Here is a 115,343-nt window from a genome sequence, read left to right on the forward strand (position 1 = left end):
GGGAGAGTAGAGCCTGTCCCGATTATCTGGATCGCCGCCACATTATTCAAAGCCAGTCACGATAGCATTCGAGACTGGCTTTTTTGCGTTTACACCCCAGAGAGAATTATCCAGACAAGAATGCAGAATTGCAAAGATTTTCTGGAGAGCAGATGGCTCACGCAGAGCTGCAGGAGCGCATAAGGTTTTTTAATGTTGGAAAGTTATGTGATGGGATTGATTTTTTGAATTGACCGGAGTGATGAAGGATGTTTAGACTTAAAAGTTTAGCGGAAAGACTTGGAAGAAAACCTTCGAGGTTTTTGAAACCTCAAAGGTTTCTGTTTTTATAATTATCCTAAGAAATTAAGAGAACCACTGTTCTAAAACCTTCGAGATTTTTGAAACCTCAAAGGTTTCTTGTCCCCAACCTTTGAGGTTTTTTTTCAAACCTCGAAGGTTTTTGTTTTTTAAAATAGCCCTAAGAAATTAAGAGAACCACTGTTGTTCTAAAACCTTTGAGGTTTTTTGAAACCTCAAAGGTTTCCTGTCCTAACCTATGGGAATTAAAAATAGCTTATTTGGAAATATTATTGGTGTTTATATTCAGTCATTAAAAGCACTTGATCCTCGTTCATTTCGTGCAATAGGTGTATTATAACAAAAAAAAATAAAGGATCCGTATATCAATTTCACACTCTATTGGTTTTATATTAAATACTTCAAAAATTTTATACATTTTCTAAATTGAAAATTTTTATCTTTATGTTGTATTTAATCATTTTGAAAAGTTTTCTTAAGATATCGCTCCTTGTTTTTTATGTGTTTTTCAACGCAGGATTGAGCTATTCTTTGCATTATTGTGGAGATGAATTACAAAGAATCAATGTTTTTTCTGAATATAAAACCTGCTGTGAGTCGAATATACCAATGTCAGGTTGTTGTGATGATGTTTCCAATTTGGAATTACCTAACACGGATCAGCAGCAGTCAGATGTGTTAGATTTTCATCCTATTGTCTTTGATGTTGTTTTATCTACTTTTTTAAGTGTATTAAATCCAGTTTATTTAAATGTATTTGAGAAAACAGCTTTTGCAGATTCCTCTCCCCCCAAATTTCAAGACACTCCGATTTATATTTTTTGTCAGGAATTCCTGATTTAGTTTCTCCCAAAATTGCTTAAACCTGCTTTTCAGCAGATAGGGGAGCAAAGACCGCAAAGAATTATTTAATTTATTTTGGTTAGGCTGAAGACCTGTCAAGTTTTCAAAACCTGACAGGTCTAGCGTATCAACTCTATTTCCCTTGGTAAACTTTAAGTCAAAGTTTGCTATCAACCGCAATATTAAAAAGAATCAAGTTTCCATAAATATCCACTGCCAATTGTGGCTTAAAGGGATAATTCTATGCTAAATAATATTATAAAATTCTTCCTTCAAAATAAGTTGTTCACTGTGATTCTTTTGGTCCTTGTCGTGGCTTGGGGGATAGTGATTGCTCCATTTAATTGGAACACTGGATTTCTACCCAATGATCCAGTTCCGGTAGATGCCATTCCTGATATTGGAGAAAATCAGCAAATAGTGTTTACCGATTGGATGGGACGTTCTCCTCAGGATATGGAAGATCAGATTACTTATCCTTTGACTACTTCTTTACTTGGTATGCCAGGGGTGAAATCCATCCGAAGTACTTCCATGTTTGGGTTTTCTTCTATTTATATCATTTTTGACGAGAAAATTGAGTTTTACTGGAGTCGGTCCAGAATTCTGGAAAAGCTTAATTCTCTGCCTTCAGGATTGCTTCCCGAAGGAGTACAACCCAAACTTGGTCCTGATGCTACTGGATTAGGACAAGTCTATTTCTATACACTTGAAGGAAGGGATGAAAAGGGTAACCCTGCTGGAGGTTGGGATTTACATGAATTGAGAAGTATTCAGGATTATTATGTCCGTTATGGCTTGGCTGGTACTGAGGGAGTTGCAGAAGTTTCGAGTATTGGTGGGCATGTAAAAGAATACCAAGTTGATCTGAATCCTGTGGCTATGAAAGCTCATAATGTCTCCATGATGCAGGTGATGAATGCTATAAAGCAATCCAATTTGGATATAGGTGCTAATACCATGGAGATAAATCAAGTTGAGTTTATAGTTCGAGGGTTGGGATATGTGAAGTCTTTGGAAGATATTGAAAATGCAGTAGTAAAGATGAGCAACAATGTTCCTTTACATATCAAGGACATCGCCAAGGTTAATATTGGGCCAGCTAGCAGAAGTGAAAGAGCTATTTTGGATAAAGGAGGTGCAGAGGCAGTTGGCGGTGTGGTAGTAGCGCGGTATGGAGACAATCCCTTGTTGGTAATAGACGCAGTCAAAGCAAAAATTGAAGAGATTTCTGTTGGCCTTCCTACCAAAATACTTGAAGACGGGACTGTTTCCAAGGTTACAATTGTTCCTTTTTATGACCGATCAGGTCTTATCAAAGAAACTTTGAATACTTTGAATGAAGCCATCGGTCTCCAGATATTAATTACCATTATTGTTCTCATGGTAATGGTGTACAACCTCAGAGCTTCCATTTTGATTTCTGCACTTTTGCCATTGGCTGTTCTGATGTGCTTTATTTTAATGAAGTATGTAGGTGTGGATGCCAATATTGTTGCCCTTTCTGGAATTGCGATTGCAATTGGAACTATGGTTGATTTAGGGATCATTTTGAATGAAAATATTCTTAGGCATCTCGAAGAATCAGGGAATAATAAGTCCAAACTTCAAATTATTTATGAAGCGACTACTGAAGTGAGTTCAGCTATACTGACAGCTGTTATGACAACGATAGTGAGTTTCTTGCCTGTTTTTACACTTCAGGCAGCTGAAGGTAAACTCTTTGGACCTTTAGCTTATACCAAAACTTTTGCATTGGTAGCTGCTTTGATCTTTACTTTGGTGTTTATGCCAACCTTTGCACATTGGGTGTTTGGAGCTAAAGTGAAGTCCAAGAATAATAAAACAATCCTTAATTTCTTGATGGCTTTTGCAGGTTTGATTTTGATATTTTATTTCCCGTGGGCAGGATGGGTTTTGTTAGCTTTTGCTACAAATCATTTGGTCCATCATTTTTTCCCTAAGCAGACACTAGAAGAAAGGTATAAGAACCACGTTGGGATGGTGATTGCTGTCGTAGCAGTCTCAGTTTTATTGGCTTTTGAATGGAGGCCTCTTGGACTGACACAATCAGTATTTGTAAATTTCCTTTTCATTGGGTTGGTTTTGGGTTTTGTATTGGGACTTTTCTCCTTATTCATCAGATTCTATTCCCAAATGTTGAAATGGTGTTTAGAGAATGCAAGAATTTTCCTATTGATTCCTATACTTATCATTCTTTTTGCTGTCAATATATGGCTAGGATTTCACAATGTCTTTGGTTTTGTAGCTAAGGGTTTTGACCATATTAGTTTTAATGTTAGAACTACTTCATTGTGGTCTGGACTTACACATGCGCTCCCTGGAATGGGAAAGGAATTTATGCCTGCGTTAAATGAAGGTTCATTTTTATTGATGCCGACTTCTATGCCACATTCAGGAGTAGAAGCGAATATGCAGATTGTTAAACAACTAGATATGTTAGTGCAGGCGATTCCCGAAGTAGAAATGGTGGTAGGCAAAGCTGGAAGAGCAGAAAGTCCATTAGATCCGGCACCGATGTCTATGTATGAAAACATTATCAATTACAAAACGGAGTACCTGCAAGATGATGATGCCAGAAAACTCAGGTTCAAGGTCAATAAAGACGGCAATTATCAGGTATTGGTCGATGACAAATACTGGTGGTATGATCGTAGCGATGGTGCCATTTGGGATGATAAAAAGAATTACATGGAAGAAGCTCGAAGAAGGGCAATAACTCGAAATATTTTCAAATATTTGGTTTCAGACGAGAAAAAAGGGCAGTACTTCCGACAATGGAGGGATAAAATCCAAACTCCAGATGATATCTGGAATGAAATTCAATATCGAACTTCAAACATTCCAGGAGTAACTTCCGCCCCTAAGCTACAGCCTATAGAAACCCGACTCGTAATGTTACAAACTGGGATGCGTGCACCAATGGGCATGAAAGTTTATGGTCCAGATTTGGAAACCATCGAAAATTTCAGTCTCAAACTGGAATCACTCCTCAAAGAAGTACCTTCGGTCAAAGCAGAGGCCGTATTTGCTGACAGGTCTTTGGGTAAGCCATATTTGGAAATCGACCTGAACAGAGCTCAGTTAGGTAAGTATGGTTTAAATATTGCCGATGTACAAGAATTTATTGAAGTTGCTATAGGAGGTATGACTTTAAGTACTACTGTGGAAGGTAGAGAGCGGTATGCCATCCGTGCCCGCTATGCCCGTGAATATAGAGATGATCCCGAGGCTTTGAAGCGCATTCTAGTGAGTACACCGACCGGAGCTCAAATTCCTTTGGGGCAATTGGGGGAGATTAATTATCGTCCAGGTCCGATGATGATTCGTGGCGAAAATACTTTTTTGGTAGGTTATGTACTTTTTGACAAAAGAGATGGTTTTGCAGAGGGAACTGTTGTTGATGATGCCCGCACATTTATTCTGGATAAGATCAATTCAAGTGAATTGGAAGTGCCTACGGGTGTATCCTATACATTTTCTGGTAGCTATGAAAATCAAATCCGTGCGGAGAAACGCTTGGCCATAGTGATTCCGCTATCTCTTGCGGTGATTTTCCTAATTCTTTACTTTCAGTTTCGTTCTACTGCAATTGTATTGATGATCTTTTCAGCCATTGCTATGGCATTTTCTGGAGGATTTTTGATGCTTTGGTTATATGGTCAGAGTTGGTTTTTTGATTTTAGTTTCATGGATACCAACATGCGGGAGCTCTTTCAAATGCGTACATTCAATCTTTCTGTGGCAGTTTGGGTAGGTTTCATTGCCCTCTTTGGTATTGCCACAGATGATGGGGTAGTAATGGGAACATACTTGAAACAAAGTTTTGAAAGAATCAAACCTGAAAATGTAAAAGAAGTCCGAAAAGCAGTCTTGGAAGCTGGTCTGAAAAGGGTTAGGCCATGCCTGATGACCTCAGCTACTACTTTATTGGCACTATTGCCAGTTCTTACAAGTTCAGGAAGAGGTTCCGACATCATGATTCCAATGGCGATTCCAGCTTTTGGGGGAATGACGGTAGCACTTATTTCACTGTTTATTGTGCCGGTGCTTTATGGGAAATATCAGGAAATAAAGTTGAAATATACTTTGTGAAATAAGATTGAAATATGCCTTCGGCGAAATATACTTCGTGAAATATGCTGGTGCGAAACTTAAAGAAATATGGAGGATAAAAAGAAATTTATTCCATTAAAAGATCTGGAGATTTATCAATTATCTCGAAAACTTTCCGCTATAGCTTGGAAGATATATAGTCGACTTTCTTACCAAGATAAAAAGGTTTGGGGTGATCAAATGTTGGAATCTGTTGACTCTGTGGGGGCTAACATTACAGAGGGGTACGGGAGGTACCATTATTTGGAGAAGAGGCGTTTCTATTTTATTGCAAGAGCTTCTTTGTCTGAAGGTAAGGAGCATTGGTTAGATCTGGGATTTGAAAGAGGGAAAGTTACTACTGAGGAATGGGATGAAATCTGTCAAATTCATAAACCACTTCAGATTAAATTAAATAATACAATTTCAAAAACCTACGATTCAAAAAGAGGAGGAAATAATGAAAGATAAAAATAGTTCAATCTCAGAGCTTGGTCAAGTTCAATTTAAATTGAGAAAAATGCTAAGGCATATATCCACTATATTTCCTTTATATTTCAATTTATTCCCAAAGAAAATTAATGCGTTCCAAAGCTTTAAATTGTTAAATATAGGTTGGATGCTAAATGTTATTTCTACCATATTTCTATTTATTTCAACCATATTTCTATCCTATTCCCAAACCCTAAATCAATATCTCGAAGAAGCAGCTGAGAACAATCTAGCTTTAAATGCTTCATTTAAAGTATATCAGGCATCATTGGAGAAGACAAATCAAGTCACCCTTGAAAATCCTCAATTGAACATCGGGGTTTTTACAAGGCCAATGGAGTTGTTGATGGGAAATCAGCGGGCAGAGGCTTCTGTGATGCAGATGTTCCCATGGTTTGGGATGCTGAAAACACAAAAGGATGAAGCGACTTTGATGGCGGAAGCCAAATACGAGGAGTTTAGACAGCAGCGAAATGTGCTCCTGTACCAGGTAAAGGAGACTTACTTCCAGTTACAGCAATTGCAGAATACCATTGAAATTACAGAATCCAATTTGGATATATTGAAGTCCTTGGAGGAGTTGGCGATCATCCGTTACCAAGGAGGAAATACATCGGATGCAGTTTTATCTGTTTCATCAGCGGTCAGAAGACCCTCCCAAGGGAGTCAGCAGGGCAATGATGATGGGATGGGCATGGGGGGAGGTAACGCTTCATCATCCTCGGAGTCTTCCTCATCAGGGGGCTCTGCCATGTCAAGTATGGAAGCGGGTTCTGGTTCAGGGAAACTCACAGATGTATTGAGACTGCAAGTGCAAATCAAGGCGATGGAATCAGATTTACAGCAGTTTGAAATAGATAAAAGGCCACTATTTGCCCGCTTCAATCAACTTTTGGGAAGAGACAAAAGCGAGTCAGTGCTATTTGACTCGGAAATCTCTACCCAAAAAGACATGGGTTGGGAAATCACCATGCTTGAACAGATTTTGGAAACCAATCCCATGTTGCTAATGCTGGAAAAAGAAGGGTTAGCATATCAAAAGAAGGGAGAAATGGCCAGATTAGAAGGTAAACCCATGTTTGGTTTGGGGTTTAACTACATGGTTTTTTCTCCAAGATCAGAAATGGGTGTGCCTGGTGGAATGAATGGCATGGACTATATGCCCTCCGGAATGGGTAATAATATGATCATGCCTATGGCAACTGTAAGCTTACCGATATTCCGTAAAAAATATAAAGCCATGGAAACCGAATCCAAGCTTTATTGGGCCGCGAACCAAAGGCAAAAAGAAGATTTATACAGGAGTTTGGAAACTGAGTTTGAAACTATTTTAGCTTCTATCAAAGATTCAGACAGAAAAATCAAACTATTGGAAGAACAAATAGAACTCATCGAGCAGACTATGGAACTATCAGTGATTTCATATGCTACAGTAGGGAGTTCATTCGAGGAAGTCCTCAACATTCAACGCGAACTCCTAGACTTCAGGTTTAATTTGCTGAATTCGAAAATTGAAAGGGAAATTCAATTTGCTATGGTTGAAACGTTAATAGGTGTTTGAAATGATATTGGTGGATATTAAAGATACTATTTGATATCGGTAGATATTGGTTTTGGATAAGTTTAAATTAAAATGGCAGATGCTGACACAATATTAAAAAATATCCAATATCCATCAATATCTACCCTTAAAATATGAACTTCAAATATTTTGAATAAAATACAATGAAAAATAAAAGGAATATTATGATCATAATAATCAGCTGCCTATTCTTTGGCGCTGTGGCGGGTTGGTTGATTCGTGGGGGAGGGGAAGAGCATCCAAATCACGAGCATACCCATATTGACGAAGACGGAGTAGAATATACTTGTTCCATGCACCCTCAAATAAGACAAAATGAACCTGGACAATGTCCCCTTTGTGGGATGGCACTTACCCCTGTTAGCAACAAAAAAGTCGGCGAATCTAGTCCTTTTGTATTGGAAATCACCCCAGAAGCTGTAGCACTTTCTAATGTGCAAACCACCAGGGTGAAATTTGGGAAAGGTTCAGGAGAATTGACCCTTTCTGGAAAAATTCAAATAAATGAACAGCGTTTGAAAAGTTTAGCTGCAAATTATGCTGGTCGAGTGGATCAATTATATATTAATTTTACTGGACAAGAAGTTCAGAAAGGTCAGAAGTTAGCAACACTCTACTCTCCAGAGTTGGTCAATGCTCAAAAAGAGCTTTTGGAAACAGCAAAAATCAAAGATAAGCAACCAGCTTTGTACCAGGCTAGCAAAGAAAAGTTGAGGTTGTGGAAAATCTCTGAAGCTCAAATAGCAGCTATAGAAAGTTCTGGTGAAGTGCAGACACAATTCGATGTTTTTGCGGATGTAGCCGGCGTGGTCATTGCGCGGAATATAGCAGTAGGTGATTTCGTGAGTAGAGGTTCTTCTCTATTTGAAATCGTAGACCTAAGCAATGTTTGGGTCATGTTGGATGCTTATGAATCTGATTTGGGACCAATCCGCAAGGGAGATGCTTTGAGTTTTCAGGTTTCTGCATATCCAGGAAAAGAATTCAAAGCCAAGGTTACTTACATCGATCCTGTCTTGAATCCAGATACCCGAACAGTAGGAATCAGGGCAGAAGCAACTAATAGGGACTTTGAATTGAAACCAGAGATGTTTGTGTCAGCTAACATTTCCACTTCACAGGCAGGTCAGTCTGGGTTGGTGATTCCCAAGACAGCGATCCTTTGGACAGGGCCAAGGTCAGTGGTTTATGTACAAGTGGGAAATAAAGAAGCACCAGCATTTGAAATGCGTGAGATAGAAATCGGAGCTAGACTGGGAGAGGATTATTTGGTTTTATCAGGTATTGAAGAAGGTGAATTTGTGGTAACTAATGGCGTTTTTGCCATAGATGCGGCTGCGCAATTGAGTGGTAATTACAGTATGATGACGAGACCAAAGGTGAAAACTTTGGATACTCCAGAAGCATTCAGAAAGCAACTGACAGCATTTGTCCAAAGTTATTTGGATCTTAAAGATGCCTTGGTGAAGTCAGATATGAAAGCAACATTATCCACCATTGACCCTGCCAAATCAAATTTAGATAAAGTTGATATGGAGCTTTTGGACAGTGAAACTCATGAAATCTGGATGGAATTGTTAAAACCTCTACAAAGAAGTCTCGACAAAATAGCTGAATCTAAAGATCTGGATGGTCAAAGAAAGCATTTTGAGACTGTATCAGATAACCTAATTGAAGCGATTGAATATTTTGGGCTTATAGGAAACACAATTTATAAACAATATTGCCCTATGGCATTCCGGGATAATGGTGCCTACTGGCTTAGCAATGAAATAGAAATCAGGAATCCTTACTTTGGAGAAATGATGTTGAAATGTGGAGAAGTAAAAGAAACTTATTTGCCAGGGAAGAAAGTCGCTTCTACTTCTGATAAAAAGCCAAATGGGCATAGAGAGCATCAAAATTAAAAAAGAGGCTCGTTTATCTATACTAAAGTATAGAGATATTACCCTGTATGAATCAAATACGGATTAATGCGCAAGGATTAATAAGACTTATCTGAATTTAAAGCGCTGGAAGAATGAATACTATCTTGGAGCGCTTTGTCTAACTTGGTTGCTTCTTCTTTGAGTAGGTTCAAAAGCTCTAGTACTTCTTCTGGTTTTTGTTTTGGCTGTATTACCTCTAGTATTCCAATGATGTTCGCTAGTTTTGAGCGCATCAAATGTGATTGGTTGAATGTCAATTCCTTTAGAAATTCATTTTGCTTCTCAATTATTACTTCTGACTTTTTCTTTTCTGAAATGTCAAAGAAGCATCCGACCATGTTGATAGGCTTTCCTTCCTGACTCCATTTGACAACCTTACCATAAGCGATTGACCATATTTCCTTTCCCGTAAGTGTGATTATTCTCAGTTCACTGTGAAACGGTACTGAACCATAGCTAGAAAAATGGTCATTTAATTGCTGATTTGACTTTTCTCTATCTTGAGGATGAATGTGCTTTTTCCATTTCACCTCTTTCTTTTCATTTGTTAAAAACTCGTAACCCAGCATAGATCGCAGAGAGACACTCAAAGTGTCGGTTTCATTTTCCAAATCCCATAGCCAAAACCCAATTAGGTTGTCTTCGAATAGACCTTCCATGATTTCGTTTTTGATTTGATGCTCATAGATGAAATCAGGAAATTCAATTATTTTTTCATTGATTTTCAAAATGTCATGTCCAATTCCCAAGATAGAAATGTCTGAATTCTCTCTTGGGTCTATTGTGAACTCCCATCGGGTCCAATGAAAATCAGAATTGTCTTCGTTGACTTTTCTTAGATCAATTTGGAAATGTTTTGTTTTTTCATGAATTGCATTTTGAAGTGAATTTTGGAAATTCAAAAAATCACTAGGAAACAGTATTTCGCCAAAAGAGCACCCAATCAATGGATTGTCTAATATTCCCGAAGAATTATTTAATTTTAAATTGGTATTATTTACTAATCCTTCGTTGTCTAATTCTACAAGATAATAATACTTTGACCCCTTCATTGAGTAGATATCCTTGCCCACCATATTGAATGCTATTTCCTTTGCCCAAAATTAGTCTTTTAATCAATGTGAATAACTACAAAAAGCAAAAAATATTGTTTAAAATACAGTAAATTAGATTTGAAATATTTAATTTATCATCAATATTCAACTGACTCCAGTCCGCAGAAATCATTGATTCAATAATCTATTGTTTTTAAATCAATTTGAGTATTGGTAACTATTCAGCTATTAACCATTGTGCATAATGATGTAACTAACGATCTTCAGCATGATTTCATGTAAAAATTCTGCGTCTGGTGTATTTGCGGATTCTCATAAAAAATTAAAGTATTTGACTTGGTGCCAAATAAAAAGAGGAGCTTATTGCTCCTCCTTATTTTCATTTGATTTTTCTTCCTCATATTGTAAAAGCTCAGCTTCTTCTTCATCTGAATCAAAATCATCCTCTTGAGGTTTGTTCGATGCTCTTACTTCTTCTCTTCTTTCTTGGTCAGCTTTGACTTCACTAAGTGGTTTTAAGTTTGCCGCAGGAGGAGGTAAAAGTTCCTCATCATCTTTTTCATAAGGAAAAATTTCTACAATCGGGCTTTCTGTCACTTCTGGGACTCTGAAAGTTACTAGCATGTTGTTGAGACTTTCGAAAATTCTTTCGAATGCCTCTTTGACATCATGAGCTGTCACAAGCATGAATTGCGTCACTTTCTTTTCCTTGCCACTATCTGCGTCTGTGACGATATAGGTGATTTTACACTTATGCCAGATATCGATATCGTCATAGAAAAATACATCAACAATATTGCTTTTGCTGATATTAGTGACTTGAAAATCACCCCTAATCACAGAGCCCAGCATATCATATATCCTAGCTTCAGCTTCTGTGAACGAAACGGCATCTACCAAGTATTGCTCGGAGACATTTTTGAGCAAACCCTCTTCATTTTCCTTTGCATACTTTACTTTACACAAGAACCAAACTCTCATATTTTTCTCAATTAATAAGTGCGATTGCGAAGGTAATGCTTATTGCCAAAAGCTACAATCAATTGGTGTCATTTCAGTTTTGATTTATTTTATTTTCTAGATTATTCCATTAATAATAAAATCGTAATTAAGGTATTACTTTTCTCCAAAATAAAATTTACTGTATATTACCTTTTGGTAATATGTCTATGTGGGAGAAAATAAAGTACAGCTTTCCGATCCAGTTGTTTTTCATGCATTTGAAAAAGAATATTCCTTTGTTATTACTTTGGTTTATTCTGATTCTGGTAATCACTCAAAACTTCGGGTCTGTTCTGGGGATCCCTTATCTATTCCTCGATCCCGAATATCTAAACGAAGTGTCATGGAAAGGTTTTTTCTTAGTCGGAATTGCTTTTGGGATTTTTACGATGGCATTTCATATGACTTCTTATATTTTAGATGGTGCCAAATTCAAATTTCTTGCAGTAATTCCTAGGCCTTTTATTCAGTTTACAGTCAATAATGCAACCATTCCATTATTTTTTTATTTGATTTATACCTACAGTTTTATAAGTTTTCAATTGGATAATGAGCATGACAGTTATTGGGAGGTTTTTGAGTTTTTCTTGGGGTTTTCTGGAGGGTCAATTTTGATTTATACAGTGATCTTTGCATATTTTGGGTTTACCAACAAGGATTTTTTTGTGATTTTTGCCGATTCAGTTGAGAAAAGATTGAGGAAAGCAACAATCCCAAGAGCAAATATTCTCAATCAAATCAAAGACAATAAGAAAAGCAAGGAAAAAGTCTATAATTACATTGATATTCGACACGGAATACAGCCTGTGCGAAGTGATTTGGCCAAATTTGAAAGCCATCAATTGTTGCGGGTTTTTGATCAGAACCATTTAAACCTATTTATGATCCAAAGTGGGCTTATTGTTTTGATTTTGTTTTTGGGGTTTTTTAGAGATTATCCAATTCTTCAAATCCCTGCCGCAGTCAGTGCAACTTTATTATTGTCAATTATCATGATGCTTGTGGGGGCATTGGCTTTTTGGTTGAGAAGCTGGTTGATTCCAGTGATGATCGGAGCTCTTTTGGTGTTTAATTTTCTGTCAAAATCCGAATTGCTGAATAGACCCCATACTGCATTTGGGATGGATTACGATGCTGAGCCTGCAGTTTATAACTTAGAGAATTTGCAAAAGCTTTTGCATCCAGATACGTTGGCAAAAGATAGGCAGGCAACAATTGCAATCCTAGAAAATTGGAAAGCCAAATTTCCGGAAGGGCAAAAACCCAGAATGATATTTATTACAACAAGCGGAGGTGGTCAAAGGGCAGCTTTATGGACGCTTAATGTCCTCCAGAATATAGAAGAGGAAAGTGAAGAAAGGGTTTTTAAGCATACTCAATTGATCACTGGGGCTTCTGGTGGAGTAGTCGGTGCAGCCTTTTTCAGAGAGCTTTATTTGAGAAATAAGGAAGGTGAAAGTATTGATGTTTTAAATAAAAAATATCTTGATCAAATCTCATCTGATAATCTCAACCCAATTATTTTTACGCTTTTGGTGAACGACCTTTTTATTAGGAATCAATATTACGAATACAATAATAGAAGGTATTTGCAAGACAGAGGTTTTGCATTTGAAAATCAATTGAATATCAATACTGAAAAAGTTCTTGATAAACCACTATTTGCTTATTCGAAGCCAGAGTTTGAAAGTAAAATCCCAATGCTTCCTATCACTCCATTGATTACTAATGACGGTAGAAAACTTTTCATTTCACCTCATTCGATGTCTTATATGGGGATTTCAGCTTCGCAATCAGAAGGGGTAAATGAAAAAAGCCAAAGTATAGACTTTCTTAGGTTTTTTAGAAATCAAGATGCCGCAAACCTTAGATTCATAAGTGCCTTGAGAATGGGGGCGACTTTCCCTTTTATTACTCCCAATATTCAACTGCCTTCAATTCCGCAAATGGAGACCATGGATGCTGGACTTTCTGACAACTTTGGAATTCTGGATGCATTGAGATTTATTTATGTGTTTCAGGATTGGATCAATGAAAACACTTCGGGCGTTACCTTAATTACAATCAGGGATTCTGAGAAATTCACTGAAATTGAAAAGAAGATTCTTCCTACAGTTCTTCAAAAACTCTCAACTCCGCTGAAAAATATTTTGATTAATTGGGATAACATTCAGACCCTAAACAACGAAGTGCTCTACAATCAGTTTAAGGAATCAATGGACTTTGAAATTGATAGGATTGAATTTGAGTATTCCACAAGTCAATATTTAAGGGATCGTGGATTGGTAGATTCTGTAGGGGTGGTGAATCAAGCAGAACAAGAGATTCAAAGAGCCTCTCTAAATTGGAGACTTACTACGAGGGAGAAAGTTTCGATTATCGACAACATCAAGAGTGTTCAAAATAGAGATGCCCTCAGAAAAGTACGAAGTATCCAGTTTCTTGTTCCCGAGGAATAGAAATTCTTGTTTAGGCCAAATTTGATTGATAAGCTGGGAGAATTTGTGTTCAACTGCCAAATCTTCATTCCGCAATCCAAATTGATATAAACAAATATTTCTAACGTAGTTTAGGGAGTGTGACCATAATGTAATTACTGAATGATGCAATCCAAACTGAGTAGCAATCTTTTTTGCAAGATGACAATTAGTTTTAGTAATTTGTTTTTAGGTGTGTCAGGAAGAATCTTTTCATTACCTGTTCTTATTATCCTAATTTCTATTTGTGATTTGCAAAAAGTATATCAAATCACTTAACTCTGTTGAAATTGTTGATTATGATTCGGTTAAACAGCAATTTTTGGCATATTAAAAAGGAGAAAGTGTGCTTGTTTTACTGAATTATGTAAAGAGATCCCTTATGCCACTTTTGAAAAAAAGAAAAATGAGGATGCGCAATATCATCATTTTCAAGACCCAGATTACCATAGCTTAATCCTATTTGATGAAAGAAAACAACTTAGCAATGATATGAAAATTCCATATGGCAAAATTAAAATTGCGATCCCTAATAATTCCATCTTAATCAAACTGCTCAATCCCGACAAGGAAGAGGATTTTATCAGATATGGAGTGTATAAGGTTGTGAAAAATTAGGAAAATAAAATTTTCAAAATATGAAACACTCCTATTTATTCCTTCTTATTTTATTTGTCAACTTTTCTTGTAACCAAAAAAGCGATGAAGAAAAGTCAGATCAAAATAGTGATTTGAAAAACATCACTCTTGAAAAACTAGACAGCATTCAAATAGGATATTTAGGAAATCCGATTGTTCATGATATTCATCCTAAATCGAAGACGGTTTTGTTTATGGAGTTTGAGGAGTTTTCAAATGACATTATGATAGCTGATTTTGAGGGGAATGTTTTTAACTCTTTTTCGAAGTTTGGCGATGTGCCAGATGGATATGGGAGTCTTTTGGCACCTATACAAATTCTTGAAAAGGATGAAATTTTAGCTTTTGGATTAAAAGGATTTTCGAATTATGATTTTCAAGGTAATTTATACAATCAGGTTGGGCTGGATGAAATATACTTTCCCAATTTTAGAAGAATTGCCATGGGACATACAATGAACAAGTTGGGGAACAAATATTTGTATTTAGAGGGAGGAACCAGAGATATTGATTACGATAAATTAAATCTTCATTCAGACATTTTTTTATTTAATTTACTTGATCCAAGTACCGGTTCTAAAGAACCAATAATTCAATTTCCTAAAACTAGCATTTATAAAAGTGGTAAATATTTTTTCAGGAATGCATGGTCTCCAGTTTTTTCTGTAGTCGAAAATCAAGTGTTTATTGCTTTTGGTGGCGAACCAGTGATTTATAATTACAGTGGAGAGTCACCATTTGAATTGATTTCAAGAATTCCTATTGACATACCTAATTATCGATATTTTGAGGGAAGTAGTAATGAAAACCTCGAGCATGATTTTATTGGATTGTTTTTAAGCTCTGGTAGAATAGAAAATATTAAGAAAGTTGGAGATTATTTTTTGGTAGCATATTTCCAAGGATATGATGATGTCGAAAGAGAATATTTTTTTGCGAACAAAACACCCGATGAATCGAGAGAATTAAGAGAAAGGTTAAAAGAAAAATATCCTTACAGGTTGGCAATATTCGATAGTTTAGGAAAAAGATTGAATGATTTTTCTCCTGAAGATTATGATCCAACTAGTATGCTACTTCGAGACGGACAACTCTGGGTCATGGAAAAACCTGATCCAGAAGTTGAAAAAGATTATTTTAGATTGTATAGGGTGGGGCTAAAATCCGAATGAATTTCATGAAAAAGATGAGTATTGCTTTAAGTCTAATCTGGCTCCTTTCCTGTAGTAAAGTTGAAAACTCGGATTTGCTATGGATAGATATTGACAAAAATGGTTTTTCTGAATTTTTGCTTTCTGATCTTGCGGTAGATATCTCTTTGGTGACTCTTCAAACAAGTGAAGAGTCTTTCATTACTTTTATAAGTGATTTAAAGTCATATAAAAATAATTTGTATGTAATGGATGGTATTAAAAGAGTACTGGTTTTCGGCGATGATGGTGCTTTTCTGAAACAACTTGGGACGCGAGGTGAAGGTCCTGGTGAATATCAGTATGTGAATTCGCTATCAATCGATGCAGATGCCAACTTAATCTACCTAGCTTCTCAAAGAAAGATCTTAGTTTTTTCAGAGGAGCACGAATTTCTTGATGAAAAAAAACTCGATTTTTACTCAGGCAATCTTGAATCAATTAACAATAAGCTTTACACAGTGTCTCCGTCTTACGGGAACCCAGTGAGTTCAGGCTTTGCTAATTATACGAATTTGTATGAATTAAATAAAAGTATTGAAGTAGTAGACACAATTCCTGTGAGAACGGTATTGTTGGATAAAAACCAAGCTTCAAAATATGGATACGAGCATTTTATTTCGGTAGTCAATGAAGAAATGTATCTCTACACTCCAGTGATGACAAACGAGAAGATATTAAGAGATACTTTATATCAACTTGAAGAAAATCGACTGATCCCTTATGCCAAACTCTATTTTGATAAACCACATTTTGATGATCGTGGGAACAAGAATATTTGGATTTTTAATATCATCAATTCAAAGTCATATATAATTTGTGAGTATTCACAAAAAGGACAAAAAATGCTCTACTTGTATAGCAAAAGAGACTCAAAAGGTTACAAGATGAAAGAAGGGATTCTTGATTCTCAAGGGGATGCTGTAGTTTTAAGACCTCTAGATTTGTCAAATGACATGTTTTACTACACAAAAAAAGAAGAGTTTTCAGATAAATCAATTGAAGAACCTAATCCTTTGATAGGGATTGTTAAACTAAAATAATTTTATTTTTGTAATTTTCATTATATCTTGAAGGACATTAGTTTGATTCAAATGAGATTTAAAATTTTTGTTTTTCTATTATTTTTAAGCAACTTAACTTTTGCCCAACAGGGCAAAAATGTAAATATAAAAGGAATTGTCCTTGATTCTAACAATCAGGATCCATTGCCAAACACTTTTATTTATCTAAAAAATCATAGTGAATTCAGCATTTTGTCAAGCAGCAGTGGAGAATTTGATCTCAACTATCCAAATTTATTTAAGACTGATACGCTTGTAATTTCTTTGTTGGGTTATCAAAAAAAGCAAATTCCGCTTTCTAATTTAAATCAAAAAATAAATCAAATATCTCTTAATCAAGTGGATATCAGCCTTCAAGAGGTGGTGGTTCAACCTGATGAATCTTTGTTCGAAGAGTTTTTCACCAAAGTCATCGAAAATATTCCCAATAACTACCCAACAAAAAAACATCAGTTCAATGCTTTCTACAGAAGGGTTTCTACAGATTACAATGAATACACCAAATTGGTGGAAGCAGCGGTTTTGATTGAGGACTATGATTACAAAAGGGATATCTACCATTCGAAAATAAAAATTGAAGCCCTCAGGCAAAGTGACGAGTTGGGAGATGTTGATTCTGTTTTGATCCAATCTTTTCAGAGGCTGAGTGAACATATTGCCAAGCAAGTAGATAGGATGCGAGCAAATTCTATGATTAATATGGGGTTTGAAAGTAACTTAATCCGGTACGCACGCTCTCCAAATTCAATTTTCTCCAAAGAGGATTACAAAGTTGCATTCTTTGGTTCTTCAAGATTCCCTGTTTATCATAGCTTGGTTGGGACAGAGATTCGGGGACAGGATACCATCTTCCATATTGCCTTTGGCAATACTGATCCTCCTAAAGGAGACAGTTTTATGAAGATTAATAGTAGAAATTTTGGAATAGAGGAATTTCAGCTCATCCCCTTTACCTCTCTAGCTTTCAAACACTTTACTCAATTTTACATGAAATACAAGGAAGTAGAGGGAGTATATTATCCAGAGAAAATTGAGTATAAAACCATGCGTTTTATCAATAGAGATATTGGAAGTCATCAGGTGGATATACATACATTTTGGTTTGATGATGTACAGACAGAAAACCTACAAAAGATTCGTCCACGGGAGGTGTTGGATAGAGATTTTGTGATAGAAACTAGGAGTTTTGACTATGATAAAGATTTTTGGGAAAGGTATGAATTAATCAAAAAGCATCCACTTGATCCATCAATTAAAAAAAGTCTTGAGCGATTCAAAAGCTTAGAAAAACAATTCGAAGAAAATTCAAAAAAATAGAAACTTATAAAGATGGTAAGAATCCCAGGCTTTGTTTTACTGATGTTTTTTATGGCTTTTTGGTCTTGTCAATCCAAAGAAATTAAAGAGAACGATCTTTTGGAAATCGAATCTGTATATTTTATGATCGAGGACAGTCTGACACTCGACTATCTTCACTATCAAAATGCAGGGTTGAAATATGTGGAAAATGAGCTATTTGTAGCATCACTCTTTTTTTCAAGTGGAGATTTATCTTTTCATATCCAAACTGCAAACCCAACTTTAGAAATCAATTACAGGGATAATTCGTCCATCGATTTTTCTTATTTGTTCCAAAAAGGAGATTCAGTATTGATTAAGGTAAAAGATAAAATGCCATGGTTTGAAGTACTGAACCGCAAGACAAAAGCACATGAAATTAATTTTGAGTCCTTAAGAAACAAAGCGCTATACCAATCCCGATATTCAGGATATCAGGATTTCTATTTGATCTGGAATATGAGTCAAGGGAACCCAACGGTGGATTTCAGTGCAGATTTGAATGCTACTAAATCGAAGGCACTTGAGAAACTTTCTTTGGAAAAAGCATGGTTGGATTCTTTGCTTCAGCTTGAATCTATTCCGGAAAAAGCAGCAGACTATTTTATGAACAAAACGGAATTTGAACGAAATAAGCTCGCCTTGTTCGATCCAAAAAAAGATTCACTTTATTTGACTGATTTGTCTAATGTAATTTTGGAAATCTCTGATTACAGCAACCTTTATCAAATGGAATTTGCGGATTTGGTTCTCGATAGATTAGATGGTTTTTCAGATGAAAAAGTGGATGTGGAGGATTTGTTTAAGGGTGAATTTGGAAAGCTTTTGCTATTCAAGTATTTAGAAAGGCAGATATTCCGACTTTCTTTTGAAGAAAGTGAGCAATTGATCGCTCGATATAGAAATGAGGTAAAGTCTTCATGGTTTTCGATTTTAGTAGATAATACTCATTCAACAAAATCATTGATGCGTGATATCCAATTGGAAGATGAATTTGGTAATATTTTCGAATTTGAAGATTTACTTGCACTAAAAGAAGGTAAGTATCTTTATATTGATTTTTGGGCTGCTTGGTGTATTCCCTGTATCAGGTCATTTCCAGCGTCACTTGCCCTAAATGAAAAATTCAATGACTTAGAAGTACTTTATTTATCCATAGATGAAAATCAAAATTTATGGAAGGATGCTGTTCAAAAGTATGGTGTAAATATTCCAAACCAGAGTTTTTTGATTACAAATAAAGAAAGCTCGGCATTTCTAAATGGGATAAAGCTTCAATCTATTCCACGTTATCTGATTTTTGATAAAGAAGGTGATTTTATTCATCCGAATGCTCCAAGACCTGATAGCAAAGAAGAACTAAAAAAAATCATTCAAGATTAATTAGACTAGTTGTTTAAGTTTTAGAACCAACCAATATTGAATAATAGGGAATTGAAAATGGATTTCATTTTCGACATTAAAAATAAAAAATATGAATAGTAAGAGTTTGGTTGTAATTTCCCTCATTATCTTCACTTTAGCCTGCGGAAAAAAGAAGGAAAAATCTTCAGAAATTTCCTTTATATACGAAGTCGATACTGTTCTGATAGATTCCAAGAGCAATATTCTATACCTTGAACGGGGTTTGGGTATTTCTGATTACAACCCAAATGAGGAAATCTTATATAATTTCAATCGTTTTGATCACAGTATTGAAAAAATAGATTTGAATTCACTAGAGCTTGTTGAAAAAGTGTTTTTTGAAAAGGAAGGGCCAAATGGTATTCCCTCCTATGTAGGCAATATCAAAATAGTCAATTCAGAATCTGTTTTCTTGTCAGATAATTCGAAGTCTGGATTGTTCGGATTAGATGAAGGGGATTTGATAAATAAGTTCGATTGGAAAGATGCGATTTCTGATAAGGAGACTCATTGGGGACAAACTCATATTCCAACTTTTGATCATCTGTTATTTAGTTTGGTGAAAAAACGGCCTGATGAAACAATTTCATTAAAATTACTTAATACAAAATTTGGATTGACTTCTGATTTTGATGTAGACCCAAACAAAAATTACAAAACATTCACTTTAAAGATTACAGATCCAGCAAATTTTACGATGTTGGATCCTTTGGTTTTTGTTTTCGCTGAAAATGAAAAGGTTTTTGTTACGCATGAATTTTCCAATGAAATCCATGTATATCATCCTGATGCTGATAGTTTACAGTCCATTTTCTATCAATCAGCCATTACTCCCAGTAAAGTTGTGACGCAGGAAAAGGATCAGAATTTATCACACTTTAATGAGCTTCAGCAATCATATCAAGCCTATTTAGAGCAGGCAAAATTTGGTGTTTTGGTGTGGGATGAATTGAATAAGCGGTATTACAGACTTTCAAGCTATATGCAATTCGCCGATACCCGTAAAGAAGGAGCCTTGCTTTCAGACATCTTAAAAAGCAATGTTGTTCTTAGTATCTTTGATGAAGACCTTCAATTGATCCGCGAGATGCTCGTGCCTGAATTGGTTTCTGAACGTGTGAAATATTTTGTCAAGGATGGTAGCTTATGGGTATTTAAGAATATAGATGATGAATTGGGGTTTGTAAGGATTAGTTTGATAGAAAGGGCTGATAAATGAAATCTTCGGTATTGACATTCCTTTTTCTTAATGGAACAAATCTTTATATATTCTGAGTTTTGGCTTTTGGTTTCCGTATTTTCGATGTCAATTCAATCTCCATGCAAAACAAACCCTTCACTTACCTATTTTATATCCAATACCTCGGTCTTCGCTATCATGGATGGCAGAAACAACCTGGATTGAAGACGATACAAGGGAAGCTGGAAAAGGTGGTTAGGTATGTTTTGGGTCATGAAGATTTTACTATTCTAAGTGCAGGTAGGACAGACTCAGGTGTATCCTGTCATCGAGGAGCTTTTGAATTGTTCAATACCGCAGATATCGAACTGGCCTTTTTTATCCAACAAGTGAATGAAAACTTACCCGATGACATCAGGCTTTTGGATGGAAAGCGGGTGTCCTTAGATTTCAATATCATCCAAGATGTGGCAGCTAAAGAATACAGATATTATTTTGTGAAAGGAGAGAAGTTTCACCCTTTTGCAGCAGGGAATTTGACATACTTCACCGGGGGACTGGATATTGATTCGATGAAAGCAACTGCTGATATTTTTGTTGGTGAGCATGATTTCCGAAGATTCTGTGCCAAGCAAAAGCAATCTGACAACTATCGCAGACAGATTTTTGAGTCAGAGATTTTGGAAGATAACTTGTTGCTGGCTGATGGGTCAAGTTTAAAAAGATATTGCTACAGGGTAAAAGGAAAAGGTTTTCTGATGCACCAAGTTAGACTGATGATGGGGAGTTTACTGGAAATGGGAAAAGGAATCATCACCAAAGCAGACATTCAAGAAGCCTTAAAAAGCCATGAGACAAGTCCTTTGAGTGGAAAAGTTCCTGCCAATGGATTGGTGCTTTATGGGGTGGAGTTTTAATTGCAATATATAGTTCTTGATTTTGCTTGAATCTGGAAATTTGGAACATCAAAATCCGCAACCAACCTAACCTCTCAAAGAGCTTGTGTTACTCCAAAGAGTTGTTTTATAGGTGGATATAACAAGGGGAAAATTGCAAGAATCATATTATGTACATATATTTGTACCTAATAAAATACAATATTATGCAAATTACAACTGTCTCAGAGTTTAGAAAAGATATTAAGACATACTTGGATAGAGTTGCAAAAAACTTTGAAACTTTGATTATAAATCGTGGTAAAGATTCTGGAATTGTAGTCATGTCTCTGCAAGAATACAATTCTCTTATGGCCACAAATCACGAACTATCTTCTCGAAAAAATGAACTAAGATTAAACGCTGCAATTGACAAACTAAAGAAAGGAGATGCTTTTAGTAATGACTTAATTGAAATTAAATGAAGTATATTTTTGTAGATGAGTCTTGGGAAGATTATTTGTATTGGCAAAAAACCGATAAGAATAAGCTCAAAAAGATAAATGAACTTTTAAAAGATATTGCGCGAAACCCTTTTGATGGAATTGGAAAGCCAGAGCCTTTGAAACTTAAATATGCAGGATTTTGGTCAAGGCGTATTGACAGCGAACATAGGCTTATTTACCAATATAGAGAAGGAGAAATTTTAATTGCAAAATGCCGATTTCATTATGACTAGAGTAAAGATATTAGATCAAGTATTTAAAGAGATAATGAATTTTTGAGGGTTTAGATAAATTTTCTATAATGAATTTTACAATTATTTCTCCAAATAAAAAAAGCTACCCAAAAGGGGCTTTAGCCCTGCAATCTTCGTAGGAAAACAAATAAAATTTATTCATTGAAGGGGCGTAGCCCTGACATCTTTTTGGTCTATCATAGAACAATTCTTTAGCAAAAAATAGATTAAAGGGCTACGCCCCTTGTTTCGCCTGAATTCAAATTATCTACGAAGATATATGGGCTACGCCCCTAGTTCTAAATAGAAATGATTTATAAAGATTTTACTCCAAAAAATAAAAGCTGCCCTTTCGGACAGCTTTCTGATTTATTTGATACTGAATGGCATGCTAACTTTTACTTGATCCCAACTGAGGGAGATAGCTCCTTCAGTATCTGAAACTTTTTCTACCCCATAAGTCAATCTCTGTATTTCCTGTTCAAGTTCGACTGGCTTTACATTTATTCTAACCACATCTTCTGATTCCTCGTAGGCATCAGCAAGGTGTTGGTCATAATTCTTGTTCAAGATTAAGGTCCATTCTTCTCTGCCTGGTATGGTAAAGAATCCATACATTCCTTCAGCAACTTCTACTTCATTGATGACTACATCTTCTGAAAATGTCACTGCTGTAGCCCAATGGGACCCACTCACCCATACTTGATCATAAGAAACCAGCCCATTCCAGATCACACGGCCTCTTTTTCCAGGAGAACCATAATTGACTGTAACTGTAGCATCACCAAAAGAACCAGATGCTTCCCTTCGTGCACTTCCTTTGAAGGTGTCTTCTGTCAAGCCGGCATTTACACTGTCAGCATAGCTTGCCCGTTCGAGCAAATGTTCTTTTTCCAAATTCGAAAGCTCTTCCGATTCTGCTTCGACTGGAACTTCGGTGTTTTCTTGCTTATTTTCACCACCACATGAGAATAACATGGTGGCAGATAACAATGCTAATAACGTATTTTTCATGTTACTTTAATGATATATGCTTTGCAATATATGTTAGAAATATGCCATCGGCGAAATATTTGGAATAAGTGTGAATTGAAATCCAATTGTAAGGACTTTTCCAAAGTGTAGGGATTTGACTTTTCTGATAGGTTTTCATTTCAGGTACTTATCGCAATCTCGACTAATTTCACGCAGCCTTTTTACTTTCCAACTTTAAAACCTTCCAATTCTAACCCCCACTGACTATCGGGACTAATCTTCTAATATTTCAATCCGCCACGGCAGACAAGTTCCTTTAATCGCGATTTTCGGGACAATCTTGCGCATGCGAACTTTTTAACTTTCCAAACCTTCGAACCTTTTAACGGTTCCACCTCACTCTCCTGACAACCCTTCCATCAATTCCTCAGAAATTCCTGTCGTAGAGTATCCTCCGTCGTGGAATAGGTTCTGCATGGTCACGTATCTGGTAAAGTCTGAGAACATAGTGATAATGTATTCCGCACAAGCCTCTGCTGATGCATTCCCTAGTGGAGACATCTTATCTGCGAAGTTGTAGAAAGTATCAAATCCGCCTATACCTGTTCCAGCAGTTGTTTTTGTAGGTGATTGGGAAATGGTATTGACTCTTACTTTTTTCAATTTACCATATCTATAACCGTATCCTCTGGCGATGCTTTCCAAAAGTGCTTTGGCATCTGCCATATCTGTGTAGAAAGGATACACTCTCTGAGCGGCGATGTAAGAAAGACCCATGATGGATCCCCATTCGTTCATTACATCCATTTTCTCAGATACCTGCATCATCTTGTGGAAAGAAATAGCAGAAACATCATAAGATTTGTTTGCCCAATCATAGTTTAGGTCGCCATAAGACCTGCCTTTTCTGATGTTTGGTGACATACCAATAGAGTGAAGCAAAAAGTCAAAGTTTCCACCTAAATATTCCTTTGCCTCAGTATAAAGTTTTTCGATATCTTCCAAAGAAGTAGCATCTGCAGGAATCACAATCGTCCCACATTCCTGAGCCAATTCATTGATCGCTCCCATTCTCATGGCGATAGGTGCGTTGGTCAATACGAATTTCGCTCCTTGTTCATGGGCTTTGATAGCTGTCTTCCAAGCAATTGAATTTTCATCCAATGCACCGGTGATGATACCGACTTTTCCTTTTAGTAGATTCTCAGGCATAATATTTTTGTTTATTAGTTCAAATTTGAAGGGGTAAAAATACGGAAAAAATCGAGATGATCGATGTGATGTAGCTGAATAGATGCCTAGAGACTGATCAGTAGGCCTTATTATTAATTTTTGAGCAACTCCCGTGCACTTTCGTAAGCGCTTTCGGAAGGGTTGGATCCAGCGATCATTTTGGCAATCTCAGTGATTCTGTCATTGCTTTGCAGCAAACGGATTTTTGAAATCGTTCTGTCTGTGCTGTTGTCTTTATAGACAAAATAATGTTGATCTCCTTTTGCAGCTACTTGTGGCAAATGACTGATACAGATGACTTGGTGGTTTTTTGCAATTTCCTGCATCATTCTGACCATTTGCAAAGCAACTTCACCCGATACTCCGGTATCTATTTCATCAAAAATCAAAGTTGGCAAAGCCATCTTGTCTGCCATGATATACTTGATGGCAAAGATTAATCTTGAAAATTCACCTCCTGAAGCCACTTGTTTCAGGGCTTGTGGTTTTACTCCTTTATTTGCCGAAAAGAGCAAGTCTAATTGATCAATTCCTCTTTTGCTTGGTGAGATTGATTGATGGAAAAACTCAACTTGGGCATTTTCCATTCCGAGTTGTACCAAAAGTGAAATAAGTTCTTTTGAGAAGGCCTGAAAACCAGCTTTCCTCTTTTTGCTTAGGAGCTCACCTTTCTCTATCAAAGCTTTGTAAGCTGTATTCATTTCAATCTTCAAATCCTCCAACTGCTCGTCTAGGTTTTCTATTTGAAATGCTTTTTCAGCCAATTCCTTTTCCAGAGCCATCAAATCTTCTACCGATTCCAAGCCATGTTTTTGTTGGAGTTGATAGATTTTGCTCAAGCGCTCCCTCGTCGTTTCCAATTTTTCGAAATCAACTTCTACTTTGCTATCTTCATCTTCAAGACTTTCAGCAATGTCTTTCAGTTCTATCAAGACACTTTGAAAGCGTTCTTTGAAAGATTCATACTTATGGGCAAACCTTCCCAATTGCTGAATTCCAGTATTTGCCTGTCCAAGGATATTCAATCCTCCAAACTGCTCATCTTGGAGTTGAACGAGGATTTCTTGGATCTTGCTCTTTATTTCCTCGGCATTTTCGAGAATCTCCTGATCACTTTCCAGTTCTTCCTGCTCTCCTTCTTTGAGTGATAGTGAGCTGAGCTCTTGAAGCTGAAATTGATTGAAGTCAGCTTCCTTTTTTAAATCCAATGCTTGTTCACTAAGTTTTTCATAAGATTTCTTAGCTTTCTGATAAGCTTGAAATGCACTGGAATATGCATTGAACTCACTTTGTGTTTTGGTAAAAGCATCGATCAAATCTAGTTGATATTCACCTTCACCCAACTGGAGTGTGTCATGCTGTGAATGGACATCCATCAGGGATTTTCCCAATTCTTTGAGGATTTCTAGCCTGACAGGAGAATCATTGATAAACGCCCGGGACTTTCCATTTGGGCTAATTTCCCTGCGGATGATACAGACCTCTTCGAAATCCAAATCTTCCTCTTCGAAAAATCTTTTGAGTTTGTAATTTTTTATATCAAAAACACCTTCAACAATGCATTTTTTTTCTTCATCAAAAAGTGCTTTCGTATCAGCCCTATTTCCGAGAAGAAGCCCCACTGCTCCAAGCATAATAGATTTACCGGCACCTGTCTCACCTGTGATCATATTCAGGGAAGCGCACGGTTCCATTTCTAGTGATTGAATCAAAGCGTAATTTGCGATGCTAAGGGTTTTGAGCATGAATTTGGTGTGTTTTAAGAATGCAAATCTAACAAAATGATCTTAACCTCTCAGCAGGTCATTGTATTTTCTGGAATTTGTTGGATCTACTTTCAACAATAATTCTACTGCCTCTGTTCGGATTTCCAATGGTGCTTTTTTGAATATTTTGCTTATTTCATCTCCTTTTGCATCGATAAAGGAGATAGTAAAAATGCTGTTAGGCTGTGCTGTATTTGCTTCTTCCAATTTTTTGATGGCTTCTAGCATATTTTTGAATGCTTCTTCAGGGTCTTTGTTTAGAAGATCCATTCCTTTGCGGTGGTATAGATAGTTTGCTTCTCTAATAGGAGCGAAAACTGAAGAGGTATAAATATCATTAATCAACCAATAGCGATTTCTTCTTTCGTTTGTACTCTGGTTCCACCCAGGGCGGTTGGATTGCTGGGCATTGTTGACGATTGCATTTGCGATTTCGAAATATGGATCACCTCCTCGAAGTGTAAAGCTGTCATAATCAGTCCCCAATGCTAGATAAGCATAATAGGCTAGGAGGGAACTGATGTTGTTGAGATAAGAAAACCTATTGAATTCCAACGGTTGGTTTTGAAGAAATTCGAATGTCCAACTTCTATCAATAAAGTTAAAAATCATACTTTCGTAATTGGTGCCATAGATTGGTCTTACTACCTGAACTTGGACGGTTGCATTGTAAAAACCAACCTGAGGCATATCATTGATAGTGATCAACATACTTCCTTTGATTCTTTCTAATGGTCTGAACTCATCATTCGTCCAATTTCTCCCATTAAGAAATTGCTCAAACGATGTCTTCATGTCCTCAAAAACATCCTTTTCCTGCGTACGTGCTCTTTCGGAATTGATGATTACCTGAAAATTCAATTCTTGTGCAATACCAAAAAATGGCAAAAGGTAAAGAAGTGTCAGTGAAATGATTTTTCTCATATCGATCTTTTATTGATCTAAAGTTAACGATAAAAATATAATTAAATTTCTACAGGAAGTTGTTTGATTTGCTGTAAAATTAACTGGGCAATTTGAGCTTTTGGCAGAACTTCTGAGGTTTGTTCATTCCCGTTTTTCGAAAACAAAGTAACTTTGTTTGTATCCAATTGAAATCCAGCTCCAGCTTCTTTCATGGAGTTTAACACAATCATGTCAAAGTTTTTCTTCATCAATTTTTCTTTTGCATGGAAAGCTTCATTTTCTGTTTCCAAAGCAAAACCAACATGAATCTGATGTGGACTTTTTTCTTGGCCTAATGTCCCAGCTATATCTATGTTTTTGACAAGCTCTATGGTCATTCCCTCCCCTGCTTTTTTGATTTTTTCTTTCGCAATATTTTTCGGGCTATAGTCCGCTACAGCCGCAGCAAAAATACAAATATCCATTTTATGATGATACTCTTTGGCAGCTTCATACATTTCCAAAGTACTTTTTACTTGAACGATATGAATATTGCTACCATGTGGTCTGATAGCGCCATGTCCCAGGACAACATGCACGTCTGCACCCTGATTTGCAAACGCTTCCGCTAAAGCAGCTCCCATTTTACCACTAGAATGGTTGCTGATAAAACGGACGGGGTCTATTGCTTCTTGTGTTGGACCAGATGTTATTAATACCTTTTTTCCTTGAAATGATTTTGATATTGAAAAATGAGAAACAACCCTTTCAAGAATGGTTTCTGGCTCCATTAATCTACCTTGGCCAGAGAGTCCACTTGCTAATTCTCCTGCTTCAGCATCAAGGATTCTGTTTCCGTAACTGATTAATGATTTTATATTTGCTCTAACCGAAGGGTGCTGATACATGTCAAGATCCATCGCTGGAGCGATCATGACAGGGCATCTTGCTGAGAGGTAAGTTGCTGTGAGTAAGTTGTCACTGATGCCATTTGCGAATTTGGCAAGTGTATTGGCGGAAATAGGGGCTACTAAAAATAAATCCGCCCAAAGTCCCAACTCCACGTGGTTAGTCCAAACACCATCGTTTTCAGAATGAAACTTATGGTGAACAGGATTCTTGGAAAGGGTAGCTAAAGTCAATGGGGTGATAAAATCAAGAGCAGAGGTACTCATGATGATTTGTACCTCTGCTCCTTCTTTTACCAATAAACGAGTCAAATGGGCACTTTTGTAGGCTGCAATACTGCCTGTAACACCCAAGAGGATTCGTTTACCTTTTAATTTCATTATTCTTCGATATCAAGATCTGGATGACGAGAGTAGATTTTACCCTCTACGAATTCTTCCATGGCCAATGTTGATGGCTTTGGCATTCTTTCATAGAACTTTGATATTTCGATTTGCTCTTTGTTTTCAAATACTTCTTCAAGATTATCTACTGTAGAAGCAAATTCAGAAAGTTTGCTGTTCAACTCTTCTTTCATTGTAGAAGAAATTTGCTTTGCTCTCTGGCCGATAACATGAATAGACTCATACAGATTGCCTGTTGGCGCTGCAATTTTTTCTAAGTCTCTAGTAATGATAGATGGATTAACTGCCATGATTATATATTAATTATTGTTTTCTGTGATTGGAATAGTTATTACTTTTTCTCCTTCTGGAGAAACTGCTTTTTGGTCTTCTTCAAGCTTGGCTTTCGCCAATCTTTCTTCATAATCTTTTTTCAATACCAAATGGTTTTCGTACTCTTTGGTAGTCTTCAGTACTTCAACATTTACTTTATCCAAATATTTACTGTTTGGATATTTTCTTTTGAATTGTTCTGCAAATGCCAATGCCTCTTTGAGTCTATCTTCTTTTTTGAGATATACACTTCTTTCTCCATAAGCAGACGCTACTTCTACCAATCTGAAAGCAAGTTCCTCATTGTATTGGCTGTCTGGGTAGTTTTTAGCAAAGTTTTGGAAATTGATGATGCAAGCTTTGTAGAAGTCACCAGGATAAAGTCCTTCTGTCAGCCTCAAGTACATGGTGGATTCTTGGTAGGCTTTCTCCTCAAATCTTTTCTGCAAATCGTCAATCATCGCCATAGCTCTTTCATAAGAGTCTGACTCGGGGAATTTGTTGATGAAAAGCTGAATAGCATTTACGGCATCTCTACTGCTTTTCTGGTCTAGATTATAATCAGGGGAATCCAAATAAAGGGAATAAGCATTCATAAACATTGCTTCTTCCGCCATTGGGCTTCTATTGTAAGTCTGATAGAATGTGTTGAAATAACCTGCAGCCTCTATATATCTTTTGGTTCTAAAATGGCAATAAGCATAGTTGAAATCTGCTGTTTCGGCTCTTTCACTTCCTCGAATTACAGGTAATACTTTGTCATAAAGGATAATAGCTTTATTGTATTCTTCCTCTTGGTAGTAAGTATTGGCGGCATTGTATAATTCTTCCCAATTAGTACTTTTTTCGAGCTTGTAGAATTGTCCACAAGACGAAATCAAAATCAACAAAAGGAAAGGCAAAATATATTGGAGGGATTTTTTCATAATTTTCAGAGTGCAAATATAATGGAATATTACTTTGTATCAAACTTAGTATGAACTGCTAAGTGATAAGGCTTATTGTTCGACAACGAGTTTCTTGGTCACTATATTTTTATTGTCTACGAATAATGTGTAAAAATAAACTCCTGGACGGAGGTCTGCCACATTCATCACCAATGTCTCTTGTCTTGGATCGAGTCTATATTCAGCTACTGGATTGCCAATAAAACTATTGATGCTTATTTTGGCTGTAGCTCTTGGATTTTTGAAATTGTAATCAATCTGTGCGATTCGATTGCTTGGGTTTGGGTATACACTTCCTATAGAAATATCTTTGTGATCCACTTCATTTTCTACGGCATTGGGATTGGTGACATTATAAATGGCATCTATCACAAATAAATCACGGTTGTTTTCTGGGTTTACAAAATGAAATTCAAAGTTTCCCCTCGTTTCCACGATCCCATAGTCGAATTCTACATACAAGTCTGTAAATATTTCATTCGGTTTTAGTTTCAATTTGACTTTTGCAAGATCTTTTTTTGGATCAAAACAGACATCCCCAATGCAAAGCTTGACTTTTTGTGATGTTCCAATGTTTCCTCTTAAAAATTTCAAATTATATTCTTTTGTTTGGTCACTTTCATTTTGGATGATGAGAGACTTTCTCTGGGAATTGCCTATTTTACCTGAAAACTCAATGTTCTCTGATAATACACGTACTTGTGCGTCCATTTCCATCGGAAGAAACGACAACAAACATGCAAATATCAGTAGAAAAGATTTCATGTAGATTTTTTAAATCAATAAGCGATATGAATTTTTGGTAAGCGATCATTATGTAATACTATAAAATTACCTAAATGGTTTCAGCTTCAAAAGGTTTGGCGGTTAAATTTTGTTAACCTAAATGAAATTTTTTATATAATCAAACGTTTTCAAGGGGTTTTGAAAAATCAAAAAGCCTATTATGATTAATTATTGCTTGATTTGATGCTTTTTTTGATTTCTTTTTGTATTTCTTCATCTGTAGGGGTTGGGATTGTTATTTCTGGAATGTTGAAAAGATTTTCTTCAAATCTTTTTCTACTAGTAGGTTTTCTCCATGCATAGATTATTTCCATGTCGGGTTTTTCCTCTTCTCTCCAAACTAACCCTTCCAATTGTCGGTCTTCTTCCTCCAGCAAATGGGGTGGAGTAAATTTTCCCTCGGGTTTTATCAGATAATTGATCTTGTTGACATTCCCTTCCTTAAAAAACATAATGATATTAGCACAAATATTCTTATTTACCCCTCTTAGCGTACTGTCATTAAGGAGGTCAAAGTAAAGGGATTCTCCATTTCCATTTACATCTAATCTTTTGATGTCACCTTCTTCAAATGTCCCAATCATTTTTCTCCCCTTCAATTGATTGAAATTCCCCAAAGTGTCTTTGGATACATTGAAGGCTTTATGGTTTAGGAAAACCTTATCCAATTCTTCGTTGGCGATCAGGATGCTGATACTGTCAGCTGTAATCTGACTTTTGTTGTTCCAAATCACAGGATCTTGGTAAAGGTGGATCGTGGAGTCAGAGTAAATATAAGTCAGTGAATCAGCTCTTCCTGCAAGTTCGGATTTGATCATTCTGACATTATAAAATGCCTGCAAAAATCGCTCTGTTTCCAGTTCACTATCTTGTGAGATCAGTGTGTCAGAAATCATAAACATAGTATCGGCCTCGAAGTATTTTTGAACTAAGGCGTTTCCATACACTATACTGTATTTTCTATCTTCCCAATATTTTCCTTCTTCACCAAATATCTCAATATCCCTTTCCTTGTTGTACACACTGACATCACCCCGTCCTTCATAATAAAGTTGGTTTTCATCATAAAAAAGATTTTGTGCATAGACCAATGATGTTTCTGTTTCTACTTCTCCATCATAGAATCTAAACAGTTTGTTTTCAGTGTCATAATAACTCCCTTTTTGTGCATTGAGTTTGTTTCCTTCAGCAGACACTATATTTGTAAGGCCAACTGTTTCAGCTGTTTTCGGAATTGTGAGGTAAATCAGAAAATTTGTTTTAAGGGTATAATCTGGGTTTACCAAGATTACGTCTTCCGTAAAAGTTATTTTCTCAATAGTTGTTTCATAGATTCCATTGAGACTTGTGAGTACATTGGTGCTATCCACGACTTTTCCATCATTGAAATAGTTTGCAACACCAGTTTCTCTATTGTAATCCAAGAAATCTGTGTAGAGAGTTGTTGATTCGTTCTTAAAGACCACATTGGTTCTCAATTTTGCAATTCTGGTATTTCCATCATATTCAGCGTACCTGCTAGTGGTGGTGACGGGATCTTTTTGGTCCTCTATTCGGACATTTCCAAATAACTTAGCCATGTTCTCCTCTTCATAGAAATATGCGGAATCACAGTAGATCAGTGAATTTTGATGTCTCATAACAGCATTTCCCAACAATCGTTGGAACCCTGAGCTACCAATGAGTCGGTCGGCCTTTTGGATTTCCAGCATGGTATCTTCCTGAGCTATAGAGAAATGTGAGAATGTGAAAATAAAGAAGAAAAGAAAAGCGCTGTTTTTGATCATTTGATTAGTATTCGGCTACAAAATTAAGCAAAAATGGTATTTTTGGGTTATGGTTGATCGATTTATCCAACATATACGGACAAAAAATCTTTTGGATTTAAAAGCACATTATATATTAGCCATCAGTGGTGGTGTGGATAGTGTCTGTTTGGGGCATTTGCTGCATGCGGCAGGGGTGAAGTTTTCTTTGGCACATTTCAATTATGGACTTAGAAATGAGGAAAGCGATGGTGACGAATTGTTCGTTAGGGAAATGGCGAATTTTTGGGATGTTTCACTTTTTGTCAACAAAGCAAATCCTGAAGATTTTGAAGTTCGGGGAAAATCAATCCAAATGGTAGCAAGAGATCTCCGTTACGAATGGTTTGCCAAATTGGTAAAGGAAAATCAATATACTGGAGTAATCGTTGCACATCATTTTGAAGATCAATTGGAAACTATCTTGCTCAATCTGCTTCGCGGTACAGGAATAGAAGGTGTGTACGGAATGGCAGAAAAGCGGGATTATCTGATTAGACCAATGCTGCCATTCAAGAGAAGTGAGATTGAAAAATACATGGTGGATCATAAGCTTCATTGGAGGATAGATAGCAGCAATCAGAAGAACGTATATAAGAGAAATTTCTTGCGAAATGATGTCATTCCAAATATACTTCAAGGTTTTCCTGATGCATTGACGACCCTTGATGATAGTTTTCAGAGATTGAAAGATACTGGAAAAGCTTTTTTTTATTTGTTTGCTGCCTGGAAATCACAACATATTATAGAAGAAGGGGCGTGTCAATATTTAAATATTTCTTCATTGAATTCCCTTCCGGGGAAAAATTCCATGCTTTATTATTGGCTTCGAGATTTTGGGTATAGCTATTCAGATGTGGTGGATATAATAGAAGCAATTTCAGGTGGGATTTCAGGCAAGATTTTTTATTCCGGGAAATATATGGTCAATGTAGACCGAGAAATGATCATCTTGGGAGAAAACAATTTTGAACAAAGTGAATTTACAATAGAGGCTACTTCAATTTCCATGAAAACCCAATTTTCGAAATATGATATTTTGCAATTGGAAGGTCCTTTTGAAATCGATAAAAATTCTGAAAATGCCATGCTGGATTACGATAAGCTGGATTTTCCGCTGACGATTCGAAATTGGGAATTGGGAGATAGGTTTGTTCCACTTGGCATGAATAATGAAAAGAAAGTGTCTGACCTTTTGATTGACTTGAAAGTACCAGTGATCAAAAAAAAATCAGTATCTGTGTTATGTTCAAAAGGGGAGGTTGTATGGGTGATTGGCTATAGGGTCAGCGAGCATTTCAAATTCGATGTCAACACCAAAAAAGTATTATATTTCAAAAAAAGATAAGTCATGATCAATCCATTCTCCAAAACATTCACAGCTACAGAAATGGCGGTTTTTGAGTTTTTATCAGAAGTCAAATTTTTTGAACGTCTGAAAAATTCAGAGATGGCCAAATTTCTTCCTGCTATCCACAATAGAAAGTACGTGAAAGACGAAGTTGTTTTTTTCAGAAATGATCCGAGCCAAGCACTTTATATATTGAGAAGAGGAAATGTTCGCCTGACTATCGATATTATGGATAGTTTTGAAACTATCTTGGAAGTGGGCAAAGGTGGGGCTTTTGGAGAAAACTCTCTGATGGAAAACACAAAAAGAATCTACACAGCAATTGTGGATTCGGAAGAAGCTGAAATTATGGTTGTCCCACATTTTTCTATTCAGGAGATTTTCGAGACCAATCCCAAAATCAAAGCCAAAATGATGACTTCTTTGGCTGAGTTTTATAACCAAAACAATCAAAAGTTATTCAAATCCTATCAAAGTTCCTTTGGCTTTTTCAATTTGGCGCAAATGTTTGAAGAGTGAAATTGAGCCAAATTCTATATATGCTTGTTTACCAAAAATATTTAGATAAGTTATGGTTTATTTTTTCATTAACAGTCTTTGTTTAATAACTTAGCGGAACTTTTGAATAAATCATTAAAACTTAATAAAAAACATATAAATCATGGCTAAAGTAACCGTAGTTGGAGCTGGTAACGTAGGGGCAACTTGTGCAGACGTATTGGCATACAGAGAGATTGCCGAAGAAATTGTATTGATAGACATCAAAGAAGGTGTTGCCGAAGGCAAGGCTTTGGATATCTGGCAAAAAGCTCCAATCAACCAGTATGACAGCAGAACTGTCGGAAGTACCAATGATTATTCTAAAACAGCTGATTCTGATGTGGTTGTGATCACTTCGGGTCTTCCCAGAAAACCAGGAATGACCAGAGATGATTTGATCGAAACCAATGCAGGAATTGTAAAATCAGTAACTGAGAACGTTATCAAATTCTCACCAAATGCAATCATTATTGTAGTTTCCAATCCATTGGATGTAATGACTTACCAAGCGCATATCACTTCCAAGCTTCCAAGAGCAAAGGTGATCGGTATGGCTGGAATCTTGGATACTGCTAGATACAGAGCATTTATCGCAGAAGAGTTGAATATTTCTCCAAAAGAAATCCAAGCGATCCTTATGGGTGGACATGGTGACACGATGGTTCCTCTTCCAAGATACACAACTGTTGCAGGTATCCCTGTTACAGAATTGATCGCCAAAGACACTTTGGATGCGATCATCGAGAGGACAAAATTCGGTGGTGGTGAATTGGTGAAGTTGATGGGTACTTCAGCTTGGTATGCGCCAGGATCTGCAGCTGCTCAGATGGTAGAAGCGATTTTGAAAAACCAAAGAAGAGTATTCCCAGTTTGTATCAAGTTGGAAGGTGAATATGGTATCGATGATTGTTACTTGGGAGTACCTGTAATCTTAGGAAAAAACGGTGTAGAAAAAGTAATCGAATTGGATCTAAATGCCGATGAAAAAGAGCTTCTTGAAGTTTCTAGAGGACATGTCAAAGAAGTGATGAGTGTCTTAGACAAATTGTCAAGCAAATAATATTTAAAGTACCTTATCCTAAAAATCCCGGTTTGTTGATCGGGATTTTTAGGTTTTATAAAGAATTGAAATTTAATTGCCACCAGTAATTTTATAAGGCAGATCTTTCAATTTTGCAGAAAGTTTTGAGACACCTTCGGTTCTTTTTGAAAAATCTTACGTATTTACTTCTGAATTGATTAGGGCTTCGATATTAGTCAAGTTCAAGTATCGTTTGATAAAGTAAAAATAAAAACACCCCAAACCAGTGCGAATTATAAAGCAAATCTTAGTTTCTTTATTGGTAGTCTCCGTTTTAGTTGGAGGGTACTTTTTCTATCATAGCTCTTATTGGAAAGGTGAAAAAAATGCACTTGAAATAGTTTCGCCGGATGCGATATTTGTATTTGAGACACAAGAGCCTGTTATGGCTTGGAACCAATTGGTTAGCCAGCCGATATGGAACAGGTTGACTGAATTACCCTCTGTCAAAAATGCTGAATCCCAATTAGTTTCTTTGGACAGTCTGGTAGGAAGGTCGGGTAATCTAGACCGTTCCCTCAAGGGGAATCAGTTTGTGGCTTCTCTGCATGCAGTGGGAAGAGATGAATTCGATTTTTTATTCACCTTATCATTCAAAAATGGGTCAGATCAAGAGTTTATTTCCTCTCTCGAAAAAAACCTTCCCGATTTATCACAAATCACTAGACGAAGTTACAGCCAAATACCAGTATATGAGTTGCAAAATGTGAATTTGGAAAGGAATCTCACTTATGCAAAAATAGAGAATATTATTGTGGCTAGTTATACTTCTTTTTTGGTTGAGGAGGCAATTAGGCTCTATCAAAATTCTTCTGAGCCAAATTTCAAATCTGTCAATAAAGAGTTATTTGAAAAATTGCCAATGGCAAAAGGTCTTGGTGTATTTAGATTGGCGAGTTCAGGTTTATCCAAACTAGTCGCGGGGATTAGTAGAAATGAGAATTTGAATTTGGTGACACAATTTGCAAAAAATGGGCTTTCGGGCAATTTTGAATTGAATTTCTCTGAAGGTAAAATTTCTTTGAAAGGAGCTACATTTTTTCAAAAAGGCCTAGAAGTAGACTTTACGAAAGGAAACAGAGGGATAAAAGAAGTTTCTAATTTCATACCCAATCGAACATCGGTTTTGTTCAGGTATAATTTGGAAAGTGCTGCGCAATTGGCAGCATTTACAAATGAAGATTTTCAAGCAAAATCTACTGTTTCGGGGGAAATTGAAAAAAACCTTATTCAAAAGGATTTTTTAAAGAAATTAACTGGAGATTTGACATTTATGATTTTTGAAACTCCTGCAAATCAAGAAGAAGATAAGGTCATGCTTATCCAGACTGATGGACTTGATGCCCAACTTAGCCTTTTGAAAAATTTTAACGATGGCGTAGGAAATGAGGCCCCTTCTTCCGAATTGCTGGATGTTTATCAAGGAAAGGAGATATTTGTTATTGCTACAGAAGATTTTCCAGCACATCTGTTTGATGGGAAATTCAGGGGTTTTTCAGAGACTTATATTACAGGTTTTGACGGGATGCTTGTGTTTGCCAATAATATAAAATCACTCAGGGTTTTTCTGGATGATATAGCTGCTGACAATACCTGGGGTAAAAGTCTCCAGCAGAAGCGTATTGCTGGGACATTGGACAGCACCTCGGGATTTAATTTTGTAATCAATGTACCAAGAATGTGGAGTGGTTTGGAAAATATCAGCTCTCCAAATTGGAAAGTGTTTTTGCAGAAATATGCTCCACAGCTAAAATCGCTTGATATACTATCGATTGGAGTGGTAGAAGGTGGAGATGTTCACAAAACCAACATTGATTTTTCTTATTCTTTAAGACCCATTAAGGCGGTTAGTGGTGTTGTATTGACTGAAAACAAAGTAGTGAGGTTTCGAGATAATTTGATTTATGGACCAAAGGCAATTCAGAATTTCAATGATAGAAGCGCTGAGTTTGTAGTCCAAGATGAAAACAATCAAGTACATTTACTTACAGGTGAAGGAGAGATTGTGTTTTCCCAAGCATTGGATGGGGTTATTATTTCAGATATTTTCCAGGTTGATTTTTATAAAAACGGAAAATTGCAGTTGCTTTTTGCAACCCAGAAAATGATATATATCATCGATCGGCTGGGGGGGATTTTACCAAATTACCCTTTGGAAATAGCGGGAAGAAACATCACACATTTGAATTTGGTGGATTATGACAATAATAGAGATTATAGGTTCTTCGTAGGTACAGACCAAGCAGAATTGTATTTGATCAATAAGAATGGAGATGCACTTGAGGGTTGGGATCCACAGGTGATTTCATCCAATCTGGTTGTTAAACCTGCTCACCATAGAATAGCTGGTGCTGGAGATCAAATGTTGGCATTGAATACGCAAGGCGATCTGTATTTTTTTAACAGAAGAGGGGAGAAAGTGCTAGATTCTCCAATAAAAATAGGAGGCTCTCTAAATTCTGATTATATCATCGTACAAAGAGGAAGTGCTTCTTCGAGTAGGTTAGTGACAGTCACAGAAGACGGAGAAGTTGTGAATATCAATTTCAGGGGGGAAATGGGATATAGAAATCAGTTGATGAGACCTGATAAAGAAAGTCAGTTTTATTTGGTCAAAGATCAAAAAGAAGACAGGTTCGTTCTCGTAGTTCATGAATTCAATAAAATAACTATTATGAATACAGAATATGAAGAGTTGTTCTCTTACAACATCTTCTCTGAAGAATTGGAATTTCAGTTTTTCTCCTTTGGGTCTGACAAAAATATTTTTGTAGTAATAGACCCAATCCAGCAATTCACCTACCTGTTTAGTCTGAATGGTGAACTTTTGAATTCACTTCCTATAAGTACCAAAAATCAGATCGAAGTGAAGTATTCAAGTAGCCAAAATGAATACAGGATTTATGTTATTTCAGAAAATGAATTTGTAGAATACAGGTTGCCAATTTAGGTTTTGTACCTTTGTGGCTGAAAAAAATCGAAATGTTTACAATAATGCGCTTTACTTTAATCTTATTACTTTCTTTTACATTCTTTTCTACACTTTCTGCCCAAGTAATATTGGATGAAAACCATATCCCGGTCGACCTAGCAGAACTTCACAGTCTCAACTCTCCTTATTCCGCTACGCTTACATTTTTTTATAACCTTCGGGAAGACAACTATGATCCGGAAACTGCTGCCGAAGTATTGAGGACATCAGGTCAGTCATTGGAAGAATCAAAAAGACTTGCTATACAGCTAAAGCAGATTTTTGATGGAAATGGCGTATATGTGAGAATCAATGAAATCCCAAATGACCCAAATTACATAGACTCATTACACAATAATCAGTCGAGATATTTTTTCGATACCAGGATTTTGCCAGGTGTATATCTTGAAAAGCAAAACGGTGAATGGAAGTTTAGTGCATTTACAGTAGATCAAATCCAAAGTCTGCACAAGGAAACTTACCCATACGGGACTGATAAGCTACTGAATACGCTTCCGAAACTTGGCAACGAAGTCTACTTGGGACTTCATTTTTGGCAATTGGCAGGACTATTCATCTTGATTTTGCTTTTGTTCCTTTCGCATAAAGTCATCACATTAGTTTTGGATAAGGGGTTGCTCTATGCCCTTGAGAAGTTTGGGTACGGCTACATTGGCGAGACCTACCTTTTGCCAGTAGCAAAGGTGATAAGCATCTATCTGATCATCATCCTTACTACGATATTTATCAGGATTCTTCAGCTTCCTATCGAAATCGTGTCATGGATCCTCTTATTGCTCAATGCAGCAAAGCCTTTTGTAGTCACAATTGTCTTTTACAAAATTGTCGATATTGTTTCTATGTATTTTGCCATGCTCGCAGAAAGGACAGAATCTACTCTCGATGACCAGTTAGTGCCATTATTGAGGAAAACACTCAAGGCATTTGTGGTGATAGTAGGTACGCTGTATGTGTTGAAAGAAGGTCTGCAAGTTGATATTGTTCCGTTTTTGACAGGACTTTCTATTGGTGGTTTGGCATTTGCTTTGGCCGCTCAAGATACGATAAAGAATTTCTTTGGGTCAATTATGATTTTTATCGATAAGCCTTTTCAGGTTGGAGATTGGATCACGAGTGGAGATGTGGATGGGACTGTCGAAGAGGTAGGTTTTAGATCTACTAGAATCAGGACTTTCAGGAATTCAGTTATGTATATTCCTAATGGGAAAATCGCTGATGCAACAATAGACAACCACGGACTAAGGCAGTATAGAAGATTTTACACTACCCTGACCATTACTTATGATACACCACCACATCTTGTAGAAGCTTTTGTACAGGGTCTGAGAAAAATCGTGGAAGCACATCCTGATACCAGAAAAGATTATTATAACATCTATTTCAACAACCTTTCTGCTTATAGTCAGGATATCATGTTCTATGTTTTTTTTGAAGTGCCAAATTGGACAGAGGAATTGAGATCGAGACATGAGTTGCTAATTTCTATCGTCTCTTTGGCAAATCAACTAGGTGTACGTTTTGCATTTCCTACGCAGACTTTGCACATGGAGAGCTTTCCCGAGAAGAAAACGCTAGTTCCTGAGTATAGCTCTGATGCGAATTCTTATCAAGCCAAATTGCAAGAATTTGTTTCAAAAGAATTGAATAAAAAGGATTGACAAGAAGCAATTATTTGACAATTTCTACCTCAATCTAAGCACTTCCAAAGATCAAGCTATAAATCATCACCGATACAAAAGCGAGGATGGGACCAATAACAATCATCAATAAGCCCCCGCTCCGAAAGTTCTTTTGCTCAACCATCCCTGTAGAGTAGGCAATGGCATTGGAAGGTGTAGATACAGGAAGCAAAAGCGCACAAGAACAGCTCATCGCTACAATCAGCGGCGTAGCAAATCCCCAAATCCCCGGAAGAGCCAATCCTAAAGGAACCAAGATTGCTGCAGCTGCTGTATTGCTCATGATGTTGGAAATCAAGACAGCAATAATCGCAAATACAATTCCTACTCCAAACATTGGAATGGGCAATTTTTCGATTTTCTCCATGATAATGTCAGTCAGTCCCACATCGACCATGGCAATACCTAGTGCCAATCCACCTGCTACAAGCATCAATGTATCCCAAGGCAGCCTTCTCACATCTTCTGCTACAATGATTTGAAATAATGTGAGAAGTACGATCGGAATTGCAGAAGTGGCCGCTATAGGAATATGATGAATGGGCTCAGTTAGCCAAGCAATAATAGTGACAATCAAGGTGAAAATAACAGCGTTCTTTTTGAACCCTTTGACTTTAGCATCAGTCTGTGAAAGTTTTTCCAAGTCTAAATTAACATCCTTGATTTTGAGTGATTTTGAAAGGAACTGCCAGAAAATATATGTTGCCAATAAAGCTGTCGGAAGACCAAAAATCATCCATTCTATAAAGGTGATATTTACACCTTTTTCCTGCAAAGCACCAACTGCTATGGCATTTGGGGTACTTCCGATGATCGTACCCATTCCGCCCAAAGTGGCAGCGGCGGGTATTCCCACTAACAGTGCTTTTGTGTAGGTGGAGTTTTTCCCCATCAGATTGGCCAAGGGAAGGACGGAAGAGATCATCATGGCAGTAGTAGCCGTATTTGACATGACCATACTTCCGACAGCAGTAGTAAACATCAATCCCATCAGCAATCGATCGGGTTTGCTTCCGAATTTTTTTAAAGTAAAGCGAAAAAGCGACTTGTCAATACCTACTTGGGACATCGCTTCAGCAAGGAAAAAACCACCCAAAAGCAACCAAATAACATTGCTAGTCCATGTGCCAAGGTACATCTCTACTGGTGTCCTATGATCTTCTAGGATAAAGTCAGTTCCAAAGCCCAGAAGCAACCCAGCAATGATGAATATGCCAACTGCAAATGGTGGGATGGCTTCGGTAATCCAAAGGCCAATGGCAAGGATTGAAAGGGAAAACACATAATTGGCATCGTCGGCATAGCCGAGCTTGTCGAAAAAGTAGCCAATGACTAAAGCTAGAATGAAATTTCCTGTGAAAGTAGAGGTGTTGAAAATCCAACCTAGATTCAGTTTGCGATAAAGTCTTATGGCCGCTTGACGAGAATCATTATAATCCATATTGGTTTTATCAATTTTTACTAAGATTGAAAATTGAAATAATAAGCTCAACTTCGAGACTTTAGAGACGTAAAGGCTTCAATACTTTAGATTTAAATGTTTTAAAATGGAAGTTTATAATGTAGGTATAAGCATTCAGGTGAAAGTCAAAGTGACTGAAAGGTGATTGTGAACTTTGTTCCCGTGTTTACTTCACTTTCTACTTCTATATTCCCATAGAGTTTTTTGATTTGATTGTAGATTAAATAAAGTCCGATCCCCTTACTATCTTCATGAGAATGGAATTTTTGATTAAGACCAAAAATCTTTCCTTTCACTTTTTCCATATCAAAACCCATCCCATTATCTTCTATTGTCATTATTGGGGTTTTGCCTGTTTTTTTGGTTTTTACTTTGATGAATGGTGGCTGACCTGGCTGTGCATAACGAATGGAGTTGGTAATCAAATTCAAAAAGACACTCTCCATATATTCTCTATTGAATATTACTGTTTCTACACGTGAAAAATCAGTTTCTATAGTCGTATTGGAAGATGATATCAACGAATGAATGGAGTTTTTTACTTCATTCAAAGCTTCTTCAAACCTGACAGTCTCAAATTTACTTTCTTCCAAGCTTCTTTTGCTAAGCAAATCGACGTAGCTGTCTAGTTTGTTTTTCAAATTTTCTGTTGATTCTTTGAGGAGGCCAAGCAATTCTATATTTTCCCTATCGTCGATTTTTGATTGATCGATTAAGTTTAAAATAGCAATGAAATTATTGACGGGCGACCTTAAGTCATGCGTGGTTCTATATGTCAAAGTTTCCATTTCTTTATTGATCATCATAAGATTGGACAGCAGTTGATTTCTTTCTGCTTCCAGCTTTTTCTTGTATGTGATGTCTTTTGCAATGGCAAAAACCAACCTGTCTTTTTCCAGAAACATAGAAGTCCATGAAAGCCATACTATCTCCCCGTTTTTTGTAAGGTATCGATTTTCAAAATTCAAAAGGGGCTTACTTTTGGTGAGCTCTTTGCGAGCTTTCGCCGTTACTTCTTGATCCTCTGGATGAACAAAATCATTGATCGGTGTGCTGAACAGTGTCTCTTCGTCATAACCTAATAGGTTGCTGACAGCTGGGTTTATTTTTTTGAAAAAACCATCATAGCCGGCTATGCAAAATAAATCTGGGGAGATTTCAAAAAAATAGTCTAGCTTTTCGAGAATTTCGGAATTCAAGTCTTTTCTAATCATAGTTTGGGGTGATTGGCAACTACAGATTATTCGTGATTTATGCAAACATACGTTTTTATTTTTAGTGATTGCACAGTTTTAAGAAGGTTTTAGCTTAATATTGAAAGCAATCTTTCAAAATTCTTATTCATCAAGCCCCATCGGAATTCATGGTTGGGCGTTTTGTAACAATAACCTTTGAAGCTATTCTTTAGGACTATTGGTGATTTGCAAATTTGATGTCCTGAAAGCCAGCCATAAAAGCCAATTTCTCTACGGATTTTATCTATCCAGCCTATCACTACAAAATCTTTGCTCTGTGGTTTTTGTTCATGAGGATATCCATAAGTCCAATTGTCATTTGGAGGATTGCTCGTTGATTTCAGAGCGACTTTCACATCGATTTTTTTTCCATTGATCAGAAAATCGAATTCGTCCGAATTCCTGTCATCGAATCTCTTCGTGTCCATTTCGTATTTGACAGCCATTTGTTCGAGCCAATGGGCAAAAGCAAGTTCTCCAAGGCAGCCAAGAAAAGCCTTGCTAAATCTTTCACCTGCATTCAGCCCAAAACGGGAATAAAGCCCGTTTTTTATCATTTCTGAGGCTTTTTCTTGAGCTTTTTTTTCAAAGAGTTCAAAATCAAAATTTTTGATAATCATAAAAAGTTGAGTTTAAAGAGTTATAGTATGGTTTGTTTTAATACTAAGAAAGCCTAGTTTTCAATTTCCTTCAATTCAAAATACTTAAATCCGGAATCAATTTTTGGAAAGGAAGTTTTGTGTTTTTTGTGCAAAAGAATTAGCCTTTTGTGCGTGATTTCTGAGATTTTTCTGAAACCATTTTTGAATGCTTCTGAATTAGACTTGATGGTTTCTGGAAGTTGGATACAAATATATTTTCTGTTTCCTAGGTCTTTTTCATTCATCTCCAATACAGCCTGTGCTGTAGCGCCAGAGCCAGCAAAAAAGTCCAAGATTATACCTTCAGGATCATCCGAAAAACCCAAAAGATACTTGATCAAGCTTGGAGGTTTGGGAAAGTCAAAAACTTTTGCTCCCAACATTACCTGCAATTCCTTGCTCGCAGTTTCATTGGTGTCCACACCTACCTTGTGGTTGATAAGGTTAGGGGGGGCTTCTTCGTCATAAGAAAGCTTTTCGTAAGCTGGACTGAGTTTGATTGTGGGGATTTGTATGAAAGTCCCCTTTTTGATCTCTTCATCCAGCTTTGGTTGTGTCCATTTGAATTTGGCTTTGAGGGTTATTTTTTTGGTAAAATAACCAGCACTAACTTCCGTGTCCTCCAATAATTCGATTGCATACTTATCAGTACCGTAGTTGCCTTTTGGGATTTTCCCATCAGGGATTCTTGTTGCAACTTTGTTTTTTGGAAATGTTAAAATATTGATCGTGTTGCTTTGATTGAGTAATCCGTTGCTGCTGGGACTGGTTTTCTTGATTCCTTTGAACTTGCTTTTATCTTTCATCTTTTGATAGCAAAGGACATACTCTACCACTTTTTTGCTCTTTCGTGAAAGATTGGCAGGGGTTTCGGATTTTACCCAGGAAAAAACCTCAATGTAATTTTCTTCTCCAAACACTTCATCCATCAAAAGCTTCAGGTTTGCAAGTTCGTGATCATCAATGCTTACGAAGATCAGCCCATCATTTCTTAGGAGCTTTCTTCCCAAGATCAATCTTGGATAGATCATTGATAGCCAATTGGAATGGGTTGATTCGAAGTGGTTTTCTAGTTTTTGACTTGATTTGGAACTTGAGAACTTATCAGAATAGACAAAATTTTCTGATCCCGTATTGTATGGTGGGTCTATATAGATGACCTTGATTCTTTCGGTGAAATTCTCTTGAAGCAGCTTTAGCGCATCTAGGTTATCACCTTCAATAAAAATGTTTTCTGAAGAATTGAATTCAATGGATTTTTCAGGGTTTGGGGTCAGTTTGAAATTTGATTTGGAAAGAGCTTGGTTTTTGGATGCTTCCTTTCCCAACCATTGTAATCCTGATTTTATTTGATTTTCATTTTGTAGGATATCATCTAGTTTATTTAAATCAAGTTCATCATTCAAAAATGCTTCGGGATGCTTTTTTTTAAGCAGGTCCAAGAGTTTGTCAATAGTATCAAAAGTGGATTTGGTCATAATCATTGATAATTTCTGTTTAAATATTTATGGCATTTAAAAAAGAGGAATTTGAAAATTTAGTTTAAAATTATGAAAAACAGAACATGAATAAACAGAGTTTTGCCAGTAATGATAGAAAAACCTGATTTAGCCTAGAACTGATATTACTTGATAATAAAATAGGCGAGCAATCAACTATGAAACCAATGCTTATTGCAAAGAAGCTTATAATCATAAAATGGAAATTGATATAGCCTTACATTTTCAAATTCACTTTACTAAATAGCTAAGTTTTGTATTATTTTTAAAAAAGCAATTAGCCCAATCATTTCTGTATTGCCTTTTATAGGGAATTGATCCGAACCAGAATAGACTACAAATTTCTTGGTGGCTTTTATGTCTTCAGCTGCTCTATGGAATCCCGAACTGATACTTGGTGCAAGGGATTTTTTGATTTCAATAGCCCAGACAGCATCATCTGGTCCTTCCAGTACCAAATCAATTTCATTTTGATTGCTTGAGCGGTAATAGGAAGGCTTCCAAGTAGGGGGTAAGTAGTTAAGCGTGTTTTCTATCACAAAACCTTCCCAACTGGAACCAACCAACGGATGACCTAGAAGCTGATCAAAACTCGAAATATTCAATAAACTGTGTAACAGTCCTGAATCACGGATATAGACTTTTGGAGATTTGACCAGTCTCTTTTTTGTATTACCTGACCAAGATTGTAGCTGACGAACCATAAAAAAGTCCTGCAAAGTATCAAGATATGTTCTAATGGTAGTATGACTCACTTCGAGGCTTTTTCCGATTTCGCTAAGTACCGCTTGCTGGCCATGATAATGTGCCAACATCATCCAAAACCTCTTCATTCTCGCTGCAGGTACTTGTGGGCCAAATAATGGGATGTCTTTTTCAACATAAGTGCTGATAAAGTCATAGCGCCAGTCCCAACTATCCTTGTCATTTTCTGCCAAATAACTATCTGGAAAGCCTCCTCTAAACCACAATTTTTCAAAATTGAATCCTAGAGAATCATCCTCATACAATTCCCAAGCTGTAAAGGGAGTGAGTTCTAAGTACCTGATCCTACCAGCCAAGGTTTCAGAGGATTGTTGCAAGAGGACTTTTGATGCAGAACCAAGAAGAAGAAAATGTCCAGCTTTCTCACCTGCTCTTTTTCGAATATCTATCAGTCCTCTGAGTGTCTTAAACAGTTCAGGTTTCCTCTGTACCTCATCTATGATCAAAAGTTGATTTTCAAATCTTCTTAAATAACTTTCCGCATCATCCAGCTTTGCCAGATCGGAATCCAATTCCAAATCTAAGTAATGGATAGGTTTACCAATCATTGCCCGTGATAATTCTAGTGCTAAGGTTGTTTTTCCCACCTGCCTTGGACCAAGAATTAAGGCTACGGGCATTGATCCTAAACCATATTTTTACTTACTTTCAAGATCTCTTTGTATCATGATAAACTTCAATTTGGATGAAAAATAATAAAAGAGTATGCAATTTGAAAGTTTTACTTTCAAATTGCATAAAAAAAACATTTGAAATTATGTATTTTGAAATTTTAAATAGGTTTTATGTCAAGGGTAATTAGAATGTTTGTTTAAAGTCTTTATTCTAAAAATCTATTCATAAGACTTTCAGTTATAAATGAGGATAATAAAAAATTCAGTTATGGCAAAAATGTGTTTTGTGAAGAGTTGATGATATGTAATTTTAGTCTCTTAATAGAATATTAATACAAGCTTTGGCTGAAAAATAACAAAAGGATTTGCCAAAAAAGAGAAAAACCCCTTCAGAATTACTTCTAAAGGGGTTTCTTGTACCCAGAGCCGGAGTCGAACCGGCACGCCTTGCGGCATTGGTGTTTGAGACCAACGCGTCTACCAATTCCGCCATCTGGGCAGATGAGCTTTCCGTTCCTTGCTGATCGGGATGCAAATATGAAGACTATTTTTTTTCTGTGCAAGCCTCTTAGGGCAGTTCTATGATTTTTTTCGCACTAAATGCACTAGGTTTTTCTGAGAAAAGCGGCTTTGTGACGCTCCATACAGATTTAAATAGTTCAGAATCACGGTATTGGTTCAGTGATTTTTCGTCTTCCCAAAAACTGTACGTCATGAAAATATTTTTAAAGTTTTCATCTTGCCATAGCTCCAAATGATGACAACCTGGAAAATTTCTGATCTTTTCCTTGTTTCGATTGAAATTCTCTAGAAACTCTTCCACCTTATTTTCTTGGAAAGTCATTCTTACAATTCGCTTCAGCATCTTATTCCTCAGTTTCAAAATTGATGTAAATAGGGCTATCTAACCTCAACCCCAACAAGTCTGAACCATGACCATGATTGATGCCGATTTCCAAGAGGTCTAAACTGTTGAAAAAGGCAAAGCAATCTCCAGGTTCGACATTGTCGTAGGATTTGTTGATTTTGGTCAAACCTTCTCTGCTAAATTCTATCACAAACCTCCCAGGATTCAGTTTTTCAAAAGCGTCCCTTTTGATGTTTGTGATCAAGTTTCCGTAATTGTCCACCCTTACCACATGTCCAACGATCTGTTTTCTAGTTGCTTTGAACTGCCGAGACATCATTTTTTTCATCTGCATCAAAGGCCCTCCGAAATCATGGATTGCAGCGCCTGAGGCCACTTTTGCAGCAATTGGAGCTAGGATGTCCTTTGCGGGAAATGTGCTGTCTTTGAGATGGATATCTGCAAACTGAACGATGATGCCTGGATCATAATCAGCCAGCAAGCTTAGAACACCATTGTTCGGGCCAATAAAAATATGCTCTTCGAGTTTGATTCCTATAAAACCATCTGTCATATTACTCGTTCCATTTAGGGCAACTAGATGAACTGTTCCTTTTGGAAAGTCTTTATATACAGCTCTCAATACAAAAGCAGCATGTGCAATATCATAAGTGTCTATCTTATGAGAAATATCAATGATGTTCAGTTGGGGATTAATGGATAACATTTTCGCCTTTACTGCGGGAACATAATAGTCTCCGTCTCCAAAATCTGAAATGAATGTTATCAGTGCCATATAAGCAAGTCGATTAAAATTTATATTTTTGTAACAAGTATGAACAAAAGTAGGAATTTTATCCTTACACCATAAGCAAACATCTAAATCAAATTCAATAGATTGGTAGAAAAAGTAATTACTTTAGAAAATATTTCGTTACTGGACTTTTTGGGTTCTGAAAACGAAAATATCCGACAGATTGCCGCTGCTTTTCCACAAAGCAAGATTGTTTCGAGAGGCAATGAAATCAGGATCCAAGGTCGTGCACCTGAGATTTTGAGGATCAATGATGTCATCAATATGCTTCTTCAGCATTTCAACCGATTCGGAAACATAACACCTGAACATGTAAAAGAGTACATTACGCTCGAAGGAGTACCCTTTGACGAAAATCAAAGGAATGATGTGATTGTTTATGGTAATAAAGGTTTGGTAGTCAAACCTAAGTCTGCAAATCAACGGAAGTTGGTAGAGTCAGCATCCAAAAATGATTTGGTTTTTGCACTTGGGCCAGCTGGTACTGGAAAAACGTATATAGCCGTAGCTTTAGCAGTCCGTGCCCTGAAAAACAGAGAGGTAAAAAGAATCATCATTACCCGCCCAGCAGTGGAGGCAGGTGAGAACCTAGGGTTTTTGCCAGGGGATTTGCAGGAAAAGTTGGATCCTTATCTAAGGCCTATCTATGATGCTTTGAGTGACATGGTTCCTTCCGAAAAATTGAAATTTTATCAAGAGACAAGGGTGATTGAGATCGCTCCTCTGGCTTATATGAGAGGAAGAACACTACACGATGCGTTCGTTTTGTTGGATGAAGCACAAAACACTACAAGTGAACAGATAAAAATGTTTTTGACTCGAATGGGGCCCAATTCCAAAGTTATCATCACTGGTGATCAGACCCAAGTCGATCTTCCGAAAAGACAAAAATCAGGTCTAAGTGAATCACTTCATGTCCTCAAAGATGTGAAGGGGATCGGAATTGTCAATTTGAGTGGAAAAGATGTCATTAGGCATAAACTAGTAAAGTCTATAATAGAGGCTTATGAAAAAGACGAAGCCGAAAAAACACAAAGAAAAGATGAGTATAGCCGTAGAAAAAGTAACGACGAAGGAGCAGCTTGATACAATTTTTAAGATTCGTGAGGAAGTTTTTGTAGTTGAGCAGCAGGTAGATCCAGAGGAGGAATATGATGAATTCGAAGATGAGTCGATACATTTCTTAGCATCTGTAAATGGTCAAGATGCAGGTACTGCTAGATGGAGGTTTACAAAAAATGGCATTAAATTGGAGCGCTTTGCTGTTTTGAAGCCTATGAGAGGTAAAGGGGTAGGCCAAGCACTTGTCAAAGCAGTATTGAAAGATATTGCAGATAAAGAATCAACAAAGGGTAAATTACTCTACATGCATGCCCAATTGCCAGCAATCCCACTTTATGCAAAGTTTGGTTTTGAAAAAGTTGGCGAGATGTTTGAAGAATGCAATATTATGCATTACCAAATGGAAAAGTATTTATAATTTCGCAATAGTTTTTAATTAATAAACAAATTTTAAAAGTCATGAATAAATTATTACTACCAGTATTCGCTTTTTTTCTGTTGGCTACTTCTGTTTCAGCTCAGTCAGTGATGGAAAAAGAATATCCTACAGGAGAAGTTAAGCTGAATTTTCTTAATACTATACTTCTAGGTTCTGTAGAGCTTGGGTACGAGCACTTCATAGCTGATGACCAATCGATAGGAGTGGAATTACACATCAACGACCGTTTTGCATATGTTGGTACCAATGACAATAAAAGCTTCAGTGCCACATCAGTTATGGCGTCTTATAATTTCTACTTTGTAGGTGATGAAAACGGAAAATTATACCTCTTCCCTTTTGCCAAGTATAGATTTGGTGATTTTACAGAAGTTGAAAACAACAACACCAATATTGTTGATATGAATAGTTTTTTGATCGGACTTGGTGGTGGATATAAGTGGATATTCAATAATAAATTCGCTTTTGGACCATATGCGTCGATCGCTAGGGGATTTAGCCAAGAAGTAAATGATCGGTTTACAGCTGTAGAGTTTAAGGCAGGTTTCTCAGTTGGTTTTAGATTCTAATAAAACTATCCGTTTATAAACATTTAAGGGAGCTATATTTAGCTCCTTTTTTTATTTTTTTTCACTAGATTTAATCAAACTTTTCCTAGTTATGCTGTTTAGTGAGTTTCCTTTTTTAAGATACTCCTTCTTTTTTTTGATAGGAGTTTTGCTTTATCCCTTTATTGGGTTTCTGCCAGATATTTGGTTGCTCGCATTTTTGTGTACGATCTATTTGATTTACATTGTGTTGGTGATAAGGAATAATGCTAAAAATACTTTTTCTTTTCGCAATGTTATCCCAGTCCTAGCCTATTTACAACTGATATTTTGTGGGGTTATTGTCACAAGTCTTAAGGACATCAAAAACCAAAAGAACCATCTAATCCATTTTGAAGGCCAAATAAAATCCTACTTAGCGGTCTCTTTGGCAAATGATGATCCAAAACCAAATTCTATAGCAAATCGTGTAAAGGTTCTTGCTGTCAAGGATTCGCTAGGTCGGAAAGCTCGTGTAAATGGTGAGGTAATTATCTATCACAAACGTGAACAAAGTATTTTACCTGGTGATTTGATGATCATCTCAGGAATGCCTCAACTTATTTCTTACCCAAAAAACCCACATGAATTCAATTATCAAAAATTCATGTTGAGACAGCAGGTAGGCCACAGTCATTTCGTTGGTGAAAAATTTCTTAAAGTTGGCAACGTATCCACTCAGCCTATTGAGGATTTTTTCTTGAGCTTACGGTCGAGAATCATGACAAATATGGATAGTCTAATCATAGATTCTCACGCCAATCAAGTCGCAAAAGCCTTGCTTCTTGGCCAAAAGAAAAACCTTGAGAAAGAAATTAATGAAGCTTATGTCACAGCAGGAGCGATGCATGTTTTGGCAGTCTCTGGGCTTCATGTTGGGATTATCTACGGATTCTTTTTTCTTTTTATAAAACCATTTAGGCTAAAAATATGGAAGAGAGTAATTTATCTTTCTTTCATTATTATTTTGATTTGGGTTTATGCATTGTTGACAGGAATGTCTCCGTCTGTAATGCGGGCAGCGACTATGTTTTCTTTGATGGCATTAGCGCAGATGAAGTCAAGAAATCCATCCATATTTAATGCAATAGCACTTTCAGCTCTGATTTTACTATTATATGATCCTTTTTTGATTTATTCAGTAGGATTTCAGCTTTCTTATCTGGCATTGACAGGGATATTGTTGATACAGCCGATCTTGGTAAAGCTTTGGGATCCCAAATCTAAAATTGTTGATTATGTTTGGCAAATAAGCACCGTAGGCATAGCAGCCCAATTGATGACTTTCCCGATTTCCGCTTATTATTTTCATGTGTTCCCAACCTATTTTATTCTTTCCAATCTTATTGTGATCCCTGGGGCTTTTTTAATTATGGCTTTTGGAGTTCCTTTTATGCTTTTTTCTGAAATCAAATTACTTGCTGTTCCTTTAGCTTGGATGACTGAGAAGTTAATTTGTTTGGTCAATTTTTTGATTTTTAAGATTCAGGATTTTCCATATTCCAAAATTGACGAGATTTTTCTCAAAGTTGATTTCATGATTGTGTATTGGGTGATTTTGACATTAGTTTTATTGCTATGCATCAAACCCCATAAATATTACCTATACAGCATACTATTTGTATTGTTGGTAAATGGAGCCTTTGGGGTCATAAAGGTAATTTTAAAACCCGATTCAAGTTTGGTCATTTACAGCACCAAATCTGGTTTGTCAATTGATTATAAAGGTCTCTATTTTTTTGATCATGAACTTGATGTTGCTGATTTGGAATATAAAGTTTTGCCAAATAGAAAAGCGAACGAAGTGAATGAAAGCCTCCCTATGGTATGGTTTGATAACGAAAAAGAGTGGCTAGTACCTTTACCTGATCAAAAAGAGTATTTGAAAATCTCAAAATCAAAGCATTTTATTGCAAACACCAAATTATTCGCAGTACACAAGTTTGTGAATGATCAATGGGAAACTGCAAATGAGCAGGACAGCTTAAGAATTGGTGAAACTGCCTATAAATTGAGATTTAAAGAATAAGCTTTTGTTAAGCGAATCTTCTCCTTTATCTTTCCGTAAGGATGAATAATCAATTAATCAACAAAGACCCAAGCTAAACATGATGAAGCAACCCGTTTATAGTTTTGTTCAAGAGAGGATCGGCTACATCGTCCTCAACAGGCCTGAAAAAAGAAATGCGCTAAATGAGGAAATGGTAGAAGGGATGAAATCAATTTTGACTGATTTTGCAAACAATGATAATGTCAAAATAATAATCATCAAGGCATTGGGTAAGGTGTTTTGCTCAGGAGCAGACTTAGAATCATTGCAGGATATGCAGAGTAATACCTACGAAGAAAATCTAGAGGATAGCAGAAGTTTAAAAGACCTCTTTTACCAAATATATACTTGCAGAAAAATAATTATTGGGCAAGTCCAAGGTCATGCATTGGCTGGAGGATGTGGTTTGGCAACAGTTTGTGATTTTGTATTCTCTGTTCCCCATGCGAAATTTGGTTACACAGAAGTGAAAATAGGCTTTATTCCTGCAATTGTAAAAGTTTTTCTTCTGAGAAAAATAGGAGAGGGGAAGGCAAAACAGTTGCTGCTCGATGCGGATCTGGTTTCGGCAGAAGAGGCCAAGGATTTAGGTTTGATTAATTGGATCGTAGAAGAATCTAATTTAGGTAAAAAAGTTTTTGATTATGCGCAAAAGTTGGCAACCCAAAATTCGGGCACAGCTATGGGACTGACCAAAGAGATGATCGGGAGAGTTCAAGAGAAATCTTTGGAAGATGGACTGGATTACGCTGCTTCCATGAATGCCAAAGCAAGAAGCTCACAAGACTGTAAAAAAGGCATCGCTGCTTTTCTGAACAAAGAGCCACTTAGTTGGTGAGTTTTTGTTGGAGCTTTCTATTGTGACAATTTAATGGTTTTTTTCCTTTGTAAAGGTGATCAATTTTAATGAAAGAATTAATTTAGATTTTTAAATATGAATGAAAATGATATTTCATATATAGTCAGAGGAGCTATTTATGATGTGTACAATGGGTTAGGGCCAGGCCTATTCGAGTCTGTTTATGTTGCAGCTTTAGAATGGGAATTGATTAATCAAGGACTGTTAGTTAATCGTGAAGTTCCAGTGCCTGTTCATTACAAAGCCGTGAAATTGGATCTGGGGTTTAGAATTGATCTATTAGTAGAAAATAAAGTGATTATCGAAGTTAAGTCTGTTGGAAATCTTGCTGATGTTCATCATAAGCAGATTCTAACCTACTTGAAGATTACTGAGAAAAAACTTGGCATTCTAGTGAATTTTAACGTAGCAAGAATCAATGATGGTATATTTAGAAAAGTAAATGGGCTTTGATTCTCCTGCAGATCACCGCAGAAGGATTGATGGATAAAAGGGTATAAAAAAATCAGCGCCTATCAGCGTGATCAGCGGGCTAAAAAATCTCCCGCAGATTTCGCAGAAAACCGCAGAAGGGTTGACGAATAAAAGGGTGTAAAAAAAATCAGCGTACATCAGCGTAATCAGCGGGCAATAAAATTCTCCCGCAGATTTCGCAGATAGCCGCAGAAGGGTAGACGGATAAAAAGGTGTAAAAAAAATCAGCGTACATCAGCGTAATCAGCGGGCAATAAAATTCTCCCGCAGATTTCGCAGATAACCGCAGAAGGATTGATGTATAAAAGGGTGTAAAAAAAAAATCAGCGTACATCAGCGTGATCAGCAGGCAATAAAATTCTCCCGCAGATTTCGCAGAAAACCGCAGAAGGGTTGACGGATAAAAGGGTGTAAAAAAAATCAGCGTACATCAGCGTAATCAGCGGGCAATAAAATTCTCCCGCAGATTTCGCAGAAAACCGCAGAAGGGTTGATGTATAAAAGGGCATAAAAAAAATCATCGTACATCAGCGTAATCAGCGGGCAATAAAATTCTCCCGCAGATTTCGCAAATAACCGCAGAAGGGTTGACGAATAAAAGGGTGTAAAAAAAAATCAGCGTACATCAGCGTAATCAGCAGGCTAAAAATTCTCCCGCAGATTTCGCAGATAGCCGCAGAAGGGTTGACGGATAAAAGGGTGTAAAAAAAATTCAGCGTACATCAGCGTAATCAGCGGGCAATAAAATTCTCTCGCAGATTTCACAGATAACCGCAGAAGGGTTGACGAATAAAAGGGCATAAAAAAATCAGCGCCTATCAGCGTGATCAGCGGGCTAAAAAATCTCCCGCAGATTTCGCAGAAAACCGCAGAAGGATTGATGTATAAAAGGGTGTAAAAAAAATCAGCGTACATCAGCGTAATCAGCGGGCAATAAAATTCTCCCGCAGATTTCACAGATAACCGCAGAAGGGTTGACGAATAAAAGGGCATAAAAAAAATCAGCGCCTATCAGCGTGATCAGCGGGCTAAAAAATCTCCCGCAGATTTCGCAGATAGCCGCAGAAGGATTGATGTATAAAAGGGCATAAAAAAAATCAGCGTACATCAGCGTAATCAGCGGGCAATAAAAATCTCCCGCAGATTTCGCAGAAAACCGCAGAAGGGTTGACGAATAAAAGGGTGTAAAAAAAATCAGCGTACATCAGCGTAATCAGCAGGCTAAAAATTCTCCCGCAGATTTCGCAGATAGCCGCAGAAGGATTGATGTATAAAAGGGTGTAAAAAAAATCAGCGCCTATCAGCGTGATCAGCGGGCAATAAAAATCTTCCTCAGATTTCGCAGATTACCGCAGAAGGATTGATGGATAAAAGGGTATAAAAAAATCAGCGCATATCAGCGAGATCAGCGGGCTAAAATATTCTCCCGCAGATGATAAAAAATCAAACAATATGAAAACCAAAGCGATTCAGGTTCTCCAAAAATTCTTTGGGTATGCGGATTTTCGTCCGTCCCAACTTGATATCGTCCTGTCGGCGATGGAGGGGAAAGATTGTGTCGCATTGTTACCTACTGGAGGAGGGAAGTCTATCTGTTTTCAAGTGCCAGCATTAGCTCAAGAAGGAATTTGTTTGGTAGTAAGTCCATTGGTTGCATTGATGAAAGATCAAGTCGATAACCTAAGGAAAAGAGGAATTCTAGCAGCAGCGGTCTATTCTGGGATGAGAAAGAGAGAAATTGATACAATTCTTGACAATTGTGTTTATGGCAATTACAAATTTCTCTATGTTTCGCCTGAACGGCTCCAAACAGAGCTTTTTTTAGAGCGGTTCAAAAGAATGAATGTGAACCTGATTGCAATTGATGAAGCACATTGTATTTCTCAATGGGGTTATGATTTTAGACCTCCATATTTGGAAATAGCAAAAATCAGAGAGTTCCATCCTACTATCCCTTGCATGGCATTGACAGCTTCCGCAACTCTGAAAGTAAAAGATGATATCATAGAAAAATTGGAGCTAAGGAATCCAAATGTCTTCGTGAAATCATTTTCCAGAAAAAACTTAAGCTATTCTGTGCGAATGGTTGAGAATAAGATTGAAAAAGCCATACAGATCCTCAACAAAGTGCCGGGTTCAGCAATTATTTATTCAAGAAATAGAAAAGGCACGAAAGAGATAGCCAAAGAACTTTATCAGCTTGGTGTTTCTGCTACTTTTTATCATGCAGGATTGGACTCGGCCACTCGGGAATTACGTCAGCAGGAATGGAAATCAAATAAAATACGCGTCATGGTTGCAACCAATGCTTTTGGGATGGGAATAGATAAGCCCGACGTAAGATTGGTGATTCATTTGGATTTGCCCGAAAATTTGGAAAATTACTACCAAGAAGCAGGCAGGGCAGGTAGGGATGAGCTCAAAGCTTATGGAGTTTTACTTACAAATGACCAAGATATCCAAAAGCTTACAGAGCGTGCTGAATTAGCGTACCCACCCATAGATTACCTTAAGAAAGTCTATCAATCTCTCGCCAATCAATACAGAATCGCTGTTGGAAGTAGCTTGTTCGTCAGTTATGATTTCGATTTGACAGATTTTTGCGCAACATATAAGTTGGATGTATTACTGACATACAACTCCATGAAAGTACTTCAAGAAGAAGGCTTGGTGGAGCTAAATGAAAGCTTTTTCTCACCTTCTTCCATACATTTTTTGGTAAATCAAAGCAAGTTGTACGAGTTTCAGATAGCAAATGCTAAACTGGATCCATTAATCAAAGCGCTACTTAGAACTTATGGAGGAGAGCTTTTTATGGAATACATCAAAATTCAAGAGTCTAAACTTGCCAAAAATTTGGGAATGCCGGAGGGGGATTTGGTAAGGCAACTGGAGTTATTGGATCAGTTTGGGGTCTTGGCATACCATAAAAGAAAAGAAAAACCCCAAGTAACTTTCTTGACTCCCCGATATGATGCTGGGAAATTGCCCTTGGATAACAAAAGAATAGCTGAAAGAAGGCAAAATGCAATCTCCAAAGCAGCGTCGATGGTTGCTTACATTGAAAATGACAATCTCTGTAGGGCTAATCAGATTTCACAGTATTTTGGAGAAGAAAGTGATCATTATTGTGGTATTTGTGATGTCTGTATTGATCAAAAAAAACAAGCAGAAACAAAGGATTTGAAGCTAAGATCAAAAATCATTCAAACTTTAAGTAATGGAAAAACGTTTTCCCTACAGACTCTACCAGTTACTTCTGGGCTCAAAGACGATCAAGATACGCTAAAAGTATTGAGAAGTATGGAAGATGAGGGGGAGATTGTCTCCGAGCCCGACGGTACTTACAAATTGAAAAGATAATGGCTTCATTCATTGATGATATTTTCGGGAAATTATTTCCCAACAAAAAAACACCCGTAAAACACAAAGAGAACTTCACCCAATCTCCAGATGCTGAAGAAATCACAGCCAGCTGGATTGCTTCGGAAGAGGGTAAATCCCTGATGAACATAATCCAGAAGAATTATCACTTCAAAACTTCAGGGATGAATGCAAATCCAGAGGTTCATATTTTGAACTCGCCATATGCAAATGGCTTCGCAGTTTCTTATGATAGTACATTTGATCAGAAAAGTTTTTCACAACTTTTCTTTGCATTTGGGCAGCGAATGTTAGATTTGGGTTATCAAAAAATTAGCTTAGACAGAAAGATAGAAGAGGTAAATGATGTAGTTAGGACTACTGAAAAGCAGTATTTCAAGCCTCCATTAAGCAATGTTGATTTGTCCAAAAAGATAGATCAACTCTATGGAAATGTAAGCATTGAGAAGATAAGTGTAGATGAAAAGCCTAGCTATCTAAAAGTTTTAGTCACAGTATATTCAGATCATTTGTACTTAAAAGCAAGGCCTTTTGAGCAATTTATGGATGATTTATTTGAAAATTAATATCTCATGGATAGAAAAATATTGAGACAAAGTCTCGAAAATTATAGAACACCTTTTGAAGAAGAATCTGCTTTTGTAGATGAATTTATAGAGTTGACTTTTGACGAAAATGCCTTTTTGAGGTCAAGGCTTGAAGGACATTTTACAGGTTCTGCTTGGATTGTAAATAAAAGAAGAACCCACACACTTCTGACACTTCATAAAAAACTCAATAGATGGCTTCAATTGGGAGGACATGCTGATGGGGTAGAAAACCTTTTGGAAGTTTCAATGCAGGAGGCAAGAGAAGAAAGTGGCTTAACATCTTTGAGATTGGTAGGAAATGGTATTTTTGATATTGATAAACATGTTATTCCCCAAAAGGGAGAAATACCTGAGCATTTTCATTATGATGTAAGATACTTGATCGAAGCAGAACTGAACGAACCGCTTACGATCAGCAGTGAAAGTAATGATTTGGCCTGGATCCCTTTTGATTCTGTGGAGGATATGGTAGGGTTCAATCCATCAATACTTAGGATGTTAGAAAAAACAAGTCGATCTGAATACGCAATTTAACTATGGAAAAAATCTCAATCGAAGAGGTGAAATCCTCTTTTTCTTTTTTTGTCCCTATTCAAGTGAGGTTTTCTGACATTGATGGCTATTTGCATGTAAATAATGGGATCTACTTCAATTACTTTGAACATGCAAGAGCGGAGTATCTTCACAAAATTTGTGACTGGGATATTATGGCTTTTGGGACTGTGGTAGCAAATGTCAATATTGATTTTTTCACACCAATCCATGTCCATGATTCACCTTCTGTGTATATCAAGTGTACAAAAATAGGCAATACTTCATTCACATTGGAGCAGGTTATTTTGGGCAAAAACCTAAAGGGCGAAGATATAGTTTTTGCCAAAGCAAGTACGATAATGGTAGCTGTAGATATGAAAACCATGAAGCCTGTACCGCTTCCAGAAGAATACGCATCAAAAATGAAAAATAGCTCATCTGTCGCAGGATAAATCCTTATCTTTGCATGCAAAATTAAAAAGACGTGAGAAAAATTTTCTTTTGTATTGTAGCAATCGCCATGATGACAGCTTGTGGAGCATCAGAGCAAGAATTATTTGATGAAGGTGTGAAATCACTCGAAAAATCAGAGTTTTCAAAAGCAATAGGGTACTTTGATAGAGTGATTGAGAAAAATGGTTCCAATACATCCGCTCATAATGCGAAAGGAGTTGCTTTATTCCAAAACGGGAATTTTGATGAGGCAGTGGTGTCATTCACCAACTCAATTAATATAGACTCCACTTCTTACAAACCATTTTTCAATAGAGGGAATGCTTATCTGGAAAAGAAAGCTTTCAAAGAAGCCGTTAGAGATTATAATTTCGCAAATGGTTTAGATCCTGAACAAACAGATATTTATTACAACAGAGGATTGGCTTTGTTGGCATTGGAAGAATATGAAGATGCGATCATGGATTTTGACATGGCACTTCAAGTAAATCCCAATCAAGCACTTGTGCATTTCAACAAAGCCAAAGCACAACTTGGAAATAGTGATCCTTTGGGCGGAATGGAGTCATTGGTTTATTCCATCAATCTTGATGGAGAAAATGGAGCAGCCTATTACCTTTTGGGTGTGACGCAACTAAGCGCTCTTAGTCAAAAAGAAGATGGATGTGCCAACCTCAAAATGGCTCTGAGTTTGGGCTATGGTGATGCGAAAACTTGGGTAGATGATTTTTGTCAAGATTAATGGCTGAAATAGGAAAAGATATTTCGAAGGCAAAGCAAATCCTAGAAGCTGGTAAATTGGTTGGAATTCCAACTGAGACAGTCTATGGCTTGGCAGGAAATGCATTGAATGCTGATGCTGTTTCGAAAATTTTTGAGACCAAAAATAGACCCAGTTTTGATCCGTTGATTTTGCATACTTCGGGCATAGAAAGAGTTCTGGATTTTGTAAAAGAAATTCCTGAAGATCTAAAAATCCTTGCTGATAGCTTCTGGCCGGGGCCATTGACACTTTTACTTCCAAGAAAATCTATTGTACCGGATTTGGTTACAAGTGGCTTGGATACTGTAGCAGTGCGAATTCCTTCCCATCCTTTGACAAAGGAATTGCTAACTGAATTAGATTTTCCACTGGCAGCCCCTAGTGCAAATCCTTTTGGGTATATTAGCCCAACCAAAGCCAGTCATGTGAATGATCAGCTTGGCCAAAAAATAAGCTATATACTTGATGGAGGGTCTTGTGAAGTCGGTTTGGAAAGTACTATCGTTGGGATGGAAAATGGGAAGGTTACAGTTTATAGGCTGGGAGGAATTGATTTGAGATTGATAGAAGAAAAAGTGGGGGAAATCCATCAAGTTGCCCATTCCTCCAGTAATCCAAAAGCACCTGGATTGCTACAAAGTCACTATTCTCCTACAAAACCATTTGTTTTGGGGGATTTACCAAAACTAATTGAAGAATATACCGATAAGGGAATTGATTTTGCTGTAATGAGCTTTAGAGATTCCTTTGAAGAGCTTGATTGTAAAAAAATAGTCATTCTGAGTCCCCAGGCAGATTTGCACGAAGCTGCAAAAAATCTATTTGCGTCGATGAGGATTTTGGATAGCATGGATGTTTCTGTAATTTTAGCAGAGCTAATGCCAGAGGAAGGACTTGGGAAAGCTATCAATGATCGCTTGAGAAGAGCCGCCGCAAAGTGATCATTTGATTGACTATCAATAATAATTGAACCTAATAAACACTATAAATCATGAACAAAAGAATTAAAAACGTAGATAACCTTGACTTTGCTGGAAAGAAAGCACTGGTAAGAGTTGATTTCAATGTCCCTTTGGATGAGCACTTGAATGTGTCTGACGGTACAAGAATCAGTGCTGCAATTCCTACAATTGAAAAAATATTGAAAGATGGTGGTTCAGTGATCTTGATGTCTCACCTTGGAAGACCAAAGGATGGACCTACTGACAAATTTTCCTTGAAGCATGTGGTGAATGAACTTCAGAAACTTTCAGGAACGAAAGTGAAGTTTGCACCAGATTGTATTGGACAGGAAGCTGTGCAATTGGCAGAGGGACTTCAGCCAGGAGAAATTCTACTGCTGGAGAATCTTAGATTTTATAAAGAAGAAGAAAAAGGGGATGAGGTTTTTGCCAAAAAACTTGCTGACCTTGGAGATGTATATGTGAATGATGCATTCGGTACCGCTCACAGAGCACATGCTTCCACTGCAGTGATAGCTAAGTTTTTTGATACTAAAGTATCTGGTTATTTACTTCAATCTGAACTTGAAAATGCAGATAAGGTAATGGAAAATCCAGAAAGACCATATACAGCAATTATGGGTGGTGCAAAAATCACCGACAAAATCTTGATAATAGAAAGATTGTTGGATAAAGTTGACAATTTGATCATCGGAGGCGGAATGTCTTATACTTTTGCCAAAGCAAAAGGGGGATCGATAGGAGACTCCCTTTGTGAAATGGACAAGTTGGATTACGTGCTTGAACTGATGGAAAAAGCAAAATTAAAAGGTGTTAATTTGATTTTGCCAGTAGATACAGTGATCTCAAAAGCTTTTGCGAATGATGCAGAGCAAGGGATGGCTGTAAGTGGTGAGATTCCGGACGGATGGATGGGATTGGATATTGGACCTGAGACTAGGAAGCAATTTGCCGAAGTTGTCAAAAATTCAAAAACCATCTTGTGGAATGGCCCAATGGGTGTATTTGAGATGAGTAGCTTTGTACACGGTACAGTTGCTATTGCTGAAGCAGTTGCTGCAGCTACAGAAGGAGGTGCATTTTCTTTGATAGGTGGAGGAGACTCAGCAGCAGCAGTAAACAAATTTGGGTTTACTGACAAAGTATCCTATGTATCTACCGGAGGTGGAGCACTATTGGAGCATATGGAAGGTAAAGTACTTCCAGGAGTAGCTGCTTTAGAGCCATAAGATTTTAAACAGAAAAAACACACCGCCTTCTGAAAAGATGGCGGTTTTTTTATGCTTAATGATTTTAAAATGGAAGTTTTCAATTCAAAACTTATTTCATTGAACTAATAGTTGGAAATAGTTCGTAGCCCTGATATATTCGTAGAAAAGAATTTAAAATGAAGAAGTCTATTTGGGTGATTGCATTTGTCTTGTTTTTTTCTCTATCATGTTCGGAGTTTGAGGAAATAGGAGGTTCATGTACTGTGTATTTGGTTGAAACAGATGATTCAGGTGCCCAATTATCTTATGTAATTGACCAGGATTTGCGGCGGAATAAGAAAACAGGGGTGTTTACTTATAGAGTGTTCAATGAAGATGGGACTTCAAAATTGTGGTCAATTACGAGGGAAGTTGATTTAGATGGAATACTTACTGGCGAATATGTTTCAAAAAGCCAAGATGGTGGTGTGAAAAAAGTTAAATTTATTGAATGTGGAGGTAAAGAATATCTCCGTAGGGATAATGGAGGTGAAGATTGAGAAATTATAAAAATAGTATTTTGACTGGATTGGCTACTCATTTATTAAATAATTTAAAAATTTTTTTGGTTTTTGTACTTTTTTGTTCAATCGTGAAGATGCATGCTATAAATCCAGATAGAGAATATATCCGTACTCCAGATTCTTTGGGTTTGAATTATGAATCATTGAGAATTAAGACAAATGATGGTTTTGATATAAATACTTGGGTGTATTCTGCAAATGTTGAAAATGATAATGGAAAATTGATCATTTTGGCATATCCCGATGCAGGAAATATGTCTTATTTTGTTTATCATTCTTCGATACTGGTGGGCCAGGGTTACACAGTAGTTACTTTTGATTATAGAGGCTTTGGGAAAAGCTCTGATTTTTCAATCGAAAGAGATATGCTCTATTACAAAGAGTTTGCAACAGATTTGATTGCGGTAGGTGATTTTATCCATCAAAAGTTCCCTAATAAAAAAATTGGGATTTGGGGAATGTCTATGGGGTCAATAATTGCTGTTAAAGCTATTGAAAAACTACAAGATAAAATTAGTTTCCTTGTTGTTGAAGGGTTTGTTACTAATTTATCTTTGATAACTGAAAGAATAGAAAAGCAGAAGGGAGTTTCAATAATTCAGCCCGAAAAGGATGTAGATTATATAAGAAGTATTGAGAGTTTAAATTTACCAATATTGATTTTTTCAGCGAGTAAAGATGAAATTACACCAACCGAAGATGTTTTGAAATTTAGAAATAGTACTAGGAATAGATGTGAAATAATCAGTTTTGAAGGTGAGCGTCTCTCTGGCTTCAATTCAGGAGAAGGGGAATGGGGTAGCTTTTATATTAATCAAATTAACAAATTCACATCAAAAATTTCTGTATAATCACATTGGTATCCTGATAACTGTGCTGTGGTGAAAAACTGTCCTCTACTACACAGACGCAAAATCAAATAATTGTTAAAGAGTATCTGCAATTTATACCCGATTAATTTAGGTTTAAAATTTTAATATGACTATCCGCATTCTTGCATGTAGCCTAACAATAGATTGTCGGATGAACGATTCTTGGTTCTGTTGACTGTGAACTGTTGTCTGCTGACGAGTATCAGCAACTTACAAAGCTACTTATTACGTAACGTGCAACATTGCAGATACTCATAAAATTTTAAATTGCAGATACTCCTTTAATTTTATTTCATTGGAGAAAATGACAATGCTTTCAGGTATTTCATTTCTACTTTTTTTACAATCGGACCATTCATTTCTGAGGCTGCTTTGATTTTTTTCCAATCAGCATCTTCCTCAAATTTGGCATTCCCAAAATTAGCCATTTTTTCATTTTTATGTGCTAGCAAATAGACCAGTTTTGGCTGTACGCCTTCTTCCTCTACTGTGTACCAGTACATTACATTGGTCATTCCATAACGAGGGAATATTTCTCTAGTGTAATCTCTAAATCTTGCATTGATCGCATCAACTTTCCCCGGTTCTAAATCATACTTACGAAGCTCGAAAATTTTCTTTTTTGAGGAGAGTTTGCTCATTTCTGGGCTTAGATCATTGGCATTCACCATAAAGGTCTGCTCAATGTTGGAAACCAAAGGTCCGTTGGATTCAGAGCTGTTTTTTACTTTTGTCCATTCAGGGTCATTGGCGAATTTTTCCCAGAGTTTTTCTCTAGAATCCTTATCTGGATATGCAATTATAAAAGTCAGCTTATAATCAGTTGGGTCTAATGGTATAAAATATGCAATGTTTTCAATCCCATTTTTCTCAAAAAGCTGTAGTGTGTGGTTTTCAAATCTGCTAATCAGATCAGAACGTTTGCCTTCATGTGCTGTATAAGTTCGCATTTCAAAATATCGAGAATCTTGAGCTGAGGCTAAAATGGAAAATGAAACTAAAAATAAGATTAATAATGATTTCAAAATGTTCATAGTGAGTTTAGTTTGTTGTGTTTTTATCTACTTCTTTTACAAAATTAATTAGCCCTTGAAAGAAAACTTTCTGGTCATCGTATTGGGAAAGGTGACTGCCGTCTGGACAGAATAAGTATTTGCCATTTATAACTTCTTTTGACATCCATTCCATATGAGTAGGATCCATGGTATCATGACCTGCACCTATCACCAAAGTAGGTACTTCAATCTTATTCAAATCAGCACTCCTATCCCAACCTTTTAGCGTAGCTCCAGAAGTTATGCCAAACTCAGAAAATCCTTGCATATAAACATAAACATTTGGATTAAGATGTTTGAGGGTTCGAAGAACGGCTTCAGGCCATTCTGCTAAAGGCTTACGCAGCACATGGTACTGGTAGTGGTGTTCCATCAACAATTCTTCATAACGTGGATTTTGAAAATCTTCTTCGTCTTCGATCTTCATTATTTCCTGAAATACTTCTTCAGGCATTTGAGGCCCAAGTACTTCTTTGGCATACTTTTCATACTCGTCCAAACTCGACATCATATTTGAGATAATCAGCCCCTTGAGCTTATCCTGATGTTTCAATGCATATTCCATTGCAAGCATTCCGCCCCATGATTGGCCAAAAAGGTAAAAGTTGTCCTCGTTGAGCCCCAAAGCGATTCTCACTTGCTCCACCTCATCCACAAACCTGTCTATTGTCCACAAATCCTGATCTTCAGGCTGATCGGAATAATAGGATCCAAGTTGATCATAGTAGATATATTCTATGCCTTCAGCCGGAAAGTAACCATCAAAACATGAGTACAGTTCATGTGTCATCCCAGGTCCTCCATGAAGTAAAAGAACCTTCATTTTTGGATTGTTGCCAACACGTTTCGTCCAAACTTTAAACTCCCCTTTAGGTGTTTGGATAGGTATCATTTTGATTCCCCCTTCAAACTGATCATCTCTTTTGGAAAAATCAAGATACGCATTATCTAATTTCTCATCGGTTTGTAGCGTAGGGGAGCAATGAATAAAAAGGAAAGCAAATAAAATGAGAGGAAATGAAGTTTTTTTCATAATGGATTTTTTAAAAAAGACCTTAGAAATTGAAGTAGAATTATCTCTCAAAATAGTCAAATTCATTCTTTTATCCAATGTGAAAATTTGAGTTCCCTACTGATGGTAGTTTAAAAATCTTTATATAGATGAAAAAAGAACAGGAATAAAATTTTTGATTTAAATTCAACTCAATTTATAAAGAGGAAAGTTTCCTTAATAATCTTTAAAATATTATAGATCTACTAAATTAGATTAAACATCTGAGAAAAAAATATGGATAAAGAGAGAGTTTTAATTTATTATTTTGATAAAATATCAGACAAAACCTTCGAATTGGATCAAGTCAGAAAAGAACTTGAGAAAGCTGATTTTGATGAAGTAGATATACGATGGGTTGTCAAAGAAGTTTAAAAAATAAACCTTACATATGCTTCTTGATCATCTGAATTCTGATTCATCATTTTGAGATAAAGTCCATTTGGTGTACAAAATCCCAAACTACTGATTGTTCTGCTGGAAAAACTAACTTTCCCAATTTTGGAAAGAGATTCATCCAAAATCACAAAGCTATTTTTTGAAAAAACTTCATTTTCATTTTTGCCTTGTTCGATGATAAGATGTCTAAAAATTAGACCTTGATAAGGATCATGCATCATCGACTGATATCTGCTGGTTTCAACACTTGGCAAAAATACTGTGTATTCACCTTGGGCTTCTGTCTTCCCTTTTTTAAATTCTACCTGGGAATTACTTCCGGCAAAAATCTTTGAAGAATTCCCTTCACTAAAAACCAAAATTGAATCCGTGGCAGGAAAGGCTACTAAATGTTGATTGGTTTTTTTCAAAAATAAATGAAAATAAACACCTAGTTCAGGATCGTCAAAATAATCATGGTATTCCTTCGGGAAGTTAAATTGTAAAGCTACATCTCTTGTGTTTTCTTTAAGGTCAAATTCCCAAACCCAATCTCTATAATTCATCAGTTTTTCTTTGAGCAGAAATGGTACATCTGTAACCATCAGTGTTTCTTTTTCGCCATTCCAATACATTTTATTGCCACGGTTGGCGCTAAAGTTTGCTGCCAATCTATCTGCTGGAGTTTCTGGTAAAGGATGGCGATTGAGGACTTTGCCGTCAAAGTCAGTATGCGTGATTTCCTTTTGATTGGAAATAAAGAATATTCCATCCTTAGCAATCAAATTTCCCGAAAAGAAGCTACCAATCCCATCAGGGCCTTCTTTCTCGAAGGTAGTTTTGGAAACCAATTTTCCCGTAGGATATTCATACTTTAACAAATTGTATCCTGATCTCCCAAGCAAAAATTCTTTGTTTCCTTCTTTTAGATAAGTAAATTCTGCCGGGAGAGATTTTGTTTCTAAGTCTTTCTCCAAGTAAATAGTGTCGACAGCAAAACTCACCAAATCGCCATCTATTTGCATTTTTATCTGGTTTTTATCAGACGAACAAGAATAAATCAATTGCAATAAAAGCAATACGAAAATGCTGGTTTTCAAGTTTTTCATTTGACCCTAACGTTATATTTAAGCAAAATAGGATCTTCTTCATCTACAAGATTTTCAATTGCTGCTTCTAGCTGTGCAGCATATTTCCCAAAGTAATTGCTCTCCAAATAAGCTAAAATATTTTCAGCGAACAACACTTCATAAAAGTAGCCATCTTTTTCATAACCTTTTCCTCCAAAAGCTCCAAAAGCCTTAGTTACTTTAAATTCCATACTTGGGTATTGAATATAAAGGTGCTGAATTGGAAATGAATCCAAATCATCTTGAATGATTTCTGGAGATTTTTTTATACCGAATACGGCAATTCGGACAATATCATTTGCTGCTATGGCTGTACCAACATTAATGTTGTTTGCTTGATTGAGTAAGATGTTTTCAAAAAAGTATTCTGGATCTAGTTTTGAATCTTCAGGTAAATTGTTGTCTGCAAGATTGAGTTTGATCCAAGGTTTGATGCTGTCATTTTTGAAATGATAAACTGTGTCAGATGCTCCAAAATTCAAGATATAGGATTTATCAGACATTTCCGCGATTTGTCCTTCGATGAGATTTGCAGTGACTTCTCTAGTTTTTGGAGATAATGGCTTGATCTCTTCGGTTTTTTCGTTTAAAAGTTGGAAAACGGGATAATAACTATTTTCATCGACTTCACCACTGTAATCATCTACCAAAATCCATTTCCCATCCCCTAAGGATTGATAAAATGGAATGAAGTTAATATCAACGCCAGCTAGTTTTTTGACACCCTCAAAATCAAAATTTGTCTTGTTATAAAGTTTGAACGTTCCTCTTTGATCCCAAATTGCTAATTTGTCGTCAATCAAGTCAATTCCATTGATATATGGATATTCCTCAGGTCCATCACCTTGTTTTTTGAAAGTTTGTTCATACTTCCCATTAAGAGCAAAAACATGAATGGAAGCATCTCTGAAATCGCCTACTGAAAAATAGATTTTATCATCAATTTCCAGATGTGGTTCGTTTGCTGAGAGTTTTAAAGGAGAATCTTCTGGAATCAAAAATGGTATAAATTCGATTTCATCGACTACTTCATCAAAAGAAATGATATCAGCCTCGGTAATTTTTATTTCCCTAAACTCCATATTTTCCTCATTGGAAGAGTTACAGGAAAATAACATACCGAATAAAGAAAATGCTAGAAAATGATAAAAGTACTTCATGATTGCTTTTTAAAATGATTTAATATAAAGTTAAAAATAAGGTCTTTGTTCAGAAACTAAAAACCAATGGCCAAGAAAATCAATGATTTAAAAAGTTTTTGGGGTCATCACAAAAAAGCACCCTAAGAAAATAAACTTAGGGTGTTTTTTTATTGATATAGCTTTTGGCTACTAACAGATATTTATTTCATCCCCATTCGGGGTTGTCATGTCAATTTTCCCCCTAAATCCCTGGTTTGCGACCCAGGGCTCCGCCACGGCGGACAAGTTATGTAAGGTTTAACCACTTCGTGATTGTTATTCTTAGATTCAAGATAACCTGTTTTTAAGATTAAGCTTTATTTTACCTGCACCCAAATATATCGCCGAAGGCTTATATCTATGTATATCGCGCAGTATATATCACTCTCTACCTCTCAAGATCTCTCGATGTCAAAAACTTATCAGCTATCTATTTATCTTCCCCAAGGAATGGATATTTGTAATCTACAGGAGAAACGAAAGTTTCCTTGATTGTTCTTGGAGAAACCCATCTAAGTAAGTTGATCATAGATCCGGCTTTGTCATTTGTTCCAGAAGCTCTCGCTCCTCCAAATGGCTGCTGACCTACTACCGCACCTGTTGGCTTGTCATTGATGTAGAAGTTACCCGCAGCATTTCTCAATTTTTGGGTAGCCAATTCGATCGCATATCTATCAGTAGAAAATATAGCGCCAGTCAAAGCGTATGGTGAAGTTTGATCTACCAATTCAAGAGCAGTCTCAAAATGCTCAGCATTGTACACATAGATCGTCAATACAGGGCCGAAGATTTCTTCTTGCATAGTCGTGTACATAGGATCTGTGGTTACCAATACTGTAGGTTCGATGAAGTAGCCTTTTGACTTGTCAAAATTACCTCCTGCGATCACTTCTACACCATCAGCTGACTTTGCTTCAGTGATATAGTTGCTGATTTTATCAAATGATTTCTCGTCGATTACCGCATTGATGAAGTTGGTAAAATCTTCTGTAGGCCCCATTTTCATGTCGGCAAGATCTTCAAGCAAATATTTTTTCACATCTTCCCAAATATTGCTTGGAATGTAAGCACGGGAAGCTGCAGAACATTTTTGTCCTTGGAATTCGAATGCTCCTCTTGAAAGTCCTACTGCCACAGCTTTAGGGTTGGCGGACTTGTGGGCGATTACAAAATCTTTTCCTCCAGTTTCTCCTACGATTCGTGGATAAGATTTGTACTTGTAGATGTTGCTACCGATTGTTTTCCAGATATGTTGGAATACGCCTGTAGAACCAGTAAAATGGATCCCCGCAAAATCAGGGTGGTTGAAGATGATTTCTCCAGCAGTAGGGCCGTCCACGTAAATCAAGTTGATCACCCCATCAGGCACACCGGCTTCTTTGAATACATCCATCAATACTTTGGCAGAATAGATCTGTGTGTATGCTGGCTTCCAAACAATCGTGTTGCCCATCATGGCAGCAGAAGTAGGTAGGTTTCCTGCGATAGCAGTGAAGTTGAATGGGGTCAATGCAAATACAAATCCTTCCAAAGGTCTTTGTTCCAATCTATTCCAAACCCCATCACCAGAAACAGGTGGCTGTTGAGCATAGATTTCAGTCATATACTGTACATTGAATCTCAAAAAATCAATGAATTCGCATGCTGCATCGATCTCCGCTTGCATCGCATTTTTCGATTGGCCAAGCATAGTGGCAGCATTGATTTTAGCTCGATATGGTCCAGCAAGTAGGTCAGCAGCTTTTAAGAAAATAGCAGCTCTTTGTTCCCATTGCATGGATTCCCAAGCTTCTTTTGCGCCAAGGGCAGCATTGATTGCTTGTTCTACATGGGAGGCATCCCCTTCATGGAAATACCCAAGAATGTGTTGATGGTCATGTGGAGGGGACATGGGCTTTTTATTGCCTGTTCTTACTTCCTCAGAACCGATGTACATAGGTACATCTACTTCTTGGGATCTAAATTCTTTGAGTGTTTTTTGTAGCTCGATTCTTTCCGGAGATCCCGGAGCATAAGCTTTTACCGGTTCGTTTTTGGGTGCCGGTACATTGAAAAAACCTTTAAGCATATTTATTTGGAGTTTATATGATTTCTGAATGTCACAAATATAAGAAACTAGGCTTGGAATGCCTTTTTTATCCTGTTCTTTTATCAATACTAAAATGTTCAAAGGTAAAAACAAGTCTCTAGTTGTTAAAATCAAATTGCATTAAACAGGGATTAGTTCAATATAAAAGGAGGATTAAGAAATATTTATTTATTTTTGCTTTCATGTACTTCACGAGAATCTTTTTTACAGCATCAGTTCTAATTTTAACTTTTCCTTTTTCAGGTATTAGTCAAAATGAAACCAAAAGAGAAGCGATATATCTAGAAGGTTTGGGATCTGGAATTTTTTATTCCTTCAACTATGATTGGAGATTCAAAGATCAGGCAAAGGGTTTGGGAGCGAAGGCTGGTCTGGGCTACACAGCAATAGACGGCTTTAACATTGCAACTATTCCTATTGCTGTTAATTGCCTGATAGGTAAAAAGAGAAACTTTTTAGAATTAGGACTTGGGGCTACAGTGGTTTTACTGTCTAGCACCAATTCTACATCAGCAATTTCAGATCCAAGAGTTTCAGGAACTGGTCTTATGTTTAATGGGATTGTTGGTTATAGGAGAGTTTCTAAATCAGGATTTCTTTTGCGAGCAGGCTTAACACCATTTTTTACTTCTGACCCGGCTGAGCTTATTGCTCCTCAAGTTTCAATTGGATACGCTTTTTAGAGGAAAATACCAGCTTTTGGACCAATGAAGATACCTCTTGTGTTAAGATTTTTGTCAAAGAAGGCACCTCCTTCTAAACCGAGGTGAATCTTATTTGCGAAAATTTTTCTAATTGAATAAATCATTGGAAAATGGATTCCTGTTTCTATAACTCTGTTCCAAGAAATCGAAGTGTAAAGATCTCTTTCTTCATCAAAGTTTCCTGCTATGTAGTTTTCATTAGTTTCAATATATCCTCCGACACCTACACCGATGCTTGCCTCAATTTGGTGAGGAAATTGGATTATCCTTTGAATGGAAAAGTACAAATGATCTGACTTGACTCTACCAGAAGTAATAAAATCGCCTACAGATAATGGAGTGTTTGCTAAAGAGGCTCTTTCATAATTAAAGACGGAATGGTTGATTGTGGTTCCCATTTGCCAATTGTCATTGATTTGGTAAATCAATCCAAAATTCATGTTGAAACCTGCTCTAGGTAATTCAAATTTTATTTGGTTTGGGACACGATAGCTACCAAATCCAAGATTTAAATCGAGTTTTTGGGCAGACACTTGAATGAGTCCAATTATGATTATTGAAATTGTTAAAAATAAACTTTTCATAACTATTAAAACCTAAAACTTAATTCTGGACCTAAATGAAATCCTCCAAAGACGTAAAATGGAGTGAAGAAAGCTCCTGATTTGATTCCAAATATTACATTTTCATATATTTCCTTACTTAAATTGACTTCAATTGGCATTGTGAAATCTCTTCTATAATCCTTTTCTCCTGATATATAATTCTTTTCTCCTTCCCAATGCTCCAGATAATAACCTATTCCCGTCCCTACATGGATTTGCCAATCATTTTGAAGGGAGAATTTTCTCAGAAAAATAAAAGAAACAGCGTTGAAACTGACTCTTGAACTTTCTCTTCCAACTCGTTGACCATTGATTCTTTCTTCTGCTTTAGCTGGAGAAAAGCGAAAGTTTCCATGGAAATAATTGGAAGAAAGAGTGAGTTTTTCATTGAAATGATAATTGAACTTTAATCCAGCATTTACACCGATTTTCCCATCTACATAATACCAGAAATCAATCGGCGTGAAAATACCTCCGTGAATTCCTATTTCGTAATGTTGTCCGAAAACTGAAAATGAAGAGACGAAAAAGAAGAAGATTAAAATTTGTTTTTTCATAGTTTATCCAAAAGTTCAACAAAACTAATGGTTACTTTGATATAATCACAGCAACCCCTCCAATTCCTTCAAATGTTTGATCGTATGTGTCGGTTTCAACTCAATTCCTTTATTATGTGGGTCGAAATAGACTTGATCGATTTTTGCATTAATGGCACCAAGGATATCGGAATTAGGGTTGTCACCAATCATGATCGCTCCTTCATTGTTTATTCCAAGATTGTCCAAAGCATATTGGAAAATCCTCGCATCAGGCTTTTTGTGTCCCGTCGTTTCCGAAGTAATGATCAAGTCAAAGTAAGGAGTTAGTCCTGACGCGTTTAGTTTTTTTGCTTGACTTTCATTGAACCCATTGGTGATGATATGCATGGGGTATTTTGGCTTGAGATATTCCAAAATCTCCAAAGTGTAGGGGAGTAGATGGTTTTTGGTGGATGTTCTATGCATAAAGTCGGGCTCAAGAAGTTCAGGGACACTTAGCGGATCAACTCCAGCATTTTCGAATACCAATTTGAAGCGAATTGTTCGGAGACTATCTCTATCGATTTGCCCGATATTGTACATTTCCCAAAGCTTGAAATTGACATTGTAGAATGCGTCTATTAATTTTTGGGGGTCAATGAACCCTAGTCCACTTAGCTTGTGGACTTCATACAATTCGGTAAGGGATTCTTGCACATTCCGATCATAGTCCCAAAGTGTGTGGTCGAGATCGAAGAATAAATGTTGGTATTTTTTCACAATATTTATTTACGGTAGGGATTGTTTTGGATTTTGTTGATCGCCAATTCCCTGTTGGAGTGAAGGATTTCAAAGACTTCCTGATCTTTGATCAGGTTGATGTCTTTTTGTATAAACTTAAAAATCTGGTTAATGATTTCAATTGCTTCTTCCAAAATATAATAAAAAGTCCATTGATCGACTCGACGACTACCGACCAAGCCTGCATTTTTGAGATAAATGAGGTGTCTGCTGGTTTTTGTTTGGGTAAAATCTAAAATATGTTCTAAATCAGAAATCGAGAGCTCTTTGTTTTGGATCAAAAGATGGATTATTCTTACTCGAGGCTCTTCTGAGAGGGCTTTGAAGATGCGCATTCCATAGCTCAAACTAATGTTTTTCAGTCTCATTAATAACTTTTAACGAAGAAATCGGGTTAAATATTGAGTAAATGACCCGAAAATAGCCTATAATTATATCGTGGTTTAAACATAGGCTTTTCTAAGCCGTATTAAAAAGATAAATTCAAAAAAAATTGAAGCATAAAATCCAATATTTAACCGTTTTTGTATTTTTCTTTGTTTTGGCACTTGGATTTCAAAATTTACAAGCGCAAGATCAAAAGGAAAGAAAAGTAATCCAACTTTCGGGCATTATCCTCAATGCCGATAGTACAGATGCTGTGCCAGGTGTCAATATTTATGTGCCAAAAAAAGGTAGAGGTACCAGTTCAGGCAGGTTTGGATATTTTTCAATGCCTGTATTGGAGGGAGATTCAGTTGTTTTCACTTTCGTAGGTCTAAAAAGACAGTCCTTTACTATACCAGTTGAAATGGTTGATGATAAAATCAGTCTGATCGTAACCATGCAAGAGGATGAAATCGCCTTGGCAGAGATCGAAGTAATGCCATATCCAAGTGAGGAAGAGTTTAAGAATGCTGTTTTGGCGATGAATTACGAAGCACCAATGTCTGTAGATACACGCGGGAACATGAGTCCAGAGACACTTTTGCGCTGGGCGGAGAATATGCCTGCCTCAGGAAACGAGAATTTCCGAGGTTTCCAACAAGGTCAAATCATGCAAATCCAAGATCGCTATGGCCCAAGGCCTTTCAGGTTACTAGATCCATTCGCATGGTCACAATTCATCCAATCTATCAAGAGGGGTGATTTGAAAAAGAAAGACTGAGGAAAGGATGAAGGAGGAATTTAAAGGATGAAGGATGAAAAAAATCGCACGCAGATTACGCGGATTACGCAGATTTTGTTGATGAATGATTTTGAATTAATGCCAGTTTGATACCTGTCTGTAGAACAATGCTCAAGTTTGGAGTGAAAAAAAAACCGCTGAAATTTAAAGATTCAGCGGTTTTTTAGTTGTATTTCTGTTCTCGTTTCAGTCAACTTACTCTTCAGAAGCCATCGTAAAGAATAATCTGCGAAATCTGAGGAATCAGCGTGAGATTACTTCTCCAAACTTAACTTTTGCAAAATTCCTTCTTCTTTCATGGTTTTCTCAATATCGGCAATAGTTCTGGGGACAAATTGGCTGAGATTTTCATACCCATTTTCGGTAATCAAAATATTATCTTCTATACGAACACCAATGCCCCACCACTTTGGATCACAATCTGCTCCGTTTGGAATATATATTCCTGGCTCAATAGTAAAGACCATTCCTGGTTCAAAAGCCCCATATCCACCGCGATCATGCACGTCAAGTCCCAAATGATGACCAATTCCATGTGGAAAATAGGGGTGACCTTCGCCTGATTTGATGATGCCCAAATCGGCTAAACCTTTGTCAATGATTTTTTTGGAAATAGCTCCGATTTCTTGAAAGCTAGAACCTGGTTTGCTCGCTTTGGTACTTTCTTCCAGTGCATTCAATACAATTTCATATATGGCTTTTTCTTCCTCAGAGAATTTACCTTTTACTGGAACTGTCCGTGTAATATCTCCAGAATAACCTCTGTATTCTGCACCAATATCCATCAACATCACACCTTCTTGCAAGTCTCTCACGCTGTTGTACACATAGTGTAGAATCGTACTGTTGTTGCCTGCTCCGGCGATAGAACCATATCCCACATATTCAGCGCCCATAGCTTTGTGGACAAATTCATGAACACCCTGAATAGCTCTTTCAGATACGCCTGGCTTGATGGATTTAAATGATTCTATATGGCCATGACCAGAGATTTCTACTGCTTTTTTGATAATTGCCACTTCTTCAGGTGTCTTGATCGCTCGCATCTGATTCATGATCTGATTGAGGATCTGATCAGAAGGTCTTGCGGGGCTTTTATTTACAGCTTTGAAAGCTTCAAGCATGCTTTTGAGTTCAGAATTGTGTCGGCCACCTTCCATTTCTGGTAGATTGAAAGACAAAGTTTGGGAAAATGCAGAAAAGTCTATACTTGGATTTTTCAGGAAATCAGAATTCAAAAAGACGGTATTGAATCCCAGCTTTTCTTTGACACCCTCTATTCCTAATCTCTCGCCTTCCCACTGTTCTGTTCTGGGATCTCTTTTTTGGACAAAAATAATTTCTTTGACTTCCTGCCCATCGATTTGTTGGGGAGTTTTGAATACGATCAAAGCCGAATTGGGTTCTCTAAAACCTGTGAGGTAATAAAAGTCTGAATTTGGCCTATATTCAAAATCTGTATCGTTTGATCTGTTTTTGACAGGATTGTTGAAAAACACCGCAACCGCATTCTCAGGCAGCTTTTCTCTTAATAAATCCCTTCTTCCCTGATGAAAATCAGGACTCAATCCATCATCAAACCAAGACTGTGCAAAGCTTGGTGAAATGATATTAAAACAGAGAAATAGAATGAATGATAGTTTGAGAAGTTTTCTTTTCATTTGTTTATAGTCGCTAAAATGAAAAGGAAATATACGCTTCATTTCTGAAAATCATGAAACCATTGATCAAAATTTGGATTCTTAGTCTCTGAAAATGTTTATACTTTTCCATTCTCCATTTCTTGTCAAAGAGGCAGGAATAAATACTCCTTTGTGATAGTGAGGGCCTTCCTTGTATACTTTTTGCTCGTGAGTTAAGATTCCATCCAAGATGATTTCTTGTAAATTTTCGCCAGTGTTTTTTTTCCTATTCAAGTCTTTCATGAAATACATAACATCAAGTTGGTCATTGTTCTGATACTCTGCGATGATGTGTTGGAGGGCTTTTTTGACTTTTATATGCTTGGTTTCATAATAGTCGTGCGTGGTGAATTTCAAAATGTATGCAACATCTTGATTGCTATTGAGCTTATTCTCTACAACTTGATAAAGCGCAAAATCTTCTTTTGAATAATCTTCCAAACTCACTTCAACCAACTCATCGTCTATTTCAATTTTGATATCACTTCCTTTTTTCCAATTTTCCCATACATCCTCCCTGATTGTCTTTTTGGCAGGTGGTTTTGAAAACTTGAAAGTGACTTTGATTTTATCCGAGTTCTCTTGAAGTTCCTTCAATTTCGGAAAAGTTGATTCTTCAAGAAAAGGAAATTCACTTACTTTTTCCTTATCCTCTTCACTCAATGAGTTGTAAGTATCCCTCAAGCTTACAATGTCAAGATTTTTCAAAACCAAACTATATCGATCATCTTTCTCAAGCGCGTTTGAAATCACTTCTTCATACTTTTCGATCGATTGAGAAAAAGTTGCAATCGGGTTGACTTGAAAACCCTGTACAGATGAGCTAAATGCCGCTAAGGCCAAAAAACTACATGCAATAGCATATCCTTTGAGCAAAATAGATTTAGAGTTATGGGTTTTTTCAGCCATCATCTGCAATCTTTTCTTAGTGATGGAGTAATTCACGGAACTGCTTAAGGCAAATGACTCGGACTTTTGGGTAATCTTAGAAATCAAGAGCAATTGATAATCAGTTCTGCTTTCGAAAGCTTCATTTACAGCTTGGTCTGCAAGGTATTCGTGGTTGAGTTGAATGACGTTTTTATAAAACCATACGACTGGGTTAAACCATAAGAAGATTTTCAGGATCTCTACAAATAAAATATCCAAGCTGTGCTTTTGTCTTATATGAGTCAATTCATGCTCAAGTATTTCTTTTTCAAGTTGATTGTTTTGATAGATTTCTTTGTTGATGAAAAAATAATTGAGAAAAATGAAAGGCAAAGTGTCTTCATCAAGCAATACAAATTTGAAATTACCTTGATTCTCTTGTTGGTAGGATCTTATTAATTTCGAAAATCCCAAAATCTTGGTGATAAAAACAAAAGTAAAAAAAGTGATCCCAGTTAAGTATAAGACAAAAATTAGAGTGGATTTTTTGAAAGGAAGTGGGTTTTTGCTCTCAGATTTTTCAATAAAATTTAAATCAGATTCTACAGGAAGTACAGTATTGCTTGGATCAGAAGCCTTTTCTGTCATATTCGGCAAACTTTCCTTTTCATCAAATTCTAATATCCTTTCAAATTGATGACTTACATTTTGGAATTGCGGAAAAAAATCAGGTAGGACTATCAATGGAGCTACCAATGAAAGCATCAAACTCAGCAACAAATAAAACCTGTTGAACTTGAACGTGTTGATTTTCGACAAAAAGACTTTGTAGATTATTAACAAAACAGTCATTAATAAAGCTACCTTGATAAAGTAGAGTATCATGATTTCTTAGATTTTAATTGATCATCGATGATGGATTTCAGTGATTCCAATTGTTTTTCGGACAAATCGGTTTCTTTTGTAAAAAAAGAAGCAAACTGGGAAGGCGAGTCATTGAAGAATGTCTTGATCAGAAGGTTAACTTTTCCAGAGAAATAATCGCTTTTTGAAATCAGCGGATAGTACTCACGGGAGTTTCCATAAACCTGAAAAGAGATTGCTTTTTTATCACTCAACCTTTTGAGTAGTGTTGCCACAGTGGTACTAGCAGGTTTCGGATCACTATGGGCTTCTAGGATATCTTTCATAAAAGCCTTTTTCTTTTCCCAGATGATATTCATTAAATGTTCTTCTGCGTTGGAGAGATTCATGTTCTGTTTTTGTAGAGGTTGTTCTACAAATATAGAATAGATTTTTTCAAAACAAAACTTTAGGTTGAAAAAAAATGCTTGAACTTAGAAACTTACCATAAATAAAATAGGGAGGTGGATTTAACAAAATGGTTACTTTGGCTTCAATTGGAATCCTTATATTTGCACAGAATTAAAAATAAAAAAAAAATGAAGAAAATATTCATATTACCTCTTTTTGCATTGCTGATCAGTTTTTCATCTCTTGCACAGGAAAAATCCAAACCCAAACTAGTGGTTGGGATTGTGGTTGATCAGATGAGGCAGGAATATTTCTATAAATTTCAAGACAGGTATACTGAAGGGGGATTCAAGAGATTGATGAATGAGGGTTTTATGATGAAAAATGCCCATTACAATTATATTCCTACATACACAGGACCTGGACATGCGTCTGTTTACACAGGGACCACACCAGCTACTCATGGCGTAATTGCAAATAATTGGTATGTAAGAAGTCTTGGGAGAAGTATTTATTGTGCAGAGGACAGCACTGTCACTGCCATTGGCGGCTCAGAGGGCAACGGACAGATTTCTCCGAGAAATATGCTTTCCACGACAATTTCTGATGAATTGAGATTTTCGACAAATAAGCGCTCCAAAGTAGTTGGCATAGCAATAAAGGATAGAGGAGCTTCACTTCCTGCGGGACATTTGGGTGATGCTTATTGGTTTGATAGCAAAACTGGCAATTTTATGACTTCAACATATTATTATAATGAATTGCCTGCTTGGGTGAAGTCATTCAATGATAAAAAATTGGCCGAAAAGTATCTTTCTGGGAAATGGGAGACTTTGTTTCCGATAGAGACATACAAGCAAAGTATCGCTGATGACAATGAATTTGAAGGGCCATTTATCGGTAAGGAAAATACAGCCTTTCCTTATGATTTGAAATCATTGATGGAGGATAATGGAGAATATGGTTTGATTTCTACTACACCTTATGGCAATTCACTAACATTGGATTTGGCTTATGCTGCATTGGAGGGAGAGAAATTAGGAAAAAATGGAGAAACAGACTTACTGGCAATGAGCTTTTCTTCTCCGGATTATATTGGACATAGATTTGGGCCTTCCTCGGTTGAGCTAGAGGATAATTATCTAAGGTTGGATAGGGAGTTGGAAAAGTTTTTCGAGTACTTGGACAAAGAATATGGAAAAGGTGAGTACTTGGTTTTTTTGACAGCAGATCATGCTGTGGCAGACATTGTTGATTATATGAAAAGTGAAAATGTTCCAACTGGAAATTTCAACAATAGGTTTGTATTGACACAAATGAGAGGATTCACTTCAGAGAAATTCGGTGAAGGAAACTGGATCTCTAATTTCTCAAATGAGCAGGTTTTTATCAATCATGACTTGGCTAAGGAAAAAGGAGTAGATGTTGAAGAAATCCAAAGAGCCTTGGCTGATTTTCTTTTAGGGTTTGAAGGCATCAAGGAAGTTTATACCGCCACTGATATGAAGAAACTGGAATATACCCAAGGTAAGAAGTCACTTCTTCAGATGGGCTTCAACCACAAAGCTTCAGGGGATTTGTTGCTGATCTTGGAGCCAGCTTGGCTAAGCAGTTCGTACAAAGGTACTACCCATGGGACTGGCTATACTTATGACACCCATGTTCCAGTAGTTTTTATGGGTTGGAATATCAAGCCAGGAAGCAGTTCAAGATATGCCACAGTCACAGATATTGCTCCGACCTTATCAATGATGCTTGGGATTCGCCTTCCCAATGGCGCTACAGGTCAGCCTATTTTGGAGATTTTGGAATAAGAAAGTTAGTTATTGGTTGATTGAGTTAATTGGGGAATAAGGGAGAGAAGAAAAGGGAGATTTGAGACAAGAGATTTTAGATTTGAGACACATATGTCAACCCCGAATGGGGTTAAACTTTAAATACTTGTCCGCCGTGGCGGAACCCTGGGTTGCAATCCGCGGAATAAAGTCGATGATTGAAGTGGTTTTAACAACCCTGAAGGGGTTGAACTTTAAATAACCCCGGGTCGCAACCCGGGGAATAAAGATGATCCAGGAGACAACAACCCCGAAGTGCCTGTCCCGATAATTTCGGGAGGTTGAACTCCTCTAATTAAATCAAAAAAGTGTTAACTATTTTCAATATTTACCAAATAAAAAAACCTTTGAAAGAGCAGAAGCTCTTTCAAAGGTTTTTTACTTTTTATATAACTCTACTTTATAATCCATTCCAATAATTACTCCGTCCAACTCATAGGGTAATTCGGATCAACAAATTCCAAGCCTTGTGTAGTGACATACATTGAGTTGAATGTATCCAGCATCACAGCGAGTTCTTCAGTGGCTTTTGCTCCAATCGATTTTTCAACTGTCCCAGGGTGTGGTCCATGTGGTAAACCACCCATGTGCAAAGTAAATGAACCTCTGTCGATTCCTTTTCTACTCATAAATTCACCTTCTGCATAATACAAGATCTCGTCGGAATCAATATTACTATGGTTGTATGGTGCAGGGATTGACAACGGATGGTAATCAAATAATCTTGGAACAAATGAACAAATCACAAATCCCCAAGCTTGAAAAGTCTGATGCACCGGTGGCGGCTGATGGATTCGACCAGTAATCGGTTCGAAGTCGTGGATCGAAAGCGCATAAGGGTATAGATAGCCATCCCAACCAACAATGTCCAATGGACTATGGCCGTAAGTGTATGGATGGAGCATCCCTTGCTTTTTTATTTGGACTAGGTATTCGCCTTTTTCACTTTCTGTGTACATTTCATGAGGAGGACGAATATCCCTTTCACAATATGGAGAATGTTCTAAAAGCTGCCCTACTTCATTTCTATATCTTTTGACTGTCTCGATCGGACCTTTGGATTCTATGACCAAAAGCCTGAGTGGACCTTCTTCATTAAATTCAAATCTATAAATAGTAGTTCTCGGAATCACAATGTAGTCACCTTGCCTTACTTCCAGTTTCCCAAATTGGGAATACATCACACCTTCTCCATCGTGGATGTAAAGCAACTCATCTCCATCAGCATTTTTGAAAAAGTAATCCATCTTTCTTTGTTCTGGAGAACAAATGCCCATCATCACATCATTGTTCATCATCAGCATTTTTCGCGCACTGAGGTAATCTTTCCCTGTTGTGCCTACTCCAGCTGTCTTGAGATGTGTTTGTTTCAGCCCATGTTCTTTGGCGATTTCCCAGTCAAAAGGGGTGGGTTTGCCGATTTTTTGAACATTGTTGGGATTATGGATATGATATAAGTTAGAATATATACCAGAAAACCCTTTTGAGCTCACCAATTCTTCTTTATAAAGACTACCATCAGGTTGCCTGAATTGGGTATGTCTCTTCGGAGGGGTATTTCCAAGTCTGTGATAATATGCCATTTACTTTTGGGTTTATATTTATATTCAAATTTAAGGAATTATGTTGACCTGCTGTCAAGGATAGGAGGAAATTTCAATCGCATCAGGTTTTTCGTGGGAGATTGTAAGGACTTGAGCATAGGGAAAAGTATGGTTGAAAAATTTCATAAATGTTTAAAAAAAGCAGAACTATAAGGTTTGGTAGTTTATGAGTTACGAAAATCTTCAATTCATCAGGTGTTTTTTGTCATTTGCGGTTTAGTTGTTGAGAATTAAGCAAATCATATTAGAAAATATTAACTTTGTAAAAAAAGATCAAGTTATGGATATCCAAACTGAAAAATATGCTCTTATAGAATACATTACAAAAATCACTGATGTTAAGCTGATTAAAAAGCTAAAGGATTTTGTAAAAGCAAGTGAAAAAGATTTTTGGAATGAACTTACGGATGCTCAAAGAAAAGAAATTCTTCAGGGGATGGATGAGTTGGATAGGGGTGAAAAAATTGATTACGAACAATTTATGTCGAAGTATAGGTAATGAAGAGGAAAGTTGTTTTTTCATCAAGGGCGAAGACAAGACTTTCTGATTTGCTTGATTACCTCGAATTCAAATGGTCAAGTAAAGTAAAACAAGATTTTATCAATAAGTTAGATCATAGTGTAAACCGAATTGTTGATTTCCCGAATAGTTGTCCAGAGTCTAAGGAAATTAAAGGTCTTTTCAAATGTGTTGTTACAAAACAAACAAGTATTTATTATCGCATAAATGAAGATGAAATAGAAATAATTATGCTGTTTGATAATCGGGAAAATCCTAATAAAATCCATAGGATTCAGTAGTTATACTAGAATTTTTTTAACCGACTTCTATGGGAAAAAAGTAATCCCCTCTACAAATTTTATTGAGTGGAGGGGATTGACTTGTCATTTCTTCTCAAGCTTCTTATTTACCTTGCACTGGCTGATGTCGCAGCGCTAATGGCAATGATCGTTAGGATTGCGGCTTGAATCTCTTTGATTGCTAGCTCGACGGTGTCTTTGATGGGGTTTTCTCTGACGATTTCCTGAATTCGTTTTTTGATAGCCCTCTTGTTTTGGCTGTCTGATGTCAATAATTTGTGCATTTGACTTGCATCTATCAGTCCCAACAAAGCTACTTGTTCAGTGTTTTGGGAATCCGGACTCCTGATAAATTCCTTCAAAGAGATATGTAACTCATTTCTAAGTTGTTTGTCCAAAACAAAAACTCTTTTATATGGGATAATTCCCAAAAATGCTTTTTCATGTGTTCTCACCACTCTTTTTGATTCCATATCTTTCAATATTGACCATCTGAATTTGCCGCTTTTTCTACCCAACTTCTGAACCCAATATTTTAGTGTTCTAGGTTTCTTTGACTCTTGGATCAAATTTATCACTCCGAGTAATACAGGACTGTCAATTTTATCAATATCATTTAAATAGACATTGCCATCAACTAACTTGAGGTGCTCTTTGATGGAAAGCTCCAACAAGATAGCACCTGTCAAACTGTAGTTTAGGTGTAAATCAGGTGAAATAAATTTTCCATTCTGAGGATGAATGGCCAACAAAAGCAGTTTTTCTGAAAGGGATAATTCCATATGGTGAGTTTTGATTGATTAAAAGTACATTGTCTTTACTTAAAAAGTGGAAAAAAAGTTTGGTTTCAGGTCAATATGTTTATCCGCAATGATACCATCAGGTGAATTTACCAATAAAATCATACGGAAAATTTTTATTTACGCCACATCGCACAAGGGTTATTGGTTGATTAGTTATCAGTGCATCAATTGATTTAGAATATATCATTTTAGTTTGGCTACTGGTAAGAAAGCGGATTTACATATTAGACAACCATATGGTTACAAAAAAAGCGGCTTTGAGCCGCTTTTAGGTATTATTCAAAATCAATTGGTTTTTAGCAATTGAAATATTAATTAATCTTCAAAAAGGTATTTGCTCAATTTTTCTTTGGCAGCACCTGTTTTTTTCTGGAGTTTGCCCAGAAGTTGATCTTCTTGACCTTCAGCATAAGCTAAATCATCATCTGTCAGCTCTCCATACTTCTCTTTCAACTTACCCTTCATTTCGTTCCAGTTTCCTTTCAATTTCATTTTAGTAGACATAACAATAATTGGTTTTAGTTTAAAATGTATTATGTGGGTAATAGTGCAAGTACTGTTCCGAAATATTGGTTATAGTAAAATAATTGTGGTTAAAGTATGAATTTTATTAGTGGATTAACTTTTAATTTAGATTTAGTAAATAGTATTCCAAGAGATCTTCATTGGTTTGGTTTTTTGATTTAACAAAAATACTGTTGCCAATCGGTATATAATACATGGTAATGTTGGGATTTAACAACGAGATGTTTATTTCCTCTAATTTCGTTAGATTATCATTAAAAACCTCTAAATAAATTTGACCTTGGCCCTCAATTATGTTGTCTCTTACAAATCTGAAAAAGATATTTTTCTCTAATTTCATCAAGGGACCAAATAAGATGTCATCTTGCCAATCACCTGATCTTTTGGTGTATTCTATAAAAGTCGTGTTTGTGAAGTTTTGGTTCGGTTTTTCTTTTTCAGATTTGAAAAAATCAGATTTTGGGGAAATGTTTTTAGTCTGCTGTTCTTTCAAACTGTAAACTTGGAGTTGGTTTGAAAATGGGTATGAGATCAATAACCTATCTTCATCTAAAAGAATGTTTGGGGTATATGGGTTTTCGATGTTATAATTGTTTTCATTAAAAAAAAGAACATGATCGTGTAGAATTTTGGGAATCTGAATATTAAGAAGTTGTAATTTGTTTTCAGAGAGATTCAACATTACAGGTTGTATTTTTCTTGAAGTTAGATCTTTGAGGAAAAAATATAGAAAGTTATTTTTTGTATCCAAAAGATCAAAGTTTTTGTTCTGTAGATTCACATTACAGATTGCAACCATCCCTTCAAAAAAGTCAGGTTTTATGTTATTGAGTTTGATTTTATTTACCAATCCATCTTTTTTCGTATAAACAGTATGGTGATCTATGAATAGAAAGTCTCCTTTGTTGCGAGTGAAATAGTTGATTGATTCTACTCCATTCGGACCTTCTGTTGGAATATTGCTTCCTGAAATAGAATGTCCTCCATTTGGATTTACAAAAATGGTATCTATAGATCTTGTGAAGGTATTCAAGACCAGAAATGATTTATCATCCAATTTAGAACTTGTAAAATTCCAAAGTGAAGAAAGTCCAGCATTTGAAAGGTCAATTTGTTTGGCTTCACTTATTGATATGTTTAGAATATCTTTTGTTGGATGTTCTTTAGAGCATGCGAAAAATAATAGGGAAATAAGGTAAAACTTTTGTTTCATATTTTTAATATTGGTTCATTAAGACTTTTTGTAATAAAATATCAATCAATGTTTTTCTTTAAAATCAAATGAAACCTGACAGGTTTCTTGACAAGAATATTTTCAAAATACATTCCCTATTGTTAGATCCTGTCAGGTTAGGATATAATATTATCCTTTATCAACTTCGTAAATATGATCATTGTCACAAACATCGATTATTGTAATATGACTTCCACTGCTACAGTTTTCATCCATATCCATAACCATATTTTGAATGTCTTGACCACCACAAGCATAATAAGTTCCTGAACAAGGAAAGGCTAGTGTGCTAGTACCAATTAAAATTGCAAATAATAATGAAGCTTTTCTCATTTTGTAAATAAATTGTGCCCCAAGAAAAACTTGGAGCAGGTTAGAAATAGGTAAATGAAAAACTATTTACTCGGCCGATGAATAAATTTTCAAACTAAATATACCCCCCCTCAATTATATTTGCAAGTTTAGTTTCAGGTTCTTTGAAAGACCCGGAGTAAGTGTCTGATTTTCAATGGAAAAAAAATAAGCTTATATAAAAAGATGCCTTATGTTGTTTTTATTTATTTCCCTTCCCCAAAAGCGCAAAATTTAATACCTTTAAATTTTCATTTTTATCTATCGTAATTTATGGATCAAGCTGTATTAGTAAAAAAGCCAGAGGAAATTTTAAAGAAGTTTTTTGGGTATTCGGAATTCAGAGGAGATCAGAAACAGATTATCCAATCCATTCTTACAAAAAAAGATACAATAGTACTGATGCCCACAGGTGGCGGGAAATCTGTATGTTACCAAGTTCCAGCGATGGTTTTTGGGGGATTGACCTTGGTGATTTCCCCTTTGATTTCTTTGATGAAAGATCAAGTGGATGCCTTAAATGCCAATGGGATTTCTGCTGCATTTTTGAATTCTTCCCAAAGCCAAAGTGAGCAGCGTTTTATATCTTCCCAAATCCAATCTGGAAAAATCAAACTTTTGTACATCGCTCCTGAGCGTCTGTATAGGGGTGACTACCCTTTGATAGATTTTTTGAAAACAGTGAATTTATCTCTTGTGGCAATAGATGAAGCACATTGTGTCTCTCAATGGGGACATGATTTTCGACCTGAGTATTTGAAAATTGGGGAATTGAGGAAATTATTTCCACAAATACCATTTATCGCATTGACGGCCACTGCGGATAAGTTGACCAGAAAGGATATTGCTGATAAGTTGGGGTTAAAAACGCCACAGTGGTTTATTTCCTCTTTTGACAGAAGTAATATTACTTATCGGGTTACAGCCAAGCGAGACGCTATGGGCAAATTGCTAGAGTTTCTTGATTTTCATAAGAAAGACTCAGGTGTGATCTATTGCCTATCCAGAAAGAATGTGGAGGAGACGGCTTCAGAGCTTCAAGTAAGAGGGATGTCTGCATTACCCTATCATGCGGGTTTGCCTAGGGAAGAGCGTGAGAAAAACCAAGAGCTTTTCATCAAAGATGAAGTCAAAATCATGGTGGCCACGATAGCGTTTGGGATGGGGATAGATAAGTCGAATGTCAGATTTGTCGTTCACATGAATATGCCCCAAAATATTGAAGGGTATTATCAGGAGACTGGAAGGGCAGGAAGGGATGGACTTCCGAGCGATGCGTTGTTGTTTTATTCTGGTCAAGATGCGATTACACTTGGTAGAATGCTAGATCAAGGCGAAAATCAAGAGTTTACCCACGTGATGCAGGATAAGTTGGAGAAGATGAAATCATTTTGTCAGACGAAGGTCTGCAGGAGGAAGTTTTTACTGAATTACTTTGGGGAGAACCATGCCGGGGATTGTGGCAATTGTGATATTTGCTTCCAAAAGGGAAATCGGCAAGATATGACTATACCTTCGCAGATGTTGCTTTCGACAGTTGCCAGATTGGGGGAGAATTTTGGGATAGGCTATGTCATTCTTGTGCTTAGAGGGTCAAAATCTGCCAAAGTCCAAGAAGCACATCAGAGTTTGAGTGTTTATGGAATTGGAAAAGATAGACCGGAGTCATTTTGGAAGGATCTAGGCGACAAGTTGCTTCAAGAAGATTACTTAGCAGAGGCAGGTGCTCAATTCCCCACTTTGAAACTCACGGAATTTGCTTGGCAAAAGCTAAAAGCTAAAGAAAAGATCTTGCTCCCAATGGAAGAATCTTTATCAGAAGTATCAAGTAAACCAAGTACACATCACGAAGAGCTGTTGGATGAATTGAAAGCTCTAAGGTATTCCATTGCCCAAAAAAGCGGGGTTCCTCCTTATGTAGTTTTTGCTGATAATTCATTGCTGGAGATGGCTACCTATCTGCCAGTTGATGAGGCTTCATTTTTGACGATTTCGGGCGTAGGGCAAGTGAAAGCACAAAGTTATGGTGATGACTTTCTCAAAGTTGTAGGAGAATATGTCAAAAAAAATAACCTCACTCCCCATAGAAAAGTACAAACCCAAAGAGCAAAGCCAGTTCGGAGTTCCCAGTCAGAAGCGTTGACTTTAAAGTTGTTCAATGAAGGTAAAAATATATATCAGATAGCTGAAGAAAGGGGTATGACTTTCAATACTGTAGAGGAGCATTTGGTAAATATGGTCAAAAAGAAAGAAGTGGATGCTGAGAAATTTTTGTCTAAAGATGATATTTTGAATATTAGATTGGCGTATAGAAGGCAGGGGACACATTTTCTCAAGCCATTGAAGGAGCAGTTTGGAGAAAGGTATTCATATTTTCAGTTGAAGGTAGCTTTGGCAGAAGAAAGGTAAGACAGTAGCCTTCTCGCAAAGCAAATAAAGGAGCAAAGGTTCGCAAAAGTTGTTTTGTCAGGAGTCTTGGTGCAAAATGCTTATAAAATTGTGGGGTTTTAAGATATGGATCTAATGGATTCATATTTCCTGACTGACTCTAATCTTGTCTCCAAGATATTCATCGGGGAAGGTTTTGCTTTTTATGCATTTGTTTTCTTCAAAATCTACCTTCTTAAATCTAACATCAAAAATCATGTCCACCCTTCCAATACCAGATTCTTGTCGTACTTTTACAGTTCAATATTTAATAGATGGCTAAGTCCTTTTCTTTTTGGAGTTTATTTAAGATCAGCAGGCCTGTGAATTTGGTGATTGTAGCATTTGCCCAATTGATGACAGCATATTTTTTGGTGGAGACTGATCGGCTTGGAGTCCCTGTGCTTCAGGATATAGATTTGTATTTGTTGATTCTGGCCACTGTGATTTTGACAGCTGCAGGATATATGATCAATGATTATTATGATGTAAAGATTGACTATATCAATAAGCCTGAGGAAGTAATCATAGGCAAGGGTATGAGAAGGAGGGTGGCAATTTTCTTTCATTCAATACTCAATTTCACAGGCATAGCAATCGCTTGGATAGTAAGTCCAAGGGTAGGGGTGATATTCTTTATAGCTGCTTTTTTGCTTTGGCTGTATAGCAATTTGTTGAAAAGGTTGCCTTTTGTGGGGAATTTTGTAGTGGCTTTACTTACCGGAACAGCGATTTGGCTCATAGGTTACTATTATCAGAAGTCCGAGTTGCTTGTGTTGACCTATGCTATTTTTGCCTTTTTTATCAATTTGATTCGAGAGATTATCAAAGATGTTGAAGATAGGCAGGGAGATAGAAAGCATGGTTGCAGAACCTTGCCGATTGTAATTGGTTTTAGGAATACAAAACGAGTGATTTTCGTTATCGCAATTGCTTTTGTTTGTGCAATACTTATTGTCACTTTCAAAATCAATAATGTGTTACTATTCTATTACTTTGGAGGTTTGAGCTTTCTCTTTTTTTTATTTATGTATAAAATATACATAGCAGACAGAAAAGCTCATTTCACTCAATTAAGCATTTTGTCAAAGCTACTGATGCTGACGGGGATACTTAGTATGGGTTTGCTATAGAAGATTGATGATGCTGATTTGTTGAGAGTTGTTTCTAAACCATCTATTTGCTTTTTCCAAAAAATAAATCCTAAATGTCTGAAAAGACCAAAAGAAAAGCAGGTTTTTGCATAGATTCATCTGCAAAGACCTGCTTTTTCAACATGTTAATAATTTAATCCTTCTGATTATTAATCAGGTAAGGAGTCTTGCCATCAGTGATGATTATTTTGGTGTTTGGAGAATTTGCTAATTCCCTGAAAGCTTCGATACTTCTTAGTTCTATGATCTCACGGACTAAGCCTTCTGCTAAGATTTTCTGTGCATCTCTTGTACCTTCTGCTTCGATTCGTCTTCTTTCAGCTTCTTTTCTTTCTCTGTCTAGCACATACTCCATTTGCTGCGCTTCCTGTTCTGCTTGCAGTTTCCTTTCAATTGCCCGGCTTAGTTCAGCTGGCAATTTGATGCTCTTCATGAGAACTCTTTCAATGATAAAACCTCTTTCGAGTAATGATTCGTGCATTCTATCTTGAATTTGATTTTCGATTTGTCCACGCATTCCAGAGTGCATGTCCTTAGCCATGTATTGAGCTGTGACATCGGCCGCTGCTGATCTGAAAACATTCATGATCAAGACTCTTTCATAGTTTTCGCCCACATCTTCTAGAATGAAAGGAACTTTGTCTTTTGCTATATTGTAGAGAATTGATATCTCTGATTCGATGGTCAATCCTTCTTTACTTGGGAGGTTTAATTTGACTTCTTGATTTACGGTACGAATTGGGACTTTTATGACAGTTGTAGTAAAAGGGTTGAAACTTACCAGTCCAGCATCGGAAATATTACTGCTAAGTTTGCCGAATTTTCTTTTAACACCTACTTCACCTTGCTTGACAACTGTGCAAGACGCAATCAGTCCAGCAATGATAGAAAACAAAAGGAATTTTTTCATAATCGATTAATTTAGGATTCAAATTCCTTAACGTACCATTAACTACCAAAGGTTGTGTCTTTTTCACTTGCATTCCTTAATTCTTGAAAAGAAGATTGATTTCATTTCTATTTCTTTATTTTTGTTTTTTTAAAATTTAAAAACCCAAACAGTGAAAAAAATCGCAATTCTAGCATCAGGAAGTGGATCCAACGCAGAGAAAATAATCGAGTATTTTCAGAATTCAGAAAAAGCGCAGATTGTACTTGTAGCTTCAAACAAAAAAGACGCGTATGTACTTGAACGAGCCAAAAAATTCAGTGTCCCAACTTTTATTTTTAACAGGTCAGATTTGGAAGATGGATTGCTTACGAAAATGTTGTCAAGCTTAGAGGTTGATTTTGTGGTGTTGGCCGGTTTCTTACTAAAAATCCCACAGGGGTTGATCAAGGCATTTCCTGAGAGAATTGTAAACATTCATCCAGCATTGCTTCCAAAATATGGTGGTAAAGGGATGTATGGCATGCATGTACATCAAGCAGTAAAAGATGCTTCTGATTCAGAAACTGGTATTACGATTCATTTGGTAAATGAAAACTATGATGAAGGAAAAGTGATATTTCAGGCTGGTGTTGAGGTTTTGGAGACTGATACACCAGAAGATATAGCGAATAAAGTACATGCTCTGGAACATAAATACTTTCCAAATGTCATAGAAAGCCTGCTTTAATCCCTTGGTTTTCCTACCTTTGCAACTTGAAAAAAATTCCAATCACTACATATGCTCACAAATGCAAATTGACTTGAAAGTCTAGACGCATTTTTAGCTAATTCATTATGGCAAACAAAAAAATCCAATCCGCTCTAATTTCAGTCTTTTACAAAGACAATCTTGAACCTATCATCGCACAGCTCAAAGCTCAAGGAGTGAAAATCTACTCTACAGGAGGCACGCAGAAGTTTATTGAAGAACAAGGTGCTGAAGTAATACCTGTTGAAGAACTGACTGGGTATCCTTCCATATTCGGAGGTAGGGTAAAAACGTTGCACCCTAAAGTTTTTGGTGGAATTCTTCATAGAAGAGATCACGATGGGGATATTTCCCAAGCATCAGAATTCGACATTCCTGCGATTGACTTGGTAATCGTGGATCTTTATCCATTTGAAGAGACGGTAGCTTCAGGAGCGGAGGAAAGTGATATTATTGAGAAAATAGATATTGGAGGGATTTCTTTGATCCGTGCTGCTGCCAAGAATTTCAAGGATGTAACGATCATTGCTTCTAAGGCACAATATGGTGAGTTGGAAGAAAGATTGAAAGCACAAGATGGTGCGACTACTTTGGAAGATAGAAGATATTTTGCGGCACAGGCTTTCCAAGTTTCGTCAAACTATGATACGCATATTTTCAATTACTTCAACAGAACAGAAGCTATTCCTGCTCTGAAAGTATCCGAAACCAAAGCAAAAGCATTGAGATATGGAGAAAATCCACATCAAGCAGCACATTTTTATGGGGATTTGGAGGAGTTATTCGATCAGTTGAATGGAAAGGAATTGTCTTACAATAACCTTGTGGATGTGGATGCAGCGGTAGCTTTGATCGCTGAGTTCAAAGAAGAGACGGCTTTTGCGATTTTGAAGCATACCAATGCTTGCGGAGTGGCACTTGCTGATTCTGTGAAAGAGGCGTATCAAAAGGCATTTGCAGCTGATACTACTTCTGCATTTGGAGGAGTATTGATTACTAATGAAAATGTTGATTTGGCAGCAGCAGAGGAAATGCATAGCCTTTTCTTCGAAGTCCTGATTGCTCCTTCATTTGATGAGGATGCTTTGGCTTTGTTGAAAGGAAAGAAAAACAGAATCTTATTAAAGCAAAAAATCCAGATAAAAGGCACAAAACAAATCAAAACTTTGCTCAATGGTATAATTGAGCAAGATAAAGATTTGCAAACTGAAACAAAGGCGGATTTTAAGGTTGTTACAAAAGTGTCGCCTTCAGAGGAAGAGCAAGATGCATTGGTGTTCGCTGCAAAAATATGTAAGCATACCAAGTCAAACACGATTATCCTGAGCAACAGCAATCAATTATTTGCATCAGGTGTTGGTCAGACTTCTCGTGTAGATGCTTTGAGACAAGCGATTGAAAAAGCCAAATCCTTCGGGTTCGAACTGAAAGGTGCGGTAATGGCTTCAGATGCATTTTTCCCATTCCCTGACTGCGTAGAGATAGCCTCAAAAGAAGGGATTTCAGCAGTAGTTCAGCCGGGTGGATCTATTAAAGATCAGGATTCTGTGGATTTCTGTGATGCACACGGCATGAGTATGGTGATGACAGGTGTGAGGCATTTCAAGCATTGATTGAGCTAAAAAAATAAATGTAATTGAATCAAAAAGGTCTGGACAAATTAATGTTCAGGCCTTTTGTTTTAATAAGTAATTCATTTTTCTTTTTTCAAGAAATTTTGAGTGGAAAATAGACAACTTTGAAATTGACCTTTTATTAGTGTATTTTTGTTTATAAGTGTATCGGGTTGATCATGCTTTCACAGAATGTGGTCAATTGTAAATTTGTTTTTAAATAATTATGAAACAGTTGACTTTAAATATTTCGGAAAATAAGTACAAGACTTTTCTTGAGTTTATCAGGACACTTGATTATGTAAAGGTTGAAGAGATCGATGAAGAAGCTCTGGATGAACTAAAAGTTAGCCTCTCCGAAGTGAAGCTTATCAGAGAAGGTAAGTTGCCAAAGCAAAAAGCTAAAGATTTTTTAAATGAGCTATGATATAATAATTACACCTGTATTCAAGCGACTTTTTAAAAAATTAGCCAAGAAATACCCATCGCTAAAAAACGAACTTGATATACTTATTGATAAACTTTCAGAAGAACCAAGTTTAGGGGTTCATTTAGGTCAAAATCTACATAAAATAAGGGTGTCTATTTCTTCTAAAAACAAAGGGAAATCCGGAGGAGCTAGAGTGATTTCGTTGATCTTAAGAAAAGAAGAGGAAGTTTATTTAGTCTACATCTATGACAAAAGTGAATTAGACAACCTTTCAAAAGATGAAATAAGTAGTATACTTCGAGAATTAGGATTAAAATAAAGTTAAAGTTGATCCGAAATTAGCTTAGTTACTTCTTAACATAAATTCTATATCCTAATTTGCAGGCTTATTCAATAACTTGATTTATTTGGTCTGATTTTAGGATCGTAAGCAAGATGATAATTATGAAACAAAATTCCCAACTTAAAATATATAATACCCTTTCTAGGACAAAGGAGATTTTTGAACCATTAAGTCCACCCTTTGTAGGGATGTATGTATGTGGACCTACTGTCTATGGTGATGCCCATTTAGGACACGGAAGACCCGCAATCACTTTTGATACTGTCAACAGATACTTGACTCATCTGGGGATGAAAGTACGGTATGTCAGGAATATTACTGATGTAGGTCACTTGCAAGGTGATGCTGACGAAGGTGAAGATAAAATCGCAAAAAAAGCAAAACTCGAACAGCTGGAGCCAATGGAAGTGGCTCAGCAATATACAGACTCATATCATAGAGATATGTTGGCTTTGAATACTATCAAACCCAGCATAGAACCTAGAGCCACCGGACATATCCCCGAGCAGATCGCATTAGTTCAGGCAATCATGCACGAAGGACTTGCCTATGAAGTCAATGGTTCTGTGTATTTTGATGTTTTGAAATACAACGAAACGCAGAAGTATGGAAAATTGTCAGGCAGGGTATTGGAGGAGTTGATTTCGGGAAGTAGAGATCTTGATGGACAGTCTGAAAAAAGAAATGCGGTAGATTTTGCCTTGTGGAAGAATGCTGCTCCAGAACATTTGATGAAATGGGAGTCTCCTTGGGGAGTGGGATTTCCAGGTTGGCATTTGGAATGTACAGCGATGAGTTCCAAGTACCTTGGAAAGCAATTCGATATTCACGGCGGAGGAATGGATTTGATGTTCCCACATCATGAATGTGAGATTGCACAAGGAAATGCTTGCAACCATCAAGACCCAGCCAAATATTGGATGCACAACAATATGATCACGATCAATGGCCAGAAAATGGGCAAGTCTTTGGGAAACTTTATTACCCTTCAAGAGTTGTTTACAGGTGAGCATGATCTGTTGGAACAGGCCTATAGCCCAATGACGATCCGTTATTTTATCTTGACGGCACATTATAGGTCAACTTTGGATTTTTCCAATGATGCATTAAGAGCGGCTCAAAAAGGCTGCAAAAAGATCATCAATGGATTGAGAATTGCAAAAGGTTTGGTTTTTGAAGTGAACCAAAATGAAGAAGTTGATCAAAAACAAGCAGAGCAGGTAGAGCAGATTATCACGAATGCATATAGGGCTATGGATGATGATTTCAATACTGCACAGGCAATTGGACATTTGTTCAATCTTCTCAAGAAAATCAACTCCATTTACACAGGGCAATTGAATGCTTCGCATTTGGGAAAGGAAGTTTTTGAGAAAATGATCAATACATTTGTTGTCTTTGTCGAAGATATATTGGGGCTTAAAGAAGAAAAGCCAGATCATCAAGAAGGCTTGCTAAACGTGTTGCTAAAAATTTATGCTGATGCAAAATTGGCAAAGAATTACAGTAAAGTTGACGAGATAAGAGGAGCATTGAAGGAAATGGGGATTATTGTCAAAGACATGAAAGATAAAATAGACTGGGCTTATGAAGAGTAGAATATTGTTTGTCCTATTGCTGGTCGTAAGTATTTGGGCATGTGACTCGAAGACATCTTCGAAACAAGAAACTGAACAAACTGTCTATAAAGATGTTCCTGAATTCAATGCAGACTCAGCGTTTTATTATATTCAAAGGCAGGTTGATTTTGGGCCTAGAGTCCCAATGACTTCTAGCCATGAGCAGACAAAAGAATGGATCGTTTCAAAGTTTCGAGAGTTTGGTTTGGAAGTTCAGACACAAGAATTCCAAGCAAGAACTTATGATGGCCTTATATGGGATTTGACAAATATCATAGCCTCGTATAACCCAACTGCTCAAAAGAGAATCATGATTTCGGCACATTGGGATACAAGAAGGATAGCTGATAAAGATACTCAGAGAATAGACGAACCAATAGACGGAGCGAATGACGGTGGGTCAGGTGTTGGAGTAGCATTAGAGTTGGCTAGAATTTTATCTACTTCTGAATTGAAAGCCGATGTAGGAGTGGATTTTATTCTATTTGACGGGGAAGATGATGGTGAGCCTGAGCATGCGAATAGAAGGGATAATTCTCAAATTTGGTGGTGTCTAGGGTCACAATATTGGTCTAAATCTCCACATCAAAGTGGTTATAAAGCCTACTACGGTATTTTGCTTGATATGGTAGGAGGTAAAGGGGCTAGATTTTACAGAGAAGGTCATTCTATGTACTTTGCAAGAAACATAGTCAACAAGGTATGGAATTATGGAATAGAATTGGGATATTCGGACTACTTCATCCTCAAAGATGCAGGAGAGATCACTGACGACCATTACTTTGTCAATAAAAATGCTGGGATACCGATGATTGATATTATTGAGTTCTCTCCTGAAATAGGTTTTGGGAGGTACCATCATACCCATGATGACAATATGGAATTGATAGATAGAAGGACTCTAAAAGCAGTAGGTCATACAGTGCTGTTCACTATATTTCAAGAGTAATTTAACTAAACTACAGTCAATGAAAAGAGGCCATCAGGTAACCATGAAGGAGATTGCCAAGAAGCTCAATGTTTCTGTCTCCACAGTTTCCAGGGCATTGAAAGACTCCCCAGAGCTGCATCCAGATACAAAAAAACGTATTGTGGAAATGGCTAAAAGTATGAACTATCAGCCAAATTTACTAGCTCAAAGTCTAAGGATAAGTAGAAGTAAAGTGCTTGGCGTCATTGTCCCGGAGTTGACTTCACACTTCTTTTCAAGTAATATCTCAGGGATACAGGATACTGCCTACAAAAGGGGGTACAACGTGATGATTTGTCAGTCAAATGAATCTTATGTCCAAGAAATATCTAACATCAGGGTACTAGTAGCAAGTCAGGTTGATGGTTTATTGATTTCGCTTAGTAGAGAAACAAAAAGTTACCAACACTTGCAGGATCTTTATGACAGAGAAATTCCATTCATCATGTTTGACCGTGTGACTGAAGAAATTCCCGTTTCAAGGGTTACAGTGGATGATGAGCATGGAGCCTATCAAGTCACGCATCATTTATTGGAACAAGGATGCAGAAAGATCGCCTTCATTTCGGGGCCACAAGACCTTTATATTAGTAAGAAACGTAAAGGTGGATACTTGAAAGCTTTGGCTGAATATGGAATTTCGGAAGCGGAAAGTCGTGTCTACATCTCTGATCTTAATCAGGAATCCAATAGGCAGATTGCGTATAAGATATTGGAAGAAGAAAATAGGGCAGATGCGATATTTGCAATGATAGACCCTGTAGCTGTAGATGTCATGCTTGTCTTGAAAGAAAAAGGCATCAGAATACCAGAAGAAATCGCTTTGGCAGGATTTACAAACAATCCGACCTCCTCAGTAGTAGAGCCATCTTTGACCACAGTGTCGCAGCCTGGATATGAAATGGGACAGATTGCTGCCAACCATCTTTTGGATCAATTGGATGAAATCGTGTCTGATGAACCAAAGTCCTTTGTGCTTGGGACTACCTTGATCGCTAGAAACTCAACATTAAAAATTAAAATATGAGTAACCACAAGGTAGCAATTCATATTGTCTGTTTGCCTTATTTTGTGCGAATTCTCTTCCATAGACCACAGCTAACAGTCCACAGAATGAACTAGTTTTATTTTTGTTTATGTGGAAGAAAGCTGATATACAAAAAAAAATCAAGGTTTTGAAGTCTTTTGAAGGCTGAAAATCAATAATTATCAATCAATTTGCTTAAGAATTGGGTAATTAAATTTTCAGCCTTTATTTTTAGCATCCAAACCTATTAAACAATAATGCTTATCAAACCTGCAATCACTGCCCAACCATTTGGAAAGACTCTGGATGGCGAAGATGTAAAACTTTATACAATCGAAATCCCTGGGGTAATAAAAGCTTCAATCATGGATTATGGCGCTACCCTTACTCACTTATTTGTTCCTGATAGGGATGGAAAGATGGCCGATGTCGTACTCGGTTTCGATAATTTTGATGGTTATCAGAAAAAAGAGTATCTAGACAACTATTGCTATATAGGATCTACAGTTGGAAGAATTGGAGGGAGAATTAAAGGAAACCAATTTGAATTGGATGGGAAAAATTATATTCTCGAGCCAAACAATGGGAAAACACATCTGCATGGCGGAAAAGAAGGCTGGGATAGAAAGTTATGGGAAGCGGAGTCCTTCAGCGATGAAGATTCTTTTGGCGTAACATTTTCTATGATTAGTCCAGATGGAGAAGGTGGATATCCTGGTACGATTAGGTTTAAAGTGACTTATCTGGTCAATCCTCAAGGTGAACTGACATTAAAGTACCAAGGCACTACCGATAAAGTGACAATTTTAAACCCTACAAATCATTCCTATTTTAATTTGAGTGGGGATTTTTCAAAAAGTATTTTAGATCATGAGTTTCAAATCTCAGCTAATAATTTTCTCCCAATGGATGAAAATAGTATGCCTACAGGTGAGTTGAAAGATGTGAGGAATACTCCATTTGATTTTTTAGAAGGAAAAAAAATTGGGCAAGCAATAGATAGAGAAGTTGAACAAATTAAGTTTGGAAATGGGATAGATCATTCATTTGCCTTAGATTTTCAAGAAAATTGCGCGAAATTATATGATCCAATAAGTGGAAGATTGCTGGAATTATCTACTACTGAACCTGGGGTTCAAGTGTATACATCCAATTATTTGAATGGTAATATAAAAGGAAAAAATGATGTGGCTTATGGTCAACATTGTGCTATCTGCTTGGAAACACAGCACTTTCCCGACAGCATCAACCAACAAAGCTTTCCCTCTGTTATATTAAGGCAAGGAGAAATCTTCTCATCCAAAACTATTTTTAAATTTTCTACCCATTAAGCATTTAAATCCATGTTTCAATCTATCAAAAATACTTTCATAGATCTATTTGATCAAGAACCATTACTTGTTTATTCTCCTGGTCGGATTAATTTGATTGGTGAGCATACAGATTATAACGGGGGCTTTGTATTGCCTGCGGCTATTGATAAGAAAATGGTCGTTGCGATTGCAGAAAATGGCACCAACAAGGGAAGAATATATTCTGTTGATTTTGAGGATGAGTTTTCATTTGATTTAGAGTCATTTTCTCCAAAAAAGGGGCATTGGGCAACATACGTCATGGGTGTAGTCTCACAACTGCAACAAGCTGGCTATGATGTCAAAGGTTTTGATATGGTCTTTGGCGGAGATATTCCGGTAGGGGCTGGATTATCTTCTTCAGCTGCACTCGAATGCGCTGTTGGTTATGCTTTGTCTGAGTTGCTAGGGTTTGGGATTTCCAAGAAGTCACTCGTACATTATGCACAAAAAGCAGAGCATACATTTGCTGGAGTACAATGTGGGATTATGGATCAGTTCGCCTCTGTGATGGGTAAAAAAGACCATGCGATCCGTTTGGACTGTAGAACTTTGGATTTTGATTATTTTCCGATTGATTTGGGGAAATATAAAATCTTGCTAATTGATACCCAAGTAAAACATTCGCTGGCAGATAGCGCCTACAACAAGCGGAGGTTGGAGTGCGAAGAAGGTGTAAACGCCGCAAGAAAAATCCAAGCAGATGTACAAGATTTGAGGGACGTAAGTTTGGATTTGCTAGATCAACTCAATCTGAATGAGATAGTCTATAGAAGATGTCGATTTGTAGTGGAAGAAAACCAAAGAGTATTGGATTCTTGTGAGTTTCTTTCAAAAGGGGATTTGGATGGTTTTGGAAAAAAAGTGTATCAATCTCATGACGGTTTGAGTAAACTTTATGAAGTAAGTTGTGAAGAACTGGATTTTTTGGTCGATTTTACTAGAAAGGTTCCAGAAGTTTTGGGAAGCAGGATGATGGGTGGAGGTTTTGGTGGCTGTACGATAAATATTGTCCATGAAGATTACATAGCGCAGCTTCAAAAGGGAGTATCTGAAGCTTATGAGGAAAAATTCAATAAATTACCCAAGTTCTTTGTTGTGTCTCCTGAAGATGGCACAGGGTTGCTGTAATTACTATGGCTATCAATTTAGCTTGAAATTCAAAAGATTCATTCTTTGATCCAATTAAAATTAAAGAAAATTTATTATTTGATAAAAAAAGCTGTCTGGAATATCAATTTCGAGACAGCTTTTATATTTTTTTGATTTAATCAAAACAGTCGAAAACCGGCAGACAATACTAGCTGATTTTGCCTTTGATCAGTTTGGAATCCAGCTACGCTACTTGCGATTTTTCCAAGTGAGCTTTCGTATTTGGCATCTAAAATAAAGTTTCCAATATCTAGACCGATGCCTGCTTGATATCCAATAGTCGAACTTCTATAGTCGATATTTTGTGTGGAACCAATGGGGTCGTCGCCAAAAGACTGATCAAGTAAAATACTTGCAATAGGTCCTGCTTGGACTCTGAAAAAGCCTGCAAGTTTAAACCCAACCATCAAAGGAATATCTAGTCTGTTAAAATTGGTTTCTATCGTAGCATTGTTGTTTTCATCAAGAATAAAACCACCTGTACTTGTGTAGAGAAATTCTGGTTGAACAAAGATAGAAGCACCACCCATTCTCACAAAAGCTCCTACGTGGTAACCCAGTTTATCGTCCCCAGATTGGTACCCATCTCCATTCACTTTGATCGTAGATTGAGATACTCCAAACTTAGGTCCTATAGAGAAGTCTTGGGCTTGTAGGGTGTTTGTAAGGACGAATGCGAGCAAAAGTATAATGAGATTTTTCATGGGCGATTTTTCTTTGTTTGAACATTCTTCATCTAAGGTTGTAGAATGTTCATTTCGGTTATTATAACGTACTATTATATCACTATAGTTTATAAGGTTGAGATTCTTATTGTCTAATTTCCTGTGAAAATCTCATTGTTTGTATCAAAGGTGAGTTTAGTTTTTTGGGATTGATAAATTCTGATAGCAATTTGACCCAATTGGTTCTAATATCAATAAAAAATATTTAAAAAACATATGTTTATATTTAAAATTAAAGCGGGCACTCTGAAATTTCCAAAGTGCCCGCTTTAATTTAAATTTAAATTGAATTATCCGCCTTCTTGAGGTGTGCCAAATACACCAATCAAATCAAGTAATACCAATCCGATAACGATAGGGCAAACCCACTTGATAAAGAAAATCCAAGATTTTCTCAAAATGCCTTTGAATGCAGGAGAGCCTTCTGATAGTTCGTCTGCAAAGTCACTGATTTTTTTAGCCCAGCCTGTATACAAAGCAAGCATCATACAAATAACAACTACAGCGAATGTTCCAAATAAGAAATCCATGATGCCAAAAAATCCAATTTGAGTATTTCCTAAAAAGTTCAAAGTCATAGAATTGAAGAAATTTCCTTCAATTGAGGACAGGGCAGAAGGAACGGATAATGCCATTGCAGCAATACCAATAGTCCAAGCTGCTTTTTTTCTGCTCCATTTTTTTTCATCTATAAAATAAGAAACAGGCACCTCAAGCATCGAAATGCTCGACGTCAGCGCTGCTACCAACAATAGAAGGAAGAACATGGCTCCAATAAAGTTACCACCTGGCATGGCATCAAAAACCAATGGGAGGACTTCAAATACCAAAGCAGGTCCACCTGCAGGATCTTTTCCAGGTAATAATGCAAACAACGCAGGGAAAACCATCAAACCTCCCAATAAGGCTACCATGCTGTCCATACCAGCAATCCATCCAGAAGAAGCCACTATGTTGCTTTTACGTGGTAAGTAAGATCCAAATGTAATCATCAAACCCCATCCTACTGACATGGAAAAGAATGCTTGACCAAGTGCTTGAAGAATAACTTTTGTGGTGATTTTTGAAAAATCAGGATATAAATAATATTCAATCCCTGCACTAGCGCCTTCAAGAGTAACTGCTCTACCTGCTATAAATATGATAATTATAAAAAGAACTGGCATTAAGAATTTGGCGGCTTTTTCGATTCCTCCAGAAATACCACCCAATACTACCCCAATTGTCATCAAAATAAACACAAAACATAAAGGGATGACATACATTGGTGTGTCTTGAAACTCTTCGAAATCAATTGGTATGTTGATCAATTCGGTAAAAATATAGCCTATTGTCCAACCTGCAATCACAGAGTAATAACTCAATACACAGAAACAAACCAAAATACAAAGAACCCCTGCCAATTGCCAAAACTTGTTACCTCCAGTTTCTCTAATTGCACCGATTGGATTTTTTCCGGACTTTCGGCCCAGTGCTATTTCGTTTAATAACAAAGGAAGTCCGATTAACAAAACGCAGATGGCATACACAAAGACAAAAGCCCCTCCACCATTTTCACCTGTTAGATACGGGAATCTCCAAATGTTACCTAAACCTACAGCTGATCCTGCTGCTGCCATTATAAAACCTAGACTTGAGCCCCATTGACCTCTGCCTTCAGTGTCAGTATTAACTGCCATACCTTTCGAATAATTAGTTTTTGTTAGATTATTGAATTGTTAATAATTGGCTAATTTAAGTTGTTTTGCCAAAATACCAATTCCATCCATAAAACTTTTCGGGGAATACCCCAGGTCAGCTATTGCTTTTTCTATAATAAATCCTGTTTTCATCGGTCTTTCGGCATCTTGAGTAAACGAATGCGAATCTGTCTCTTTTATTTTTGTTTTGTCAAGTCCAAAATATGCTGCTGTTTGCATCGCCATTTCATACGGTGTCAGTACATCTTTACCAGAAATGTTATAAATCCCTACGGCTTGCTTTTGTGCAATTAGAAGACAACCATTGGCTAGGTCTTCAGCTAATGTAGGAGTTCTGATTTGGTCATTTACCAACTGAAGCGTTTCCCCTTTTTCCAAAGAATCTTTTACCCACAGAATAATATTTGATCGACTCATATCATTGGCAATACCATAGACCAATACAGTCCTGACTATTGACCATTTTATTGAAGATTTCTGAATAACGTTTTCGGCTTCCAATTTGGTCCAACCATAAAAATTAACAGGATTGGGGGTGGCATCTTCTCGGTAAGGACCATTTTCGCCATCAAAAATAAAATCAGTAGAAAGATGGATCAGATGCGCTTCATACTTTTCGCATGCTTCTACCAAATGTTTGACAGCTTCAATGTTGAGCTCTTTGCAAGCTTCTTTTTTACTTTCGCACTGATCTACATTTGTCATTGCGGCAGTATTAATGATATAATCCGGCTTCATTTTTCCGATTTCAGCCATTACCTGATCTCGATTTTGAATGTCCAAAGTCAACCAGTTTTGGATTTTCAAATCTTCCGGCAATCTACTTTCACCCAAGCCACTTGGTATAGCTTCAAAAACATTTTCTTCAATAATCTGTCGGACAAGTTTTTGACCAAGAAGCCCATTTGCCCCTGTAATCAATATTTTCATTTTACTTGGATTGTTCAAAGGCATATCCGAATTCTTTGGTGATTTTCTTTTTGTTCATTTGAGAAACACTCACTTTCATGTACACCGGTTCGATGGGTTTGTCAAGCGCAGCAGTTTTCTCTTGAGCGATAGCTTCCATTACTTCGATGCCTTTGATTATTTCTCCAAATACTGTGTATTCGTTGTCTAGATGAGGGGTGCCACCTTCTGATGTATAAGCTTCTATTTGTTGTGGTGTCATTTTCTTGTCAAGGCTTACGTTGTAAAACCCCTCAAGCTGCTCTTTAGTTTGTAGCATGATCATGTTTAATGAGTCAAACTCCTTTGCTTCATACAGCCTTAGATACTCTTTTCTCAGTTCCTTATTGCTTTCCAATCCAATAAATTGGTTGAATTTTTGCCCCAATTGACGCATATCAGTTACTAGTTCAGGTTTAGAATAAACTTTGCCATGAACTATATAAAACTGTGATCCGCTTGATGCTTTTTCAGGGTTGGCATTATCCCCTAATCGGGCAGCGGCTATCATTCCTTTTTTGTGAATGTGTTTTGGGTTAATCTCTGCTGGAACAGTGTACCATTCTTCCTGTGGTAATTTTTCTTTTCCAAATACATCTCCTCCCTGTATCATAAAGTTCTCAATTATTCTATGAAATTGAGTTGAATCAAACCGACCCCCTTCTGCAAGTTTAATGAAATTGTTTTTGTGTTTTGGGGTATCGTCAAATAATAAAGCGTACATGTCACCATGTCTAGTCTCTATCTTTACTAAATGATCTTTCTCTACTGAGCAGCTCAAAAGTCCTGAGATGCAAAGTAGTATGTTTAATACTCGGGTAATTTTCATTTGTTAAGTGTGGCTTTAATCTCTTTTAATATTCTATCACCTCCAGAATTCAAAACTTTCTCAGCGAGTAGCTTGCCAAGAATATCGGCTTCTTCCAAATCGCCAGCTACTTCATGTACTATTCTATCTTTACCATCAAGGCTGACAATGCCTCCTTTTAGTGAAAGGGAGTCATTAGTGTAAGTCGCCAGAGCAAAGACGGGGATGCTGCATCCTCCCTCTAGTACCCTCAAATAGGACCTTTCGGCAGTCAATCTGAACCCAGTTTCTTCATGGTGCGTGGCTTTTATTATTTTTGACTTGATTTCAGCATCTAACGAAGTAGAAGCTTCAATAGCCACGCTTCCTTGTCCCACAGCTGGTGTAAATTCATCCAAAGAAAGCTTGTGCCTGATCAAGTCATCATAGCCCATTCTGTGGGCGCCAGCATAAGCCAATAGAAGCGCATCGCATAGTCCAGATTCCATTTTTGAAATTCTTGTTTGCAAATTACCCCTAACTTCTACAGTTTGAATATGTGGATAATAATGTTTTAAAGTTGCAACTCTTCTTGTGGAGGAGGTTCCCAGTATCAATGGTTTATCACTGTTTTTGTAATCAATATTGGGGTTGTGGCTTAGGATAATGTCGTTGACTTCCTCCCTTTCGGTGAATGCGATGATTTCGAAACCCTCTGGGAGTGAAGATTGCATGTCTTTTGCGCTATGAACAGCAATATCTACTGCACCACTCGCAAGCTGATCTTCCAGTTCTTCGGTGAATACTCCCTTGCTTCCGATCTTGGCAATTGACACGTCAAGGATCTTGTCACCTTTGGTATCGATGATCACGATTTCACTTGAGAGTCCTTGAGCTTCCAATAAATCTGCAACATGGTAAGCTTGCCATAGAGCAAGTTTGCTCCCACGAGTGCCAATTTTAATATTTTGCATTATTCTTTGATTTTTCTTTTTGGAACTTTCTTGGATACAGACTCTTCTACAAACTTTATTATCTCTCCAGCAATATTGATTCCTGTGGCTTTTTCGATTCCTTCCAAACCAGGAGAGCTATTTACTTCAAGGATAAGAGGTCCTCTTGAAGACTGAAGCATATCTACTCCTGCTATGTCTAACCCCAAAGCTTTGGCCGCTCCAAGGGCTGCAGCTTTTTCTGCCCTAGAAAGTTTGATGATTGTAGCTTTCCCACCTCTATGAAGGTTGGATCGGAATTCACCTTCAGCTCCTTGACGTTTCATCGCTCCGACTACTTTGCCATTTACAATGAATGCTCGGATGTCTGCTCCTTTGGCTTCTTTGATGAACTCTTGTACAATAATTCGAGCCTTTAAGCCATGAAATGCTTCAATTACTGACTGGCCTGCTTTTTTGGTTTCGGCTAATACTACGCCAAGCCCTTGTGTACCTTCCAAAAGTTTGATGATCAAAGGAGCTCCACCGACATGCTCAATCAAGGTTTTTTCTCCTCCTTTAGAAAAATTGGTAAAAGCTGTTTTTGGCATTCCCAATCCTGCTTTTGATAGGATTTGAAGACTTCTCAGCTTATCTCGACTTCTTACAATAGCCTGAGATTCTACTGCCGAAAATGTGCCCATCAGTTCAAATTGACGGACGACAGCTGTACCGTAAAAAGTGACAGACGCTCCGATTCTTGGGATTATAGCGTCTACGCCCAAAACTTTCTCGCCCTTGTAAATGATAGATGGGCCTTCTTGTTCGATAATAATATCACATAGTGAATGATCTATAATCACTACTTCATGTCCTGCAGCCAAGATTGCTTCATGCAATCGCTTCGTAGAATACAATTGGGAATTTCTGGATAGTATTGCAATTTTCATTTTTTTGATTTTTGGGATAAATTAACTTGAGAAACATCTACTAAAAAACGTCCCTGAAGCATCTTTCTGCCTAAAAGTATGGGGTTTCTCATTTTAGATCGATCAGTAAGCGTGAATTCCGCTTCGAATTCTTCATCAAACATAATAACTTTTGTACTTACTTTATATCTTATTTCAGCTTGTCCAAAAGAATTTTTAACTTTTTTTTGCGTGTAGTCTTTAGTTTGATGGATAATGTCTTTGTATTTCTTGTTGTCTAACGCAAGTACCTTGTAACTCAATACCATCTCTCCATCGATCTCTCTTTCTTCCAAAAATGTGCAATGTATAGAGTTTGTGTAGGCACCTGTGTCAACCTTAGCTGGGATCATGTTTAATTTCCAGTTTGGTAAGGTAATTCTCTCCCTTCGTCCGATAGTTTTTTTCATGGTCATGCATTTGATTTTTTTCGCATAATTCTGGCCAGTTGAAATGATAAATCTGTGAAGAGGATCTTCGCACTTGCATTTCGCTCCAAGTGATAATGCGCTTGATTCATTCTTTTGTACATATTCGATATTTTTTCTTCATCTAGTACATGAAGTCCAAGATTTTCAATAAAACTTCTATCTTGTGGGACACTACGCATCAGTCCTGGGAGCTGGGATTTGCTCAAAATCACTTCTCTGAGTACATTCAATCCGCTGAGTAAGAGTGATTTTTGAGCTTCTTTGTCTTTTTGAGCAAAATCTTCAGCGAGACGCAAAATTTCTCCGATTTTTAATGTAAAGCATAATCTATACCAATCTCGTATCTGGGCGGTGTTTTCGTCTTGTACTTGATCTACCAATCTATAAGCCTCACGCATATTTCCATCTGCCAGTGGTGCTATTTGTTCTGCCGCTTCCTTCGAGCACATGCCTTCCAAAACTAGATGTTCTTTGATCTCTTCATCTGTAAAAGATCTGATCATCACCTTTTGGGTTCTGGATAGAATAGTGGTTAATAATTGCTCTGGTTGTGTGGTAAGCAAAAGGAATAGCGTTTTTTCGGGAGGTTCTTCCAAAACTTTTAATAGAGAGTTGGCAGCCTGCGTATTCATATATTCTGCTCCCCAGATCAACATGATTTTATAACCACCTTCAAATGATTTCAATGAAATGGTTTTTAGGATATTTCTAGCGGTTCCTCTTGAAATATTTAGCTGCTTTTTGTCTATGTTGTTATGGTATATCCAATCTGATATATTTCCATAACCTGTTGTCAATGCAAAGTTTCTAAAAGAAGCTATAAAATCAACTTTCTTCTTTTTGTCATCATCATCTTTCTCTTCTCCGGGAGCAGGTACTACAAAATTCATGTCTGGATGTATCAACTTTTCCATTTTGTGGCACGAAGGACATTGTCCACAAGCGTCTGATTCACTCGGGTTTTCGCAATGTAAGTAAGTGCAAAGTGCCAAGGACATTTGTAGGTTGGCGGATCCTTCTGGGCCATGAAACAATAAAGCATGTGCCAAGTGATTGTTTTGAACCGCTTGGATTATTCTTTCCTTTACTTCTGACAGTCCTGGAATGGATGAAAATAGCATATTTTTAGATTAAATAGTTTTGTCCCAAATTCGGTAATGCTTTGTCAATTCAAAAACCCTTTGAATTATTTCTTTTTCTGTTTCATCAAAATTCAGTCCTCTTCTGTTCATGACTGCTATGGCAACTTCTTCAAATTTTCTATATTGAAATGTTGTGAAACCTGCAGCTCCACCCCATGAAAATGAAGGGATAAAATTTCGTGGGTAGCCATCTCCAAATACATTTGCACCTACTCCAACTACAGTGCCTGTATTGAACATCGTATTGATTCCGGATTTGGAATGATCTCCCATCATCAAGCCGCAAAATTGCAAGCCTGTATTGGAAAAGCCTCCTTTGATATAATCCCAAACCTTAACCGAAGCATAGTTGTTTTTCAAATTAGAGGTATTTGTATCAGCTCCTAGATTGCACCATTCTCCCAAAACAGAATTTCCCATAAAGCCATCATGGCCTTTGTTGCTATATCCGAAAATAACGGAATTTGACACCTCACCACCTATCTTGGAATGTGGGCCAACAGTGATGTCTCCACGCATTTTGGCACCCATGTTTACAGTAGAGCTTTCGCATAATGCAAATGGTCCCCTGATCAATGCCCCTTCTTGGATTTCTGCGTTTTTCCCAATATAAATAGGTCCATTTTCAGCATTGAGGACAGCAGCTTTTATTTTTGCACCTTCCTCTATGAATATTTGGCTTTCATTGTAAAGAATTGTGTTGGGATCACTGATTCCAATTGACTTTCTTCCTGAGGTTATTAAGTTAAAGTCATTTTTGATTTCTTGGGCATTGAATTCAAATATGTTCCAAGTTTTTTGGATTAATGTAAAAGTCCCTTTGTATTCCACCTTGGATTTTTCCTTTGCGACATCATGATTGAATTCAGATGGAGTATCAGATTTTATTGCAAGCAAAGTCTGATTAAACCAGAGTGCTTGGTTTGGGTTAAGGGATAGGATGGCATCCCAAAGTTCTTGCGTTGGACATGCAGCGCCGTTGATCATTGTTGCACTTCCTTCTCTGTGACCAAATTTTTTGCTTAGATAATCTTGGGTGACAAAACCTGCCTTTTGGCCTGAGTATTTCTCCCATTTTTCACTGATTTTGAGTATCCCAACCCTGATGTCGGCAACTGGCCTTGTAAATGTAAATGGTAAAAGAGAACCGCGGATGGCGGCATCATCGAATAAAATAATATTGTCCATGCCACAAAAATAAAAAAGTCTCTCGGAAAACAATTTCCCAGAGACTTTTTAAACTCATATAAGAGTAATGAAGATTATTTCTTCGCGTATCTTCTGTTGAATTTCTCAACTCTACCAGCAGTATCCAATAGCATTTTCTTGCCAGTGTAGAAAGGGTGAGAGTTTGAGCTTACTTCAATCTTGAAAAGAGGATACTCTTTTCCATCTTCCCACTGAATAGTCTCAGAAGTCTCGATAGTAGATTTTGTTATGAACTTATACTCGCTTGAAGTGTCATAAAATACCACTTCTCTGTAGTTAGGATGAATATCTTTTCTCATTGTATTGTTATTTTTCTTAGATGCTTCTTTTCAAATAGAGCGCAAAGTTATTCTTTTTTGAAAAACCATCCAAATCAAATCATGTAATTTATTTCGAACTTTGCATGAAAATCTAAAATTATTGGTTTTTGATCTGTAAAAAAGGCTTAGGAGACCAATATTATTTAATGGCTTTTTATAGTTTTACAAAGTTAAGCTTTAAAACCACCTTATGAAAAAGTTTTTTTCACTGTCTTTCTTATCTATGCTAGTTATTGTGAGTGCCTTTGGACAGGGTGCTTACGCTCCTTTCAATAGAAATTACTATCATTTGATCGAAAGATATGAAATTCTAAAAGGGGAGATGAATCCAGTTTTTCATACTGGTGTCAAGCCTTACAGAAGGGATCATGTCGCTTCTTATTTAGGTGGTTATTTGACCGATTCCATTTTTTCAATAAATAGTGTTGATAACTTTAATCTAGACTACCTAAGAAATGATAACTGGGAATTTTCTTTGCCGGAAGCAGGAAATTCAACCAAGCCGTTTTTGGGGAAATTATACAGAAAGCAATCAGATTTCTTTCATTATAGGGATTCTGTTTTTGATGTTCATATCAATCCAGTTTTATACTTAGCAGGAGGTAGGGAGACAAATCAGGATGAGTTTAGGTTCAGAAATACTCGTGGGATTGAGCTCAGGGGTAGCATAGATAGAAAAATCGGTTTTTATACCTACCTCACCACCACCCAGATTGTATTCCCTTCATGGGTAGGTGCTTATGCCGAAAACAATGGAGCAGTGCCTGGGGAAGGTTTTTGGAAAGAGTATGGTGATGAGGGATATGGTTACTTTTCTGCGATGGGTCATCTTACTTTCAACATAAGTAAAAGCATAGAAGCTCAATTTGGGCATGATAGAAATTTTATTGGGGAAGGATATCGGTCCATGATTTTGTCGGATTTCTCAAACCCCTATGTTTTTTTTAAGTTGAATACGAAAATCTGGAAATTCAACCTAACTAATATATGGTCTCAGATGACTGCAGATGTGCTATACAACAGAGGCAGGCCTACAGATGGAAGATATCCCCAAAAATGGTTCTCGCACCATAGATTAGGGATCAATTTGGGAAAGAAATTGAATATTGGAGTTTTCGAATCTGTAATGGCTAACAGATTTGATTGGAATTATCTCAATCCAGTTATTTTTTACAGATGGGTGGAACATCAGCTTGGTACTCCTGACAAGGTAATGCTGGGATTTGATGGTAAATGGAATTTCACTCCTGGAATGCAGCTTTACGGTCAGTTTGCATTAGATGAATTTGTATTCAATGAGTTTTTTGGCATAGATGGGAAAAATTCAAGTAGAAATAAATATGCCATACAGGCAGGATATAAATATATCAATGCCTTCAAAATCTCCAATCTAGATCTTCAGCTGGAATTCAATCAAGCAAGACCATATACTTATCAAGAGAAATTTGAATATCAGGCTTTCAATAATTATAGAACACCATTGACACATCCAAGAGGTGCCAATTTCAGAGAGTTTATCGCAATTGTACGATATCAGCCGCTGCCGAGGTTGTCTTTAAATGCTACAGGTTTTTATCAACTTTTTGGAGCTGACCCAAGTGAAGACGTTAATTTCGGAGGTGATTTGCTCAAGAATAGACTTGTCACAAATACGGGACTTGGACTATTTGGGCATGTCATCGGGCAAGGAGTGGAAAACAGAGTGGCGATGGCGGCACTCAATGCAACATACATGCTTAAGCATAACCTCTTTCTCGATTTGAGTCACAGCTATCGAAGAAGAACAGCACAAAACCTTGATTCCCCTGAGTTCAATAACTTCACGCAATTAGGATTAAGGATGAACATTGTGGGACAGGATTTTAATTACTAGTTGTGTAGAATTCAAAATACTTGCAATAGGTCTTTACGTCTTCATAAAACGCTGTATGGTTGTAGGATTTCAGTTTTTTGAAATACTCCCTATAGCGTGTGTTTTTTATTTCGATTCGCTTCTTTTGTCTGTCTTGGTAATTCAAAGATGCCAAGTTGTTTAGGTCATCATCTTCTTGTGTACTGTAGAAAATCCCCTGCTCACACTTGGCAGCGGCAAAAAGAATATGGGCTTTCAATTCATCTTCTTTTGCGAGTTTCAATGCTTTATCAAAATACTCCAATGGCAGTTGGAAATCATCTGGAAACCATGTTTTAAATCCATAATTTTTAAAATATAGTGGATAGGATGGTTTTTGTACAACGTATTGCCCGCCCCAGCTTAGATAGTTGCTGTATTTACTGCCATTGCCATTAGAAGCATCAAATGCAAGTATATGGCGATAGTACCCAATAGTAGTTGTGTTGTAATAGAAATTACCTAACAAGTAATTGGCTTGAGCAGCTTTTTTACCTTTCTTTCTTGCTTCTTTTTCTAAACTGATCACAGCTTCTGAAAGCTCCCTTTTGTTCATCAGTGTCTTGATGAACGGGAAGTTTTCAAGATAGTCTACTTCTATTACTTTGTCTGCTTCACCGATCATGAGATCTTCGGGGCACTCAAAACACTCTATTCGATTGTATCCAAAAACACTGGCAGGTACATTAGAGTATCCGTCATAAAACACTTCATTAAGAAGATCTAATTGCTGAGTCGTGGTGTTGAAATCACCTTTGAATCTTGCATAATCTTCTGGAACTAAGTCAAATTGTTCTTTAGCATCATTAGCCTTTCCTTCACGGAGCAGCGTATTGCCTTTCACAAAAGCAATGTATACTGGTAAGTCAAAAGATTTATCTAAGACATATTTTCTGGTATCATAATCATAGTGTTTGGGTGTAATTGATGACATCAAATATTGCTCAAGTACATTTTTTTCTTCTTTATGATAAAATTCTTCTATCGCTTTTATGAGCTCTAAATCAGGGTTGTATTCCAAGTTTAAGATAGCATTCTGCAAAAGAAATGCTTTGGCATAGTCTTTTTGAAGAAGGTATCGGTTTGCTAGCACATCTATGATAAAATCATTGGTGGAGGGAGAATAGGATTCTCTTTCATTACCTTGAGAATTGCTGAATATATTGTATCGATTCACCAATATCTCTTCAAACTCAGGGCTGATCACAGGTTGTTCAGTTATGTGTAAAAGCATCTCAAGTTTGTCTTTTTGGGTTTTGTATTTAGCTTGTTTCACTAAGTCAAGTTGACCTTTGGAGGCATTGCTATTTTTTTGTATAAAGTAAATCCAAGCAGATGTAAGGTGCCAAAAATCAGCGTCTTCAACATCTTTGTTGTTCGATTGCTTTAAGGATGCTTCAAGCGTTTGGTCTAGAAATGTTTTGGATCGAGGGTTTGTGGTGAGAGGGATTCTCAGATCGCTTGCACTTTCCAAACAGTTTGGTTTGTCATATTGACAGTAATATTCTGTAGGGAAAAAGGAACGTTCCAATTGGTTGATGGCACGTGCCATAAGTACTTTCGCTTGAGGTGCGTTTGGGTCGTTTAGAATGATTTTGTCAAATGCGGCCAACGGGTTGTTGAAATCCTTAAATCCAAGCAATAAATACAGATCGTTTTTCTCTTGAATGCTTTTGGCAGAATTCAATAATTTCTCAAAATCCAAATCGGACGTAATCCGCATTGAGCTATAAGCTTGCGTTTTTTTGTTTTTGGTATGGGTAAAAAATTGGAAAAAATCATTCAAAGCCTGTACATGGTTTCCCAATCCACGTTCTGCCCCGCCTTTTTGATCCAAAGCGTAGTAGTACATAATAGGTCGATGATTTAGACTTTCTATGTGTGTGTCAAAATAAGTTATTGCTTCTGCAAATCGCAAATTGTAATGTGCAAAACGCACCAATTGATAGCCATATCGTAGCTTCAGATCTTTGTCAGTTTCGGCTTGCCAGCTACGTTCGAGAACATTGATGACTGTTTGGTATTCGAGTTCAGTTACATCTTTTTCAGGGCCATTACCCCAATAATTGTACCCTGTACTTTTTACAGCCATATAAGGCTCTAGGTATTTTGCATAAGCAATGTAGCGTAATGCTTGCTTGTGTTTTCTGATGAAAGATTCATCAATAAAATCAGGCATAGATGTACTGATTGTTTTTCCCTGAAGCAAAGAGTTGATGTCTTCACGTGAAGATTTGAACACTAGATAATGTGCGCTTTCATAAGGTATATCGAGATACTTTTGCCATTCCTCTATGTTTTCGTTCAATAAAGTAACTTCAGAAGGGTTTTGCTTTTCATTTTTTGAATAAAAGGCGCTTTCATATGTGAGAAGGAATGGTTCGTACTGAGTTTCGCCCATTGTTTCTTGCAAAAAGAGATTGTAATAGAAGTAATCTTCACCCCATCCTCCTGCGCAAAAGGAAACAGGTGCTTTGGGTGAAGTTGCTTCGGATAAATGGCTGAAAGCAAATAAAAGTGCAAACAAAAATATTTTTTTCATGATTAGATTTTTTTGATCAAATGCCAATTACTTTAAGTCATCAATAGAAAATCTCTCGATGAATACGCTGTCAAGATGATAATACACAATGTGATAAGGATGTTTGATTTTATTAGTTAGATAGTCTTTGGTATCTTTTAGTAATTCTGGAGTTATTGTTTCTACTTTAATCAAAAATCCTTTGTTCAACCATATTCCACGTAAAAACACATCTTCTTGTACCTCATAAGTATTAGCGTTCAATTTCAAATACTCAGGACTTTCCAAATGTTCATGACTAACGCCATTGATCAGCTTCTTTTTCCCTAGATGATTACTAATTATTCCCCAAGAGTATAAGGGCAAAGCAATGTCAAATTTTAGGGGGTATTCGTTGATTTTTTGCAAATAGTCTTTTAAAAGCTCAATATCTAATATAGAGTTTAAATCAGAATCATTTATTGGGTCTGATGTCGCATAAGCCATTAGGTACACTTTATCCACAGGAGGAACGCCGGTTGATTCCTTATACTTGACCTGATGAAGTCGCAATGTGCTGGAAACTTCCTTTTGGGAGACTGTTTTTAAGGTACTAAGAAATGAGAAAAAGGAATCTTTTGTACTTGAAGTCCAGTCGCAATCAATTTGAATTTCTTGGAATTGAGCTTGGCTATTGGTAGAAATCAGCTTGTTGATAAGAGACCAAACATCCTTAGCTAATTGTTGGTTTTCTACTTCAGTTAGACCTGAAAATACTCGGTTGGTTATAAATACCACAGGGATGTACTCCGCTTCAAGTGCATCTGTACGGAATGAATCTATAACGCCCTTCGGGTTTGGACTACTCCCTTCCTTGTCAACATCAAACAGTCTGACGTATAGTTTTGTGGAGTTGAGTGATCCAAAAGTTTCTTTTTCGGACTTTTCTATTTTGAACTCACTTTTCCAATAGTAAAAATCCACATCATGTGGCACAGGATCTTTGCAAGAAAAGAACACAGAAGCGAGAAAGAACAACAATATGAAATTGCGGATGATGTAATTGATCAAAATTTTCATCTATTAAAAACTTATCCAAAATTACACTTTATCCATATAGAATAGTAGTTATAGATAGATAAAATTACTTTTAATTAATAAACTAATGAAGAGGGTAAGACCTGTTAGAATTATTTTTGATATAAATACATTTGCCTTTTTCGAAATGAAGGCAAAATATAAATTGTAATCCTATCAGTTTTTTTTGACTAGATGGAATTTTCACAGATGGAAATTTATAAGAAATAGTCTTTTCATTCACTTGGATTTTTGTTGGAGAATACTGCTGTTGGAAATCAAGAAACGACAATACACCCAAAGAGTATGTAAAATTAATTAACTTGCGACCTTGAACCCCATTTGCTTACATGAATACTTATTTTAGAATACTTTCCTACGCCCGACCATTTAGGAGGTTTATACCCATTTATGTAGTATATACGCTCCTGGCAATCATTTTTGGACTTTTGAATTTCACATTGCTCAAGCCTCTTTTTGATGTTATTTTCGAGCAAAATGGGCCAGTCGATGTTTCAAAATACTTTGAAAAGCCAGAGTTTTCTTTAACCATAGATTACTTTTTGCATTTGTTCAATTACTATTTCCTTCAGGTATCTGAACAATATGGCAAATTTGGAACACTCGTTTATGTCTGTATCATTATTGTGATTTCAGTTTTTTTGGCTAATCTCTTTACATACTTGTCGGGAGTAGTTTTGGCGAAAGTCAGGGCAGAGGTGATCAAAAAAATGAGGATGGATATTTTTGAAAAAGTCACAAAAATGCATATTGGCTATTTTTCAAATGAGAGAAAGGGGGACTTGATGTCAAAGATGACAAATGACATTCAGGAAGTCGAGAATAGTGTAGTGCAGTCACTTAGAGTAGTGTTTAGAGAGCCGGCAACGATTATTTTATATTTTTCCGTATTGTTTTTTATGTCTGTCAAACTAACCCTCTTCACTATTTTGGTGATCCCAATATCAGGGGCAATTATTGGAGGGATTACAAAAAGGCTTAAGAAGAAAGCTATAGAAAGCCAAGAGTCTTTGGGGAGAATAGTCAATATTTTGGACGAGACGATAGGCGGGATGCGTGTAATCAAAGCTTTTGGTGCAAGAAAATACATTACAGATAAATTTGACCAAGAGACAGATTATTACTCTGATGTAAATGTGTCAATGGCAAAAAAGAACGAGCTTGCTTCCCCAATTTCCCAGTTTATGGGAGTTTCTGTGGTTGCGGCAATTTTGGTTTATGGAGGAGCGTTGGTTTTGAATAACAATTCAGACCTTAGTGCGAGTGATTTTATTACGTATATCATCATTTTCACACAAGTTTTGAATCCAGCCAAAGAAATTTCCAGAGCGGCCAGCGTTATCCAAAGGGGGTTGGCATCTGCAGAAAGGATTTTCAAAGTAGTTGACACCAAAAGTCAGATACAGAATGTCGCAAATCCGAAGGCAAACAACTCATTCGAAAAAGAAGTGTCATTCAAGAATGTTTTCTTTGGATATGAAAAAGTAGATGTACTTAAAGAGATTAATTTCAAGTTGCAGAAGGGGCAAACAATCGCTTTGGTAGGGCCTTCTGGAGGCGGTAAATCTACAATTGCAGACCTTGTCCCAAGATTTTATGATCCTACCAAAGGGAGCGTCACTATTGATGGAGTAGATTTGAAGGAAATCGAATTGACTAATTTGAGATCTTTGATGGGAATAGTCACACAAGAATCTATTTTGTTTAATGATACCGTATTTAATAACATTGCCTTTGGTTTAGAGGGAGTATCAGAGGAAAAAGTAATAGAAGCTGCGAAGATTGCCAATGCTCATGAGTTTATTGTTCATTTGGAAAAAGGTTACAACACTTCGATTGGAGAGAGAGGATCCAAACTATCCGGAGGTCAAAGGCAGAGATTAAGTATTGCCCGAGCAGTATTGAAAAACCCACCGATTTTGATACTGGATGAAGCTACATCAGCTTTGGATTCAGAATCGGAACTATTGGTACAGGAAGCATTGACAAAGCTTATGTCCAATAGGACAACTTTGGTGATAGCACATCGATTGAGCACTATTCAGCATGCAGATGAGATATTGGTAATTGAAAGAGGTGAAATTGTACAGAGAGGGACCCATCAAGCGTTGATGTCGGAAGAAGGTATTTACAAGAAACTTTCCACAATGCAGTCTGTTTAGTATATTTAAAGTCGGAATCTGAAAAATAAAGATATTTATGAAAAAATTCAATAACATCATGCAGTTGCTACTTGCACTGTTTTTCGCAATTAGTCTTATTTATTTCTTGGCCTTTGAAAGTACCAAAGGATTATTTGGAGTGACCGAACTACATTCTGGTACAGTTGTGACATTTTTATTGGTTGGTTTGATCCTTTTTTTAGCGACTTGGGGTACTTCATCCATGGTGATAAAAGGGGTTGAGAGAGCGTTGTCCAAAAAAGAGTTGGAGAAGAATGAGCTGAAAGCTAAGCTTTATGATCTTGAACAAGGCGTGAAATTGAGGGACTTGGAGAAAAAGATTGAGCAACCAGAAGAAGATAAGGAAAACTCAGGTATTAGGCCTAGGCAGAATTTTAAGTAAACCTTTGGTTGAATTGCATCTGTTTTTATTATATTAGGAAATCTTTTAGATTTCCTTTTTTGATGACATCATGTTTGAATTATGGTAGCAAAAACTTTTGGTAGTGCTGTTTCAGGTGTAGCTGCGAAGCTAATCACCATAGAAGTAAATGTTGGACAGGGTACAAACTTTTTCATGGTTGGTTTGCCAGAT

103 protein-coding genes and 1 tRNA gene (1 of these 104 running past the window's edge) are annotated in these 115,343 nt (G+C 36.9%); 55 read left to right on the top strand and 49 right to left on the bottom strand.

The genetic code is table 11. The features are described from left to right. Positions 1–762 precede the first annotated feature (762 nt). From MM236_RS14725 to MM236_RS14745, 5 genes are all read left to right on the top strand, one after another. Entirely contained in the window at positions 763–1,143 is a 381-nt protein-coding gene (locus MM236_RS14725; RefSeq protein WP_439648021.1) for an HYC_CC_PP family protein, read from the top strand. A 243-nt stretch (positions 1,144–1,386) separates the two neighbouring features. After that, a complete protein-coding gene (locus tag MM236_RS14730) occupies positions 1,387–5,259 on the top strand; it encodes an efflux RND transporter permease subunit (protein WP_241275752.1) in 3,873 nt (1,290 codons plus the stop codon). Between the two features lie 69 nt (positions 5,260–5,328). Continuing rightward, positions 5,329–5,730, top strand: coding sequence for a four helix bundle protein (locus MM236_RS14735; RefSeq protein WP_241275753.1), 402 nt, complete (start codon positions 5,329–5,331; stop codon positions 5,728–5,730). Positions 5,731–5,878: 148 nt separating this feature from the next. Then, positions 5,879–7,312, top strand: coding sequence for a TolC family protein (locus MM236_RS14740; protein WP_241275754.1), 1,434 nt, complete (start codon positions 5,879–5,881; stop codon positions 7,310–7,312). Between the two features lie 185 nt (positions 7,313–7,497). Further along, the gene (locus tag MM236_RS14745; protein WP_369415212.1) at positions 7,498–9,240 is read left to right on the top strand and encodes an efflux RND transporter periplasmic adaptor subunit; all 1,743 of its coding nucleotides are present in this window, start codon (positions 7,498–7,500) and stop codon (positions 9,238–9,240) included. Between the two features lie 77 nt (positions 9,241–9,317). Here MM236_RS14745 and MM236_RS14750 read toward each other — a convergent pair whose 3' ends face one another. Continuing rightward, the gene (locus MM236_RS14750) at positions 9,318–10,313 is read right to left on the bottom strand and encodes a PAS domain-containing protein (protein WP_241275756.1); all 996 of its coding nucleotides are present in this window, start codon (positions 10,311–10,313) and stop codon (positions 9,318–9,320) included. A 363-nt stretch (positions 10,314–10,676) separates the two neighbouring features. Beyond that, positions 10,677–11,297: a DUF4494 domain-containing protein gene (locus MM236_RS14755; RefSeq protein WP_241275757.1), complete on the bottom strand. Its 621-nt coding sequence runs from the start codon at positions 11,295–11,297 to the stop codon at positions 10,677–10,679. 188 nt (positions 11,298–11,485) lie between these two features. Here MM236_RS14755 and MM236_RS14760 point away from each other — a divergent pair, with 188 nt between their 5' ends. The 9 genes from MM236_RS14760 (at position 11,486) to MM236_RS14800 (ending at position 22,224) form a co-directional block, all read left to right on the top strand. Then, positions 11,486–13,777, top strand: a complete 2,292-nt coding sequence (locus tag MM236_RS14760; protein WP_241275851.1) for a patatin-like phospholipase family protein — start codon at positions 11,486–11,488, stop codon at positions 13,775–13,777. 656 nt (positions 13,778–14,433) lie between these two features. After that, positions 14,434–15,606 carry a hypothetical protein gene (locus tag MM236_RS14765; protein WP_241275758.1) on the top strand — a complete coding sequence of 391 codons (1,173 nt, stop codon included), beginning with the start codon at positions 14,434–14,436 and terminating at the stop codon, positions 15,604–15,606. Positions 15,607–15,611: 5 nt separating this feature from the next. Next, positions 15,612–16,667: a DUF4934 domain-containing protein gene (locus tag MM236_RS14770; protein WP_241275759.1), complete on the top strand. Its 1,056-nt coding sequence runs from the start codon at positions 15,612–15,614 to the stop codon at positions 16,665–16,667. Positions 16,668–16,718: 51 nt separating this feature from the next. Further along, entirely contained in the window at positions 16,719–18,005 is a 1,287-nt protein-coding gene (locus MM236_RS14775) for a carboxypeptidase-like regulatory domain-containing protein (RefSeq protein ID WP_241275760.1), read from the top strand. Positions 18,006–18,017: 12 nt separating this feature from the next. After that, positions 18,018–19,409, top strand: a complete 1,392-nt coding sequence (locus MM236_RS14780; protein WP_241275761.1) for a TlpA family protein disulfide reductase — start codon at positions 18,018–18,020, stop codon at positions 19,407–19,409. 91 nt (positions 19,410–19,500) lie between these two features. Continuing rightward, complete coding sequence (locus MM236_RS14785) at positions 19,501–20,649, top strand: DUF4221 family protein (RefSeq protein WP_241275762.1); 1,149 nt, start codon at positions 19,501–19,503, stop codon at positions 20,647–20,649. Between the two features lie 101 nt (positions 20,650–20,750). Beyond that, positions 20,751–21,527 (top strand): tRNA pseudouridine(38-40) synthase TruA, encoded by a 777-nt coding sequence (truA, locus tag MM236_RS14790; RefSeq protein ID WP_241275763.1) that lies wholly within the window; start codon positions 20,751–20,753, stop codon positions 21,525–21,527. Positions 21,528–21,712: 185 nt separating this feature from the next. Further along, on the top strand, positions 21,713–21,970 hold the full coding sequence (locus MM236_RS14795; protein ID WP_241275764.1) for a type II toxin-antitoxin system Phd/YefM family antitoxin: 258 nt from the start codon (positions 21,713–21,715) through the stop codon (positions 21,968–21,970). Continuing rightward, a complete protein-coding gene (locus tag MM236_RS14800; RefSeq protein WP_241275765.1) occupies positions 21,967–22,224 on the top strand; it encodes a Txe/YoeB family addiction module toxin in 258 nt (85 codons plus the stop codon). The genes MM236_RS14795 and MM236_RS14800 overlap by 4 nt, the downstream gene beginning before the upstream one ends. 369 nt (positions 22,225–22,593) lie before the next feature. Here the strand turns inward: MM236_RS14800 and MM236_RS14805 are convergent, their stop codons facing one another. From MM236_RS14805 to MM236_RS14845, 9 genes are all read right to left on the bottom strand, one after another. Further along, positions 22,594–23,238, bottom strand: a complete 645-nt coding sequence (locus MM236_RS14805; protein ID WP_241275766.1) for a DUF2911 domain-containing protein — start codon at positions 23,236–23,238, stop codon at positions 22,594–22,596. Between the two features lie 357 nt (positions 23,239–23,595). Next, a complete protein-coding gene (locus MM236_RS14810) occupies positions 23,596–24,411 on the bottom strand; it encodes an enoyl-ACP reductase FabI (protein WP_241275767.1) in 816 nt (271 codons plus the stop codon). Between the two features lie 113 nt (positions 24,412–24,524). After that, on the bottom strand, positions 24,525–26,177 hold the full coding sequence (recN, locus tag MM236_RS14815) for a DNA repair protein RecN (RefSeq protein ID WP_241275768.1): 1,653 nt from the start codon (positions 26,175–26,177) through the stop codon (positions 24,525–24,527). 42 nt (positions 26,178–26,219) lie between these two features. Beyond that, positions 26,220–27,122, bottom strand: coding sequence for a type IX secretion system protein PorD (gene porD / locus MM236_RS14820; protein ID WP_241275769.1), 903 nt, complete (start codon positions 27,120–27,122; stop codon positions 26,220–26,222). Between the two features lie 41 nt (positions 27,123–27,163). After that, positions 27,164–28,372 carry a bifunctional phosphopantothenoylcysteine decarboxylase/phosphopantothenate--cysteine ligase CoaBC gene (coaBC, locus tag MM236_RS14825; protein WP_241275770.1) on the bottom strand — a complete coding sequence of 403 codons (1,209 nt, stop codon included), beginning with the start codon at positions 28,370–28,372 and terminating at the stop codon, positions 27,164–27,166. Beyond that, the gene (locus tag MM236_RS14830) at positions 28,372–28,686 is read right to left on the bottom strand and encodes a DNA-directed RNA polymerase subunit omega (protein ID WP_241275771.1); all 315 of its coding nucleotides are present in this window, start codon (positions 28,684–28,686) and stop codon (positions 28,372–28,374) included. Before MM236_RS14830 ends, coaBC begins: the two co-directional genes overlap by 1 nt. A 9-nt stretch (positions 28,687–28,695) precedes the next feature. Then, a complete protein-coding gene (locus MM236_RS14835) occupies positions 28,696–29,634 on the bottom strand; it encodes an outer membrane protein assembly factor BamD (protein WP_241275772.1) in 939 nt (312 codons plus the stop codon). Between the two features lie 72 nt (positions 29,635–29,706). Continuing rightward, on the bottom strand, positions 29,707–30,420 hold the full coding sequence (locus tag MM236_RS14840; protein ID WP_241275773.1) for a T9SS type A sorting domain-containing protein: 714 nt from the start codon (positions 30,418–30,420) through the stop codon (positions 29,707–29,709). Between the two features lie 185 nt (positions 30,421–30,605). After that, on the bottom strand, positions 30,606–32,228 hold the full coding sequence (locus tag MM236_RS14845; protein WP_241275774.1) for an OstA-like protein: 1,623 nt from the start codon (positions 32,226–32,228) through the stop codon (positions 30,606–30,608). 91 nt (positions 32,229–32,319) lie between these two features. Between MM236_RS14845 and tilS the strand changes: the two genes are divergently transcribed. The 5 genes from tilS to MM236_RS14870 all read left to right on the top strand — a co-directional run bounded on the left by tilS (position 32,320) and on the right by MM236_RS14870 (position 39,868). Beyond that, positions 32,320–33,594, top strand: a complete 1,275-nt coding sequence (gene tilS / locus MM236_RS14850) for a tRNA lysidine(34) synthetase TilS (RefSeq protein WP_241275775.1) — start codon at positions 32,320–32,322, stop codon at positions 33,592–33,594. Between the two features lie 3 nt (positions 33,595–33,597). Then, entirely contained in the window at positions 33,598–34,116 is a 519-nt protein-coding gene (locus MM236_RS14855; RefSeq protein ID WP_241275776.1) for a Crp/Fnr family transcriptional regulator, read from the top strand. 142 nt (positions 34,117–34,258) lie between these two features. Next, entirely contained in the window at positions 34,259–35,197 is a 939-nt protein-coding gene (mdh, locus tag MM236_RS14860; protein WP_241275777.1) for a malate dehydrogenase, read from the top strand. 247 nt (positions 35,198–35,444) lie between these two features. Further along, the gene (locus tag MM236_RS14865; protein WP_241275778.1) at positions 35,445–38,168 is read left to right on the top strand and encodes a hypothetical protein; all 2,724 of its coding nucleotides are present in this window, start codon (positions 35,445–35,447) and stop codon (positions 38,166–38,168) included. A gap of 44 nt (positions 38,169–38,212) precedes the next feature. Beyond that, positions 38,213–39,868: a mechanosensitive ion channel family protein gene (locus MM236_RS14870; protein ID WP_241275779.1), complete on the top strand. Its 1,656-nt coding sequence runs from the start codon at positions 38,213–38,215 to the stop codon at positions 39,866–39,868. Between the two features lie 34 nt (positions 39,869–39,902). On the opposite strand, the gene MM236_RS14875 is transcribed toward MM236_RS14870, so the two are convergent. The 8 genes from MM236_RS14875 to MM236_RS14910 all read right to left on the bottom strand — a co-directional run bounded on the left by MM236_RS14875 (position 39,903) and on the right by MM236_RS14910 (position 47,748). Then, positions 39,903–41,330, bottom strand: a complete 1,428-nt coding sequence (locus MM236_RS14875; protein WP_241275780.1) for an SLC13 family permease — start codon at positions 41,328–41,330, stop codon at positions 39,903–39,905. A 146-nt stretch (positions 41,331–41,476) separates the two neighbouring features. Continuing rightward, positions 41,477–42,565 (bottom strand): PAS domain-containing sensor histidine kinase, encoded by a 1,089-nt coding sequence (locus tag MM236_RS14880; protein ID WP_241275781.1) that lies wholly within the window; start codon positions 42,563–42,565, stop codon positions 41,477–41,479. An 89-nt stretch (positions 42,566–42,654) separates the two neighbouring features. Then, positions 42,655–43,206 (bottom strand): hypothetical protein, encoded by a 552-nt coding sequence (locus tag MM236_RS14885; protein ID WP_241275782.1) that lies wholly within the window; start codon positions 43,204–43,206, stop codon positions 42,655–42,657. A 53-nt stretch (positions 43,207–43,259) separates the two neighbouring features. Continuing rightward, positions 43,260–44,711: a site-specific DNA-methyltransferase gene (locus tag MM236_RS14890; protein WP_241275783.1), complete on the bottom strand. Its 1,452-nt coding sequence runs from the start codon at positions 44,709–44,711 to the stop codon at positions 43,260–43,262. A gap of 254 nt (positions 44,712–44,965) precedes the next feature. Beyond that, complete coding sequence (locus MM236_RS14895; protein ID WP_241275784.1) at positions 44,966–46,111, bottom strand: ATP-binding protein; 1,146 nt, start codon at positions 46,109–46,111, stop codon at positions 44,966–44,968. A gap of 411 nt (positions 46,112–46,522) precedes the next feature. Then, positions 46,523–46,604 (bottom strand) — tRNA-Leu (locus tag MM236_RS14900). Between the two features lie 69 nt (positions 46,605–46,673). Continuing rightward, positions 46,674–46,970 (bottom strand): putative quinol monooxygenase, encoded by a 297-nt coding sequence (locus MM236_RS14905; protein WP_241275785.1) that lies wholly within the window; start codon positions 46,968–46,970, stop codon positions 46,674–46,676. Position 46,971: 1 nt separating this feature from the next. Then, positions 46,972–47,748, bottom strand: coding sequence for an SAM hydrolase/SAM-dependent halogenase family protein (locus tag MM236_RS14910; RefSeq protein WP_241275786.1), 777 nt, complete (start codon positions 47,746–47,748; stop codon positions 46,972–46,974). A 102-nt stretch (positions 47,749–47,850) separates the two neighbouring features. Between MM236_RS14910 and MM236_RS14915 the strand changes: the two genes are divergently transcribed. The 15 genes from MM236_RS14915 to MM236_RS14985 all read left to right on the top strand — a co-directional run bounded on the left by MM236_RS14915 (position 47,851) and on the right by MM236_RS14985 (position 62,548). After that, on the top strand, positions 47,851–48,852 hold the full coding sequence (locus MM236_RS14915; RefSeq protein WP_241275787.1) for a PhoH family protein: 1,002 nt from the start codon (positions 47,851–47,853) through the stop codon (positions 48,850–48,852). Beyond that, on the top strand, positions 48,809–49,246 hold the full coding sequence (locus MM236_RS14920) for a GNAT family N-acetyltransferase (RefSeq protein WP_241275788.1): 438 nt from the start codon (positions 48,809–48,811) through the stop codon (positions 49,244–49,246). The genes MM236_RS14915 and MM236_RS14920 overlap by 44 nt, the downstream gene beginning before the upstream one ends. Positions 49,247–49,287: 41 nt before the next feature. Continuing rightward, entirely contained in the window at positions 49,288–49,836 is a 549-nt protein-coding gene (locus MM236_RS14925) for a DUF3575 domain-containing protein (RefSeq protein WP_241275789.1), read from the top strand. A gap of 91 nt (positions 49,837–49,927) precedes the next feature. Further along, entirely contained in the window at positions 49,928–51,883 is a 1,956-nt protein-coding gene (locus tag MM236_RS14930) for a ComEC/Rec2 family competence protein (protein ID WP_241275790.1), read from the top strand. A 79-nt stretch (positions 51,884–51,962) separates the two neighbouring features. Further along, the gene (locus MM236_RS14935) at positions 51,963–52,742 is read left to right on the top strand and encodes an enoyl-CoA hydratase/isomerase family protein (RefSeq protein WP_241275791.1); all 780 of its coding nucleotides are present in this window, start codon (positions 51,963–51,965) and stop codon (positions 52,740–52,742) included. 96 nt (positions 52,743–52,838) lie between these two features. Next, positions 52,839–53,216 carry a GxxExxY protein gene (locus MM236_RS14940; RefSeq protein ID WP_241275792.1) on the top strand — a complete coding sequence of 126 codons (378 nt, stop codon included), beginning with the start codon at positions 52,839–52,841 and terminating at the stop codon, positions 53,214–53,216. A 1,473-nt stretch (positions 53,217–54,689) separates the two neighbouring features. Next, positions 54,690–56,600 (top strand): RecQ family ATP-dependent DNA helicase, encoded by a 1,911-nt coding sequence (locus MM236_RS14945; RefSeq protein ID WP_241275793.1) that lies wholly within the window; start codon positions 54,690–54,692, stop codon positions 56,598–56,600. After that, entirely contained in the window at positions 56,600–57,187 is a 588-nt protein-coding gene (locus MM236_RS14950) for a hypothetical protein (protein WP_241275794.1), read from the top strand. The genes MM236_RS14945 and MM236_RS14950 overlap by 1 nt, the downstream gene beginning before the upstream one ends. A gap of 6 nt (positions 57,188–57,193) precedes the next feature. Next, positions 57,194–57,745, top strand: a complete 552-nt coding sequence (locus tag MM236_RS14955) for an NUDIX hydrolase (protein ID WP_241275795.1) — start codon at positions 57,194–57,196, stop codon at positions 57,743–57,745. Between the two features lie 2 nt (positions 57,746–57,747). Further along, positions 57,748–58,197, top strand: coding sequence for an acyl-CoA thioesterase (locus tag MM236_RS14960; protein ID WP_241275796.1), 450 nt, complete (start codon positions 57,748–57,750; stop codon positions 58,195–58,197). 71 nt (positions 58,198–58,268) lie between these two features. After that, positions 58,269–58,940 (top strand): tetratricopeptide repeat protein, encoded by a 672-nt coding sequence (locus tag MM236_RS14965; RefSeq protein ID WP_255742812.1) that lies wholly within the window; start codon positions 58,269–58,271, stop codon positions 58,938–58,940. Beyond that, positions 58,940–59,902, top strand: coding sequence for an L-threonylcarbamoyladenylate synthase (locus MM236_RS14970; protein ID WP_241275798.1), 963 nt, complete (start codon positions 58,940–58,942; stop codon positions 59,900–59,902). The genes MM236_RS14965 and MM236_RS14970 overlap by 1 nt, the downstream gene beginning before the upstream one ends. A gap of 50 nt (positions 59,903–59,952) precedes the next feature. Further along, complete coding sequence (locus MM236_RS14975; RefSeq protein ID WP_241275799.1) at positions 59,953–61,152, top strand: phosphoglycerate kinase; 1,200 nt, start codon at positions 59,953–59,955, stop codon at positions 61,150–61,152. A gap of 158 nt (positions 61,153–61,310) precedes the next feature. Continuing rightward, positions 61,311–61,673, top strand: coding sequence for a hypothetical protein (locus tag MM236_RS14980; RefSeq protein WP_241275800.1), 363 nt, complete (start codon positions 61,311–61,313; stop codon positions 61,671–61,673). A 254-nt stretch (positions 61,674–61,927) separates the two neighbouring features. After that, positions 61,928–62,548, top strand: a complete 621-nt coding sequence (locus tag MM236_RS14985; RefSeq protein WP_241275801.1) for an alpha/beta hydrolase — start codon at positions 61,928–61,930, stop codon at positions 62,546–62,548. A 308-nt stretch (positions 62,549–62,856) separates the two neighbouring features. On the opposite strand, the gene MM236_RS14990 is transcribed toward MM236_RS14985, so the two are convergent. Together MM236_RS14990 and MM236_RS14995 are read right to left on the bottom strand one after the other, a co-directional pair. Continuing rightward, a complete protein-coding gene (locus MM236_RS14990; RefSeq protein ID WP_241275802.1) occupies positions 62,857–63,603 on the bottom strand; it encodes an NIPSNAP family protein in 747 nt (248 codons plus the stop codon). A gap of 7 nt (positions 63,604–63,610) precedes the next feature. Further along, complete coding sequence (locus tag MM236_RS14995) at positions 63,611–64,657, bottom strand: proline iminopeptidase-family hydrolase (protein WP_241275803.1); 1,047 nt, start codon at positions 64,655–64,657, stop codon at positions 63,611–63,613. A 255-nt stretch (positions 64,658–64,912) separates the two neighbouring features. Between MM236_RS14995 and MM236_RS15000 the strand changes: the two genes are divergently transcribed. Further along, positions 64,913–65,050, top strand: a complete 138-nt coding sequence (locus MM236_RS15000) for a hypothetical protein (protein ID WP_241275804.1) — start codon at positions 64,913–64,915, stop codon at positions 65,048–65,050. Here the strand turns inward: MM236_RS15000 and MM236_RS15005 are convergent. The 3 genes from MM236_RS15005 to pruA form a co-directional block, all read right to left on the bottom strand. Further along, positions 65,047–66,162, bottom strand: a complete 1,116-nt coding sequence (locus tag MM236_RS15005; protein WP_241275805.1) for a DUF4221 family protein — start codon at positions 66,160–66,162, stop codon at positions 65,047–65,049. The genes MM236_RS15000 and MM236_RS15005 overlap by 4 nt on opposite strands. Beyond that, a complete protein-coding gene (locus tag MM236_RS15010; protein ID WP_241275806.1) occupies positions 66,159–67,343 on the bottom strand; it encodes a 6-bladed beta-propeller in 1,185 nt (394 codons plus the stop codon). The genes MM236_RS15005 and MM236_RS15010 overlap by 4 nt, the downstream gene beginning before the upstream one ends. A gap of 451 nt (positions 67,344–67,794) precedes the next feature. Next, entirely contained in the window at positions 67,795–69,432 is a 1,638-nt protein-coding gene (pruA, locus tag MM236_RS15015) for an L-glutamate gamma-semialdehyde dehydrogenase (RefSeq protein WP_241275807.1), read from the bottom strand. A gap of 122 nt (positions 69,433–69,554) precedes the next feature. Here pruA and MM236_RS15020 point away from each other — a divergent pair, with 122 nt between their 5' ends. Beyond that, the gene (locus tag MM236_RS15020) at positions 69,555–70,136 is read left to right on the top strand and encodes a hypothetical protein (protein WP_241275808.1); all 582 of its coding nucleotides are present in this window, start codon (positions 69,555–69,557) and stop codon (positions 70,134–70,136) included. Here the strand turns inward: MM236_RS15020 and MM236_RS15025 are convergent. From MM236_RS15025 to MM236_RS15040, 4 genes are read right to left on the bottom strand one after another with little or no spacing between them, the layout of a single operon-like run. Beyond that, positions 70,133–70,741, bottom strand: a complete 609-nt coding sequence (locus tag MM236_RS15025) for a hypothetical protein (protein WP_241275809.1) — start codon at positions 70,739–70,741, stop codon at positions 70,133–70,135. The genes MM236_RS15020 and MM236_RS15025 overlap by 4 nt on opposite strands. A gap of 5 nt (positions 70,742–70,746) precedes the next feature. Continuing rightward, positions 70,747–71,319: a hypothetical protein gene (locus MM236_RS15030; protein ID WP_241275810.1), complete on the bottom strand. Its 573-nt coding sequence runs from the start codon at positions 71,317–71,319 to the stop codon at positions 70,747–70,749. 45 nt (positions 71,320–71,364) lie between these two features. Next, positions 71,365–72,060, bottom strand: coding sequence for a YjjG family noncanonical pyrimidine nucleotidase (locus MM236_RS15035; protein WP_241275811.1), 696 nt, complete (start codon positions 72,058–72,060; stop codon positions 71,365–71,367). 5 nt (positions 72,061–72,065) lie between these two features. Next, the gene (locus MM236_RS15040; protein ID WP_241275812.1) at positions 72,066–72,449 is read right to left on the bottom strand and encodes an ArsR/SmtB family transcription factor; all 384 of its coding nucleotides are present in this window, start codon (positions 72,447–72,449) and stop codon (positions 72,066–72,068) included. Positions 72,450–72,622: 173 nt separating this feature from the next. Here MM236_RS15040 and MM236_RS15045 point away from each other — a divergent pair, with 173 nt between their 5' ends. Then, on the top strand, positions 72,623–73,228 hold the full coding sequence (locus MM236_RS15045; protein ID WP_241275852.1) for a carboxypeptidase-like regulatory domain-containing protein: 606 nt from the start codon (positions 72,623–72,625) through the stop codon (positions 73,226–73,228). Positions 73,229–73,503: 275 nt separating this feature from the next. On the opposite strand, the gene MM236_RS15050 is transcribed toward MM236_RS15045, so the two are convergent. The 3 genes from MM236_RS15050 to MM236_RS15060 all read right to left on the bottom strand — a co-directional run bounded on the left by MM236_RS15050 (position 73,504) and on the right by MM236_RS15060 (position 77,054). Continuing rightward, positions 73,504–74,910: an aminopeptidase P N-terminal domain-containing protein gene (locus tag MM236_RS15050; RefSeq protein ID WP_241275813.1), complete on the bottom strand. Its 1,407-nt coding sequence runs from the start codon at positions 74,908–74,910 to the stop codon at positions 73,504–73,506. Positions 74,911–74,991: 81 nt separating this feature from the next. Further along, positions 74,992–76,686 (bottom strand): M56 family metallopeptidase, encoded by a 1,695-nt coding sequence (locus tag MM236_RS15055; RefSeq protein ID WP_241275814.1) that lies wholly within the window; start codon positions 76,684–76,686, stop codon positions 74,992–74,994. Next, a complete protein-coding gene (locus MM236_RS15060) occupies positions 76,683–77,054 on the bottom strand; it encodes a BlaI/MecI/CopY family transcriptional regulator (protein ID WP_241275815.1) in 372 nt (123 codons plus the stop codon). Before MM236_RS15060 ends, MM236_RS15055 begins: the two co-directional genes overlap by 4 nt. A gap of 189 nt (positions 77,055–77,243) precedes the next feature. Here MM236_RS15060 and pafA point away from each other — a divergent pair, with 189 nt between their 5' ends. After that, entirely contained in the window at positions 77,244–78,869 is a 1,626-nt protein-coding gene (pafA, locus tag MM236_RS15065) for an alkaline phosphatase PafA (protein WP_241275816.1), read from the top strand. A gap of 440 nt (positions 78,870–79,309) precedes the next feature. On the opposite strand, the gene MM236_RS15070 is transcribed toward pafA, so the two are convergent. Further along, complete coding sequence (locus tag MM236_RS15070) at positions 79,310–80,473, bottom strand: homogentisate 1,2-dioxygenase (RefSeq protein ID WP_241275817.1); 1,164 nt, start codon at positions 80,471–80,473, stop codon at positions 79,310–79,312. Positions 80,474–80,774: 301 nt separating this feature from the next. Here MM236_RS15070 and MM236_RS15075 point away from each other — a divergent pair, with 301 nt between their 5' ends. Next, a complete protein-coding gene (locus tag MM236_RS15075) occupies positions 80,775–80,993 on the top strand; it encodes a hypothetical protein (protein ID WP_241275818.1) in 219 nt (72 codons plus the stop codon). After that, the gene (locus MM236_RS19805) at positions 80,993–81,295 is read left to right on the top strand and encodes a type II toxin-antitoxin system RelE/ParE family toxin (RefSeq protein WP_369415213.1); all 303 of its coding nucleotides are present in this window, start codon (positions 80,993–80,995) and stop codon (positions 81,293–81,295) included. The genes MM236_RS15075 and MM236_RS19805 overlap by 1 nt, the downstream gene beginning before the upstream one ends. Positions 81,296–81,402: 107 nt before the next feature. On the opposite strand, the gene MM236_RS15080 is transcribed toward MM236_RS19805, so the two are convergent. The 4 genes from MM236_RS15080 to MM236_RS15095 form a co-directional block, all read right to left on the bottom strand. After that, complete coding sequence (locus MM236_RS15080) at positions 81,403–82,077, bottom strand: GOLPH3/VPS74 family protein (RefSeq protein WP_241275819.1); 675 nt, start codon at positions 82,075–82,077, stop codon at positions 81,403–81,405. A gap of 336 nt (positions 82,078–82,413) precedes the next feature. Next, the gene (locus MM236_RS15085; protein WP_241275820.1) at positions 82,414–82,602 is read right to left on the bottom strand and encodes a CsbD family protein; all 189 of its coding nucleotides are present in this window, start codon (positions 82,600–82,602) and stop codon (positions 82,414–82,416) included. Between the two features lie 121 nt (positions 82,603–82,723). Beyond that, a complete protein-coding gene (locus MM236_RS15090; protein ID WP_241275821.1) occupies positions 82,724–83,836 on the bottom strand; it encodes a DUF4221 domain-containing protein in 1,113 nt (370 codons plus the stop codon). Between the two features lie 150 nt (positions 83,837–83,986). Next, positions 83,987–84,190, bottom strand: coding sequence for a hypothetical protein (locus tag MM236_RS15095; protein WP_241275822.1), 204 nt, complete (start codon positions 84,188–84,190; stop codon positions 83,987–83,989). 291 nt (positions 84,191–84,481) lie between these two features. Here MM236_RS15095 and recQ point away from each other — a divergent pair, with 291 nt between their 5' ends. Beyond that, a complete protein-coding gene (gene recQ / locus MM236_RS15100) occupies positions 84,482–86,617 on the top strand; it encodes a DNA helicase RecQ (protein WP_241275823.1) in 2,136 nt (711 codons plus the stop codon). 293 nt (positions 86,618–86,910) lie between these two features. After that, entirely contained in the window at positions 86,911–87,768 is an 858-nt protein-coding gene (locus tag MM236_RS15105; RefSeq protein ID WP_241275824.1) for a geranylgeranylglycerol-phosphate geranylgeranyltransferase, read from the top strand. 154 nt (positions 87,769–87,922) lie between these two features. On the opposite strand, the gene MM236_RS15110 is transcribed toward MM236_RS15105, so the two are convergent. Continuing rightward, a complete protein-coding gene (locus MM236_RS15110) occupies positions 87,923–88,699 on the bottom strand; it encodes a prohibitin family protein (protein ID WP_241275825.1) in 777 nt (258 codons plus the stop codon). A 151-nt stretch (positions 88,700–88,850) separates the two neighbouring features. On the opposite strand from MM236_RS15110, the gene purN reads away from it, so the two are divergent. The 9 genes from purN (at position 88,851) to MM236_RS15155 (ending at position 97,914) form a co-directional block, all read left to right on the top strand. Continuing rightward, a complete protein-coding gene (gene purN, locus MM236_RS15115; RefSeq protein ID WP_241275826.1) occupies positions 88,851–89,408 on the top strand; it encodes a phosphoribosylglycinamide formyltransferase in 558 nt (185 codons plus the stop codon). Between the two features lie 107 nt (positions 89,409–89,515). Next, positions 89,516–91,042: a bifunctional phosphoribosylaminoimidazolecarboxamide formyltransferase/IMP cyclohydrolase gene (purH, locus tag MM236_RS15120; RefSeq protein ID WP_241275827.1), complete on the top strand. Its 1,527-nt coding sequence runs from the start codon at positions 89,516–89,518 to the stop codon at positions 91,040–91,042. A gap of 226 nt (positions 91,043–91,268) precedes the next feature. Beyond that, positions 91,269–91,469: a hypothetical protein gene (locus MM236_RS15125; protein WP_241275828.1), complete on the top strand. Its 201-nt coding sequence runs from the start codon at positions 91,269–91,271 to the stop codon at positions 91,467–91,469. Then, positions 91,459–91,791: a type II toxin-antitoxin system RelE/ParE family toxin gene (locus MM236_RS15130; RefSeq protein ID WP_241275829.1), complete on the top strand. Its 333-nt coding sequence runs from the start codon at positions 91,459–91,461 to the stop codon at positions 91,789–91,791. Before MM236_RS15125 ends, MM236_RS15130 begins: the two co-directional genes overlap by 11 nt. Positions 91,792–91,916: 125 nt before the next feature. Beyond that, entirely contained in the window at positions 91,917–93,413 is a 1,497-nt protein-coding gene (cysS, locus tag MM236_RS15135) for a cysteine--tRNA ligase (RefSeq protein WP_241275830.1), read from the top strand. Beyond that, on the top strand, positions 93,403–94,383 hold the full coding sequence (locus MM236_RS15140) for a M28 family peptidase (RefSeq protein ID WP_241275831.1): 981 nt from the start codon (positions 93,403–93,405) through the stop codon (positions 94,381–94,383). The genes cysS and MM236_RS15140 overlap by 11 nt, the downstream gene beginning before the upstream one ends. 19 nt (positions 94,384–94,402) lie before the next feature. Beyond that, positions 94,403–95,431: a LacI family DNA-binding transcriptional regulator gene (locus MM236_RS15145; protein WP_241275832.1), complete on the top strand. Its 1,029-nt coding sequence runs from the start codon at positions 94,403–94,405 to the stop codon at positions 95,429–95,431. A 257-nt stretch (positions 95,432–95,688) separates the two neighbouring features. Then, positions 95,689–96,762, top strand: a complete 1,074-nt coding sequence (locus MM236_RS15150) for an aldose epimerase family protein (protein ID WP_241275833.1) — start codon at positions 95,689–95,691, stop codon at positions 96,760–96,762. A gap of 12 nt (positions 96,763–96,774) precedes the next feature. Further along, a complete protein-coding gene (locus MM236_RS15155) occupies positions 96,775–97,914 on the top strand; it encodes a galactokinase (protein WP_241275834.1) in 1,140 nt (379 codons plus the stop codon). Between the two features lie 140 nt (positions 97,915–98,054). Here the strand turns inward: MM236_RS15155 and MM236_RS15160 are convergent, their stop codons facing one another. From MM236_RS15160 to MM236_RS15205, 10 genes are all read right to left on the bottom strand, one after another. Continuing rightward, positions 98,055–98,639: a porin family protein gene (locus MM236_RS15160; protein WP_241275835.1), complete on the bottom strand. Its 585-nt coding sequence runs from the start codon at positions 98,637–98,639 to the stop codon at positions 98,055–98,057. A gap of 311 nt (positions 98,640–98,950) precedes the next feature. Further along, positions 98,951–100,339: a sodium-dependent transporter gene (locus tag MM236_RS15165; protein WP_241275836.1), complete on the bottom strand. Its 1,389-nt coding sequence runs from the start codon at positions 100,337–100,339 to the stop codon at positions 98,951–98,953. Between the two features lie 39 nt (positions 100,340–100,378). Beyond that, on the bottom strand, positions 100,379–101,290 hold the full coding sequence (locus MM236_RS15170) for an SDR family oxidoreductase (protein ID WP_241275837.1): 912 nt from the start codon (positions 101,288–101,290) through the stop codon (positions 100,379–100,381). A 1-nt stretch (position 101,291) separates the two neighbouring features. Further along, positions 101,292–102,137, bottom strand: coding sequence for a peptidylprolyl isomerase (locus MM236_RS15175; RefSeq protein ID WP_241275838.1), 846 nt, complete (start codon positions 102,135–102,137; stop codon positions 101,292–101,294). Continuing rightward, entirely contained in the window at positions 102,134–103,069 is a 936-nt protein-coding gene (gene hemC / locus MM236_RS15180) for a hydroxymethylbilane synthase (RefSeq protein WP_241275839.1), read from the bottom strand. The genes MM236_RS15175 and hemC overlap by 4 nt, the downstream gene beginning before the upstream one ends. Beyond that, a complete protein-coding gene (rimK, locus tag MM236_RS15185; protein WP_241275840.1) occupies positions 103,069–103,977 on the bottom strand; it encodes a 30S ribosomal protein S6--L-glutamate ligase in 909 nt (302 codons plus the stop codon). Before rimK ends, hemC begins: the two co-directional genes overlap by 1 nt. Then, positions 103,974–104,405, bottom strand: a complete 432-nt coding sequence (locus MM236_RS15190; RefSeq protein WP_241275841.1) for an ATP-dependent zinc protease family protein — start codon at positions 104,403–104,405, stop codon at positions 103,974–103,976. The genes rimK and MM236_RS15190 overlap by 4 nt, the downstream gene beginning before the upstream one ends. A gap of 2 nt (positions 104,406–104,407) precedes the next feature. Further along, complete coding sequence (locus tag MM236_RS15195) at positions 104,408–105,547, bottom strand: DNA polymerase III subunit (protein WP_241275842.1); 1,140 nt, start codon at positions 105,545–105,547, stop codon at positions 104,408–104,410. Positions 105,548–105,556: 9 nt separating this feature from the next. Beyond that, on the bottom strand, positions 105,557–106,756 hold the full coding sequence (locus tag MM236_RS15200; RefSeq protein WP_241275843.1) for a GlmU family protein: 1,200 nt from the start codon (positions 106,754–106,756) through the stop codon (positions 105,557–105,559). A gap of 74 nt (positions 106,757–106,830) precedes the next feature. Next, positions 106,831–107,076 (bottom strand): type B 50S ribosomal protein L31, encoded by a 246-nt coding sequence (locus MM236_RS15205; RefSeq protein WP_241275844.1) that lies wholly within the window; start codon positions 107,074–107,076, stop codon positions 106,831–106,833. A 211-nt stretch (positions 107,077–107,287) separates the two neighbouring features. Here MM236_RS15205 and MM236_RS15210 point away from each other — a divergent pair, with 211 nt between their 5' ends. Then, positions 107,288–108,970: a hypothetical protein gene (locus tag MM236_RS15210; protein ID WP_241275845.1), complete on the top strand. Its 1,683-nt coding sequence runs from the start codon at positions 107,288–107,290 to the stop codon at positions 108,968–108,970. Here MM236_RS15210 and MM236_RS15215 read toward each other — a convergent pair. Together MM236_RS15215 and MM236_RS15220 are read right to left on the bottom strand one after the other, a co-directional pair. Next, positions 108,960–111,530, bottom strand: a complete 2,571-nt coding sequence (locus MM236_RS15215; RefSeq protein ID WP_241275846.1) for a hypothetical protein — start codon at positions 111,528–111,530, stop codon at positions 108,960–108,962. The genes MM236_RS15210 and MM236_RS15215 overlap by 11 nt on opposite strands. 27 nt (positions 111,531–111,557) lie before the next feature. Next, the gene (locus MM236_RS15220; protein WP_241275847.1) at positions 111,558–112,568 is read right to left on the bottom strand and encodes a hypothetical protein; all 1,011 of its coding nucleotides are present in this window, start codon (positions 112,566–112,568) and stop codon (positions 111,558–111,560) included. A 347-nt stretch (positions 112,569–112,915) separates the two neighbouring features. Here MM236_RS15220 and MM236_RS15225 point away from each other — a divergent pair, with 347 nt between their 5' ends. From MM236_RS15225 to MM236_RS15235, 3 genes are all read left to right on the top strand, one after another. Beyond that, positions 112,916–114,748 (top strand): ABC transporter ATP-binding protein, encoded by a 1,833-nt coding sequence (locus tag MM236_RS15225; protein ID WP_241275848.1) that lies wholly within the window; start codon positions 112,916–112,918, stop codon positions 114,746–114,748. A 37-nt stretch (positions 114,749–114,785) separates the two neighbouring features. Then, a complete protein-coding gene (locus MM236_RS15230; protein WP_241275849.1) occupies positions 114,786–115,151 on the top strand; it encodes a hypothetical protein in 366 nt (121 codons plus the stop codon). Between the two features lie 81 nt (positions 115,152–115,232). Beyond that, on the top strand, positions 115,233–115,343 hold the beginning of the coding sequence (locus tag MM236_RS15235) for a YifB family Mg chelatase-like AAA ATPase (RefSeq protein WP_241275850.1). Its footprint extends 1,428 nt past the window's final position; the window shows 111 of its 1,539 coding nt (coding positions 1–111); its start codon is at positions 115,233–115,235; its stop codon lies beyond the right edge, outside the window.

It is taken from the genome of Belliella calami, from assembly GCF_022549695.1.
In the GTDB taxonomy this organism is placed as follows: domain Bacteria; phylum Bacteroidota; class Bacteroidia; order Cytophagales; family Cyclobacteriaceae; genus Belliella; species Belliella calami.

What these genes read in the sequence shown, in the direction of transcription:
- MM236_RS14750 (WP_241275756.1), bottom strand. Translation starts at nt 10,313, where the DNA reads ATGAAGGGGTCAAAGTATTATTATCTTGTAGAATTAGACAACGAAGGA.
- MM236_RS15085 (WP_241275820.1), bottom strand. Translation starts at nt 82,602, where the DNA reads ATGTCTACTAAAATGAAATTGAAAGGAAACTGGAACGAAATGAAGGGT.
- rimK (WP_241275840.1), bottom strand. Translation starts at nt 103,977, where the DNA reads ATGAAAATTGCAATACTATCCAGAAATTCCCAATTGTATTCTACGAAG.
- MM236_RS14910 (WP_241275786.1), bottom strand. Translation starts at nt 47,748, where the DNA reads ATGGCACTGATAACATTCATTTCAGATTTTGGAGACGGAGACTATTAT.
- MM236_RS15030 (WP_241275810.1), bottom strand. Translation starts at nt 71,319, where the DNA reads ATGAAAAAACAAATTTTAATCTTCTTCTTTTTCGTCTCTTCATTTTCA.
- MM236_RS15060 (WP_241275815.1), bottom strand. Translation starts at nt 77,054, where the DNA reads ATGAATCTCTCCAACGCAGAAGAACATTTAATGAATATCATCTGGGAA.
- mdh (WP_241275777.1), top strand. Translation starts at nt 34,259, where the DNA reads ATGGCTAAAGTAACCGTAGTTGGAGCTGGTAACGTAGGGGCAACTTGT.
- MM236_RS14960 (WP_241275796.1), top strand. Translation starts at nt 57,748, where the DNA reads ATGGAAAAAATCTCAATCGAAGAGGTGAAATCCTCTTTTTCTTTTTTT.
- MM236_RS14975 (WP_241275799.1), top strand. Translation starts at nt 59,953, where the DNA reads ATGAACAAAAGAATTAAAAACGTAGATAACCTTGACTTTGCTGGAAAG.
- MM236_RS15230 (WP_241275849.1), top strand. Translation starts at nt 114,786, where the DNA reads ATGAAAAAATTCAATAACATCATGCAGTTGCTACTTGCACTGTTTTTC.
- MM236_RS15075 (WP_241275818.1), top strand. Translation starts at nt 80,775, where the DNA reads ATGGATATCCAAACTGAAAAATATGCTCTTATAGAATACATTACAAAA.
- MM236_RS14885 (WP_241275782.1), bottom strand. Translation starts at nt 43,206, where the DNA reads ATGATTATCAAAAATTTTGATTTTGAACTCTTTGAAAAAAAAGCTCAA.
- pruA (WP_241275807.1), bottom strand. Translation starts at nt 69,432, where the DNA reads ATGCTTAAAGGTTTTTTCAATGTACCGGCACCCAAAAACGAACCGGTA.
- MM236_RS15050 (WP_241275813.1), bottom strand. Translation starts at nt 74,910, where the DNA reads ATGAAAAGAAAACTTCTCAAACTATCATTCATTCTATTTCTCTGTTTT.
- MM236_RS15165 (WP_241275836.1), bottom strand. Translation starts at nt 100,339, where the DNA reads ATGGCAGTTAATACTGACACTGAAGGCAGAGGTCAATGGGGCTCAAGT.
- MM236_RS15025 (WP_241275809.1), bottom strand. Translation starts at nt 70,741, where the DNA reads ATGAAAAGTTTATTTTTAACAATTTCAATAATCATAATTGGACTCATT.
- MM236_RS15225 (WP_241275848.1), top strand. Translation starts at nt 112,916, where the DNA reads ATGAATACTTATTTTAGAATACTTTCCTACGCCCGACCATTTAGGAGG.
- MM236_RS15055 (WP_241275814.1), bottom strand. Translation starts at nt 76,686, where the DNA reads ATGATACTCTACTTTATCAAGGTAGCTTTATTAATGACTGTTTTGTTA.
- MM236_RS15205 (WP_241275844.1), bottom strand. Translation starts at nt 107,076, where the DNA reads ATGAGAAAAGATATTCATCCTAACTACAGAGAAGTGGTATTTTATGAC.
- MM236_RS14775 (WP_241275760.1), top strand. Translation starts at nt 16,719, where the DNA reads ATGAGATTTAAAATTTTTGTTTTTCTATTATTTTTAAGCAACTTAACT.
- purH (WP_241275827.1), top strand. Translation starts at nt 89,516, where the DNA reads ATGGCAAACAAAAAAATCCAATCCGCTCTAATTTCAGTCTTTTACAAA.
- MM236_RS15195 (WP_241275842.1), bottom strand. Translation starts at nt 105,547, where the DNA reads ATGCTATTTTCATCCATTCCAGGACTGTCAGAAGTAAAGGAAAGAATA.
- MM236_RS15095 (WP_241275822.1), bottom strand. Translation starts at nt 84,190, where the DNA reads ATGAGAAAAGCTTCATTATTATTTGCAATTTTAATTGGTACTAGCACA.
- MM236_RS14770 (WP_241275759.1), top strand. Translation starts at nt 15,612, where the DNA reads ATGAAAAAGATGAGTATTGCTTTAAGTCTAATCTGGCTCCTTTCCTGT.
- MM236_RS14920 (WP_241275788.1), top strand. Translation starts at nt 48,809, where the DNA reads ATGAGTATAGCCGTAGAAAAAGTAACGACGAAGGAGCAGCTTGATACA.
- MM236_RS15155 (WP_241275834.1), top strand. Translation starts at nt 96,775, where the DNA reads ATGTTTCAATCTATCAAAAATACTTTCATAGATCTATTTGATCAAGAA.
- MM236_RS15190 (WP_241275841.1), bottom strand. Translation starts at nt 104,405, where the DNA reads ATGAAAAAAACTATCGGACGAAGGGAGAGAATTACCTTACCAAACTGG.
- MM236_RS15200 (WP_241275843.1), bottom strand. Translation starts at nt 106,756, where the DNA reads ATGGACAATATTATTTTATTCGATGATGCCGCCATCCGCGGTTCTCTT.
- MM236_RS14940 (WP_241275792.1), top strand. Translation starts at nt 52,839, where the DNA reads ATGAATGAAAATGATATTTCATATATAGTCAGAGGAGCTATTTATGAT.
- MM236_RS14955 (WP_241275795.1), top strand. Translation starts at nt 57,194, where the DNA reads ATGGATAGAAAAATATTGAGACAAAGTCTCGAAAATTATAGAACACCT.
- MM236_RS14785 (WP_241275762.1), top strand. Translation starts at nt 19,501, where the DNA reads ATGAATAGTAAGAGTTTGGTTGTAATTTCCCTCATTATCTTCACTTTA.
- MM236_RS15070 (WP_241275817.1), bottom strand. Translation starts at nt 80,473, where the DNA reads ATGGCATATTATCACAGACTTGGAAATACCCCTCCGAAGAGACATACC.
- MM236_RS14890 (WP_241275783.1), bottom strand. Translation starts at nt 44,711, where the DNA reads ATGATTATGACCAAATCCACTTTTGATACTATTGACAAACTCTTGGAC.
- MM236_RS15000 (WP_241275804.1), top strand. Translation starts at nt 64,913, where the DNA reads ATGGATAAAGAGAGAGTTTTAATTTATTATTTTGATAAAATATCAGAC.
- truA (WP_241275763.1), top strand. Translation starts at nt 20,751, where the DNA reads ATGCAAAACAAACCCTTCACTTACCTATTTTATATCCAATACCTCGGT.
- MM236_RS14810 (WP_241275767.1), bottom strand. Translation starts at nt 24,411, where the DNA reads ATGCCTGAGAATCTACTAAAAGGAAAAGTCGGTATCATCACCGGTGCA.
- MM236_RS15170 (WP_241275837.1), bottom strand. Translation starts at nt 101,290, where the DNA reads ATGAAAATATTGATTACAGGGGCAAATGGGCTTCTTGGTCAAAAACTT.
- MM236_RS14755 (WP_241275757.1), bottom strand. Translation starts at nt 11,297, where the DNA reads ATGAGAGTTTGGTTCTTGTGTAAAGTAAAGTATGCAAAGGAAAATGAA.
- MM236_RS15160 (WP_241275835.1), bottom strand. Translation starts at nt 98,639, where the DNA reads ATGAAAAATCTCATTATACTTTTGCTCGCATTCGTCCTTACAAACACC.
- MM236_RS14795 (WP_241275764.1), top strand. Translation starts at nt 21,713, where the DNA reads ATGCAAATTACAACTGTCTCAGAGTTTAGAAAAGATATTAAGACATAC.
- MM236_RS14765 (WP_241275758.1), top strand. Translation starts at nt 14,434, where the DNA reads ATGAAACACTCCTATTTATTCCTTCTTATTTTATTTGTCAACTTTTCT.
- MM236_RS14980 (WP_241275800.1), top strand. Translation starts at nt 61,311, where the DNA reads ATGAAGAAGTCTATTTGGGTGATTGCATTTGTCTTGTTTTTTTCTCTA.
- MM236_RS15130 (WP_241275829.1), top strand. Translation starts at nt 91,459, where the DNA reads ATGAGCTATGATATAATAATTACACCTGTATTCAAGCGACTTTTTAAA.
- MM236_RS14870 (WP_241275779.1), top strand. Translation starts at nt 38,213, where the DNA reads ATGCGCTTTACTTTAATCTTATTACTTTCTTTTACATTCTTTTCTACA.
- pafA (WP_241275816.1), top strand. Translation starts at nt 77,244, where the DNA reads ATGAAGAAAATATTCATATTACCTCTTTTTGCATTGCTGATCAGTTTT.
- MM236_RS14965 (WP_255742812.1), top strand. Translation starts at nt 58,269, where the DNA reads ATGACAGCTTGTGGAGCATCAGAGCAAGAATTATTTGATGAAGGTGTG.
- MM236_RS15110 (WP_241275825.1), bottom strand. Translation starts at nt 88,699, where the DNA reads ATGAAAAAATTCCTTTTGTTTTCTATCATTGCTGGACTGATTGCGTCT.
- porD (WP_241275769.1), bottom strand. Translation starts at nt 27,122, where the DNA reads ATGAGAAAAATCATTTCACTGACACTTCTTTACCTTTTGCCATTTTTT.
- MM236_RS15040 (WP_241275812.1), bottom strand. Translation starts at nt 72,449, where the DNA reads ATGAGACTGAAAAACATTAGTTTGAGCTATGGAATGCGCATCTTCAAA.
- recN (WP_241275768.1), bottom strand. Translation starts at nt 26,177, where the DNA reads ATGCTCAAAACCCTTAGCATCGCAAATTACGCTTTGATTCAATCACTA.
- hemC (WP_241275839.1), bottom strand. Translation starts at nt 103,069, where the DNA reads ATGCAAAATATTAAAATTGGCACTCGTGGGAGCAAACTTGCTCTATGG.
- MM236_RS14925 (WP_241275789.1), top strand. Translation starts at nt 49,288, where the DNA reads ATGAATAAATTATTACTACCAGTATTCGCTTTTTTTCTGTTGGCTACT.
- MM236_RS14995 (WP_241275803.1), bottom strand. Translation starts at nt 64,657, where the DNA reads ATGAAAAAAACTTCATTTCCTCTCATTTTATTTGCTTTCCTTTTTATT.
- MM236_RS15210 (WP_241275845.1), top strand. Translation starts at nt 107,288, where the DNA reads ATGAAAAAGTTTTTTTCACTGTCTTTCTTATCTATGCTAGTTATTGTG.
- MM236_RS14855 (WP_241275776.1), top strand. Translation starts at nt 33,598, where the DNA reads ATGATCAATCCATTCTCCAAAACATTCACAGCTACAGAAATGGCGGTT.
- MM236_RS14905 (WP_241275785.1), bottom strand. Translation starts at nt 46,970, where the DNA reads ATGCTGAAGCGAATTGTAAGAATGACTTTCCAAGAAAATAAGGTGGAA.
- MM236_RS15220 (WP_241275847.1), bottom strand. Translation starts at nt 112,568, where the DNA reads ATGAAAATTTTGATCAATTACATCATCCGCAATTTCATATTGTTGTTC.
- cysS (WP_241275830.1), top strand. Translation starts at nt 91,917, where the DNA reads ATGAAACAAAATTCCCAACTTAAAATATATAATACCCTTTCTAGGACA.
- MM236_RS14840 (WP_241275773.1), bottom strand. Translation starts at nt 30,420, where the DNA reads ATGAAATCTTTTCTACTGATATTTGCATGTTTGTTGTCGTTTCTTCCG.
- MM236_RS14735 (WP_241275753.1), top strand. Translation starts at nt 5,329, where the DNA reads ATGGAGGATAAAAAGAAATTTATTCCATTAAAAGATCTGGAGATTTAT.
- MM236_RS14745 (WP_369415212.1), top strand. Translation starts at nt 7,498, where the DNA reads ATGATCATAATAATCAGCTGCCTATTCTTTGGCGCTGTGGCGGGTTGG.
- MM236_RS14990 (WP_241275802.1), bottom strand. Translation starts at nt 63,603, where the DNA reads ATGAACATTTTGAAATCATTATTAATCTTATTTTTAGTTTCATTTTCC.
- MM236_RS15080 (WP_241275819.1), bottom strand. Translation starts at nt 82,077, where the DNA reads ATGGAATTATCCCTTTCAGAAAAACTGCTTTTGTTGGCCATTCATCCT.
- MM236_RS14730 (WP_241275752.1), top strand. Translation starts at nt 1,387, where the DNA reads ATGCTAAATAATATTATAAAATTCTTCCTTCAAAATAAGTTGTTCACT.
- MM236_RS14835 (WP_241275772.1), bottom strand. Translation starts at nt 29,634, where the DNA reads ATGAAAAAATCCCTCCAATATATTTTGCCTTTCCTTTTGTTGATTTTG.
- MM236_RS15215 (WP_241275846.1), bottom strand. Translation starts at nt 111,530, where the DNA reads ATGAAAAAAATATTTTTGTTTGCACTTTTATTTGCTTTCAGCCATTTA.
- MM236_RS15140 (WP_241275831.1), top strand. Translation starts at nt 93,403, where the DNA reads ATGAAGAGTAGAATATTGTTTGTCCTATTGCTGGTCGTAAGTATTTGG.
- MM236_RS14805 (WP_241275766.1), bottom strand. Translation starts at nt 23,238, where the DNA reads ATGAAAAATACGTTATTAGCATTGTTATCTGCCACCATGTTATTCTCA.
- MM236_RS15175 (WP_241275838.1), bottom strand. Translation starts at nt 102,137, where the DNA reads ATGAAAATTACCCGAGTATTAAACATACTACTTTGCATCTCAGGACTT.
- MM236_RS15010 (WP_241275806.1), bottom strand. Translation starts at nt 67,343, where the DNA reads ATGAAGTACTTTTATCATTTTCTAGCATTTTCTTTATTCGGTATGTTA.
- recQ (WP_241275823.1), top strand. Translation starts at nt 84,482, where the DNA reads ATGGATCAAGCTGTATTAGTAAAAAAGCCAGAGGAAATTTTAAAGAAG.
- MM236_RS14780 (WP_241275761.1), top strand. Translation starts at nt 18,018, where the DNA reads ATGGTAAGAATCCCAGGCTTTGTTTTACTGATGTTTTTTATGGCTTTT.
- MM236_RS14875 (WP_241275780.1), bottom strand. Translation starts at nt 41,330, where the DNA reads ATGGATTATAATGATTCTCGTCAAGCGGCCATAAGACTTTATCGCAAA.
- MM236_RS15125 (WP_241275828.1), top strand. Translation starts at nt 91,269, where the DNA reads ATGAAACAGTTGACTTTAAATATTTCGGAAAATAAGTACAAGACTTTT.
- MM236_RS15145 (WP_241275832.1), top strand. Translation starts at nt 94,403, where the DNA reads ATGAAAAGAGGCCATCAGGTAACCATGAAGGAGATTGCCAAGAAGCTC.
- MM236_RS14895 (WP_241275784.1), bottom strand. Translation starts at nt 46,111, where the DNA reads ATGCCCGTAGCCTTAATTCTTGGTCCAAGGCAGGTGGGAAAAACAACC.
- MM236_RS14845 (WP_241275774.1), bottom strand. Translation starts at nt 32,228, where the DNA reads ATGATCAAAAACAGCGCTTTTCTTTTCTTCTTTATTTTCACATTCTCA.
- MM236_RS15105 (WP_241275824.1), top strand. Translation starts at nt 86,911, where the DNA reads ATGGCTAAGTCCTTTTCTTTTTGGAGTTTATTTAAGATCAGCAGGCCT.
- MM236_RS14800 (WP_241275765.1), top strand. Translation starts at nt 21,967, where the DNA reads ATGAAGTATATTTTTGTAGATGAGTCTTGGGAAGATTATTTGTATTGG.
- MM236_RS19805 (WP_369415213.1), top strand. Translation starts at nt 80,993, where the DNA reads ATGAAGAGGAAAGTTGTTTTTTCATCAAGGGCGAAGACAAGACTTTCT.
- MM236_RS14760 (WP_241275851.1), top strand. Translation starts at nt 11,486, where the DNA reads ATGTGGGAGAAAATAAAGTACAGCTTTCCGATCCAGTTGTTTTTCATG.
- MM236_RS14930 (WP_241275790.1), top strand. Translation starts at nt 49,928, where the DNA reads ATGCTGTTTAGTGAGTTTCCTTTTTTAAGATACTCCTTCTTTTTTTTG.
- MM236_RS14740 (WP_241275754.1), top strand. Translation starts at nt 5,879, where the DNA reads ATGCTAAATGTTATTTCTACCATATTTCTATTTATTTCAACCATATTT.
- MM236_RS14935 (WP_241275791.1), top strand. Translation starts at nt 51,963, where the DNA reads ATGATGAAGCAACCCGTTTATAGTTTTGTTCAAGAGAGGATCGGCTAC.
- MM236_RS14880 (WP_241275781.1), bottom strand. Translation starts at nt 42,565, where the DNA reads ATGATTAGAAAAGACTTGAATTCCGAAATTCTCGAAAAGCTAGACTAT.
- MM236_RS14970 (WP_241275798.1), top strand. Translation starts at nt 58,940, where the DNA reads ATGGCTGAAATAGGAAAAGATATTTCGAAGGCAAAGCAAATCCTAGAA.
- MM236_RS15150 (WP_241275833.1), top strand. Translation starts at nt 95,689, where the DNA reads ATGCTTATCAAACCTGCAATCACTGCCCAACCATTTGGAAAGACTCTG.
- MM236_RS15005 (WP_241275805.1), bottom strand. Translation starts at nt 66,162, where the DNA reads ATGAAAAACTTGAAAACCAGCATTTTCGTATTGCTTTTATTGCAATTG.
- MM236_RS14830 (WP_241275771.1), bottom strand. Translation starts at nt 28,686, where the DNA reads ATGGCAGTTAATCCATCTATCATTACTAGAGACTTAGAAAAAATTGCA.
- MM236_RS14945 (WP_241275793.1), top strand. Translation starts at nt 54,690, where the DNA reads ATGAAAACCAAAGCGATTCAGGTTCTCCAAAAATTCTTTGGGTATGCG.
- coaBC (WP_241275770.1), bottom strand. Translation starts at nt 28,372, where the DNA reads ATGAAATTAAAAGGTAAACGAATCCTCTTGGGTGTTACAGGCAGTATT.
- MM236_RS15090 (WP_241275821.1), bottom strand. Translation starts at nt 83,836, where the DNA reads ATGAAACAAAAGTTTTACCTTATTTCCCTATTATTTTTCGCATGCTCT.
- MM236_RS14950 (WP_241275794.1), top strand. Translation starts at nt 56,600, where the DNA reads ATGGCTTCATTCATTGATGATATTTTCGGGAAATTATTTCCCAACAAA.